The sequence below is a fragment of the Lacibacter sp. MH-610 genome, assembly GCF_045780045.1.
Classification (GTDB): Bacteria; Bacteroidota; Bacteroidia; order Chitinophagales; family Chitinophagaceae; genus Lacibacter.
Map to the genome: position 1 here is coordinate 692,057 of NZ_CP116002.1, position 115,343 is coordinate 807,399.

The following is a 115,343-nucleotide window of genomic DNA, read 5'->3' on the forward strand; positions in this document are numbered from 1 at the left end:
AGCATGAAGATGTGTTGCCGGTAGATGATCTTGGTATTCAGAAAGCCATGATCAAATTGTATAAGCTGGATGATTCTAATAAAAAACAATTGTATGAACAGATGCAGAAGGTAGCTGAAAAATGGCGCCCCTACCGAACCTACGCCTGTGTACATTTGTGGAGATGGAAGGACGGGGAATAATTAATAATTGATAATCGATAGTTAATAATTTGCGATCAGCCTTATTCATATACTTTTTACTTGTTTCGTTTTCCTTAAAGGCGCAGGATGAGTATGTGCCTACGGTGGGGTCCAAACTTCGCACTCTTTCAGGACAGGATATGATGACGGGAAAAGTAATTGATATTGAATTTGCGAATTCACCGGCTTACACGTTATTTCATTTCTGGAAAAGCAACTCAGATTCTTCCATTAAAACCTTTGGGTTCCTGCAGCAGTTTGTAACAAAGAATAAAAGTAAAATGGTGGCATTTGGTTTTCCCTATGAATACCGGAGTGATATTCCGCTGGCAAAGGAACTGATCCGGAAACATCAACTCAACTGGCCGCAGCTGGTACAGTACCGTCAGCCGAACGGTGCTGCGGTGGTGGATGTACTGGTGATCAAAGAATTTCCCACTTATATTTTAATTGACCGGGAAGGGATCATTATTGTACGCTCCAATGATTTGAATGATGTGGATGCGTTGTTGAAGAAGTTGCAGTGATTCATTTCTTTTTTAAAAAGAGAGCTAAATGTTTTTTTGCCAGAAATAAATACTCGCTCTCGGCATCATTATTTTCATCTTCAAATCGATTGTGTCCAAGGGTCTCCGCATCAACCAGCTTATCTTTTTTGAAATAATATTTACCTACAAACAGGTCTTCTTTTGATAATTTTTCTTTGTTAATACCTTTTATTTCATCTGTTTCATATCTGTATTCTTCTTCTTTTACAAATAAAAGTTCTTTGTTTCTAAAATAATAATTTCGAATAATTACGCCGTATGATAGGCCTACCCACTCTTTAATTCTATGTATGGTATTGTCTTTATAAAAAATTATAAGCTCGCCTCCCTCATCGGTAATATGATCCATAAACTCTTCCTGCGCATACGTTTTCTTTTTCAGTTGTACATCTTTATCAATGGATTTGCAAATGGAATCGATTTTCTTTCTAAAGGAAGATTGTTGTGCTTGACCGGCAACAACAATGTTGATAAATAATATCATTAACAGCAGTTTCATATCTCTACTTTTTCACATTTCCTCAAATAACTTTCATCAATCCTTGCGCCAATACCAATCGCTTCATCTATTTCTACAATTCCGTTTTCTTTAAACACCATACCACCCACAACCGGGTCTTCTTTTAACAGCAACGGTGTATCAAGATCATAATGCATAATCAAATCACTGCTGTATGCAAAATGCACCAGTGCAGTAATGGCCAGACGGCTTTCCATAAAACACCCCACCTGCAATTTGATATGATTGGCTTTGGCTGTTTCAATAATTTTTAATGCATTAAAAATACCGCCGCTCTTACCCAGCTTGATATTGAAATAATCAACAGCATTGATCCTTGCAAGATTTGCAGCGTCATGATGATCAAAGCAACTTTCATCGGCCATAATTTTTATGGGACTGTTTGTACGTACCTGCGGAAGTTCCATAAAATTCCATCTTGCGATGGGTTCCTCACAATGTTCAATGTTATAAGCACCCAATGCCTGTAAAGTTGCAATAGCTGTTTCCACACTCCAGCCCTGGTTGGCATCTATACGCAAAGGATGTTCATGGCCAATGGCAGCACGAATCGCTTTGATCCGTTCTGCATCAGCATCCGTACTTGTGCCCAGCTTTACTTTTATGGAGGGGAAACCTGCCTGTTGATACTCTAATGCTTCCTTTGCCATTTTCTCCGGTGAACCAAGCCCCACGGTCATATCAGTTGAGATCACTTTGTTCTTACTGCCTCCTAAGAACCTGTACAAAGGTAGATTGGCCTGTTGTGCTGCTATATCGTACAAGGCCATATCAAAAGCACTCTTGATGTTTTCATTTCTGGTGATGATACTATCCATTATTTTGGTACAGGCTTCAATATCCGTGGCGTCTTTACCTTTTAATGCCTTCGCTAAATATTGCCCAACAATAAAACAGGTGTCCATACTCTCACCGTTGATACTCATGTACGGACTGCATTCACCCCAACCGGTAATTCCTTCTTTCGTATGAATCACCACAATGATATTATCTGCATCATACTGCGGCCCTAAAGAAATCACAAAAGGTTGCTTGAGCGGAATGGAGAGTTTATAAATTTCAATGGAAGAAATAACAGCAGGCATACTCTGATTTTATAATGTGTAAATATAAGGAGGCTTGTGGTGTCAGGACGTCGCAGACGTCAGACACCTGGGAGGAGGACTACAATTCATTTTATAAAGTTTAGATCGCTTCATAATCAAGGTGTCTGACGCCTCCACGGCGTCCTGACACCAGCGTACTATATTCTATCAGCGTAAATAAAATAAGAAGCCCTCCAATGAATTGTTGGAGGGCTTCTTACTCCCCTTCAGGGGATGGGGGCGACTGCTATTACTTCACCAGTTTCAACTCTTTAATCAAATGCCCGGCACCACCTAACTTGTCAATACACCACAACACATAACGGATGTCTACACAAATCGTACGGTTGAGATCTTTATCAAATGCCAGTTTATGACTCAAGGCTTCATAGTTACCATCAAACACAAGTCCCAGCAAATTGCCATTGGCATCAATCACAGGCGAGCCGCTGTTACCTCCGGTAATATCATTGGTGGTAATAAAGGCGATCACCAGTTCTTTACGGAGCGGATCAGCATATTGACCAAAGTCACGCTTCTTCAGCAACTCAATTTGCTTCCCCGGCAGATCGAATTCGTAATCACCTGCTTTGTATTTTTCCAGCAATCCTTTGCTGGTGGTAACAAAATCATACTTCACGGCATCACGGGGCACATAACTTTTTACATTGCCATAGCTCACCCGCATTGTAAACGTAGCATCAGGATACATTTTCTTTGCCTTAGTGGGATTCATTTCCATAATGCCTTTTAAGTATAACCTGCCGAGATCATTATTCTTGATGGTGAACTCCTGGAAGCGGGGTAAAAACTTTGTATTCCAGTTTTTGAAGAACGCACCGGCAATGTTGAACGCTAAATCTTCCTGCAACTTTACGGCATCCGGATTGGCAACAAAAGCATTCCACTTATCTTCATTTAAAATCATGGTATTACCAAACACAGCCGCCGCATACTTTTTCCAGGTGGTTTCATCTTTCAAATCACCGAAGTTGGATTTAACCGTTTCAAAGAAACTGATGGGATGTTGTTCTTTCGGCACATCTGCATAATACATCATCAATACACTGCCAACAATATTCTGATCACTCATGCGGTCATGACTTGCTAAAAAACTCTTACGTGATGTAACAATAGCGTCCATAGCTTTTTTTACATCCTCTTTTGTGGCATTAGTTTTTACCAATGCGGCTTCTAATTGTATAAGTGATGCAGCAAATGAAAGAAGCGGCGAGCCAAATATTCCCTCATTCATATACATGCGGTGCAATGCATAAGGCTGCCAGGCATTGTACACTTTTTCCCATTCGGGGAAAATGGCTGCGTACTCCGGTTTGTCTTTCGCCCATGCTTTGAATTCCTGCTCTGCTTTTTGTTTTTGTCCGAATACATCATATTTCAGCAACTGTTTTGTTTCGCCATCATAAAACTTCCAGTAGTTGGCAATGCTTGCATAATCACTGGCCAGTTTGAGTTTGGTGCCTGCATCTTTCTGCATTTCTGCAAACATGTATTTCAAACGCATGTCACGCAACTTCACCAACGTAGGATTGTTTACATCAGTTGAAAGTTTGATACCGAAGGAAGATTCATAACGGTTGGTGCTGCCTGGATAGCCCCAGGTCATGGCAAAATCGCCATCTTTAATTCCTTTGATGCTTACCGGTAAAAAGTATTTCGGTTTCAACGGTGTATTCTCAGCATTGTATTCAGAAGGCTTTCCATCTTTGGAAGCATACACACGAAACACACTGAAATCACCGGTATGACGTGGCCATTCCCAGTTATCCGTATCACCGCCAAACTTGCCAACACTTTCTGGTGGTGTACTTACTAAACGAATGTCTTTGTAGCGTTGATAAATAAAGGCTAAAAACTGGTTGCCCTTAAACAAAGGACTTACCCTGCATTCAATAAAAGCACCTGCATCGCTCAGTCGTTTATTGATCGCTGCCAGTACCGCAGCCTGTTTATCAGCTCTTGCTTTGCCCAGTAAAGTACCGAGTGAATCATTCACTTCTTTGGTTACATCATCAATACGTACAAGGAACTGAACCGTGAGACCGGTTTTAATTTCTTCTTTATTACTCTTTGCATAAAAACCATCACGCAGGTAATTATTTTCTACACTGGAGGCTGCAGCTATGGCGCCGTATCCGCAATGGTGATTGGTAAAGATCAATCCCTGGCTGCTCACAATTTCACCGGTACAACCGTTGCCGAAAATAATGATGGCATCTTTTAACGATGCTTTGTTGATGCTGTACAATTGTTCCTTGGTAAGCTTCAATCCTTTTTTCTGCATTTCTGCATATACCTGCTCTCCCAGCAGTAAAGGCAACCACATGCCCTCATCTGCATACGAACGAAGCAGCGAAAACACCAATACAACCGAAATAAAAAACTTCTTCATGTTTCAAATTTTAGTGTGACAAACCTAAGGTAAAAGAGGAAGAGAAAGAAGGATTTTTGTCAGTGAGCTTGGGTGCTCCTATCAGGCGTATTTGCGTCGCACACTTGTACGTCTGATACATTGCGGAGCTTTGGTTTATAAGTCAAATCCTCTTTCATCAAAAAATTGGTCTCACAATTATCTCCATCACAACAGGGCAATGCGTTGGTAGTACAAACCGGGCATTGATAATGTCCGTGTACATGAATGAGTGTAACGATGTGACCGCAAAACAAACATTGTTGCATGGTCTAAAAATAAAACCCTGTCAGTAAAGAACAGGGTTTCATTTTTCAACAAACTGTGCATATTGTTTACCGGTAACCTACCCAGCGTCTTTTGTTTTTATCAAAAACAAAGTAAGTGCTGTTGGCAAATCCGAAATTGAATTTTTCAGTGAGCACAATATCTTTCGGCAGTTTCAGCTTCTGGTACAGCAATCCATCCTGCCGGCTGTACAACTCAATTTCTTTGGTGGCAATATTCAATAAGCCAAATTCTGCGTTAGTCATTCCGGTGAAGATGACAGTGGTAGTATTGTAATTGGAAGGCACTTTGGTACTGTCTGCTTTATAATCAGCCGGGGCGGGATTCTTTTTGGTATAACCGATTTTTAAAGTATATGTTTTTTCAGGCACAGGTTTACCGGTACCCACATCAACGGTAACTACCGTTGATCCTTTTAAAAAGTACACTACATTTTCCCTTTGATTGAACACAGCGACACTGTTTGGAATGGGTTGAGGTACGCTGTTAAATACAGTTTTTACATCATAGGGAATACCGGCATCATCAATTACGTAATTCACCCAGTTGCCGCCAAAGGTATTTGCCTGGAATGTTTTCAATACAGGATTGTACCAAAGTCCACGGATATCTGCCAGCAATGCCAGGTCAGGTGGCGAAACCATTTCACCTACGTTATTAAAAAAAGCCATGCTGTAGGTTTTATTCCCAACGATGGTGGCATAGATATTTCTGTTTTTGAGATTCACGGCTACTGTACCACCGTTATCACCATTGCCCTTGGGCATGATCAGTTCTATGGATTTGCGTAACTCTCTTGTGGATTGTGCATGAGCCGAACTCTGCACGATAACAAACAGAAAACAAATACTGTATATGAATTTCATAAAATGATTTAGATGATAAAATTAACGAACAACACCGCATGATGTTGTTAAAAAACAAAGGCCAGTAACTCCATGAGCAATGCAATACCGCAATGCACCATCCATCCACCCCAGATGCTTTTGGTTTCATAACTCACCGCCCCCAGTATCAATCCGCCGAAAAAACTGCTGATGGCTTCCTGCATGGGTTTACCTAAATGAATGGAAAAATAAAATAATGCAACGGGTATAATGCAATGCACCCCTAATACACGACTCAACACAGCGATCAACAGCCCTCTGAAAAATAACTCAATCGTAATAAAGTCTAAGGCATAACTCAACTCAAACAAGCTGTAATGTATTAATGATGCGGAACTACCCAATGCCATTGTTACATCTTTTGCCCTTGGATAAACCTCCTGAAAAGCCGGTTGTACAGCAGCAGCCACCAGCAACGGCAGCATGCAGAGTAATAAAATGAAATAGGGTTGATAGCTGTTAGACTTTTTTATAAAATACAATCCTTGGTTTTTTTCAAAGATGAAATGCAGTAGGCCAATAGCAGGAATCATAAAGAGCAAAGCTCCCAGCCAACCTGCAGGTTTTTGAAAAGCCGTTTGAAAAGAAGGTGAAGTGTTTTGCAACACTACTTCGTCAAAGGGTAATGCTACTTTTAAGGAAAACAACAGTGGCGCTAAAAGCAGTATCCATTTATAATTACCGGTGAAGTTAGTTTGTACGTTGCGTTGTAGTGCTGTAAATAAAAAACCAAGCAGGAAAAAAACAAAAAACAGCAGGAATAAAAATAGCAAGGAATGATAGAACGAAGATTCCTCAGGCCATAAGGAAATGATGCCGCCATAGTTGAGCCAGCAGGCAATACTTATTACAAGAAAACATAACCCATAAGTTAGGATGGAAAAACTTTGCCTGATGTGCTGCCATGAAGCAGTGAATAATTCTTTCAAAGTGGTGTTGTCGGTTTCAAAAAATTACTGATGCTAACCATTCAACTCTTTCCACAATAAATCTTTCAGATCTGTTAATCCCTGTTGTGTTACAGATGAAATAAAGATATGCGGAATGTTTTTCGGTAACTCTTTGCTGATGGCTTCTCTCAACTCTTCATCCAGCATATCACTTTTGCTGATAGCAATCAGAAATTGCTTTTGTAACATTTCAGGATTGTATTCCTTTAGTTCAGTATACAGGATCTCAAACTCCTTACGGTGGTCTTTACTGTCTGCAGGAATTAAAAACAACAATACCGAGTTGCGTTCAATATGACGTAAGAAACGATGGCCCAGCCCTTTTCCTTCGGCCGCACCTTCAATAATTCCCGGCAAATCAGCAATACAAAAACTAAGTCCGTCTCTGTATTCCACCATACCTAATTGTGGTGTTAATGTAGTAAATGCATAATCAGCTACTTTGGGTCTGGCAGCTGTAATACTGGAAAGCAAGGTTGATTTGCCCGCATTGGGAAAGCCTACCAATCCTACATCGGCCAGTACTTTTAATTCTAAAATTTTCGTGCTTTCAATACCGGGTTCACCGGGCTGTGCATGTTCCGGTGCCTGGTTGGTAGGTGTGGCAAAACGTGCATTACCCAAACCGCCACGTCCCCCTTTGATCCAAACCACTTCCTGACCATCTTCCAATATTTCTGCTTCCACGGCACCTGTTTCTTCATCTTTTGCAACAGTGCCCAATGGTACTTCAATAAAATAATCCTTACCGCTGCGACCTGTACAGTTATCTCCACTTCCATTCTCCCCGTTTTCAGCAAATACATTTTTTACATAACGCAGGTGCAACAGGGTCCACAGGTTCTTATTACCACGAAGAATGATGTGACCACCACGGCCGCCATCACCACCATCCGGACCGGCCTTGGGATTAAACTTGGTGCGTGCAAAGTGTTTGCTGCCGGCACCACCATGACCGCTTTTGCAGAAGATGCGTATGTAATCAATAAAATTCTTTTCCATGTATTGCGGCAAAGATAACCGTATATGTTCATTTAGTGAGAAGCAACGATAATTGTAGTTGATTAAAAATAAAACCCCTCCCGCTTTCGCAGGAAGGGTTTTAGCAGGCTGAATTTTTCTTTACCTGTCTTTTAGTACTTAGAAAATCTGGTGCTGGTAACTTCTCCGTTGCCTGTGATCATTTGTAAAATATATACGCCTGGTTGTAAACGATTGATGTTTTGTATTTGTACTGCGTTTACACCCACTGAAAGTTTATTCCATTGTTGTATTACAATGCTTCCGCCGGCGTCAACCACACGAAGCATTACATTGCCTGCTGTTTCAGCTTCAATGCGAACGTTAGCAGTTGCACCCTGTACAGGGTTAGGAGTGAGCAACAGGTTTTTGATTTGCTTACTGTCACTACGAAGCATGATTACATTACTGTATTCAAAACGACCATCCTTATCAACCATTCTTAAACGGTAGTACACTACTTTGCTGCTCAGGCTGCTGATATCATCTGTTAACTGGTAATAAGCCGTTTTATTAGTAGCACCTGCAGGTGCTTTGCTTGCAATTTTTGTAAACTGGGAAGGATTGGTAGCACGCTCTACTTCATACGATTCAAAGTTTTCTTCGTACTCAGTTTCCCAATTCAGCGTAGCGATATTATTCTTCAACACACCTGAAAAGCTTTTGAGTTTTACTGGTAGCGGTGAACCTTGCGGGAAGGCATTGGTAGCAAGATCCTGTACACCTGTTACACTTTGTACAAGCGTTGTTTGTACAGTACCACTACCGGAAGTGTTGATGGTTCCTGCGTTTACATAATAAATGCCATTGCTGGTAGAAAGATACATGGAGCCAAAAAGATCAAATGCCACACCGTTTACACCTACTGTAAAAGGATTACCGTCGGGCTGCACCAGATCCCATGCCTTGGTCATAACTGTTGAAGAACCATTGGGTTTGCCCACAAACATTTTTGTAGCTCCGCCTGTGATATTGGCTAATGCGTAAATTTTTACGCCCCCTTGTTGCGGATCAGTTAATACCGCCAGGTCGCCATTCTGAAAATCAGCAGCGGAAACGCCGGTACCTGCAATGGTAACATCTGCATCAATTACCTGTAAGCGGTCAGCCAGCGGTAAGTTAGCATTGGTAGTTACACCATTTGGTTTGAAGCTGGCTAAATAAATCGTTGTACTTCCATCACCTGCAATCAAATAACATACTCCATCAGGACCCATACCCAGACGTACAAAGCCAAGACTTGTTGTAGAAGCTCCGTTAAGATCCAGTGTACCAATGAGTGTTTGATTGGCTCCGCTGATGGTAGCGCCATATACTTCAACCACACCGCTATTGTTAGAAGTGTTCGGTAACCAATAAAAATAGGGTGTAAACGGATCACCGGGATTCACACCGGGTTGCATGGCGCTCATCGCCAATGCAGCGGTGCTGGTACCCGTTCCTGTATTAGGAGTGAAAATGTTTTGAGGTCCTGCAAAATAGTTGCCTGAACTAACACTGAAAGAAGAAATTCTTGTTCCGCTGTTAGAGGTAGCCCAGAGGCTTGGGTTAAAAACATTAATGTTAATGGTTGATGAAGTGGCACTGCCCGAACCATTTTGTGTACGTTCTACAAAAACAGTAACAGTGTAAGCCCCTGCTTCTGTAAAAGTGAGGTTATGTACTTCAGTATTACAACCGGAAGTACAATTAAAAATGGCCGGTGATGCAGGAATTACAGGTGCCGGACCGGTAATGGTGTACGTAAAAGTGCGGTTGTCATTATTTGCCCAACCGGGACCATCTGTATTAACAGTGAAACTTACCAAACCTCCGCTTACAACTGAAGTGGAAGAAGGTGTTACAGAAATAGTTTGAGCAAAAAGAGCACCGGTAAGAGGGAGCAACAGCATACAGCTGATCAGCCCTTTCAGGAAAGGCGTAAAATTTTTCATGATTTCAGTTTGAGGTAAAGAAATAATGGCCTCAAGGCATAAAGGATGTTGCGGTTAACGCAGGAATTGAAATCAATAAAATTTTTACAAAGGAAATGGTACGGAAATCAGATTAAAAGGGGAGGTTCTTGTACGGATATTCGGGTCTCTTTCGGGTGTAAAACTAAACGCAATATTTTAAAATTGCAAGTTTTTTTTCTTTTTCCTGAAATTCAGGGGATTAGAGTTTACCTGTTTCGGTTACTTCTTTTGCCCTGTATTTATTGTTTTCCAGGTTTCGTAAAGAATATCCTGGTGAGGCCGATCGGGTTCAACTTCATGCAAAGGTTCACATGGCTTCCATTCGTTTTTCATTGCTGCAGGTAGTTGCTGGTAGAGTTGTGTGCCTTTGGTTTTCCATGCAATCATTTCATCACTCACTTCTTTTATTTTTTTTGCCGGGTTACCCAGTATTAAACTTCTTGTTTCAAATACATCTCCTTCTTTTATAAAGCTCAACGCACCTACAATACATTCATCGCCCAGTATAACATGATCCATGATTACACTGTTCATACCAACGAGGCAATTTCTTCCGATGGTTGCACCGTGTATGATGGCGCCGTGACCAATATGACTGGCTTCTTTCAACAAAACGGTTGTACCGGGAAACATATGAATGGTACAGTTTTCCTGCACATTGCAGCCATCTTCCAGGATGATAGCACCCCAATCACCCCGTAAAGCAGCACCCGGGCCGATATAACAATGTTTGCCAATAATAACATTACCTGTTACTGCTGCCTGTGGATGCACAAAAGATGTTTCATGAACTACCGGTATAAATCCTTTGAACGAATAAATCATACGAGTGTTTTATCTGTTCTGAAACAAAGGCCTTTGAACTGTGCTACCATGTGATTCTTCTGATTGAATATTTCAATATGATACAGGCCGGTTGATTTGCCATTGTGCACTTCTGATGCCACGGCAGTTAATTCATCACCCACGTGCACCGGTTTTATAAAGTTGATGGAGGTATCCAAGGCAACCGACAATTGGTTCCTGTTATTGCAGGCAAAGGCAAAAGCACTATCCGCTAATGAAAAGGTAATACCGCCATGAACAATGCCAAAGCCATTCACCATTTCTTCACGAATGGTCATTTTAATTTTGCTGAAACCTTCATTAATCTCCAGCACTTCAATACCCAGCCATTGGCTGAAACGATCCTGCTGCATCATGTGGTTCACAACTTCTACGGGAGTACTCATAATTATTCACCTTTAAAATTTGCAGTTCGTTTTTGCAGAAAGGCTGTAATGCCTTCATTGTAATCATGCGTTTGTGCAGCCTTTTGCTGAAACTCATCCTCCAGCAGCAATTGTTCTTCCCAATTATTGGTAAAAGAATGGTTCAAGGCGTGTTTGGTATACGCTAATCCTTTGGTAGGCATTTGAGCTAATGTAGTTGCTATCTTTTTACTCTCTTCTTCAAAAGTTACATCAGGAAAAACTTTGTACAACATGCCCAGCTTTTCGGCTTCTGTTGCTGAAACCTTATCACCCGTCATCATCAATGCACTTGCTTTTTGCCAACCGATTAATCTGGGTAATGTAAATGTGCCGCCACTATCCGGTATCAAACCGATTTTTGAAAAGGCCTGGATGAAGGAAGCTGATTCAGCAGCCACCACTATATCACAACACAACGCAATGTTTGCACCGGCACCTGCAGCCACACCATTTACAGCTGCAACAACAGGCTTTGGTAAATTACGGATACGCTTTACAATAGGATTATAATGTTCGCTGAGAATTTGTTTGATTTCAATTTTATTTTCCCCTACCAGCTCACTGATATCCTGGCCGGCACTGAAAGCCTTGCCGTTTCCCGTAATATACACACAACGAACTTCGTGCAACGATGCGCATTCATCCAATCGGTTTTGAAGCAGCAATGCCATTTCACGGTTGAAGGAATTGAATTTTTCAGGACGGTTGAGATGAATATAAGCAACCGCATTGTTGATTTCAAATTGAACAGGAGTCATAACAAAGTTTGGGGTAAAACTACATATCAAAACTTACAACGCTTCTGTGTTGCAATAAATAATTGTTGACGATATCGTAATCAAATTTCGGAGCACCGATCCGGTAGGTGTAAACGGCTTCATTGTTTTCTTTGATCATCTTCATACAGCGAAACGTAATTCCTTTTTGCTTAAAATAAGCTTCCATCTCCTCTTTAAAAATCAGTTCTGTATCGTTTGCTCTTATTTTATAGTCTTTTACTTTATGCACTTTGTTGATGAATTGCTGTACCGGTTCCAGTACAAACAAGGCTACCACCACCATACTGCTTACCACAAAAGCCAACGGATAATTATGATAGCCGATGGACATGCCCAATGCTGCTGTAATCCAAATGAGAGCGGCAGTAGTTAATCCATTCACCGTAATACCTTCTTTAAAAATAACACCGGCACCGATAAAACCTACGCCTGTTACAATATTGCTGGCAATCCTGTCAGGACTGATGGTATTGCTTTCTTTGGAAAGAATGGTGTACAAACAGGAGCCTACACAAATAAAAATCATGGTGCGGAAACCGGCAGGTTTACTGCGAAACTCACGTTCAATGCCAATGGCAGCACCAATGACGAAAGCGATGGAGACCTGTGCGGCTTCTTCTAAATAAATGGTAAAATCCATAGCAAGTCATTGTTATGAAATGGAAGGTAGGAAGAAAAGTGGAAGTAAGTACTTACGAGTCTGGCCACTTGGAGTGGCCTGACACATATCAATGACACTTAAAATAATCAAACGGCTCTTTGCAGTCATCACATTGATACAATGCTTTGCAGGCGGTGCTTCCAAACTCACTGATGCGGTGCGTATGATGTGAGTTGCAATGGGGACATCCTACTCCTTCTTCTGTTGCAAACAAATCAGGTGTACAAACCTGTTGCCGGGGATTGGGTGGGGCAATGCCATATTCCTTCAACTTACGCCTGCCTTCTTCACTCATCCAGTCTGTTGTCCATGCGGGAGAAAGAATTTGTGTAACCTTATATTTTTTAAAACCTAAAGTAGCCAGCATGATGCGGATATTGGTGGCAATCATATCCATAGCGGGGCAACCATTATACGTGGGTGTGATTTTTACTTCTACTTCATCATCTTCATGCATTACCACATCTCTTACGATACCCAAGTCGATGATAGACAAAACAGGTACTTCCGGGTCTTTGATTTCTTCCAGGTAAGAATAGATCGCTTTTTTATCAATTGTGTGAAGTGTCATGTTTACCATTCACTGTTGGGATATGCTCTTTGCATGTACTGCAAATCAGACAAAATATAACCGAGATGTTCTGTATGTATTCCTGTTTTACCGCCTGTTTGCATAAATGTTTTTTCGGGAAAGGATAATGCCGCTTCTTCAAAAACGGCGCTTACTTTTTCATGCCATTGCTGTTGAATGCTATTGAAGTCAACGTTGGCAACAGTTTCATAATCTGCAGGCAGAAATAGTTCACCGGTATAACGCCACAATTCATGTACAGCATGAAGCATCCGTTGTTTGCTTTCATCCGTACCATCGCCCAAACGAATCACCCATTCACTGCTCCAGCGAACATGATAGTTGGTTTCTTTTAATGATTTGGTGGCGATGGCAGCGACATGTTCATCATTATGATATTGCAATTGCTGAAATAACAATTGCTGAAACTGACTGTATAAGTATTGGCGAAGAATGGTTTGTCCCCAATCGCCATTGGGTTGTTCAACGAGCAACAGATTTTTGTAGGCACGTTCTGTTCTTAAGTAGGCTAATTTATCCTCATCAACCTCACCCCCCGCCCTCTCCAAAGGAGAGGGAGCTTTTAAGCCCTCTGATTGTTTTGAATTGTTTATTTGTTCAGCAGCATATTGATAAAATAATCTTGATTGACCGAGCAAATCCAATGAAATATTTGTCAATGCAATATCCTGTTCCAGTATCGGTCCATGGCCGCACCATTCGCTGTTACGATGTGAAAGTATCAACGTTGTATCGGCTAGGTGCAGTAAGTAATCTGTGAGAGAATTATTCATTATCCATTAATAAATTATCAATTAATCATCACATATAATTCACTTCATCAGGCAACTGATAAAAGGTAGGATGGCGATACACTTTATCAACAGCAGGTTCATACAACTCACCCGCTTCTTCCGGATTACTGGCGGTGATGTATTTACTCTCTACCACCCAAATGCTCACGCCTTCCATTCTTCTTGTATACACATCCCTTGCATTTTCAATTGCCATCTGTGCATCGGCTGCATGGAGGCTCCCTACATGTTTATGATCAAGCCCCTGTTTACTGCGTATGAAAACTTCCCACAAAGGCCAAGCTGTTTTATCTTTTTCTGTTTGATAATTACTGCCACCACCTTTTTCTTCAGGAATATCGCCGTAGTAGAACTTTCTGATGTTGAAATTCATATCAAGCTGCTTTTTGTTGTGATTTGTTTTTTTGTTTAGCAGCATGCGCCATTGCTGCTTCTCTTACCCATTTACCATTTTCGTGTGCTTTACGTCTTGCTTCTAAACGTTGTTTGTTACAGGGCCCGTTTCCTTTCACCACGTTCCAGAATTCATCCCAGTTAATTTCCCCAAAATCATAATGACCACGCTCTTCATTCCACTTCAAATCTTTATCAGGAAGCGTCATGCCCAATACTTTCACCTGCTCGGCAATCATGTCCACAAAATTCTGACGCAGTTCATCATTGGTTTTGCGTTTGATTTTCCATTTCATGCTTTGGTCGCTGTTGGTACTCTCACTATCTTTTGGACCAAACATCATCAATGATGGCCACCACCAACGGTTAATCGCATCCTGGCACATGGCTCTCTGCTCAGCAGTGCCTTTGCTCAACACCAGCAGGGATTCAAAACCCTGGCGCTGATGAAAACTTTCTTCTTTACAGATACGTACCATCGCTCTTGCATAAGGTCCATAAGATGTACGGGTGAGCATCACTTGGTTCATAATAGCAGCCCCATCTACCAGCCAGCCGATGGCTCCCATATCAGCCCATGTTAAAGTGGGATAGTTGAAGATGGAAGAATATTTGGCTTTGCCGCTGTGCAGATCAGCAATCATTTCATCCCGGCTTTGACCCAATGTTTCTGCAGCAGAATATAAGTACAAACCATGCCCGGCTTCATCCTGCACTTTGGCTAAAAGAATGGCTTTTCGTTTGAGTGACGGGGCACGGGTAATCCAGTTACCCTCAGGCAACATGCCAACAATTTCGCTGTGTGCATGCTGAGAAATCTGGCGTATGTTGGTTTTTCTGTATGCATCGGGCATCCAGTCTTTGGGTTCAATCTTAACTTCCGCATCAATCTTTTGCTGGAACTGCTGTTCTAAATCGTGAATGGACATAGCAAACGAGTTTGTTCACAAAATTAAGTGAAACAAACGCCTGTTTGTTGCTCTTGTTGAAAGTATTATTCACCGTAAGCGGCTGATTTCAATCATTATTTCACATCAAAATCCACAACTACTTTTTCAGTAGTGGGGTGTGCCTGGCAGGTGAGGATAAAGCCATTGTTGATTTCTTCATGGTCCAGCCCCCAATGCACATCCATTTCCACCTCGCCTTCCACCAGTTTGGCTTTGCAGGTGCAGCAAACACCACCCTTGCAGGCATAAGGTACATCAGCACCCTGTTGCATGGCAGCATCAAGAATGGTAGCGTCGCTGTTTAAAGGAATATCAAACAGAAAAGTCCTGCCATCCAGTTTCATTTCAATTTTACTTGATGGAGTGTTTTCACTTGCAGCGTGTGGCGTGTGGCTTGCAGCTTTTTTCTTCTCAGTAGTAAATAACTCAAAATGGATTTTCTTTTCGTTCACACCATTGGCTTCTAAAAACTCCTGCACATCCATGATCATTTCCTGCGGGCCGCAGAGGAAGAATTCATCTGCATGTTGCAGGTCCACCAGCTTTTCAAATAAGTGCGTGCATTTGTCTTTGGTGATTCGTCCGAAGTTGATAGCAGCATCTGTTTTCTCCCGGCTCAGAATATGAATAAGGGTGAACCTTTGCATGTATTTATTCTTCAATCCTTCCAGCTCTTCAAAAAAGATAATAGACGAACGGCTGCGGTTGCCATATACCAATGTAAAACTGCTGTCGGGTTCAGTTGCTAATGTTGCTTTAATGAGGGAGATGATGGGTGTAATACCGCTACCGGCTGCAAAAGCCACATAGTTCTTTTTGTTAGCGGGGTGAAGGGGTGTGTGGAATTTGCCGAGAGGTGTCATTACTTCCAGCACATCACCCTTTTTCAGTTGTTCATTAGCATAGGTGCTGAACACGCCACCATTTACTTTCTTAATGGCCACTTTGAGTTTGTTTTCCTGCGGACTGGTACAAAGTGAATACGTACGCCGGATTTCTTCTCCGTTGAGATTGGTTTTGATGTTGATGTTTTGTCCCTGGGTATATTGAAACTCCTGTTTCAGATTTTCAGGAACCTCAAATTCAACAGAAACACAATCACCCGTTTCTTTAATAATATTTTTTACAGCAAGCTTGTGAAAATGTACGGCCATTCTTCAGTTTATTTCCTCAATCCATCAATCAATATAATCACCATGTTATCTTCCAGTTCTTTGGCTGAAATTTTTGAAGTGGAACGATGCCAGCTTTCAATACCACTTACCGCATGCAGCATAGTAATGATGGCTGTGGGAGCATCTATCGTTTTTATTTCACCTTTTTTTATACCATCTTCAATGAGTGTGGTAAAGCGCTTGCGGTAATTCCGGCGCTGGTTGTGAAAATTAGATAAGTAAGGTTCATCCAGGTGCTTCCATTCCCGGTCGCTCACAATCACCTCTTCATGATTTTCAATCATCTGCTGAATGTGAAAACGCAGGATGGTTTGTACTTTTTCAAGGGCGGTGCCGCCGCCTGTTTCCACCTCATCAAAATACGTGTTGAAACGGTTGGCCACTGCAAAACAAATGCTCTCCAGGATTTCATTCTTTGAACGGATATGATTGTAAAGGCTGGCAGCTTCAATGCCTATGTTTTCTGCCAGGTCACGCATACTGGCAGCGCCAAACCCTTTTTCCCGGAACAGGTCAGCCCCGGCTTTTACTATAATGTCTTTACGGCTTTCGTTTTTAGCCACTTTTAGCTTTCCCATATAACAAAAGTAATTTGTTTCAACAGTATAGCATCAAAGCTATGATTTTGAATGATGTAAATACTGCTTCTTTTTTAAAAATACCATCTGCACGGTATTGTGCCGGCCCTGCCTTATTGTACCTTCATATTCTTAAAACTGAAAACATGAAACAGAAACTCTTCTTACTTGGGTTTATTTGTGCTGCTTTTTTGCTGGCTGCACCGGTTACTGTAAAAGCCCAGACTGACCCTTTTTATTACGAATCCATTTCTAACCCCAGCAAAACAATCAACTTCATCATTGGTGTGTACCATACCAAAAATGAGTTTATTACCCGTGATGATGGAACCGGCTATACTAAAATGCGTATAGCAGTTATCAATAAAGAAGGAGCTGATCCTTTTAAATGGAGTGATTACAAAATTTACATCATGCTCAAAAACGGCGACCTGTTTTATAACTATACCACCAAGGCACAGGATGGCGACCTGGCCTGTAACTGGACTGTTCAGCCCGGTCAAAACCATATTCAATATGTATGTTTTGACAAGGCCTTTGATGTAAGCCAGATTGAGCGGGTGTGGCTGGGCATGAGCGATAACAAATTTTTTGACCTGGTAAAAAGCGATAAATAAGCAGAGTTTTCGTTCTCATGAAAGCGCTCTTGTATTGAGAGCGCTTTTTTTTATGCATGCAGTTTTGAAAGTCTGTTCCCATTACCTTTGCCCCGTTCCAAAATATATTATAATATGAGTTTAATTGTGGTAGGCTCCATGGCCTTTGATGCTATCGAAACACCCTTTGGTAAAAGTGATAAGATCGTAGGTGGCGCTGCTACCTATATTGCCTGGAGTGCTTCCAATTTTACACAACCCGTACAGCAGGTGAGTGTGGTGGGCGGTGATTTTCCGCAGGAAGAATTAGATGCACTTACTGCAAGAGGGGTACAACTGGAAGGCGTGCAGATTAAAAAAGATGAAAAATCATTTTTCTGGAGCGGTAAGTATCATATGGACATGAACAGCCGTGATACGCTAGATACGCAATTAAATGTATTGGCTGATTTTGACCCGGTGATACCTGATAGTTATCAGGGTTGTGAATTTTTAATGCTGGGCAACCTGCTGCCCTCCGTTCAGATGCGGGTGATTGAGCAACTCAAAGTGCGGCCCAAACTCATAGCCATGGACACCATGAATTTCTGGATGGATACGGCTATGGAAGACCTGGCTAAAGTGATTGCCAAAGTGGATCTTTTATTTGTGAATGATAGTGAAGCAAGACAGCTGAGCGGACAGTTTTCACTGGTAAAAGCGGCAAGGGAGATTATGAAGATGGGTCCTAAATACCTCGTGATTAAAAAAGGTGAACACGGTGCCCTGCTGTTTCATGATGATAAAGTGTTTTTTGCACCGGCCCTTCCCCTGGAAGATGTATTTGACCCCACCGGTGCGGGTGATACATTTGCCGGCGGTTTTATCGGTCATGTAGCCAAAACAAATGACATAAGCTTCAACAACATGAAAACCGCCATTATTGTAGGAAGTGCCATGGCCAGTTTTTGTGTAGAGAAATTTGGCACCACCCGTTTAAAAGAAATTTCAAAAACGGATATTGATGATCGTATTCAGCAGTTTGTACAACTGGTGAACTTTGATATTGAACTGGTATGAGCTGAAAGGACTTAACAGTTAACAGATTGAAAGCAGCAGTGATGCTGCTTTTTTCTTACATATTACTTTGCTTCACATGCGTTGTTACCAATACTCTTTTCAAACTCCGGTCAATTAACTCACCCATGCTGGTGCAGCGTTCAAAAGCATTGTCTTCATAGTACTCAGCGAGTTCAAAACCCAGTTGTTTAATTTTTTCGCTTGTAGAAATTTCATCTGCTACTAAAATATCTCTTAAATCCCGAAGACGATGGCGTTCTTCTTTAATGCGCCGGGCTATCAGGGCACGTTCTTCCTGCTGGTACTGCATCATCACATCTTTATTGAAATGTTTGAGTGCCATATCCACATACGGATAATTTTCCTTGAAGTATTGCGGCAGGTAAATTTTTAAACTGCCTTCAAAAAACTGCTGGTCAAAATCAATGGCACGGATGCGGAACTGGAAATCATCAAAGTCCGGCGTAATATCAAATACAAAATTATACGCACGCATATCTCCCAGCAACCGTACAAAACATCGCTCATTAAATTTTACAAACTCTTTGCCGATACGTTTGGGATTAAACTCCGGCCGCTCACTGTACAAAGGAAGAAACACATCACCCGGTATGCCTGCAATATGCTCCTCAACCAATGTATTTTCATGCACCAGGTAGTTAAGCTGGTTGGGGGAGAGAATATGTTCCAGCTCTAATCCATACACCCGGCTGGCATCTGCAATCTTTACATAGAAGTAATCATGCACATCATTATAGCTGTTTACAATTTTAATGCGGAAGGGATGTGTGTTGCCGAAGGTGCAGAAATCAATCCGTTCTATGTACAAATGGCGCTGAACTTTTTCATCACCACCGGCTTTGAGCATAGCATAGATTTTCTTGAGCCCGTTATGAATTTCGTTTTGCTGTTCATGCGGGTAGAGAACCGATTCCCACAAGGTATCTTTTCCCCTTGCATCAATTACAGGAATGGTTTCCAGAAAATCCCGTAACTGCGTATAAGTTACCGGCAGCTTTTTCTCACGCTGGTACAAACGTAAGTACCGGCGCAGGGCTTCGTTAACGGGGTAAATGATTTTTTTGCGGGTGATCATACAACTAAACTTCAGCTTAAAGATAACTGAAGCCTGTTATTGCCGGGTGATGGAAATCAAGATTGATACTGATTCAGGAAACAACAGCAGCTATTACAATCTCCTTGCCAGCACCACCTGGTTTTTAAAGCGTTTTACTTTTCCTTCGAGATTAAAAATTTCTGTAAAGATCACATAAGGGCCTAGTGGCAATTGACCAAACTTGTCATTGAGCCCATCCCAGCGAAAGGAACCTGTTTGTCCGCATAAAGCATTTCGTTGCAAAGCACGCACGGGTCTTCCGTTGGCATCAAATACGGTTACATTCATCACATAACCCGCCTGCGGAAAACGATAGCTGATAGTGAGAAAATCATCAAATCCATCATTGTCGGGAGAGAATACTTCAGGTGAAATAATTACTTCACCCTGCACCTGTAAATCCTGGCGGAACTGTGAGTTTTGAGAAGTGGGCGTGCCATAACCGGCATCTTTAGCAGCACTGGTCCAGTTATCTTTGTTTTTGGTAGCAGCATTGGGGTTAATGCGTTCCAGCGCTACACCTTCACGGTTATCAAGCAAAGCAAAATGCCATTTTTCATCATAAGGTAAATCATCCACCATGGCGCCGGTATTGTTTAAGAGCAATACATTTCCTTTGTCATCACTATACGATGGCATGGAAGAAAGATTAATAAACGCAGTTGGATTTTTTGCCGTGTATTGACGCTTCACCAATGATTCATCTTCACTTATAACGATATATTCAGCAGGAAACAGAGCCACATCCACGAGGCTTATCTGTTTGAGATTAGCAACAGCTCCTGTGCTGCTTCTGTTAGCTAAGAATAAATTTTTAAGATTAAGCACCTTATTGCTTCTATTGTACAACTCTATATAATCGGTACCATCAGGTTTTGGATTGAATAATATTTCATTGATGATTACATCCAAACTATCAGCCTGCGAACTCAAGCCCAGCTTTGCCGTATTAAAACCACCGATTGTATTGCCGCTGCAATCACCCACATTGGTCGCTGTAATAGTGTAAGTAGTGTTGCGGACAATGGGTGCATTCAATCGCAGTTGAACTGTATTAAATAATTGCGGATTCGTAACTGCTGCTACGGGTGTTCCAATACCATTGCTGATGGAATAATTAGCAGCTGTAGCGCCACGTAAACTATCTAACGGTTCATTAAATGTAAGTACCACTGTTACACTATCGGTTGCAAATGCCCGGATTAATTGAGGCGGTGTTTGATCTCTGTTAGTTCCGTCAACAGAGTTTTTTATGCCCGGCGTTCCGCCTCTCACATCCACACTTCCACGCCAGTTGCTGGCACCGCTGCAGGGATTTTTTGTGTCCACCATTTCCAGTGTCCATCCACCATCACTCTTTACGGCATTGTTAAACCAGGAAAATGTGTATTCCACCGCATGAATGGTTACACCTGCTGCATTACGTATAAAGATCAATTCCCCTTCATTGGCCAATGATGGAAACGAAGTAACACCAAAGGTTCGCCCAAACTGTTGCATGGTAGTGGCGGCAGTAGTGCCGCAGATGATGGCACTGCTGTCTGGCGGTAAAATAAAATTGGGAAGCGGACCGCTCACACCACCGGCATCACCCACCCGCCAGTTCTGGATATTGATTGGATTGGGAGATGTATTCCTGATTTCAATCCATTCAAAATTAGGCAGACCTACTTGCGGTGTTGGGTCGCTCATGATTTCACTGATCACAATATCATAACGGGCTTGTGCATTCACTCCAACCAAACCCCAAAAGAAACAAACAAGTGTTGCTGAAAGAAATCGTAAAAGCATGCTTTAAATGTAGAACTAATAAAGAAAAAGCTATCAACTGTTCTGTAAAATTTCAAAAAACAATTTGGCAAACTAAGCAAGGCAGTTTATTTTTGAAGCCATGTTGATGACCAAACATACAAAACGCACAAAAAAACAGTTTCCGCAGGGAAGGTGAACTTGTACGTTGTTGTATTAAACATACGAAGACCTTCCCTCAAACGGAAGGTCTTATTTTTTTACACCCGTCAGACGCCCTCGTCGGACGGAATTTATTAATCACTTAAAAACAAATCTGTCCGACGAGGGCGTCTGACAGAAAGCAAAAAATGAAAGTAGCAGTCGTAGGCGCCACCGGACTTGTAGGAACAAAAATGTTGCAGGTACTGGCCGAAAGAAATTTTCCCATATCCGAATTATTACCCGTTGCATCTGAAAGATCAGTAGGTAAAGATGTGGAGTTTAAAGGAACGAAATACAAAGTAGTGAGCATGACCGATGCAATTGCAGCCAAACCTGCGGTTGCTATTTTCAGTGCAGGCGGCAGTACTTCATTGGAGTGGGCTCCCCAATTTGCATCAGCAGGTATTACGGTGATTGATAACAGCAGCGCCTGGCGTATGGATCCTTCCAAAAAATTAGTAGTGCCTGAAGTAAATGCAGATGTGTTGACTGCTGACGATAAAATTATTGCGAACCCCAACTGCTCTACCATTCAGATGGTTGTGGCGTTGCAGCCTCTGCATAAAAAATATCAAATCAAACGGGTAGTGGTATCAACGTATCAAAGTGTTACCGGTACCGGTAAAAAAGCAGTGGATCAACTGATGGGAGAGCGTAATAAAGCAGTAGCCGGAAAGAATGAAGAATATCCGATGGCTTATAAATATCCGATTGATCTGAACGTAATTCCGCAGATTGATGTGTTCCTTGAAAACGGTTATACCAAAGAAGAAATGAAAATGGTGAAAGAAACCTGTAAGATTATGGGTGACGATTCCATTCGTGTAACCGCTACTACCGTGCGCATACCTGTAATGGGGGGTCATAGTGAAAGTGTGAATGTGGAATTTGCAAATGATTTTGATCTGAATGAAGTAAAAGGTCTTTTATCATCTGCTCCGGGAGTAATAGTAGTTGATGATAATGCTACTCAACAATATCCCATGCCCATGGATGCCCATGAAAAAGATGAAGTTTTTGTAGGAAGGCTGAGAAGAGATGAAACACAACCCAACACACTCAATATGTGGATTGTGAGCGATAACCTGCGCAAAGGTGCTGCTACCAATGCGGTGCAGATTGCAGAGTATTTAGTTAGTAAAGGACTTTTATGATGGAAGACACAACGGCAGCAAATGATTGCTGCCGTTTTTCTTTATTCAGTAGTACTCACTGCTTCATTTAAGAATTCATTCAACGGTTGCAGCGATTCAAACGCAGTAAGGATTTGTTTTTTATAAGCAGGAGAAGTCACATCTGCATCTTTTATTTTAATAACGGCTACAAAACTTTTCAGTTTTAAATAATCAGCTGCTGCGTTATCAGGTTCATAGCCTTTGGGTACACGGCTCAGCAGGTATTCGGCACTGCGGTCCAGGTCGCCATAAACAGTTTTGAACTTTTTTGATTGGATGATTTTTTTAAAATCAGCAAAGTTGTAGTCAATTTCCTGTCTCACTTTCTTCAACTCATCCGGCATGGGCATGTACATACCGCCACCGGCGAAACATTGGCCGGGTTCAATATGCAGATAGTAACCTGCTGTTGTTGCTTTTTTACCTCCGGGATTAATGAATGCTCCTATATTGGTTTTATACGGGCTTTTGTCTTTGCTGAAACGAACATCCCGGTTAATCCGGAACATACAATCTTTGGCCTGCAGGTGTGCAATAGACGGATCTTTTTTAGCATGCGCCTCAATAATGCTTTGCACAAAAGCTGCTATATCTGCTTTGGCTGCTTCGTATCGTTTACGATTGGCATCAAACCAGGGTTTATTGTTATTCTTCTTTAAGTCTTTTAAAAATTGAAGTGTTGCTGATTGAAGCATGGTTGTGAATGGTGAATTGTCAATGGTGAATAGTGAACAGGCAATAGTGAATAAACAATGTGTGAAAACCAGAATTAGCAAATGTTAAGGACAACAGGCTAACGACTACCGGCTATTAACTTTTTACCGCACCCCAGTTCTCGCCGCTGCGTATTCTGTATAAAGTCATTTCACTTACATTGTATTTTTTTGCCAACTGTTTATAAGTGATGGAGCGCTTGGGATCATGAATGATTTTTTTGATTGTTTTCACCTGTGTGGGTGTAAGCTTTAATCCTTTTTGAGTGGCGCTTCTTTCTTTCTGTAATTTTTTATAAGCAATCTTAAGCGGACTTTGTTGCTGATGGGCAGCCATATCTTCCAGTGTAGCCCATTTTAAATTGGCAGCACGGTTATCTGTTTTATTGTGGTTGATATGAATCACAAACTTCTGCCGTGGCGATCCTTTTTTACAAAAGAGTTTTGCAATTTCACGATGCAGGTAGATGGTTCCTTTGTTACCCGGGCGGTGCAGGTTTAATGTTTTATAACCGGTGGTAAGAGAACCATCCAGTAATTTTCCATCATCCATTATGTCTTTGGTATAACTGCAACAACGTCCCTAGGTGGAAACTGCATACCGGCGCTTCAATAACCTCCAACCAGTAAATTGCATTTGTTTCCATTGTTCACCGGCAAGTTTCTTGATCATATAAAACGATTGGTTGATAAATATACAAAACTGATAACGGTAATGTCAAGTATATCTATTAATTTTTAAGCATGTTCAAAAATTCTTCTTCTGTAATAATCTTTACCGTGTTGAGTTTTTTTGCTTTTTCCAGTTTACTACCCGCATCTGCTCCTACTACGAGGTAATTGAGTTTAGCACTAACACCGCTTAGTATACTGCCGCCGTTTGCTTCCACCATCTGCTCCGCATCACTTCGCTTGAGTGTGGGTAAAGTGCCGGTAAACAAAAAAGTGAGCCCGTTTAAATTACCGCTGCTGTGAATTTCTTTATGCTCATTCTTCAATACCACACCCAGTGCTTCTAATTGCTGCAGCAGTTCAATGTTTTCTTTGTTCTGGAAAAAATCATAAATAGCTGTTGCAACTTTTGGACCAACATCTTCCAGTTGCTGTAATTCTTCCAATGATTTCTGTTGCAGATCGGGCAGGTAGCTCACAGCATTCGCTAATGTTTTTGCAGTGGCTTCACCAACAAAACGAATACCCAGTGCATAAATCAAACGGTAGAGAGGTTGGCTTTTGGAGTTTTCAATGGCGGCTTTAAGGTTGTCAATACTTTTGGCACCAAAACCTTCCATCTCTTTGATTTTTTCAAAAGGCAGTTGGTAGAGTGATGGGATATCTTTTAAAAATCCAAGTTCATAAAACTTCCGCACATTCGCTTCGCCCATACCACGTATATCCATGGCATCTTTACTGTTAAAATGAATAATACGCTCCACCACCTGTGCTTCGCAATTGATATTGTTGCAACGCCATACTGCTTCGCCTTCCGGTTTTACGAGCACGTGCCTGCACACGGGACAATGTGTTGGAAACACAATGATTTCTTCTGTGCCGTTCCGTAACTCAGGAAATGATTTTACAATATAGGGTATCACATCACCGGCACGTTCCACCAAAACACTATCGCCCAGCCGTAAATCTTTTTCAGCAATAAAATCTGCATTGTGCAATGAAATACTTGCCACCGTAACACCACCAATCGGCACGGGATCAATTTTTGCAACAGGAGTAACAGCGCCGGTACGTCCTACCTGGTATTCAACAGCACGTAACTTACTGGTGGCTTGTCTTGCTTTAAACTTATAAGCAATGGCCCAGCGTGGATGATGACTGGTCATGCCCATTTTCTCCTGCAGTTCCAGGTCGTTCACTTTTATTACCATGCCGTCAATTTCATAAGGAAGTGTATCTCTCATTGCTTCATACTCCTTACAAAAAGCTATCACACCCTCAATACCCTTGATGATTTTCTTTTCGTTCTCCGGACTTCTGAAACCCAAATTCCATAACATCGAGAGAGCATCAGCATGAGTATGAGGTACTTCATACTTCGTACTTCGCACTTCCGATTTCATTACATATCCTACATGGTACAGAAACGCTTCTAAATTTCTTTTCGCTACTTCTTTTGCATCTTTAATACGCAGACTTCCGCTGGCAGCATTGCGGGGATTGGCTAAGGGTGGTAAATTTTCTTCAGCCAGTTTATCATTGTACGCTTTAAAGTTCTTTTTCGTCATCAGCACTTCACCCCGTATTTCAATTTGCTGAATACCGTACTCGCTGAAAGCTGCTGAAAGCGGAATCGAACGGATTTGTTTGATATTGGTAGTAATATCTTCTCCTTCTGTACCATCACCACGTGTAGCTCCACGCACCAGCAAATCATTTTCATAGATGAGCGAAATACCGGCCCCGTCAAACTTCGGTTCAGCACAATACTCCACTTCTTCTTTACCGGTTAATTCTTTGGCTTTACGATCCCAGTCAATCAAGTCTTCTGCATTGTAGGAGTTTTCTAAACTCAGCATCGGAACGAGGTGTGTTACCTTCTGAAAATCGGTACCCAAACCTTTTGCTACACGTTGTGTAGGCGAATCCGGTGTGATCAATGCAGGATCAGCAGTTTCCAGTTGCTCTAATGATTTGTACAGTGTATCATATTCAAAATCGCTGATGAGCGGATCATTCAGAACATAATAGCGGTATTCATGAAAGCGGAGTACATTCCTTAATTCATTGATGACAGAAGAAACGGGAGGGTCTTGTTTGATTTGCTGCAGCAGTTTATTGGTTTGCTCCTGCAGTGTTTTGGTGGCCGATGCTGAATACATAAATAAAAATGAGAAAGTAAAATTAGTATTGTTGCAACCAAAACAAATTAAATTCGTTTTCAATTTTTAAAGTATGAGAAATTATATTGCTTTTTTCAGCATGATTTGCCTGCTCATGAGTTGCTCCACTAACAACGAAGCAGACCTGCTTTTGTATAACGGAACTATTTACACAGTTGACAGTGCTTTCAGTACAGCAGAAGCAGTGGCGGTGAAAGACGGAAAGATTATTGCAACAGGTACTAAAGAAGCATTACTAAAAGAATTCAATGCCAAACAACAGGTAGACCTGGAAGGTAAATTTTTATATCCCGGCTTTATTGATGCACACGCTCATTTTTACCGTTATGGATTAGGACTAAGAGAATGTGATTTAGTGGGCACAGAAAGCTGGAGCGAAATTTTACAAAGGTTAGATGTTTATGCAAAAAGCATACCTACAGGTGAGTGGATCATTGGCCGTGGATGGGATCAGAATGATTGGCAGGAAAAGGAATTTCCGTTTAACGATTCATTGAATACCCGTTTCCCTGACAATCCGGTTATATTAACAAGAGTGGATGGTCATGCTGCTATTGTAAATAATTACGCACTTCAAAAAGCAGGCATTACCGCTGCTACAAAGTTGGTGGGCGGTGATGTGATTTTGAAAAACGGTAACCCAACCGGCGTATTAATTGACAATGCGATTGACCTGGTAGGCAGTATTATTCCCAATGCGAATGAAGCACAGGCAAAAGAAGCATTACTGAAAGCACAGGCAAATTGTTTTGCTGCAGGGTTAACCACTATTGATGATTGCGGATTGGATTTTGACCAGGTAGAACATATTGAAGCTGCTTATAAAAGCGGTGAGCTCAAAATGCGTTTGTATGTAATGCTCAGCGATGCTAAAAAGAACTATGATTACATTTTCAAGCGGGGTATGATTAAAACCGATTGGTTAAATGTGCGGAGCTTTAAAGTATATGCGGATGGTGCTTTGGGTTCAAGAGGTGCGTGTTTATTACAGCCTTATAGTGACAGGGCCAATCACCATGGATTTTTATTGAGCAATCCTGCACATTTTGATTCAGTGGCTGCTGTTATTTATCAAAATAAATTTCAGATGTGTACGCATGCTATCGGCGATAGCGGCAACAGAACCATCCTCAATATTTACGGTAAGTATTTAAAAGAGAAGAATGATTTGCGTTGGCGTATTGAACATTCACAGGTGGTGAATCAAAATGATTTCAATCTCTTCGGCACTTACAGCATTATACCCAGCGTACAACCCACACATGCTACCAGCGATATGTATTGGGCCGAACAGCGGCTTGGTAAAGAACGGGTGAAAGGCGCTTATGCATTTAATGATTTGATGAAGCAAAACAACTGGATTCCGCTGGGCACTGATTTTCCGGTAGAAGATATTGACCCCATTAAAACATTCTATGCAGCCGTGTTTCGTAAAGATGCCAAAGGATGGCCTGCAGATGGCTACCAGATGGAAAATGCATTGAGCCGGAAAGATGCTTTGCGTGGTATGACCATCTGGGCTGCCCGTTCCAATTTTGAAGAACAGGAAAAAGGAAGTATTGAAAAAGGAAAGCTGGCTGATTTTGTTTTACTGGATACTGATTTAATGAACGCCGGCTTTGAAGAAATTCTCAAAACCAAAGTGCTCAAAACCATTTGTGGTGGAGAAGTGGTGTATGAGAGGAAGAAGTAGGAAAAACAAGTAGGAGGTAGGAAATAGGAAGGAAGAAGTAATTCTATACTATGAGTCCTTAACTATAAACTTCAAACCAGAAACCAGAAACTTCTTATGCAGCTTCACTCCTGAACTCCCTTGGGGTACTGTTTTTCTTTTTATAAAAAACCCTGTTGAAATAAGATACCGAATCAAAACCGGCACTGCGTGCAATACCGGCAATAGGTTTATCTGTTTCCAGCAGTTGATAACAGGCATAACCAATTCTTATTTCATTGAGATAATCAGAAAAGGTTTTACCGGTGGTGCGTTTAAAGAATTTACAAAAAGCGCTCTTGGAAATATTAATGATTTTGGCTGCATCTTCTATGCTGATAGGTTTTGAAAAATGCTGTTCCAGGTAATTGCACACTTTGTTGATGCGTTGCTCTCTGCCAATGGCTTGTGTGATTTCATAATCAGCCGATGCCAGCTTTCTTCCTTTTTGCCGGGAGAGTTGTTCCAGTATCCAGATGAGATCCGTTATTTTTTCAATCCCCATTTTTTCAGGAAGACCAAGGATCTTTTCCTTTAATGCTTTGCTGTTTTTAAAATGCAATCCATGTTTGCTGTTTTGGAGCAGCCGTTTGATACGGTCAAATTCTCCAAGATGTGTAAAGCTGTTGAAAAGGTTATTGGAAAACTGGATCACCACAAAATCACAGTTTTTATGTTTCTCCTTCCGGTTGGTTACCCAGGTGTGCGGTAGATCCGGGCCTATTAAAACAAGATCGCCGGGGTGAAAATCTTCGTAACTATCGCCTACAATGCGTTTCCCTTTTATATTGATCTTAAAAGTGAGTTCATACTCCGGGTGGTGATGCCAATAATATTCCAGATAAGGCAGGTTCATACGGTACGCCACCAAAATGGTTTTGCCTTCGCCCGGTACAATTTTCTCCAGTTCTGCTTTCATAAAACCACAGGTTTTAAATAGTGCTAATTTAGGCAATCTTGGAAATATAGTGCAAGAAATTGGAATTATAGTTCAACTTGAGGCAGGGGCTCTTTATTAGTTTTGTTGGCCCAACTGTTCAGAGCTTAAGTAATTATCAGTCAGAATCTTAAACAAGTGCAAACGTTATAGCTTTTGAGGCTGATATTTACAGGCGGCAAACAAAATTGATTATGATAAAGCTTCGCTGTATGAAGAAAATTCTACTTACTGTTTTTTCTGTTCTTGTCTATGCTGTTTCTTACGCCCAGCTTTTAACATGGACTCCCAACTTCCCAACTGATAACAGCAGCATTACTATTACTGTAGATGCTACCAAAGGAAACAAAGGATTACAGGGTTTTGCCGGTCCGGTATATCTTCATACAGGTGTTATTACATCTGCAAGCACTTCTCCATCTGACTGGAAATATGTGCAGGGTCAATGGGGTACTACTAATGCACCACAGGCAACAGGTTCTACTAACACCTGGAGTTTTACGATTCCTAACATCCGTGCTTTTTATAATGTTCCTGCGGGTGAGCAGATTCTCCGCATCAGCATCCTATTCCGTAACCAGGCAGGTACATTGGTTCAACGCAATATTGATGGCAGTGATATGTATATCCCTGTTTATTCAGCCGGACAGTTTGCTGTACGCTTTACCTCACCTGCCATGCAGCCGATGTACAATATGATTCCGGAGCCCATTGGCACCGGTGTAACATCCTTGCCGGTAACAGCCGTTACATCTCAGAATGCGGCCATCACACTCCGCTTTAATAATAACCAGATCGGTTCAGCCACTAATGCAACAACGGCCAGTGGTACTGCTAATGTTACCACTAACTGTGAGCAGGCCATTACGGTGGAAGCAAACAATGGTGCAACCACGCTTCGTGATACGATTAACTTTTTTATTCCTCCTGCTGTTTACCCAACAGGAGCACGGCCTGCAGGAAGAAAGGATGGTATTACGTTTGAAAATAATAATACAGAAGCTGTTTTCATTCTCTATGCGCCCGGCAAGCAACGTGTATCTGTTATCGGCGATTTCAATAACTGGACACAAACCTGTTCCGGTTTAATGAGCCGTGATGTAGATGGCAACGGAAACTTTTACTACTGGGCCAGAATCACCGGTTTAACACCCGGGCAGCAATACCGTTTTCAATACCTGGTGGATGACAGCATTCGTGTAGCAGATCCATACAGCGAGTTGGTGCTTGATCCAAATAACGATCGGTTTATAGCATCTGCTACTTTTCCCAATATGCCTGCTTATCCTACCGGAAAAACCTCGGGTATTGTTGGTGTGATTACACCCGGCGAAGCTCCATTTGGCTGGACGGACGGAGCGTATCAGCGTCCAAACAAATACAACCTTGTTATTTATCAATTGCTGGTTCGTGATTTTGTATTCAACCAAAACTGGCAATCTTTAAAAGATACACTTCCTTACCTGGCGGCTCTTGGTTTCAATGCCATTAAAGTACTGCCGTTTAACGAGTTTGATGGTAATAACAGTTGGGGCTATAATCCCATGTATTATTTTGCTCCGGATAAAGCGTATGGTACCAAGAATGCATTGAAAGAATTCATCAATGCGGCGCATAATAATGGCATGGCGGTGATTATGGATATTGCATTTAATCATGCTACGGGTCAGTCTCCTTTAGCAGCCTTGTGGTGGAACAGTTCATTAAGCAGGCCGGCTGCCAACAGTCCTTATTTTTATGAAACAGCGCAACACGACTTTAACGTGTTTAACGATTTTAATCATAATGTAGCGCCCACAAGATATCACACGGAACGCTTTATTGAACACTGGCTCACAGAGTATAAACTGGATGGGTTCCGATGGGATTTAAGTAAAGGATTTACTACGAACAATACAATCGGCAACATCGGCGCCTGGAACTCCTATAACCAGGGACGTGTTGATATCTGGCAGAACTATTATAACAAAATGCAATCTGTATCCAATAGCTCTTATTGCATACTGGAGCACTTGGGTAATCCTGATGAAGAAGCAGAATTAGCAAAACGTGGCATGTTGCTCTGGGGTAAAATGACCGATCAGTTTACTGCAAATGTTACAGGTAATGCCGGCGGTTCAGACGTGAATACAGCTTACTGGAAAAACAGAAGTTTCTGGAACGATGCCTTCTTAGATGATAAACCCGGTTTAATTGCTTATGCTGAAAGTCATGATGAAGAGCGTGTAATGTTTAATGCACTCAATGCAGGTGGTTCTGTTGTAGCCGGCAACCTGAATGGTGCACTGGCACGTACAGAAGCAATGGCGGCTGTACTAATGGCTATTCCGGGTCCTAAAATGATCTGGCAGTTTGGAGAGTTAGGTTATGATTTCTCCATTAACTCCAATGGTGGCAGAACAAATCCTAAACCTATCCGCTGGGATTATTTCCAGAATACGAACCGTCGCCGTTTGTATGAAGTATTTGCAGCGATGGCCAAACTGCGTAAGCAAAAGCCTGATGCGTTTAACCGTACTACCATTTCAACCGGTACCAGCTTAGGAAGCAATCTCTGGAAAACGGTGGTGATTAACCATGCCTCCTTAAAGATGGTGGTAGTAGCAAACTTTAATAATAGCACACAGATACAGTCAGTAACATTTCCTGCAACAGGAACCTGGTACGATTACACTAATGGAGGAACCTATGTTGTATCAAATACTACGCAGAGTGTAACACTTCCGGCAGGAGGATACAGAGTTTATATTGATCAGAACATTCCCGGTGGTCTTGTTACAAACGTTCGGGATATTATTGCCAATAGCAATGAGTTTAAACTGAAAGTATCGCCTAATCCCGTGCAGCAGCAGGCAACCATTACCTATGAATTGCCTAAGAGCGGACAGGTGAGCATTCAATTGATTAATATGCAGGGGCAGGTAATGGCAACCAAGAATATGGGATTCCAGTTAAAAGGATACCAGGTGCAGCAGTTGAACAGAGATTTGTTTGGCGGTATATCAGTAACACCGGGTCAATACCTGCTGCAGGTGAGAGTAGATAATGTGGTGCGTTATGAAAAAATCGTGATGCAGCAATTCTAAGAGGCTACTTGTTTATATAAAAGGTGCCTGCTGATAACCATTTGTTCAATACCTGCTTTCAATCATATCCTTTGAAGACCGCATAAGTGTTGTAAATTTTTTGTTCATTATAAATTGCAGTCTCTTAAAACCTAAACTATTGATTATGGATCTAAAACGTCTGCTTATCAGAGTGGGGATGTTGATTCCGATGCTCCTGATTTTAGCGCAAGTTGGTTTTGCACAAGGTAAAACCGTTTCAGGCAAGGTGACTGACAGTAAAGATGGAAGCCCTGTTGCAGGAGCATCTGTTACTGTTAAAGGAACCAACCGTGGTACTACTACAGATGCCACCGGTGCTTTTCGTATTACTGTAGATAATAATAATGCTGTCCTTGTTATTACTTCGGTAGGCTTTACCCGCCAGGAAGTAGCAGTAGGTGCTCAAACGGATCTCAGCATCAATCTGGTAGCCTCTCAATCCAACCTTAACGAGGTAGTGGTGGTAGGTTATGGTACCCAGCGTAAGAGAGATCTTACCGGTGCTGTTGCAACAGTTACCTCCAAAGATTTTGTAAAAGGTGCTATTCAAACACCGGAGCAATTAATTGCAGGTAAAGTAGCCGGTGTGCAGATTACTCCTAATAGTGGTGCTCCCGGTAGCGGAAGTACCATTCGCATCAGGGGTGGCGCTTCATTAAATGCAAGTAACAGTCCGCTCATCATCATTGATGGAGTACCTGTTGATGGAGGTGTTGCCGGTTCTTCCAATCCTTTAAACCTGGTAAACCCTAATGACATTGAAAACTTTTCAATTTTAAAAGATCCCTCGGCAGCAGCTATCTATGGTTCAAGAGCTTCTAATGGCGTTATCATAATTACAACCAAAAAAGGACGCAAAGGAAAGATGACTTTCAATTTCGGTGCTCAAACATTTGTTTCGCAGGCCGCCAAACAAATTGATGTGTTATCCGCTCAGGAGGTTTCAGAAATTGTAAGAGCAGAAGGATCTCTCACAAGTAAATTAACCAATGCAAATACAGACTGGCAGGACCAGGTTTTCCGCACATCATGGTCTCAGGATATTAACTTCAGTGCAACGGGTGCAATTGCAAAAGGCAAATTGCCTTTACGTTTATCTGCCGGTTATCTGAACCAGGATGGTATTTTGCTCAGAAGTAATTTCCAGCGTTTAAGCGGTGCCATCAACTTAAGTCCCCGTTTTTTGAAAGATAAACTCAAAGTAGACCTCAACCTGAAAGGTGTACGTACAACCAATAATTTTTCAGATGAAGGTGCTGTAGGAAATGCAGTAACATTTGATCCTACCAAGCCTGTTCGTTCCGGCACTAATCAATGGGGCGGATATTGGGAGTGGCCTGATCCAAGTCAGCCCAACCTTCCTTTACAGCTTTCTAACCGTAATCCTTTAGGACTCATTAACCTCAGAGATAATACAAGCGAAGTGTTCAGAAGCATTGGTAATCTTCAATTGGATTACCAGGTTCCTTTCTTAAAGGGATTGAGAGCTAATCTGAACCTGGGTTATGATTTTCAGCAAGGCCAGGGCCTCAATAAAAATTCTGACAGTGCTGCTTCTGAATACAGACGTAAAGGATCATACAGACCTTATTTCAGTCAAACCAAAAACAATCTGTATGAGTTTTACCTCAATTATGTAAAAGATGTAAAATCCATCAACAGCAGGTTTGATGTAATGGCCGGTCATGCATTCCAGGAGTTTAAATTTTATTCTTTCAACAATCCTGACCGTCAGTTTAATGGAACAGTTATAGCGGGTTCTCAACCTAATTTTATTTCTCAGGAAGATAAATATGCCATGATCTCTTATTATGGTCGTTTGGTATATACTCTTGCCGGTAAATATATTGTTACTGTGAATGCCCGTACGGATGGTACTTCAAGATTCAGTCCTGATACACGTTGGGGTTTCTTTCCTTCGGTTGCAGGTGCTTGGAGAATCAGTGAAGAAGCTTTCTTAAAGAATTCAAAAGTAATATCTGAATTAAAGCTCAGAGCCGGTTGGGGTGTTACGGGACAACAGGATGGTATTGATTTGTATGGATATATTCCCCGTTACTCAATTGGTGGTAATCAATCCACTTACCAGTTTGGTAATAATTTCAGCCCCATCAATACTGTAACTCCTGCAGCTTACGACCCGGATCTGAAATGGGAAACAACAGAAAATATAAATGTTGCTTTGGATTTCGGCTTGTTTGATAACCGTATCAACGGAACTTTTGAAGTGTTTCAGCGTAAAACAAAAGATCTGCTTTCAAGAATTCCGATTGCATCGTTCACTAACTTCAGCAACTTCCTGCTTACAAACGTAGCCAATATTGAAAATAAGGGCTTTGAAGTTACCATTAACACAGTGCCTGTTAGAAATCAGAACCTCCAGTGGGAGCTTGGTTTCAACGTAACTTATACCGACCCGATTGTAACCAATCTTACACTCAATCCTGATCCTAAGTTTTTCATTGAGGCAGGAGGTATCCAGGGTGGTACCGGTAATATCATCCAGGTACACCAGTCAGGTTATGCACCGTTTACATATCGTGTTTTGAAGCAGGTATATGATAAAAATGACAAGCCTATTGAGGGTTTGTATGAAGATCTGAACAGAGATGGTATTATCAATGATGATGACAATTATCTCTATCAATCCAGAAATGCAAAAGTGTTCCTTGGCGCAAGTTCATCCATCAGCTATAAGCGGTTAACAGCAGGTTTTGTATTGAGAGGCAGCTTTGGAAACTATAACTATAACAACATTGCTTCTAATCTTGGTGTTCGTCGCCAGATCATTAATCCTTTAGGCTTTATTCAGAATGCATCACGTGATTACCTGGAAACAGGGTTTGTAAACAATCAGTACTCTTCTGATTATTACATCCAGAACGCTTCCTTCATCCGCATGGATAATATCAACTTCGGTTATGATTTGGGAGAAGTAATTAAGAAGACAAGGTTAAGGCTTTCAGCAAACATTCAAAATGCGTTCCTGATTACAAAGTATAAAGGAATTGACCCTGAAGTATTCTCAGGTATTGATAACGTGATTTATCCCAGACCCAGAGTATTTGTGTTTGGCGTAAATATGGATTTCTAAAAAAATAAAATCTTAGATATGATACATCAATCATTAAAACTGTTTTCGATTTTATGTTTAGGTGTTTTATTAAACGCCTGTCATAAAAGGCTGGATGTATTGCCTCCAAACACACTCACCTCTGAAGATGTGTTTAAAACAGAAGCAGGCTACACTCAGTTTCTTGCCAAGGCTTACAGCAGTATGGCCTTAACCGGCAGCAATGGACCCGGCAGCAGCGATATTGCAGGTATTGACGCCGGTACCGCCGACTTTCTTCGTCTTTACTGGAAAGCACAGGAGTTATCTACTGATGAAGCAGTAGTAGCCTGGAACGATCCCGGTATCCAGGATTTTCATAACATGAACTGGGGCGCACAAAACCCCATGCTTACCGGTTTGTTTGCAAGATGCGTGTATGTAATTTCTATCTGTAATGAATTTTTAAGAGAAAGCACTCCTGAAAAATTAAGCAGCAGAGGCCTCTCATCCATTCAGGGAAAAATTACTCAAATGCGTGCAGAAACCCGCTTTCTCCGTGCTTATCAATACTGGGTGTTAATGGATTTGTGGGGTAATCCTCCATTTGCAACAGATGCTGATGGTATTGGAAAAATCAATCCTCCCCAAACTAACAGGACCCAACTGTTTACGTACATTGAAAATGAGTTGAAAGCCATTGATGGCGACCTGGCAGCACCACGTACTAATGAATATGGCCGTGCTGATAAAGCGGCTGCATGGGCATTGCTGGCACGTCTTTATCTGAATGCAGGTGTTTACATAGGAACTCCTAAGTTCACTGAAGCGATCACTTATTCCAAGCGTGTAATTGATGCAGGATACACTTTGCTTTCCAACTACCGCTGGTTAATGCTGGCCGATAACAATCTGAATAATCCTGAGTTTATCTGGACGCTGAACTATGATGGTATTAACACCCGCAACTTCGGTGCTACTACATTCCTGGTAAACGGATCAGTAGGTGGTGATATGGATCAAACAGTTTCAGGTTTAGGTGGATGGGGTGGTATCCGCACTACTAAGAACCTTCCCTTGCTGTTTCCTGATATCAATGGAAATGGTGATACAAGAGCACAATTTGTACAAGGCTCTCAAAATCTGGAGATCAATAACATCTCTGATTTTAAAGACGGGTTAGCGGTTATCAAATACCGCAACAGAACCAGAACGGGTGGCTTTGGTAAAGACCCAGAGCGTACTTTCTCTGATGTAGATTTCCCGGTATTCCGCCTGGCAGAAATGTACCTGATTTATGCAGAAGCAGTAAAACGTGGCGGCAGCGGTGGCACTGATGCACTGGCTGTATCTTATCTGAATGCCTTGCGTACACGTGCACAGGTAACAGCCGGAAGCATTGGTACCTATGATTTGAATTATATCCTGGACGAACGTGCCCGTGAATTGTATTGGGAAGGATTCCGTCGTACAGATTTAATTCGTTTCGCACGCTTTACAGAAGCAAGTTATTTATGGCCCTGGAAAGGCGGAGTTAAAGATGGAACAGGTGTTGATCCTAACCGTAAACTCTTCCCCATTCCATCAAGAGAACTTGCTACCAATCCTAATTTGAAGCAAAACCCCGGTTATTAAACTAATTAATTCATATAGTATGAAAAAAATAATCAATCTCTCCTTCGTTCTTGCCGGCGTGTTTCTGGCATCCTGCGAAAAAACAGAGAACAAAGTATATTTTGAGGGCGGTACTCCTCCCAATTTAACCGCTTCTACTACAACAGTTCGGCTGGAGGCAGGCCAGGAAAATAACCAGGCCATCCGCTTTAACTGGACCAACCCTGAATATCGTTTCAATACAGGTATTAATTCGCAAAATGTAAGTTATACTTTGGAAATGGATACAGTTGGCGGCAACTTTAACAGCGGTGCAAAAGTATCACTGGTAATTGCCAACGAATTATCTGTGGCTTATAGTGTAGGTGATTTTAATAAAATCCTTACAACGGGCTTAAACGGTGGAAAGGGTATGAACCTTGTAAATGATCCCCGTCGTGTATACACAATTGAAGCAAGGGTTTCTTCAAGCATTGGCAATGCTGTAAAGTTGTTATCGCCCAATAAAGTAACATTTACAGCAAGCCCGTTCCCTCCTCCTCCCAAAACAGCAACACCTGTTAACGATGAAATATGGCTGGTAGGCGGTGCAAGTCCCGGCGGATGGAATAATCCTTTAAACGCTCCTTTTATCAACAACCAGAAATTCACACGCCGTTCAAGAACACAGTATGACCTGGTGGTTAACCTCAATGCCAACGATGGTTATCTCATTCTTCCTGTTATGGGTAGCTGGAGTGCTAAATATTGTATTGAAGATGGTGTGGACCGTGCTTCTACAACAGGTGGCGGCGACTTTGTATATAAAGGTGGTGGCGGGCAGGATTTCTTATCGCCCACACCCGGTGGTACCTTTAAAATTTCACTGGATTTCCAATTGGGTAAATTCCAGGTGGTGAGACAATAACATTCTAAATCATTTTTGATATGAAACTATTTAATAAAATTTCATCTTTTGCACTGGCTGCCATGCTTGCATTTGCATCCTGCGAAAAAGCAGAAGACTTAAAAACTTTTGCTGATGGTTCAGCTCCTGTACTTTCAACACCCACAGCTACAGTGGCGCCTAACGCTTCAGACTCTAATAAGGTTTCCCTTATTTTAAACTGGACGGATCCAAAGTATGCATCGGCTACTACCACTAAGTATATCCTGGAGATTGATTCAACCAATCGTAATTTTTCAAGAGCTTATTCAAAAACTTTTTCCGGTAAGCTCACTGACTCTATTATTGCGAAGGACTTGAACGCCGTAATGCTGGCCTGGGGATTTGAATTTAATAAAGCATATGATTTAGATGTGCGTGTTATTTCATCTCATGCCAATAACAATGAGCGTAAAATCTCTAACATTTTAAAAATCAGGGCTACTCCTTATAAAATTCCTCCCAAAGTTGCTTTGCCTGTAACACAGCGCTTGTTCATTATCGGTGGTGCAACTGTTGGTGGCTGGAACAATCCGGTGCCGGTTCCATCCCAGGAATTTGCAAGAATTGACGAAACAACATGGGGTGGTGTATTCCAGTTGAGCAGCAGCCAGGGTTATTTGCTTTTACCTGAAAACGGAAGCTGGGGAACTAAGTATGTAACTACAACGCCTACTAATCAGGGTGGCGATCTGCAAGGTTCTTTCCAGTTCAGTACGGGTCCGGGTTCTGATTTTACTTCGCCTGCTACAACCGGCTTGTATAAGTTTACTGTTGACTTCCAGCAAGGACGTTATAAACTCGAGCCAATCAGTATTGTAAATGGTCTGCCAAATGATTTATTCATGGTGGGCGGTGCAACTCCCGGTGGCTGGAACAATCCTGTTCCTGTACCGCAGCAGCAGTTAACAAGACGTAACTCAGCACAGTGGGATATTACACTCAACTTTACTTCAGGCCAGGCCTACCTGCTCTTACCTGTAAACGGAAGCTGGGGTCAAAAATACGGTGCTGAAAATGCAGGAGCTCCCAATGCCGGTTTAGGTGGCAAGATTAAAGGAGAAGGCGCTGATATTCCTGCTCCACCCACCAATGGCAGTTATAAGTTTACTGTTGACTTTTACAAAGGCGAGTATAAATTAACGCAATAAGCTATTTGTATTCTTTTAAAAAGACCCCGAAATCCCGGGGTCTTTTTGTTTTTGCAGGCTTTGTTTTCAGTAAAAACAGCTCTAAAACTATGCCTCATCAAACTGACTCAAACCCATGGGGATTCCTTACCTTCGTGCCCTTAAATTTTCAGGGTTATGACCTCCCTTAAAGAACAATTGGACATGAGCCGCCTGCCGCAGCATATTGCCATCATCATGGATGGTAACGGGCGTTGGGCAAAGGAGCAGGGTCAGGATCGTTTGTATGGTCATTTTCATGGGGTGGAAAGCGTTCGCAATATTGTAGAGGGATGTGCAGAGCTGGGTGTAAAGTTTTTAACCCTTTATGCTTTCAGTACTGAAAACTGGGACCGCCCGGTAGAAGAAGTAACCGGCCTTATGGAGCTGCTGGTAGATTCCATCCGCAAGGAAACAGGAACCCTCAAAAAAAACAATATCCGCTTGCATGTGATTGGTGATATTAATATGCTCCCTGATTATGCAAGAAAAGAACTGCAGGAAAGTTTAAGGGAGTTAAAAGACAACACCGGGCTGAATGTAATTATGGCCCTCAGTTACAGCAGCCGCTGGGAAATTGTAAATGCTATTAAAAGCATTGCAGCCGATGTAAAAAGCGGTAAGCTGCAGCCTTTTGAAATAGACCAGGACACTATCAAGGATTATTTAACCACCCGTGAGTTTCCTGATCCGGAGCTGATGATACGCACCAGCGGTGAGTACCGCATCAGCAACTTTCTTTTATACCAGTTAGCGTATGCAGAACTCTATTTCACCAATGTTCGCTGGCCCGACTTCAGAAAAGAAAATCTGTACGAAGCCATCCTGGACTACCAGAAAAGAGAACGCCGCTTTGGAAAAACAGGGGAGCAGTTAAAAACACCGGCTCCTGTAACATCTTCTTAATTCTCAAAGAACATGGTTGTTTTAACAAAGAGTTTCAGCAAAACCAATTATTTTGCCGCCCGGCCAAAGGCAGAATAAGCAAACCCATAAACAGGCCACTTGAATTGAATGTATTTAAAGCGCATTATACCTCTACTCAGCATCTGCTTATTGTTCTTTGTATCCCTGTCAACCGCACAGGTGCGTGACACAACGCCGGGTGTATCAGTTGATCCTGAACTGGAAGCTATTTTTAATTCCAAAACACCAAAAGAATACATCATTGCAGGTATTGAAATCACCGGCTCACAAACATTTGACTCTTCGTTGCTGGTTTCCATTTCCGGGCTGGCAGTTGGCGATCGTGTTTTTCTGCCCGGTGGTGATTTGTTCAGCAAGGCCATCATCAATATCTGGCGCCAGCAGTATTTTGAAGATGTGGCTATTTACATAACAAGAGTAGATGGAAGAGATATTTACATTGAGATTAATGTAAAAGAACGTGCCCGTCTCGGTTCTTACTTTATAAAAGGCATCCGTAAAGGCGAAGAAGATGAATTGAAAGAAAAAATCAATCTCACTCCTAATAAAGTTATTACAGAAAACCTGAGACGCACTGCTGTAGAACGTATTGAAAAGTTTTACGTTGAGAAGGGGTATCGTACAGTATCAGTAAAAATTGATGAGTCCAAAAACTCCATCAACCCAAACTTTATTGATCTTACGTTTAATGTTACCAAGGGCAGCAAAGTAAAGATTGAAGATATCTATATCGCCGGCAATGAAACGGTAAGTGATCTTAAACTCAAGAAGCAGTTAAAAGGCACTAAAGAAAAAGCCCGCATTACATTAAAACCAGATGAGGAACAACCCGTTTTCGGCAGAAAAGACAGTACTACTTTCAAACAGTTTCTTTCCAGGAAAGACTTTTTGCATGTAAGCCGTATCAAAGATTTTATTGATCCCTGGTTCCGTTTCAAATTATCATCTGCCAAGTTCAATCAAAAGAAATACGAAGAGGACAAAGAAAAACTGCTGGAGTATTTCAATTCACTGGGCTACCGTGATGCTGTGATTGAAAAAGATACCAGCTATTACAACAAGAAAGGAAACCTGGTAGTAGAACTGAAAGTAAACGAAGGAAGAAGATATTATTTTGGTGATATAGCCTGGAGGGGTAACACTAAGTACAGTGATTCTATTTTAACCAGTTTGCTCGGCATCCGTAAAGGAGATATTTATAACCTGGAAACACTCAACAAAAGATTGGGTAAACAACTTTCACAGGAAGGTGGCGACATCAGCGGATTGTATATGGATGATGGTTATTTGTTTTTCCGTATTGAACCGATTGAAACAAGAGTGTATAGTGATACTATTGATTACGAAGTGCGAATTTCAGAAGGTCCGCAAGCAACCATCCGTGCTGTAAATATTGCAGGAAACGATAAAACAAAGGAGCATGTAATCCGTCGTGAAATACGTACGATCCCCGGCGAAAAATTCAGCCGTAGTGATCTTATCCGCTCCCAGCGTGAACTTTCTGCATTAAACTATTTTAACCAGGAGAAAATAGGCATCAACCCGGTTCCTAATCCTGATGATGGTACAGTGGATATCAATTATTCATTAGAAGAAAAATCCAGTGACCAATTGGAGTTGAGCGCCGGCTGGGGTGGTATTATTGGTTTAACAGGTACACTGGGTATAACCTTTAATAACTTCTCAACTAAAAAACTGTTCAAGCCTAAACAGTGGGATGGTATTCCAAGTGGTGATGGTCAACGTTTATCATTGCGTGTACAATCAAACGGTCCGTCCTTCAGTACACAAAACTTTTCGTTTACAGAGCCTTGGTTAGGCGGTAAAAAAAGAAATAATCTTACCGTTAGTTTATTCCGCACCCGTTTAAGTAATGCGTTTGATCCTGTTACAGGCTTACCGTTGCGCTCCCGTTCTAATGACAATAGTTATTTGCGTACTATGGGAGCTACTTTGTCATTCGGTAAGCAATTAAAATGGCCTGATGATTATTTTACACTCATCACCTCTTTAAGTTATACCCAATACAAATTAAAGAAGTATGCACTGTTCCCGGAATTGGATAGCGGTTTGAGCAATAACCTGAATATCCGTTTCCAGTTGCTTCGCTCCAGTGTGGATCAGCCAACATTCCCACGCAGCGGTTCTAATTTTTCATTAACGGCAACTTTTACACCGCCATGGAGTTTGTTCAGGGATGTAAACAAGTATTCTGATCCTGCCGAAAAATTCCGTTTGGTGGAGTATCATAAATGGCGTTTGAATTATGAGTGGTTTATTCCTATCGGTAAACCGATGGGTGCTGAAAAGAACCGCCAGTTCGTACTGCGTGCAGCAGCTAAATTTGGTTTCTTAGGTCGTTACAATACCAATCTTCCGCTTTCACCATTTGAACGTTTCCAGGTGGGTGATGCAGGTTTGCAGAACAACTTTGGTATTATCGGTTTTGATATCATTGCCCATCGTGGTTACCCGGTATATGATAACAGCAACCCACGTATTAATAACACGGGTCAAACTTCAGCCAACCAGTTCTTTACCATCTTTAATAAGTACAGTCTTGAAATGCGTTATCCGCTCAGCACCAACCCCAGCTCTACCATTTTTGCACTTGGGTTTTTTGAAGCAGCGAACGGATGGTATGAGTTTAAAGACTACAACCCCTTCAAACTGCGCCGCAGTACCGGTTTAGGTATGCGTTTCTTTCTGCCGATGTTTGGATTGCTGGGCTTTGACTATGGTATAGGATTGGATCGTTATTTCCCCAATGCCAAGTTGAGGGATGTAACCCGCTTCACCTTTATGCTTGGCTTTGAACCGGAATAAAGCATAAGGTAAAAGTTAAAAAGGTGAATGGTGTAAGGCGAAAGAAGCAACTAAAAAATAAGTTCAACTCATCTCACTTAAAAAATAAAACTATGAAGAAGTATTTATTGCTGCCGCTGTTTTTGCTGATGGCAGGTGTTGCTGCTAACGCTCAGCGGTATGCTATTATTGATACCAAGTATATACTGGGAAAAATTCCGGAATATAAAGAAGCCAATACCAAACTGGAAGAAATGGCAGATGCCTGGCAAAAAGAAATTGACCTGATGCAGAGTGAACTGGATAAAATGTACCGCCAGTTAGACGGAGAGCGGGCCATGCTTACACCGGAGTTGCTCAAGAAAAGAGAAGATGAAATTTTTAATAAAGAAAAAGCTGTGCGTGATTTACAACGCCGCCGCTTTGGTTTTGAAGGAGACTACTTCCGTAAAAAGCAGGAACTGGTGAAACCTATACAGGATAAGGTTTACAACGCTGTACAAAAGCTGGCCACCGAGCGTATGTACGACTTTATTTTGGATAAAAGTGAAGGAATTACCGTTATATTTGCCGACCCCAAACTGGACAAAAGCGACGATGTACTTAAAATATTGGGTGTTAAACTTTAATTAACGTACGCTGGGGCTGCAACCAAAACAAGGGGTTAGTACACTTAAATAAAAAACAACTACGAAATGAAAAAAGTTATTCTGTTTGCAGTAATTGCATTGATGGGAACAACTGTAAACGCTCAAAAATTCGGGCATATTAACACAGGTGAACTCTTATCCGTAATGCCTGAAACCAAAAAAGCACAGGACAAATTGCAGAAAATGCAGGACTCTCTCAACACTTCTTATGCAGAGTTGATTAAAGAGTACCGTGAAAAAGACAGCATCATCCGTGCTGATTCATCTAAATGGACTCCTGCCAAAAAAGACATTAAGTTTAAAGAGTGGTCTGATCTGGGCGAAACACTTCAGAACTATGCCAATGGTGCACAGCAGTACCTGCAGCAAAAAGAACAGGAAATGTTTGCTCCTATTCAAAAATCAGCAAGAGATGCTATAACCGCCGTTGCAAAAGCAAACGGGTATGCGTATGTATTTACAGCAGAAGCTTTACTGGTAGCTCCTCCTACTGATGATTTGCTGCCGCTGGTGAAGAAGTATTTGAAAATACCTGATGCGCCCGCAGGTAAGTAATAAAGATTTTGAATCCCGCCCCACCGGCGGGATTCTTTTTTAAACGTATTTTGTACTCATGCAGGGTTCTATCGGCATCTTTGATTCTGGTTATGGTGGTTTAACGGTATTGAAAGAAATTACGGCGTTATTACCGCAATACAATTATTTGTACTTGGGAGATAACGCAAGAGCTCCTTATGGTAACAGGAGTTTTGAAACGGTCTATCATTATACGTTGCAATGCGTAGAATGGTTTTTTGCGCAGGGTTGTCCTCTGGTGATTCTTGCCTGTAATACAGCATCGGCCAAGGCTTTGCGTACCATTCAGCAAAATGATTTGCAAAGGCTGAATCCTCATAACAGAGTGCTGGGTGTTATAAGGCCAACAACAGAAGTAGTTGGTCGCTATACCAAAACCAATAAAGTAGGGGTACTGGCTACCAATGGCACGGTACAATCTCAATCCTATATCATCGAGATTGAAAAATTTTTCCCGGAGGTAAAAGTATATCAGCAGGCTTGCCCCATGTGGGTACCGTTAATTGAGAACAACGAACATAACACACCGGGTGCTGATTATTTTGTAAAAGAATATACCAATGCATTGCTGCAGCAATCTGCTGATATTGATGTGGTGCTGCTGGGATGCACGCATTATCCTTTGCTGCAGGAAAAGATCAAACAGGCATTGCCGCCACAGGTGCAGGTGTTGAGCCAGGGCGCTATTGTAGCTGCCGGTTTAAAGGATTATTTACACCGCCATCCTCAAATGGAGCAGCGGTTGAGCCGGGGCGGGGAGCGGTTGTTTTATACCACTGATTCAACAGAGGATTTTAATACACATGCCCGTCTTTTTTATGGTGCCGATGTGCAATCAGCCCATGTGGAGCTGAAAAGCTGAAGTGCTATTTATGCAGCCACCCTGCATTTTGCAAATGAATAGAACAATCGAGCTAAAAAACCGGGGTCTTTATCCACGCCCGGACGGGGAATTAACATCTTAAAAAAGAGCAGGACCGAAAGGGGTGGGGCTTCGATCCTAAAATTTCTTCCCTTCAGATTCCTCAAAAAAACTTCAATTCCCCTACCTTTGCCGTCCTTTCACAAACGGTGGGAAGTGGTGTTCCCGCTGAAGGATTAGAAATAACCGGCTTCTCCCCGGCATTTTTAAACAAGGAAAAATAAATTACAATGGCACAGAAAAGAACATATCAACCTTCCAAGCGTCGCCGTAAAACCACACATGGTTTCCGCAAGCGTATGCAGGATGCAAATGGCCGTAAAGTATTGGCCAGCCGCCGTAAGAAAGGACGCAAGAAGCTTACTATCAGCGACGAGCGTGGCGCTAAAAAATAAGCAGTCAACTTATTTCTATAATTCAAGTCCCGGTAGTTTGCCGGGACTTTTTATTTTTACCACCTTGGCAGCATCCAAACAACATACACTTAAGAAACAGGAGCGTTTAAAAAGCCGCAAACAACTGGAGCAGCTTTTTAAAGAAGCGCCTTCGTTTCATGCGGGTATGCTCAAAGTATATCACCGGTTGCAGGAACCTGCGCAGCAGGAGCCTTTGTTGTTTGGCGTGGGCGTGGGCACCCGTCATTTTAAAAAAGCAGTACATCGCAACCGCATCAAACGACTTATACGGGAGGCTTACCGGCTGCAAAAACAAGCATTGAAAGAACAGCTTCAAACCAAACAGCAAACACTTTGTATTTTCTTTATTTATACGGGAAAAGAACTGCCGCTCTATGAGCCGTTAGCTGAAAAAACAGCACTGGCATTACGTAAATTGCAGGAGATCTATCAATGAAAACAATAAAGCAAATACTCATATTTCCTTTTATCCTGCTCATTCGTTTTTACCAGTATGTTATCAGCCCGGCTATTGGTCCTAAATGCCGGTACACACCTACCTGCAGTCATTATGGTATTGAAGCCTTGAAAAAACATGGTCCTGTCAAAGGTCTCTGGCTGACCATAAAACGGGTGAGTAAATGCCATCCGTGGGGAGGAAGTGGTTATGATCCCGTTCCGTAAATAAGTACGAAATATAAAATAAGAGGTAAACATTATGCCCAAAGAAAAAATCCGTTGCAGTTGGTGTCTGAAGGATGATTTATACAAACAGTATCATGATGAAGAATGGGGTGTACCACTTCATGATGATCAGAAGTTGTTTGAAATGCTTTGCCTCGAAGGGGCACAGGCAGGGCTGAGCTGGTACACAGTGCTGAGTAAAAGGGAAAATTACCGCAAAGCTTTTGATGGTTTTGATGCAAAAAAGATGGTTAAGTATAACGAGCAAAAAGTAGAAGCTTTATTGCAAAACCCGGGCATCATCCGTAACCGTTTAAAAGTGCTGGCCTTTATTCAAAATGCAAAGGCCTACTTAGCTGTACAGAAAGAGTTTGGAAGTTTTGATCGTTATATCTGGCAATTCGTAGGAGGGAAACCGATACTTAACCGTCCGGCTACATTAAAGGAAGTACCTGCCAAAACAGCGTTGAGTGATGCCATGAGCAAAGACCTGCTGAAACGTGGTTTTAAGTTTGTAGGCTCTACTATCTGCTATGCTTTTATGCAGGCCACCGGTATGGTAAACGATCATGTGGCGGATTGCTTTAAAGCTAAAAAAGGTTAAAGCTTTTGTTTGTAAAAACTATTTGCAAACTTTGTTGTAGATACTACAAACAGTGGCGTATGAAACATCTTTTACTATTTCTTTTTTTGTGTGCAGGCATTGCCGCCAATGCACAGACAGATAAAAAAGATTCCTCCTTTCAATGGCCGGCTGCTTTTAAACCGGCAGACAGTTCTTCGCTCATCAAACTATTTCCCAACCCGGCCAAGGATAATGTTTTTATAACGGTTAAAGAATGGGATGCTAAGGCCCGCTACAATTTTGTGCTGCTTGACGGTAAAGGAAGACCCATCAAGAATATCATCTTACTGCAACCGCAGCAATTAATTCCTTTAAAGCAGAGTTATGGCAAAGGATTGCTGTGGGTGCAAGTGTACAAGGAAAAACAATTGATAGGTAAAGAAAAACTTTTTGTAGCAGACCGCTATTAAAAAACGGGGCGCTTTGCGCCCCGTTTTATTTTAAAGTGCAAACGCTGATTTTATTTTGCTGCTGCAAAACGCTCCGCTACTTTATTCCAGTTGATTACATTCCAGAATGCGCCGAGATAATCTGCACGGCGGTTTTGATATTTGAGATAGTAGGCATGTTCCCAAACATCCACACCAAGAACGGGTGTTCCTTTTACCTCAGCTACATCCATCAATGGATTGTCCTGGTTAGGGGTAGAACTTACTTCTAACTTGCCATCTTTTACAATCAGCCAGGCCCATCCGCTGCCGAAACGGGTCATGCCTGCATTCGCAAACTTTTCTTTGAATGCATCAAAACTGCCGAAAGCGGTATTGATAGCATCTGCTAAGTCACCTGAAGGTTCATTAACAACCGTGGTTAAAGGAGTTGGTTTTAATGATTCCCAGAAAAAAGTATGATTCCAATGGCCGCCGCCATTGTTACGTACTGCAGGAGAAATACTGCCTGCTGCTGCCACCAGTTGCTCCAGTGTTTTGCCTTCATGCTCTGTGCCGGCAATGGCTTTGTTCAGATTGTCAACATAAGCCTGGTGATGTTTACCATGATGGATTTGCATGGTCAAGGTATCAATATGAGGCTCCAATGCATCATGTGCATAGGGAAGTGGTGCTAATGTAAATGCCATAGTCTTAATTTTTCTTTGTTATTAAATTGTACCGAAAGGATAACAAAGGTACAGCGGGAAGGTTGAATGAAAGTTGCTGCTGTATATTTTAATCAAAAAGATACATGCCGGGGCAGGATTATTTGAAAATTGTTATTGAGAACAATACCAGCTCAACCGGTCCTGTGCCGAAAAATAGTTCAGCCAGTAGTCCCTCACGTTCACCCGCATAAGTGTGCCACGGCTTCGGTTGTACACATCACGAATACCCCAGCGGCTGAAATCACCATACAAAACATCGCCGGTAAACGGTCGTAAACTCCAGTTCTGAACAATAGCATAGCCGTTAAAAGTTTCTACTACAAAGTGATCGCAACTGAAATCAGCATACACCACTACGCCCCGTTCTTGATTTAGCCAAACGCTTTCATCAATAGGAGCAGCGGGCAGGTCAGACTTACGGCAGGCTGTAAGTAATAACAGGCTGAAAAACGTAATGTGTAAAAGTGTTTTCATCTTACAATGTTTTTATAGATTTATACAATCATAAGATGTGCCACAGAAAAAGAAGCACTAAAGTTTTGCTGAAGAGTTTGTTAAAGATGAGCTATGTACTAACGCATCTGCTTAAAAAAATCTTTCATGAGCCGGGCACACTCTTCTTTTAATATGCCGCTGGTAATGGCCGCTTTTTGATGAAAGGGAGATTGATCTTTGGTAATACGCTGGTGCCCGTTTTTTTCATCATCAGCACCCCACACAATGCGACCGATTTTACTCCAGTACAGTGCACCGGCACACATCAAACAGGGTTCAACTGTTACAAATAAAGTAGCATCGGGTACATATTTGGAGCCTAGGAAATTGAAAGCGGAAGTAAGAGCAATTATTTCAGCATGGGCAGTGGGGTCGTTCAGCTTTTCAACCTGGTTATGCCCACGTGCAATGATTTTGTTATTTAAAACAATTACAGCACCTACCGGTACTTCTCCTTCATCAAAGGCAATGCGGGCTTCTTTCAAAGCCTGTTGCATAAAATACTCGTCTGATTTGGGGAGCAGTACATCCATGCATCAAAAATGCAACTATTTTGCTTTGGCAAGTCCTAATTTTTCTTTTCGGCGTTGTTCTTTTAAAAAATCCATACCCACCGTTAATTTTTTAGCGGCATTACTTTTTTCATCCATAATGCGCCAGTAAGGAGTGATTTTGCTGATGGGCTTGCCCTGCGCCAGTTCTTCATGTGCTGCTTCGGCTACAATACGCAGAAAAATACCACTGGTGAGCGGACAGGTTTTATCAGCATGATACTCAGCTGCCAGGTCTTTCCGCATTTGCGCCATAGTAGTTTCCTTACCCTTAGGAATAGCACGGATATACGCATCCACAATTTGCGGCGTGGGAATCAGCATTTTCTCTCCGGCTGCAATATCTGCAAATGATTTTTGTAATACTTCTACCTCAACTTCACGATTGCTGTTTCGTTTCTCAACCCATGTTTTTCGTTTAGTTGTTGCCATAAAACAAGATTTGCGCTAAAGGTACAGGATGCAATCCTGTATTTCCTGTGAGCATCGTCAAACAACTGAACCATCCCGGCTGTTTGTAAGAATAGAAAAAGCTTGGGTTAAAAACTGCCGTACATTTATCAGGATCAAATGAACGTATTATGCAAACAAATAATTTGACGGAGAAACTAGGATTTATGCGCTCTTATTTCAAAACAGGCGTAACCAAACCCTATGCATTCCGTATTGAACAATTAAAAAAATTAAAAGCGGCGATTTATAAATACGAGCAGGAACTGCATGATGCTCTTTATGCAGATTTAAAAAAGAGTAAAGAAGAAAGCTGGGTTACAGAAACAGGAATGGTGATTGCAGAAATCAGTGCCATGGAAAAGGAATTAAAGCAATGGATGCAGCCACAACGTGTTTCAACCAACCTGCTCAACCTTCCCTCTTCCAGTAAAGTGTATAGCGAACCTTTGGGTGTGGTGCTCATCATTGGTCCGTTTAACTACCCGTTTCAATTATTGATTAATCCGTTGCTGGGTGCTATTGCTGCCGGTAATTGTGCGGTATTGAAAGCAAGTGAATATGCATCTGCAACAGCAGCAGTCATCAAAAAAATAATTGAAGAAATATTTCCACCGGAGTATGTTTTAGTGGTGGATGGAATTGGCGCTGAAGTTGTACCTGCCATGATGAATCAATTTACGTTTGATCATGTGTTTTTCACCGGCAGCATTCCCACCGGTAAAGCCATTTATAAAATGGCAGCAGAGCGCTTGGTACCGGTAACATTGGAGTTAGGCGGCAAAAGCCCTTGTGTAGTGGAGAGCGATGCTAATATTAAAGTGGCGGCAAGAAGAATTGCGGTTACTAAATTTTCCAACGCCGGGCAAATGTGTGTAGCACCGGATTATGTTCTGGTGCACGAAACTAAAAAGCAGCAGTTGGTGGAAGAGCTGAAGAAAAGTATTGTGCAGTTTTATTCTGATGCGCCTGCAGATAATTACAACTTCGGGAAAATCATCAATGAAAAACAGTTTGACCGTATTGTTTCTTATCTGGGCAATGGTACTATTCTCTATGGTGGCCGTACCAATAAAGAACAATTATTCATTGAACCCACTTTAATGGAAGGCGTTTCAACAGATGCGCCTGTGATGCAGGAAGAAATTTTTGGACCTGTGCTGCCGATTCTCACCTTTAAAACAATGGATGAGGCATTGAAAGTGATGGAACAACATCCCAACCCATTGTCATTTTATGTTTATACGGAAAGCAGTGCAAAAGAACAGTCCTGGATTGATGCTATGCCATTTGGAGGCGGATGTGTGAACAACAGCAGCTGGCATTTAACCAATCATAACTTACCCTTTGGCGGAAGAGGTTTCAGCGGTACCGGTAAGTATCATGGTAAATATTCCTTTGATACCTTCAGCCACCAGAAAGCTGTGATGAAAACACCTTCCTGGTTTGATCCTTCCATAAAGTATCCTCCGTTTAAGGGAAAGCTGGGATTGTTTAAAATGGTGATACGATAGTATTTTGTATAACCCAAGCTTTTGAGCTTGGGAAAAACATAGTACAGGATTTGGCTTTAGCCTTAAGTAATTTATTCGGACAAGGCTAAAGCCTCATAACTTTAGCGGTAACATCCCATGCTTGAAAGCATGGGTTTTGGAGGAGAGGAAACTTTGAGTAACGGTTGGTAAGATGCAGTTTATTTATTTTATACTTATTATAGGTGCACTATTACTTTTGTCTTGCAAAAACAATGGAGGCAAAACTGAAATCAGTGTTAGTAAGCCAATTAATGACAGTTTTCTTATTGATTCGGAGTTTAAATTATCGCATCTTGAATTGTTTCCTCAAGATGGATTTGTATTTGATACAATAATAAATAACGAAAACAAACTTAAATCTGAACTGTATTTAATTAAGCCAAGGCTCACCAGAAAAGATGATTCGCTGATTGAAAAAACATTAAATGAAGAAATAACTTTTTTTGCAGATGCATTCCTGAAAGACCGAACAGGTAGTAATGATTTAGACTATTCTAAATTATTGGACAGTTTTTGCATCAATATCCGGCCTGTAAATATTTATAAAACGAAGAATTTTGTCAGTTATGTTTTTGAACAATGTTATAGTGATAATGTTTTGATGCGTTCTTATTGTGAGTATGTGGCTGTTAATCTAAATCCAGCTTCAAATGCGCAACTGGTTTTTTCAGATTTATTTTATCTGAAATCCGCTAAAGACACTTTGTCTCTAAAAAGAATGATTTATTCGGCTTTGGGAGAAAAAACAATGTCTTTCGATAATTTAACTTTAGATAGTAAAACAATATTTTCAATGGATGAGAATTATATTTATTTCTTTTTCGAACCATATTTATTTTCGCCATTTAATACGGCTTGTGGAATAAAAAGAAAAAATATAAAATATTTTATTAAAGAAGAGTATCAATGAAATTTTTACGAAAATTGCTTTACTCAGTTGTTCTTATTCTCATTGTCTTAATGGGCTATGTATATTTTGTAAACAGAAATTCTCCTGATATGACTATCCGTCAAAAACTATTAAAAACATTCTATCCTGCGTTTATGTGGGCCAGTGGTAAAAAAGCAAAGCAGTTTGGTAATGAACAGGCAAAAGCACTCGTTTCTTTCTATTTATTAAAAGCCACGGCCAACAACGGAACTTCCTTTGACTTTGAGCAGCTCAAGGGTAAAAAGGTATTGCTGGTAAACACCGCCAGTGATTGCGGTTATACTCCGCAATATGATGATTTGCAGAAATTGCAGGAACAGTTTCAAAACCAATTAGTCATCCTCGGCTTTCCTGCCAATGATTTTAAAGAACAGGAAAAAGGAACGGATGAAGATATTGCACAGTTCTGCAAAATCAACTTCGGTGTAACATTTCCGCTCATGAAAAAATCAAGTGTGATAAAAGGTGCCGAACAAAATCCCATCTTCAAATGGCTCAGCGATTCCACACAAAACGGATGGAATAACAAACAGCCCAGCTGGAATTTTTCAAAATACCTCGTAAATGAACAAGGTGAGCTCATCCATTACTTTGATCCTGCCGTATCTCCTTTAAGTACTGAAATCATCAACGCTATCAATAAACAATGAGCAGCCAGCATCATGATTTAAAACTGGAAATTGCCAACAGCATCACACACGGTATCGGTATTATTTTTGGAATTGCTGCCTTGCCGGTACTGAGTGCATTGGCTGCCACTAAGAATAATACCATTGCTGTGGTAGGCGCTGCGGTGTATGGATTTTGTTTTTTGTTGTTATTCAGCATGTCCACACTCTACCATGCGTTTCAAAATCCAAGAGCGAAAAAAGTATTGCATGTGTTTGACCATATCAGTATTTACTTTTTAATTGCCGGCACTTATACACCGTTTCTTCTTAACTACATGATGAACACCACAGGCATTACCCTGCTTTGTGTATTATGGGGATTAACATTGATTGGTATTGTATTCAAAATATTTTTCACCGGTCGGTTCAATTTTGTTTCAACGCTTGTGTACATCGGCATGGGCTGGATCTTACTCTTTGGCGGCAGACAGTTTTTTGATGCTATTCCGTTTGATGTGATGTTGATGATTGCCATTGGCGGCGGCTTATACACAGTTGGTGCTTTGTTTTATTTGTGGGAAAAACTATACTATCATCATGTAATCTGGCATTTGTTTGTATTGAGTGCGGCTGTGTGCCATTATGTGGCCGTATTATTGATGATCTGATGTTTCATAAACTACAGAATGAGTAAAAGGATAACACATAATCCATCGCTTCCTTTTATTAAAGAGAACTGGACGGGTAATCTGCTGAATGAAAAAAATCAGTACATCAATCTCGATGGCCCGGGGGAACGCAGCTTTGCCGAACTCTTTAAATGGCAGGCTGAAAAAAATCCTTTAAAGCCACTCAAGAAAAAGCAAGAGCCGGGAGTTGAGGTAATACACAATACTGCACTAACAAAAAATACGGATGAAGGATTTACCTGGTTGGGTCATGCCACCTTCTTATTTACACTCGCAGGCAAACATTTCATTACAGATCCGGTATTGTACAACGTAGGGCCGGTGAAACGCTATACTGCTTTGCCCTGCAGCGTTGCTGATTTAAAACAGATTGATTTTATCTTACTCTCCCACAATCATCGTGATCATGCTGATCAAAAGAGCATGCAGCATCTATGTGCATTAAATCCGCAGGCAATCATTTTAACCGGTTTGGAAATAGCTCCTTTGCTCCGCTCCTGGAACATCACCAATCCCATTATAGAAGCAGGGTGGTATCAAAGCTATTCGTTGGAGGCAGATGTTACTGTAACTTATCTTCCTGCTAAGCATTGGAACCGCCGGGGATTAACGGATATGAACACCATGCTCTGGGGCAGTTTTATGCTGCAGTCAAAACATCATACCATTTACTTTGGTGCGGATAGCGGCTTGGGCATTCATTTTGCTGAGATTGGAGAGCTGTTTCCGTCCATTGATTATGCATTGCTCGGCATTGGTGCTTATAAACCGGAGTGGTTCATGCATACCGCCCATACAAGCCCGGCAGATGTACTGGTGGCGCAGCTGCAGTTAAAGGCTGCTCAGTTAGTGCCCATGCATCATGCTACCTTTGATTTGAGTGATGAACCGATTTTTTATCCCAAGCAGGAATTGTTACGTTTGCAACAGGAACAGGAAATAAATAATGTGCTGCATTTAGGAATAGGCCGAAAGCATTTCTTTTAAATGAATTGTACTTTTTAATACCCGGAAACATCCGTCTTCCTTTGATTGTTACTCTCGCCCGGCTTTTTAAAATCACCTGCTTTATACATTCAAAAAAATGAACTATGAAATACTTTCTCACAGGCGCCACAGGATTTGTAGGCGGTAGTTTAGCCAAACAATTAAGAACAGCAGGTCATGAAGTAATAGCAGTGGTTCGCACACCTGATAAAGCAGGAGCTTTAAAAGCAATGGGTGTAACACTTGTAAAAGGTGATGTAACGGATAAAGAAACCATGCGGGATGCCATGCGTGGTTGTGATGGTGTGTATCATGTAGCGGGTTGGTATAAAGTGGGAGCAAAGGATAAAACGCAGGGTTATCAAATTAATGTAGTTGGCACAAAGAATGTACTGGAACTTATGAAGGAGCTGAATATTCCAAAAGGTGTTTATACCAGTACATTGGCTATTAACTCTGATACACATGGCGAATTGAAAGATGAAAGCTTTCATTTTACAGGAACACACATCAGCGAATACGATAAAACAAAAGCTGAAGCACATAAAATAGCAGAACAGTTTATTAAAGAAGGATTACCATTGGTGATTGTGATGCCCGGTTTAATTTATGGCCCTGATGGTACCAGTATGAGTGATGATGCATTACGTTTGTATCTGCAAAAGAAATTACCGGTGATTCCTTCACGCTCTGCTTACAGTTGGGCACATGTAGATGATGTAGCGCATGCGCATATTTTAGGAATGGAAAAAGCAAAGCCCGGCAGCAAGTACATCATTTGCGGAACAAGTCATACATTTTCTGAAGGACTGGATATTGCAGTAAAAATTACCGGTATTAAAAAGCCCGTGGTTGTGCCGCCGGTATTTTTAAAAATCACTGCATTCTTTTCTTCATTGGTAGAAGGATTTTTACCTCTGCCGTATATGTATAGGAGTGAGGCTTTGCGTGTACAGGCCGGAGTTACCTACCTGGGCAATAATCATAAAGCAAAAACAGAACTGGGCTATCATCCAAGATCATTGGAGGAAGGTTTAAAAGAAACATTGCAATATGAGTTGCGCCAATTGAATAAATCATAAAATCTAAATCTATGGCAGCTATCATCTTTAACCCCGGCAATTACCATCAGATTCTTACACGCATCCATACACTTACTGCATCATCGCCCCGTCAATGGGGTACGTTGAGTATAGAGCAAATGCTGGAACATTGTTCCATACAATTAAAAATGGCATTGGGTATCATACCTGACAGCAGTAAAGCAGGTCCGGCTATTTTCAGAACAGCCTTTGGCAGGTGGATGGGCTTGTATGCCTTTCCTTGGCCCAAAGGTTCTGCCACTCCTCCTGTAATGAACATGCAAACAAACGGAGCAGTGACCGGTAGTTTTGAAAACGAACGGAATCAATTACTCAGTTTACTGGAGAAGGTGCAGCAGAAAAATTTTTTTCATCCGCACCAGTTCTTTGGTACAATGAATAAAAAAGATTGGGGCAGGTTAATCTGGAAACATCTTGATCATCATTTAAGACAGTTCAACGCATAATTATGAGTCCTGCTGTTCTCATACTGGGTCGACATGACGGGATGATGCAACAGGTGCTTTCATTCCTTGGCAATCATGGGTTTCATAAAACGAAAGGTGTACTTACGAATGATGCAGTACAAAAGGAATTAATAAGCAACCAATATCAAATTCTCATTATTGGCGGCGGTGTAGATGCAGATACAAGAGCAATAATTCGTGGGCTGATTGCTACGCATCAACTGTCAATAAAAGTAATTGAACACTATGGCAACCCCACCGGTTTGATCCGGCAAATAGAAAGAGCTATGTGAGCAATGGATTTATTTTTCAGGGAAATGAGCAATCAATTCCACTTCAAGTCTTGCTTCATGCATATACAGTCTTGTAATCTGTACCCAGGTAGCTGCCGGAAAATCACCTTTGTAAAATTGTTTGCGCACAAAGTTGTACTGCTTCATCGCTTCTATATCCGTAGTATATAAATTCTCTTTTACTACATGACTGAAATTGAGACCGTATTGTTTTAATGTTTGTTCTAAAGTTTTATAAACACGTTTTACACCCTCTTCATTAACACTAAGCGCTACCGTGCCGGAAATATAAAGAACGTTACCCGCCTTCACCGCCTGTGCATAACCTGCTGATGTATCCTGTTTATTGGGATCATTACCATGCCATTTTTCTTTTTGGATAGGGCCTTGTGTTTGTTGTGCATGAAGAACAGAAGTGAAAAGAAGAGTGATGATAATGGTTGTAAATTTTTGCATAATAGAAATTTCGACCAAAGTAGAACGATTAAAGGGGAACAAAAACAAAAAATCCACCAGCGGTGGCTGATGGATTGAATATTTTTCAGGAAATGTATAGTAGTTTACAACCACTTCCCGATCTCTTCTACCAATTCCCCTTTCGTAATCGGTGTGCCTTTGATTTTGTTATAACCTTTGGCATCTACAAAATATACATCACGGATAATACGGATGAGCTGACCGTTATTGATTTCAGGAATCAACACTGTTTCATAATTCTTCAATAGCTCACCTAAGTTTTTCGGGAAGGGACGCACATATCTCAAATGTGCATGTGCCACACTCTTGCCCTGTGCCTGTAATTCAGCACAGGCACTTTTAATAGCACCATAGGTACTGCCCCAACCGAGTACCAATACTTTTCCTTTTGCAGGACCGCTGTCGAGTGTTTGTTCAGGAATATAATTCGCAATCATATCCACCTTAGCCTGACGGGTCTTCACCATGTGTTCATGATTATCCGGCTCATAGTTTACATTGCCCGTTACATCCTGCTTTTCCAAACCACCGATACGATGTTCTAAACCTGCAGTGCCGGGTATCGCCCAAGGACGTACTAATTTTTCATCACGTTTGTAGGGCAAATATTTTTCTTCTCCTTCTGCCAAACCTTCTTTAAACGCCACTTTGATGGATTGCAAATCTGCAGCCTTGGGAAACTTCCAGGGTTCTGCACCATTGGCAATATAACCATCACTTAAAAAGATTACCGGTGTCATATGCTGTACGGCAATACGTACTGCTTCATACACGGCATCAAAACAATCACCGGGAGTGGAAGCACTTACAATCGGCATGGGGCACTCTCCATTTCTTCCGTAATACGCCTGCATCAAATCACTCTGCTCTGTTTTGGTGGGCAAACCGGTAGATGGTCCGCCACGTTGAATATTGATGATGAGCAACGGAATTTCCAGCATCACCGCCAGGCCCATTGCTTCACCCTTCAATGCAATACCCGGACCACTACTGGTGGTTACGCCCAAGGCACCGCCATACGCAGCACCAATAGCTGAAGTGATGGCTGCAATTTCATCTTCTGCCTGGAAGGTTTTTACACCAAAGGCTTTATGACGTGCCAGTTCATGCAGAATATCACTTGCAGGAGTGATAGGATAAGAGCCAAGGAACAATGGCAGGCCACTTTTTTCACTCGCTGCAATCAAACCATAAGCCACAGCCTGGTTACCCATGATGGAGCGATACACACCCGGCTCCATCTTTGCCTTTTCTACTTTATAAGTGGTGGTAAATGTTTCAGTAGTATCACCAAAATTGTAACCGGCTTTCAACACACGCACATTGCTCTCAAAAATATCCGGCTTCTTACCAAACTTCTCTTTTAAAAAGCTGATGGTGTTTTCCATGTCACGGTTATACATCCAATAGAGAAAGCCCAGCACAAACATATTTTTAGCACGGTCTTTTTCTTTCATCCCCATCGTCATATCAGCCAGCGCTTCACGGGTCATCTTGGTTACATCCATTTTTATCACTGTGTAGTTTTCAAGTGAATTATTCTCCAATGGATTTTCACCTTCCGGATAATTGGCGAGACGAAGATTCTTGGCATCAAAGCCATCCGTATTGGCAATAATCTTTCCGCCTTTTTTTAATGCAGTCAGGTTGGTTTTTAACGCCGCCGCATTCATCGCCACCAGTACATCACAGGCATCGCCCGGTGTAAACACACGGTCGCTGCTGAAACGCAGCTGGAAACCACTCACACCCGGCAAGGTTCCCTGCGGGGCACGAATCTCTGCCGGAAAATCAGGGAAAGTGGCAAGATCAATCCCCATCAAAGCAGTATTGTTGGTAAACTGGCTACCCGTTAACTGCATACCATCACCACTATCACCTGCAAATTTTATAACAACATCTTGTAGTACTTCTTGTGTTCTGCTCATATGACAAATTTACGATGGCTCAATCTAAGAATTTTCTCAATGCAAATAAAAAGCGGAATCATTTTTTTGAGGAGCATCGGCATCAGTACAAAGCCTGACGTTGGTCTCCCGCTTTTCGCTGCAATTCGTCATCCGTCCCGTTTGAAGGCGGAACAGATTCCTCTTTTCCGCTTCAATCGGGGCTATGCTGAGCAATTAAATAAAGCCGGACTGTTTGTGGTGCATAGTTTCAGCTTAGTGCATACACATTGGTACTGACGGTTTACAACCGTACCGACCAATGAGCCCTGTATTCTTGTTACGCCTTCATCTTTGGCATTGCAATTGAAACTTTTTTCAATGATCTCATTCAAACGAAGAAAGATAACAATACCCAACAGGTATAAATAAAAAAGGTGTTGATTTGCTCAACACCTTTTTTATTTCAAACAACGTTTTATTGCTTTACAAATTTGCTCGCTGTTTTTTCAGTACCATCTATAATGGTTACTAAATACACTGCTTTTTGTAAACCGCCAATGTTCAGAACCGTTGCATTGATACCCGCTTCGGCCAGGTAGCTTAAGTTACTCACTTGCTTACCTGAAATATCTGAAATTGTAATAGTTACCCTTGACCGTTTTTTGCTGCTAAATTCTACCTGCAATTCGTTAGCGGAGCGTTGATATACTTTACTCATCCTGATATTTTCAACGGTTCTTACCGCTGTTGGAAAATCTGATGGCGCAAATGCAATCCCTTTAAAAAAAGTATTGGCTGGCGCAGTAGCTATTGAAGAAAAAGCAGCCGTTATGTTGGCATTATACCCCGTGGCATCAGTAACTTTTGAAATACCGGAGTTTGTGCTAACATATAGTGTAACACTGTTACCTGCTACAGAAGCCGTCATACCTCTTGGATTATCAATACCAATAGCATTGTTTTTAATCCATGTGCCGCCTACTAAAGAATATTTACTTAACGTATTGGCAGTGGCGCCGCCAAAGGCATTGCCATCTAAAAAATAAATTACATCAGGCCCGGCAACACCTGCATCAAGGTCAGCCATAAAAAAACCTGTGGGAATGGGACTATTATTAGTTGGCAAGCCGGGCAGGTTGCTGAGAGCAGCAGTAGTAACAGGAAATCCGCTGCCTACAGATGCCAATGAAATGTTTCCCCAATCGGCGGTTACGAATAATTGGTTGTTATATGCGCCTAATACTCTAAAACCAACAAAAGTGGCCCCTGCATTAATAAGCGTAGAGCTGGTTGCACCAAATGTAAGGTAACGGATGCCTCCCGTACCATCATTATTAATATTGGTACCACATACCCAAATATTGGTTCCGTTGGTACTGTAAGCAGCTTCAATGGATTCACCATTATACGCTCCGGTTGAAGTAGTGGTATTGATGGTGCCGTTCTTATCAATCCTTGCCACAATGCGTGGAGCAATAGAAGGTGTAAATGAAGTTAATGGTTGAGAAAATTCATCCACATCAAAACCGGGAAGCAATAAGTACCTGTTATCGCCGGAAAGTGTTATTTGCCCGCCATAAATACCATTATTCAGCATGAATTTTCTGTTGCCGCCGCTTGCAGTTACAGGCATGGCAATGGTTTGTACCAGCGTGCCGGAAGTTGTGTATTCATCTAAAAAGCAACGGGCAGCAGCGCCACCATTATAAACAGTGCCATTTCCAAGCCGAACTACTACTAAATTACCGGATGTAAACTGTGCGTTTAAGAAACCAACCAGGAAAAAGGAAGCAAAGAACAAATGAAATTTTCTCATGTTTTTATGGGCTAAAATTTAAAGGAATGCAAATATAGGTACATGCACAAAAGACCTGTTCAGATTCTTGAAATCATAACTGATTACCTGTAATGTTCGTTTACAAATTCTTTAACCAAACAAATTTGCAAACCGCTTTTGGTTGCTGCTATCTTCATATTCAAAATCAAACATTAATATGAACCCCAGCAATGCATCGTCAGCCGACGATGAGGGCGAGCCTGAAAGAACTGCCCTGTATTTTGACTCCACCATTTTTTTATCATTTTTTTCTTTGCTTGTCACCCGCCGCTCAATCCTGAAGAGGAGCGCAAGCAAATGAAACTGTTGTTGCCGGATTCAACAACAGCCAAGAAACCGGTACAAAAACCAGCCAGGAAAAAAACCATCTACATCACTTTTGATGACGGTCCTAATAAAGGAACATCATCTGTGCTTCGTGTAGTACAGGAAGAGCAGATGCCCGTAAGTTTCTTTGTAGTGGGCGAGCATGTATATGGCAGTAAATGGCAGCAACAGCAATGGGATAGTTTGCAGCAATGCCCATACGCAGAAATTTATAACCACAGCTACACGCATGCACAACACAACCGTTTTGCCGTTTTTTACAAAAGCGACAGCACTGTAGTTGCAGACTTTAAACGATGCCAGGATTCCCTGCAGCTTACTACAACTATTGCAAGAACACCGGGGAGAAACATCTGGCGCACTCTAATGATTACAGCAACGGATATAGCTCAAAGCAAAACAGCAGCCGATTCACTGTATGCAAAAGGCTTTACCATAGTAGGCTGGGATGCAGAGTGGTTTTATACAGGCGATTCTTTAAAGTTAAAACAAAGCGGTGAGGAAATGTTTCAGCAAATAGACAGTATGCTTACGCATCAAAAAACAAAAACACCCGGTCATATTGTTCTGCTCACGCATGATCAGAGTTTTGCAGACTCAGTTGATGCTGCACAACTCCAGCGCTTTATGCGTCTTGTAAAAGAAAAATCCGAATATGGTGTTGAATTTGTAAGTCGTTACCCCGGTTTAAAACAGTAGTATTAAAACAGGAGTGACGTTAAAAAGCAAAGCCCGTCTTTCAAAACGGGCTTTGAATATCTTTTAAAACAGCTGCTTAATACTTAAACGAATTGAAAATTTTGTTAGCTGTAGTTTCAAATGCATCCCTTTCATCTACCTTGGATACATACGTAAGAATATAGGCTTTGCTGTTTGCTACTACAAAGAGTTGTTTCACCTGCATTTCGTAAGCCATCTCACCATATTTGCCTTTGTAAATGATTTCGTAAGCACGGGAGCCATTCCGGTTAAAATACATAGACGAAACCTCCCTGTAATTTTTCATCAGCTTTTTAATTTCACCCAAACTTGCATTTACATAATCTTCAATTGTGGAACTGTAGGATTCAATCTGCAGGTTTACATTCTGTCTGAAATCATCTTCATCTTTCTCTAAAGGTGAAGTGATTTTGATAACAGCACTTTCAGGAGCGTTATTAAACACCCAGTTCGTTGGATAGCCAATTGTAAAACGTCCCTGCGGATCAGCATATTTGGTTAACTCTGTGCTGGTGGTTGTCGTGTTGCTGGTAGTTGTTGTATTTGGTTTGGGGTTGTTACCGGGGGCAGGGTCATTTACAGGAATCCTTGCCTGGCTGCTGCCGGCCAAACTAATCAATACAAGTGATAGGGTAATAACGAGCTGCTTCATAATATTTAGTTTCACTTACTATGTCGGGTATCATAAGGCAATGGTTGCAAAGAAACATTGCCCGGCTTAATTGCTGCTTAAAAGTACAAACTTGTTGCACATAAATACAATGATTCCGCAAAAAATACCGCCCTGCACGGATTTACTCCGTTGGTAAAGAACCACATTTTTGAGTTGGGAAGGATTCCCTTAGTTTTGCCCTCTCATTTCTACGAATATGAAGCTCTGATTCGTCTTTAAGAAAGACACACTCCCATTAACGGCACATTTGCCAATCTCTATTTATTTTTTAATCTTTATTTTTTATCAATGACGAATCAAAACAACCTGTCAAGGCTTTCCTATATTATTCAAACAATCAAACAATCACTCCGTGGTGAGGCTTTTGATTACACCGAAGGCAGTCTGCGTAAAGCGGTTTTTCTGCTGGCCGTACCCATGATTTTAGAACTGAGTTTAGAAAGTGTATTTGCGGTAGTGGATATGTTTTTTGTGGGCAAACTGGGTAAGAACGCCATTCAAACGGTGGGGCTTACTGAATCTGTTATCACTATTATTTATTCAGTTGCCATCGGCTTAAGTACAGCAGCAACAGCAATTGTAGCAAGAAGAATCGGTGAAAAAAATCCTGAGGCGGCAGCTCATTCAGGTGCACAATCCATCATGCTTGCTTTTTTCATCACTGTTCTGCTAAGTATAGCCGGTATTATTTACGCTGCTGAAATTCTGGAAATCATGGGAGCTGCTCCTGATGTGGTGAAAGAAGGCGTTGTGTTTACACGGATTATGCTGGGCGGCAGTGCGGCCATTATGTTCCTGTTTTTAATTAACGGCATCTTCCGTGGGGCAGGTGATGCTGCTATGGCCATGAAAAGTTTATGGATCGCCAGTGGAATCAATATTCTTTTGTGCCCTTTGCTCATTCATTTTTTTGGTTTGAAGGGAGCTGCCATTGCTACGGTATTGGGCAGAAGCAGCGGGGTATTGTATCAGTGTTATCATCTGTTCAAAGGAAGTGGTGTACTTCGTTTCAGGGCTTCGCATTTTGGATGGGATAAGGAAGTAATGACAGCTCTCATCAAAATTGCATCGCCTGCAACCATACAATTCATCATTGCCAGTGGTAGTTGGATTGTGCTGGCCCGACTTGTAGCGGAAACAGGTGGTACAGATGCCAGTGCCGGTTACCAGGTAGCCATCCGTAACGTAGTGTTTTTTATTTTACCTGCCTGGGGCCTGAGTAATGCGGCTGCTACATTAGTAGGGCAGAATCTTGGAGCCGGCAAACCGGAACGTGCTGCCAACAGTGTTATGCTAACGGCTAAGTACAACGCCCTTTTTATGTGTGGTGTTATGTTCCTGTTCCTGTTTTTCAGCCGGCCCATTATTCAGTTGTTTACAACGGAACCAGAGGTAGTGGCTTATGGAGCACTTTCCTTGCAGATTATAGGCAGCGCTTACATCTTTTACGGTATTGGTATGGTAATGACCCAGGCGCTCAATGGTGCCGGTGATACCAAAACACCTACTTATATCAGTTTTGTTTGTTTCTGGTTGTTCCAGATTCCGCTGGCTTATTTTTTGGCCAAAGGTTTAAACTGGAAAGCTACCGGAGCCTTTGTAGCGATACCCATTGCCGAAACGCTTATTGCAATTGTAGCGTTCTACTTTTTTAAACGGGGCAAATGGAAGCAGGTGAAAGTGTAAGGGACTTTGTGCAATTTGATAACGTCAATTTATTCCTGATGAAGCGGGCAATTCTTGATTAGTTTATTTCAAAATAGTTTATAAGACTCTTTAAGTATTTACGGGTGTCATTGGTTTTCATCTGAGCTCATAAAAAATTACTTAGTATTATTCCCATAGATGAATTAGCAGGAATAGTTTATATTCCATTGAATTTACATTCTATTGTTCAACCATCAAAAGAGCATTATGAGAAAACTACTGTTTTTGTGCCTCTTATTGGCACCACTTTGTTATACCCATGCCCAATTTTCAGTAAACGCACTACGTACCAGCCTTACAATGTCTGTTGACGGAAACCTGAGTGAGGCTGCGTGGCAAAACTTTACAAATGTTTCCAAAACAATCGTAGGTACACCTAATAATACAGGCACTTCCTTTGCCGTTACATGGAACAGCACCTACCTGTTTGTAGGAATGCGTGTTACAGACGGCAATTTGTTTAACGAGTCAACAAATGCCTGGGATGATGATGCATTTGAAATTTATATTGATGCAGAAAACAACGGCGGTACAGCTTACGGCACCAATGACCGGCAGTTTGTAAAAGAGTGGAACAGTACTACTATTTGGGAAAAAAATAACCGCACTACAGGTGTATTGCATGCGTGGGCCGCAATTACCGGAGGTTATACATTAGAAGTGGCTATACCCTGGAGCAATTTTGGTATCACAGCGCCTGCAGCTGGATTAACCATAGGCTTTGATATTGCAAATGATGATGATGATAACGGTGCTGCTCGTGAAAGTCAGCTTATGTGGTCGGGTGATAATGATAACTGGCGTTATCCCAGAAATTTTGGGGATCTTGTGTTACAGGATGTGCCGGATACACAGGCGCCATCGGCACCAACTAATTTAAGTGTTGCCAATCTTGCTCAAAGTTCATTAACACTTAACTGGACGGCTTCAACTGATAATATAGCGGTTACAGGATATGATGTATACCGAAACGGAGTAAAAATTAATACAGCACCCGTTACAGCAACAACGTTTAATGTAACAGGGTTATCCGCAGCAACAGCTTACCAGTTTTATGTTAATGCAAGAGATGCGGCAGGGAATACATCATCAAATAGCAATACAGTTAACGTTACTACACCTGATACACAGGCGCCAACTGCACCATCAGGTTTAACTGCTTCTAATATTGCCCAATCGTCTTTAACACTTACCTGGTCTGCAGCAACGGATAATGTGGCTGTTACCGGTTATGATGTATATCAAAACGGGGTGAAAATAAATGCAGGCCCTGTACCACTTACGACATTTAATGTAACGGGACTTACCGCTTCTACCGCTTACCAGTTTTATATAACTGCAGGAGATGCAGCAGGTAATACATCTGTTAACAGTGGTGCGATTAATGTAACCACCGCTTCAATACCCGATACAGAGCCGCCAACTGCCCCATCTGATCTCAATGCTTCTGTTGTAACACAATCATCTTTAACGCTTAACTGGACGGCCTCCACTGATAACGTAGGAGTAACAGGGTATGATGTTTATCAAAACAGTATTAAGATCAATACTTCGCCGGTAACAACCACGTCCTTTAATGTAACAGGGTTAGCAGCAGTTACAACATACAGTTATTTTGTACAGGCAAGGGACGCTGCAGGTAATACTTCAGCACCCGGAAACAATCTTATTGTTACGACGCCCGATACACAATCACCAACGGCACCTGCAGGTTTAACTTCTTCAAATATAACTGCAAGCTCTGTTACCCTCAACTGGTCAGCTGCCACAGACAATGTTAGTGTAACGGGATATGACGTATATCAAAACGGAATAAAAATAAATCCACTGCCTGTTGCGCAGACTACATTTAATGTTACCGGTCTTATAACTGCCACTTCCTACAGTTTTTATGTAAGGGCGCTGGATGGTGCCGGTAATATATCTGCCAACAGCAATACCATAAATATTACAACCTTAGATAATATCATTCCATCCGCACCTGCAAATCTTAATGCGACCAATGTAGCGTCCACTTCATTGACATTGAATTGGACAGCGGCAACAGATAATGTGGCCGTTACAGGGTATGATGTATATCAAAACGGAACAAAACTTAACAGTTCTCCTGTTGCTTCAACAACATATAACGTTACAGGATTAACCGCCTCAACTGCGTACCAGTTTTATGTGAATGCAAGAGATGCAGCAACTAATATATCGCCTAACAGTAATTTACTGAACGTAACTACTCCAGCAGCCCCTGTTGCTTGCAGCGGCACGGGAAGCATTAATTTTCAGCGATGGAATAATGTAACAGGTTCTACTGTTGCCAGTTTAACTTCAGTTGCCGGCTATCCCAATAATCCCAGCACTTCCGGAGCTTTTACATCTTTTGAAATTCCTACTAATTCCGGTAATAACTACGGCATGCGGGTATGGGGCTATATCTGTCCGCCGGTAACCGGATCCTATACTTTTTGGATAGCTGCAGATGATAATGCAGAACTATGGTTGAGCACAACTTCAAACTCTGCTAACAGGGTACGGATAGCCTTTCACACGGGCTTCACCAGCAGCAGGCAATGGAATAAATATGCCAGTCAAAAGTCAGTAGCCATCACACTTAACTCAGGGCAATTATATTTTATTGAGGCACTAATGAAAGAAAGTTCACAAGGGGATAATTTGGCAGTAGGTTGGGCAAGACCGGGGCAAAGCACAACAGCACCAAGTGAAGTAATACCAGGGGTACAGTTACGTACATCTTTGCCGGATACGCAATCACCAACAGCTCCTTCCAATCTTTCATCATCATCAATTACACAAAATTCATTTACGCTAAACTGGACAGCTTCAACTGATAATGTTGCTGTAACCGGATACGATGTATTTCAAAATGGTATAAAAATCAATGCAGTAAATATCACAGGTACTTCTTTTAATGTATCCGGATTAACCGCAGCTACAGCTTACAGCTATTATGTTGTAGCACGAGATGCAGCAGGTAATCTTTCACCTAACAGCAGTATACTCAATGTTACTACGGCTGCCCCTGACACACAGGCTCCTTCAATACCAACGAATCTTGTTGCTTCCAACATCGGGCTTACAACATTTATTCTTACCTGGACTGCATCAACAGATAATACCGGCGTAACAGGGTATGATGTATATCAGAATGGTGTAAAAATCAATACATCAGTTATTGCAGTTGCTTCATTTACCATTAACAGTCTAACGCCCGGCACCACTTATGCCTTTTCAGTAAAGGCAAGAGACGCAGCTAATAATGAAAGCGATTTCAGTAATGTATTAAATGTTACAACAGCATTACCCGTTGCCGGAACAGAAACCTTTACCATGCGTACCATTCTTTCAAATCAGCGAATGCCACATGATTTAGTGTACGGCCCGGATAACAATATCTGGTTTATTGAACGTTTTGCAGGAACTGTAAGTTTTGTTAACCCTGTAACAAGAGCAGAAACAGTGGTACTTACACTTGGAGCAGCAATGGCACGCACGGGCGGTCAGGATGGGTTGTTTGGTCTTGCACTGCATCCGCAATTTAACGGTGGCAAGCCCTTTGTTTATATCGCTTACACTTATCAATCTACAAGTGCTACAGTGCGCAAAACAAGAATAGTAAGATATACCTATAACTCATCAACACAGCAATTAGGCGAACCTGTTACCATTCTTGAAAATATTCCCGGCAGCAACGATCATAATTCCGGAAGATTGGCAATTGGCCCTGACCTGAAGTTGTATTACACAGTTGGTGATATGGGAGCAGGACAGTTTGATAACCTCAGCAGAACAAATTTCTCACAGGATCTGAACGTACTTGAAGGAAAAATCCTTCGGTTAAATACTGAATTAACAGATGGCACTTGGATACCTGCAGATAATCCTTTTGCCAATGCCGGCCAACCTACACCTGTTTATACGTTTGGCCATCGTAATCCGCAGGGATTGGTATGGGGTAACGTAAACGGCACAAATATTCTGTACAGCACTGAACACGGACCTTACAGCGATGATGAAGTAAATGTTATAGAAAGCGGGCGTAACTACGGATGGCCCAATGTGATTGGTTTTTGTGATAACAATTACAACGGCAGAACCACGGGCGGATTTACAATTGTAAATGAACAAAACAATTGTGCCGCTCTTAATGCCAAAGAACCAATCCGCTCACTATTTCCTGTTGCAATTCCTCCTGCAGAAGGAACCAATAACAGCACATGGCCATCTACAGCGCCATCCGGCACTGAATTTTACGGCAGCACGGCCATACCCGGCTGGCAAAACTCACTTTTAATTGCTCAGTTAAAACGTGGTGCTGTTACAAGGTTAAAGCTGAGTAATGACGGACAAAACATTATTTCAGACACCATTCATTATTTCAAAGGTTTAGGAAGATTCAGGGATGTTATTGTATCGTCAGATGGTTTAAAAATCTATGTAGCCTGTGATTCAAGCGGCTCCACCTCCGGTCCTACAGGCGGGGTAACATCAACTCCTGCGAATCCCGGAAGTATTTTAGAGTTCACCTATCAGCCACCGGTGGGAGGAAGAATGAATCAGCACATAATAACAATAACCGAGATACCGGAAGAAAAGAAAGACAGAAGTGTTGAAGTGTACCCTAATCCTGCTACAGGTTATTTTGTGATCTATAATTATAATCCTGAAGCGGGAAGAACAGCAGAATTAATTGACCTGAACGGGCGTGTTGTAAAACGTATCATTACAAACGGAACAGCCACAAGAGTAGATACAAAAGGCCTGCTGAATGGTTTGTATATTTTACGGGTAACGGATATTTCCGGAAAGCAGATAAGTGTTGAGAAACTGCTGATACAGCAGTGATAACAGACTTAGAAAAGAAGAGGCTGTCCTATAAGACAGCCTCTTCTTTTAGTAGCCCCGACAGGAATCGAACCTGTATCTAAAGTTTAGGAAACTTCTATTCTATCCATTGAACTACAGGGCCAAAAACGATTTAAGGAGGGCAAAAATAGCACAAATCGCCTATTGATAATCTTTAATCTCTCCTCAAACCCTACCTTTGCTGCCCAAGAAAAATTGATATGAAACTCTTTAATGTATACATCCGCTACAGGCTTTATATCGGCATTCTTTTTTTAGTTGCCGCAGGTATTGTTCATTATTTCACAGGCTTCTGGCCTTCTTTTATCATATACCTGGTGGCGGTGGTGAGCATTTTCAGTCATTTCTTTTTCGGGCCGCTCCGTTTGATCCAGGAGTACATGGAAAACGGCGACCTCGAAGGCGCTGAAAAAATCCTCAACCAGGTGCAATTTCCCGGCTTGCTTTTCAAGCCTATCCGCTCCGTGTACTTTACATTAAAGGGCAATATTGCCATGATGAAGCAGGATTATGATGGCGCTGAAAAAATGATGAAGAAAGGAATTGATCTTGGCTCCGGTTCGTCCCTCATGCAGGGTGCAGAAGGTGCCAGTCTGCTGCAGATGGGCATGCTGGCCATGCAGAAAAATGATCTTAAGCAGGCAGAAAGCTATATCCGCCAGGCCATCCGCAAAGGCTTGCCCGATAAAGAAAACCAGGCAGCCGCTTTTTTACAGATGTGCAGCATTATGATGAATAAAAGAGAATTCAGGGCGGCCAAAGATTTCTTCCGCAAGGCTAAAGCATTAAAGCCTACGACTCCTCAGATTGCTGACCAGATAAAACAGATGGAAAAGTACATCAGCCGGATGCCGGGATAAAAAAAAGAGGGCGAAAGTGTTCTTGCAGATAGGTTAACATTTCGCCCCCGGGTAATTTTCAGATTCTCAGATACGATTCAGAAGAAAGTTAACAACGGCTGTAACCTGATGACATTCCAAAAATACCAAGGGCCTGTGGTACAAAAAATACCACTTTGCGGGTACTGGGCCTGTTTTCATGTTAAAAAATTATAAACACAGACCGCTTTTGTTGAATCATCCACCCCATTTGCCGAACAATTTTTCAACTGCTGCAAACCGAAACTGAAAAATCTGTTCTAATTGCTGTTTTACAAAAACACTGTTGGCAATATCTCCTAAAAACCAGAACGGGATTTTATAATGCACAATATCTGTCATCTCTACACCTCCTTCAATCGCTTTGAAATGATGTTGATGATGCCATAAAGTATAAGGGCCGAAGCGTTGTTCATCCACAAAAAATTTGTTCTCTTCTACATGTGTAATCTCCGTCATCCAGTACACACGAAAACCGGGTAACGGACTTACTTTATATTCAATAATCTGCCCGGGATACATACGCTCTCCATGATGTTGTGAAATCACTTTGAACTTCATATGCTCGGGGGTGATGGCTGCAAGATTAGCAGGATTGCTGAAAAAATCCCATGCGCTTTCCATTGATACGGGAATGTTCTGAACCGTTTTTAAACTGTAAACTTTTGACATGGCATTATTACAATTTATGAGTTGAATTGTTGCAATCATTTTCTGCAGTCAGAAGATTAACTTTGAACTATGTCATTGAACAAAGAAAAACTGGAGAAAAAATTCAGCGAAGAATATCAAAAGTTAAACGAGCGCCAACGCCTGGCTGTTGATACCATTGAGGGACCTGTGATGGTGATTGCCGGCCCCGGTACCGGCAAAACACAAATCCTGGCGAGTCGTATCGGTAAAATTTTGCTGGATACCGATGCACTGCCTGAAAATATTCTGTGCCTGACCTATACAGATGCAGGTGTGGTGGCCATGCGCAAACGCCTGCTTGGATTTATTGGTCCGGATGCGTATAAAGTAAACATCTGCACCTTTCATGCTTTTTGCAATGATGTAATCCAGGAAAATTTATCATTGTTTGAAAAAACAGCCTTAGATCCTGTTTCTGACCTGGAGCGGATTGAACTCTTTAAAGAACTTATTGACCAGTTGCCCAAAAATCACCCGCTCAAGCGCTACCGTGGGGATGTGTATTTTGAAATCAACAACCTGCAGCATCTCTTCAGCAATATGAAAAAAGAAGGATGGACACCACAATACATTCATCAGAAAATTGATGAATACATTGCTGATCTTCCTTTAAGAGATGAGTTTATCTATCAACGTAAATTCAAAGAGTTTAAACAAGGTGATTTAAAGAAGGATAAAATTGAAGAAGAAACAGAGCGGATGGAGAAACTGCGTGCTGCTGTTGATCTGTTTGAACCTTTCCAGCAAATGATGCGCCGCCGCAACCGTTATGATTTTGATGATATGATCAACTGGGTCATCAAAGCATTTGAAGAAAACAGGCTGTTGCTTTCCCGTTACCAGGAGCAATTTTTATACGTGCTGGTTGATGAATACCAGGATACCAGTGGCACACAAAACCGGATTGTGGAATTGCTCATCAGCTATTGGCAGCAGCCCAACGTATTTGTAGTGGGCGATGACGATCAGAGTATTTACCGTTTCCAGGGTGCTAATGTGGAGAACATGAAACATTTTGCAGATAGTTACAGCAACGATCTGCTCACGGTGGTGCTTACCAATAACTACCGTTCTGTACAACCGATACTTGATGTTTCCAAAACGCTCATCAACCGAAACGAAGAACGACTGGTTAAGAAAATCCCCAACCTCAGTAAAGAGCTCATTGCTTCCAGGGAGCATTTAAAAAATCTGCATCATCAGCCCCGTATCAAAATATATGAAACGCAGCGGCAGGAAATGATTGACATTACGCTGCAGATACAACAATTGCTGCAGCAGGGAACACCTCCCGGAAAAATTGCTGTCATCTATAAAGAAAACAAATATGGCGAGGAACTCACCGCTTACTTCAAACAATTAGCCATACCGGTGTACAGCAAACGCAACCTGAATGTGTTTGAATTGCCACTCGCACAGAAAATGATTTTGCTGCTCCGGTATCTTGCTGCAGAATTAGATGCGCCTTATGGCGGTGATGAAATGTTGTTTGAATTACTGCATACGGATTGGTTTGGTATTCCACCAGTTGAAATTGCCAAGCTTACGGTACAGGTATCACAAACAAAATTTGCTGACGGCCCTGCTTCTTTACGCAGGTTACTGGTGGAAAAAAGTAAAGAACAACCGAAAGATTTATTTTCAACAGCACTGCATCCCGGTTTAAGCAAAGCAGCAATCATTACAGAGCAGTTGCTTACAGATGCCTCCAGCAATACCTTGCAGCATTTAATTGAAAGCATCATCCGTAAAACAGGATTACTGCAACATATTATGCAGGCAACGGATAAACACTGGCAGTTACAGATTCTAACAGCATTTTTTGATTTTGTGAAAGAAGAAACACGCCGCAATCCTCTTTTATCCCTGCAGCAGCTGGTGGGTATTATCGACCTGATGGAGAAAGAAGATATTGCTTTGCCATTGGTACAGGTGAGTGGAAGTGATAAAGGGGTGAACCTGCTTACAGCACATGGTTCCAAAGGACTGGAATTTGAATATGTGTTTTTTGCAGGGTGCAATGCCGGTTTTTGGGAAAAGAAACGGAAACCGGGTGGTGGTTATAAGTTGCCTGATACCATGTTTGTAACACAAACAAAGCAATCAGATGAAGAAGAACTGCGTCGTTTGTTTTATGTAGCACTTACAAGAGCGGAGCAGCACCTGTTCATCAGCTACAGTAAGTTTAAAAACGATGGTAAAGAACTGGAGCCGTCCATGTTTCTTGCTGAAATACAGGAAGTGCATGAGTTGAAAGAAGAAACAGTTCTTTTAAGTGCAGAAGCATTAACTGCCTTTGCAGCCATGCAGTTTGGTGAAGCGGCAGCTCCTGAAATTGATAAGATAGAAGAAGAGTTCATTGGTGCATTGCTGGACAAGTTTACCATGAATGTTACAGCACTGAACAACTACCTTGATTGTCCGCTTGGTTTTTATTTTAAGAACCTCATACGCATACCATCACCAAAAAATGAAGCAACGGAGTTTGGTAGTGCCGTGCATTATGCATTGGAACAGTTATTCAGAAAAATGCAGGAGAGTGGTAAAGAAACTTTTCCTTCCAAAGAAGAGTTCATCAGCGATTTTGTTTGGTACATGCAGCGCCACCGGGAGAGTTTTACAAAAGAACAGTATAACCGCCGAATGGAATACGGGCAGGAAGTGTTGAGTAATTATTACGATCATTCCATCAACTCATTTAATAAAATCGTAGCCATTGAACGCAACATCAGCAAAGTGCTGGTAAAAGGAGTGCCTTTAAAAGGTAAACTGGATAAACTTGAGTTTGACGGCAAAGCAGTTAATGTGGTTGATTATAAAACAGGTGATATTGACAAGGCCAAAGAAAAAATGAAAGGCCCGAGCGACAAAGAACCCAATGGCGGTGATTACTGGCGCCAGGCTGTTTTTTATAAAATACTCGTTGACAATTATGAACTCAAAGACTGGAAAGTAGTGAGTACCGAGTTTGATTTTGTAGAACCCAATAAAAAGAAGGAGTACAAAAAAGAAAAGATAGTGATTACGCCGGCCGATATTGAAACGGTTACACAACAAATCACTACGGTGTGGAGCAAAATTCAGAACCGGGAATTCTATATAGGTTGTGGTAAAGAAGATTGTCACTGGTGCAATTTTGTAAAAACCAATAATATGGCCATTTCATTGCATGAACTGGAAGAGGAGGAGACAGAATCCTGATAGGGGAAGTAACCCTTCTCAAATTCCTGTTAATCCTGCAGGGTATAAAAAATCAGGTTCGGGCAATTACTTTAAGTTTGCAGCCACATGTATCTACAAAGGTCTTTATCGTCTGTTATTTTCATCGTAGCCGGAGCTCTCTTTTTCTTAGGGGGTAATGGTTGTGCTAATATTGTGCCGCCGGGTGGTGGTCCCAGGGATAGTTTGCCGCCTGTAATGATAGGCGCTTTGCCAAAAGATTCGGCATTGAATGTAGCTGCGCCAAAAATCACCATCACGTTTGATGAATTTATTGAGCTGAAGAATGCGAATGAAAATATTCTCATTGCCCCGTATCCTGTAAAAATGCCGGTTACAGAATACAAGTTGAAAACAGTTACCATCCGTTTGAAAGATTCTTTGTTGCCCAATACTACGTATGTAATTGATTTTGGAAATGCAATTGCCGATCTGAATGAAAGTAATGTGCTTAAAAACTTCAAGTATGTTTTTTCTACCGGCAACCGTATTGATACCAATACGCTGAGCGGCCGCATTGTAAATGCTGAAAACGGCAAAACGGACAGTACCTTTTTTGCTTTACTGTATCGCAAACAGGAGGATTCAACTGTTGTAAAAGAAAAACCGGTTTATGTAACCCGTGTTAAGAGCAACGGAACCTTTCAATTCACCAACCTGCCCGAAGGACCCTTTTATGTGTATGCGCTGCAGGATGCAGATGGCGATAAAAAATACTCTCAATTATCAGAGACTTTTGCGTTCCTCGATTCATCGGTTGAAGTGGGTACAAAAACTTCATCCGTACAACTCTTTGCTTTTGCCGCCGAAAAAGAAAAGCCAAGAAGAGCTGCTGTGGCACCTGATAAACCCGGCACGGTAAAACGACTCACCTATACTTCCAATCTTGAAACGGGTGCACAGGAGTTAACTGACAGTCTTAAACTCACTTATCAAAAACCACTGAAGCCGGTTGACAGCACCAAACTGAACCTGTTTATTGATACAACCACACGCATCAGCAACGTAAAAATCATTAACGATACGGCCCGTCGCCAGCTAATTATTTATACCCCTTGGAAAGAAGGTGGCTCCTATCGCCTCATCCTGGAAAAGGAATATGCAACAGATACCAGCGGACTGGGTGCTTTAAAAAATGATACTATCAATTTCAGGGTAAAAACAGAAAAGGAATATGGTTCTATCCGCCTGCGGTTTAAAAACCTGGATCTTTCTAAAAATCCTGTTCTTCTGTTATATACCAATGATCAAATGGCCGGCGCTTATCCGTTAAAAGGAACAGAATGGCTGCAACGTTTGTACAAACCCGGTGAGTACCAGGTACGTATTTTATATGATGCCAATAAAAACGGCCGTTGGGATGCGGGTGATTACTTCATTAAACCAAGACGTCAGCCGGAACGGGTACAGGATCTCAATATTAAAATTACCATCAAGCCCAACTGGGATAATGAATCCAATATTGAAATTCCGGCGGCACAAACTCCCTGATAAAATAAACAGCAGCTTCGTACATTCGCCCTATGTCTTTTTCTTCTTCATTGCTGGAACAGAGTGTTAATGAGTTTGCCAAACTTCCGGGTATCGGTAAAAAAACGGCTTTGCGTTTAGTATTGCATTTGCTGAAACAGAGTAAAGAGGAGGTGAACCAGTTTACCGGAGCCGTGGCACATATGCGTAATGAAATTAAATTTTGCAGGGAATGCTTTAATGTGTCTGACAGTGATGTGTGCAATATCTGCAGCAATGTGAGCAGGAGCAAACGCATTATCTGTGTAGTGGAAAGCATTCGTGATGTAATTGCCATTGAAAGCACCCAGCAGTTCAGCGGAAGATATCATGTGCTGGGCGGCATTATTTCTCCGCTGGATGGAATAGGTCCTGATCAACTGAATATTCAACCCCTGCTCAGCCGTATTCAGAGAGATGAAGTGGAAGAACTCATCTTTGCATTGAACCCAAACATACAGGGCGACACCACTCTTTTTTACATTAACAAGCAGTTGAAAGATGCTTCCGTTAAAATTACCACTATTGCCCGTGGTATTGCTTTTGGCGGTGAGTTAGAGTATGCTGATGAAATGACATTGGCCCGCAGCATTCAAAACCGGCAGCCCGTCGGGAATTATATTGGTGCGAAATAGTATAAAAAGTTATTGACCGCCTTTCTGTTCAGTTTTCTGCCAACCCCATTCAGCAGTTATTTATTCCGGTTCAGCCAAACATACTGTCAGTAAGACAATGAAATTTTAAATTTGAAGTTCTTAATGTATGGCATGAAACGATTCAGGATTTTTTTGATTGTGGCAGTCATTCTTCTCATTGCAGCGGCACTCTATGTTTGGTTTTTTATCTGGAATAAGCCTCAGTTAAACGTAGCCGATGCTAAGGGTATAAAAGTAGAAGCGACAGCCCTGTTTAATGCCTATAGCTCCAATGAGCAATCAGCCAATACCAACTATCTCGAGAAAATACTGGAAGTATCCGGTGAGGTGACGAGTGTCACCCAAAACGCAGAGGGCTTTGCAGTAGTTTTGTTGAAATCAGATGATCCCATGTTTGGGATTAACTGTACACTGGAGCAGAAAAATGTAACTGTAAAAGAAGGTGATACGGTTATATTGAAAGGAATCTGCACCGGTTATTTAACAGATGTAGTGCTTATTCGCTGTTATAAATTAAATTGATCCCTATGCTGCGGAATATTGTTGCAAGTGTCCTGGTATTGGTTACCCTTTTATTTGCCTGCCGGCATGAGCCTGTTTTGGTGAATGGTGCTCCTCCGGATGTAACGCCACCACCACCGGGTGCAGCTACCATTTGTTTTCAAAGCAATGTGTTGCCCATTTTTGTTTCTAACTGTGCTAAAAGTGGTTGTCATGATGCAACTACTAGAGCCAAAGAAATACAGTTAGATAACTATACTGACATCATGCGTGGTATTAAGGCTAATAACCCTGGCGGAAGTAAGTACTGGGAAAAAATTATTGATAATGATCCGAAAGACCGAATGCCTCCCCTGCCTTACAAACCATTGTCAAACGACCAAAAGGATTCTATTTACAAATGGATTGTGCAAGGCGCTCTGAATACAACGAATTGCGGACTAGTTTGTGATACTATGCAGTTTTCTTACAGTATAACAATAAAAAGCATTTTAAAAAATAATGGGTGTATTTCCTGTCACGGAGAAATTGCACCTTTTGCCGGGTTAAACCTTACTGATTATGAAACAGTGAAAGGAATTGCTTTGAATGGAAGATTGTTAGGCTCCCTAATCCAGCAACAGCCCGGAGTATATAAACCCATGCCGCCGCTTCCACTCAAAAAAGTTTCTGATTGTAACATTCAACAGATTACAAAATGGAAAAACGCAGGCGCACTCAATAACTAATAGTATGAACATTAAAAATATTCTCAGCAGTTTGCTGGCAGTTTGCCTTATTTCATCATGTTATTATGATAAAGAGGATCTGTTATACGGAGCAAATAAATGTGATACATCCAATGTAAAGTTTAGTGTTCAGATTTCAGGAATTATCAACTCTAACTGCATTTCCTGCCATGGTGGTACAGCTGCAAGCGGAGGAGGTGTGAAACTGGGTACTTATGCTGATGTAAAAGTGTATGCAGATAATGGCTTATTGCTGAATGCCGTTTCACGCACTGTAAACCCGATGCCCAAGGGTGGTCCCCGCCTCAATGATTGCCGTATTGCGGAAATAAGAACATGGCTCCGGAACAATGCGCCCAATAATTAAACAACGTAAAAACATAAAACACAGAACTATGAAGTTTCTTTTTTCAGTCCTCCTTATCATTGTAAGTTCAGTTCAACTCCATGCCCAGGATATTCATCTTACCCGTAACGGAAAAATCACTTTCTTCTCACATACGAATGTGGAAGATATTGAAGCGGTTAATAACGAAGTAACAGCAACCATCAATAAAAAAACGGGAGCAGTGCAATATCTTGTACTCGTAAAAGGTTTCCAGTTTAAAAAAGCTGCCATGCAGCAACATTTCAACAGCGCCGACTATATGAATTCTGATGCATATCCTAAAGCTGATTTTAAAGGAACCATCAGGGATTTGAGTAAGATTGATTTTACAAAAGACGGCACTTATCCTGCTGTGGTAGATGGTAACTTAACCATTCATGGTGTTACCAATAAAGTAACAGCCCAGGGAACTGTAACTGTGAAAGCCGGTAAAATAAGTACGGCTGCTAAGTTTCCGGTTAAGCTGACTGATTATAAAGTAACAATTCCTGCTTTTTCAGCAGCGAAAGTTTCAGAAGTAGTGGAAGTAACTGTTGCCTGTTCCTATGAGCCGTATAAAAACTGATTGATCATTCATCAAAACAACTGTTATGACAAAACGTTGGTATGCTGCTGCTTTTTTTCTGCTTTTGGCTATAACTGCTAAAGCACAGGAAATTGACCTGGATAAAATGCTGGAAGAAGAACAGAAAAAAGAACAGAAAAATAAAGTACAGTTAACGGAAGCAACGTTCAAAACCACAAGGCTCATCCACGGGCATAGTATTGAAAATACTGCACCCGGAATCCTTGATTTAAAAATATCTCACCGTTTCGGTCAGCTTAACGGTGGTTTATATGAATTTTTCGGATTGGATAATGCCAGTATGCGCTGGGGTTTTGATTATGGTATAAGCCCCAAACTAACGGTAGGCTTTGGGCGAAGTACTTATCAGAAACAATACGATGCGTTCTTTAAATACAAATTACTGCGCCAGTCTACAGGAAAGGTGAATATGCCTGTGAGTTTGAGCTTAATGGCAACGGCCATGATTCAGACATTAAAGTGGCCGGATCCCAACCGTGAAAATTATTTCAGCTCCCGACTGTACTATGCTTATCAACTGCTGCTGGCACGCAAATTTTCTGAAAGCACTTCATTGCAACTGATGCCTACCATGGTGCATTATAACCTGGTGCCCAAAGCATCTGATCCCAATGATGTTATTGCCATTGGTATCGGCGGCCGGCAGAAAATCAGTAAAAGAGTGAGCATTAACATTGAATACTATTACCAGTTGCCCGATTATAAATTAGAAGGCACCACCAACTCCTTGTCTCTGGGTTTTGATATTGAAACAGGCGGGCATGTGTTTCAATTGCATTTTACCAATTCACCCGGTATGACGGAACGTGTGTTTGTATCAGAAACATTTGGCCGATGGGATAGAGGAGATATTTTGTTCGGATTTAATGTTTCCCGTGTATTTTCATTAAAAAAACGAAACAGGGTAGCAGCAAAACAATAATTGAAAATGCTGCAATAACACGGTATCATTCATGCAGATCATTCTTTTCATACTATCCCTCTGGAGTGTAAGTTCTCCGTTAACTCAGCCAAAAATTTATACTACCAATACAGGCACTATTCGTTTTCGTTCAGAGGCGCCCATGGAATTGATACATGCAGTAAGCAAAGAAGTAAAAGGAGCAGTGGATGTTGACAAGAAAACCTTTGCATTTCGCATTCGCATTAATTCCTTTGAAGGGTTTAACAGTCCGCTGCAACGGGAACATTTCAATGAGAACTATATGGAAACTCCGAAGTTTCCCGAAGCGCTGTTCAACGGTAAAATCATTGAGGATGTTGATCTTTCACAGACGGGAACTTATACCGTTCGTGCAAAAGGAATACTAACCATTCATGGTGTGTCCAAAGAAAGAATTATTAAAAGTGATGTAGAAGTAAAAAATGGCATGATGAAAATCAAATCCAACTTTACTGTTTTATTAAGCGATCACAATATTCCCATTCCGAGAGTAGTGAAAGAAAAACTTGCCAATGAAATTGTAGTGGAACTGCTGGCTGAGTTGAACCAGAAATAACATGCGGTCTTTTTGTTTATATATATTCCTGCTTCTTGCTGCAGGTAAAACGGCAGCACAGCAAAACATTGCATCTGCTGAGGTACCTGTTACAGGTAAGTCTTCCTGTTTTCTTTTTTCTTCCAAAGGTTTTTTTTACACCGCTACTTCAGAAGGATTGTTTTTGTTTGATGGAATGGCTATGATTCCGCTTTCAAAAAAAACAGACAGTCTTCCTTTGATTACGGCACTTGGTGAAAACAGTAAAGGTGAATTATGGATCGGGTGCACTAATGGTGCTGTTTACAGTTTTATCAACAATAAACTCAACCGTTGGCAACCAACGGAAGGGTTGCCCAAAGCAGTGATCAGCAGTATTGCGTTTGATGCACAGAATAACTTATGGCTGGGCACAAAAGGTGAAGGTGTTTATGTTTATTATCAAACGCATCTTTATAATATCAATACGGATGATGGGCTGAGTGATAATTATGTATATCAATTGCAGTTTCAGAAAAGCCAAATGATTGCTGCTACTGATAAAGGCATCAGTCTTTGCCGCTTTGATGGCAAACGAAAACAGGTAAAAACTTTTACAGCAGCCGATGGGCTTCCGGATAATATTGTTCAATCTGTTTCATTTGACAGAACCAACCAAAATATTGTTTGGCTGGCTTTTGAAAACGGATGTGCAGGAATGTTTGATCTTAATACGCATCAATATGTAAGTACTTACTGTGGAGAGCTGCCGGTAAAACAAATCCTGGCACTGGAGCAAGAAGTGTGGCTGGCCGGCAATGAAGCGGTGATTGTACTTAACCGCACAGGTATGCAGGTGAAAAACAAAATGACTGCTTCTGGTTTACTGCAAATGGCTGCCGATGCAGAAGCCAACATCTGGCTGCTTCAAAATACATCACTCAAAAGAACTATTGGTGAACAGGTAGAAACGGTGATAACACTAGAACCCGGAGAAGCAGAATCAGTACATGATTTAATTGTTAGCAAAACGGGCAGGTACTGGGTTACCACAAAAAGCGGAGTGGCTTTTTATGAAAACGGGGCCAAAGGATTTGTAAAGAGGAATATTACTTTGCCACTGCACCAAAATTCAGAAGTAACCTGTTTGCACGAAGATGCAGATGGTATGATTTGGGTAGGTACCATGGGCGATGGTATTTTTATGATTAACGAAAGCAACGGGCAGGTACAGCATTTAAATGAAGCTGCAGATCTGCAAAAGGCCAGCATACTATCCATTACGGGTAATAATCATCATCTCTGGATTACTTCGCTGGAAGGGGTATGGCGTATTACAACTGCTGATAAATCATTGGAACGTTTTAATACAACTTCCGTTACAGGGTCAGCATACATATACTATGTGCTCGAAGACAGGAAGGGTCGTGTTTGGTTTGCAACAGATGGAAAGGGGTTAACACTCTGGGAAAACGGTACTTACAAAACCTTTCGTGAAAAAGAAGGGTTGAATGCAAAAGTTATTTATTCACTGGCTGAAGATAAAAACGGAATCATCTGGTGTAATACACTTAACAATGGTATTTACAAGTTTGATGGAAAAACATTTAAGCATTTCGGCTTAAACGAAGGATTAACGGATCTGAGTATATCATCTGTTACGGCTGATGCAGATGGAAATATTTTCTGTGTAGCAGCCACCGGTTGTTTTATTATTGATGCGGTGGGAGATGTAGTGATACCCTTAAACAATGCTGTTGCAAACGGTACACTCAATACCAATCTCAACAGCAATTTTGCATCAGCTAACGGAAGGTTATTTCATGCAGGCAATCTTATCTACAACTGGCGCAAACCTAAATATCAAACCGTTGTACAACCGCAAACAAGAATACTGGGTGTTTCATTGTTTCTTGATGAACTGCAGGACAACCGCAACCGTTTTTCTTACAGCGAAAACAATCTTTCTTTCCGCTTTACAGGATTTTATTATTCTAACCCTGCTGCTGTTTCCTATCAATACAAGCTGGAAGGTTATAACCAGGAATGGCAAACAACTAAAGACGGGTTTGTAAATTTTCCCAAGCTGGTACATGGCACCTATCGTTTCAGAGTCCGTTCTTCGGCCAACGGTAGTTTTCTGAATGCTGATGAAGCAGTGTACACCTTCACCATCAATAAGCCTTTTTGGAAACAATGGTGGTTTCTTTTGCTCAGTATTGGTACGGTTACCGCTGTTATCATTTCCATTATTAAGATCCGTGAAAAGGAATTGCAGAAAATGCAGCAATTGCAAACGGAAAAACTGCAGAGCCAGTATGAAACACTTAAAAACCAGGTGAATCCCCATTTTCTCTTTAACAGTTTTAATACGTTGCTTACAATCATTGAAGATAATCCATCAAAAGCATCAGCTTATGTAGAACATCTGAGTGATTTCTACAGGAGCATTGTCAACCTGCGTGAAAAGGATTTAATACCCATGCAGGAGGAATTCAGGATTATTGAGCATTATTTCTTTATCCAGAAAAAAAGATTTGGTGATGCACTTCGTTACCATAACAGCATCAGCGAAGAGATAAAAGCGAACTTCCAGTTGCCGCCGCTCAGTTTGCAGATGCTGGCAGAAAATGCCATTAAGCACAATGTAGTGTCCAGGGAAGATCCGCTTACTTTATCCTTCGCCATTGAACAGGATTACCTGGTGGTAAGCAATAACCTTAACCCTAAGTTGCAACAGGAAAAAAGCGAAGGATTGGGTTTGCAGAATATCAAAAACAGGTTTCAATTAATTGCTTCAAGAGAAGTGTTGGTTGAAAAAAATGATACACACTTTATTGTAAAACTTCCTTTAATTAAATCAACATGATCAGAATCCTGATGCTGGAAGATGAAGAACCTGCAGCAAAACGTTTGCAGAAACTCCTCAAAGAAACCGGTGAAGAAACGGAAGTGCTTGCGGTGCTGGATAGTATTGCTGCGGCACGTAAATGGCTGCAACAAAACCCGCCGCCTGACCTGATGCTGGTAGATATTCACCTGGCTGATGGCAACAGTCTTCAGCTGTTTAAGGAAATGAGTATTCCGAGCCCGCTCATTTTTACAACTGCCTATGATGAGTATGCCCTGCAGGCATTTAAACTAAACAGTATTGATTACCTGCTTAAGCCGGTGAAAAAAGAAGAACTGTACCAGGCACTGGATAAATTCAAGCGTCAGAAATCAAAAGAGCAGCCGGCTTTAAATATTACCAAACTGCTGGAAGCAATGCAGCAGCCGGCAGCAGATCGTTACAGGGATCGTTTTGTGATCCGTTATGGCGAGCATATTAAAACCATTGAAACAAAAGATGCCGCCTATTTTTATACAGAAGCAAGGGCAAATTTTATGGTTACTGCAGACGGCAAGCGTTTTGTAATTGATTTTAACCTCGATCAACTGGAGCAGATGCTCAACCCTAAATTATTTTTCCGTATTAACCGTCAGTTTATTGTGGCCCTGCAGGCAATTGATGAAATGACTGCATGGACCAAAGCACGGGTACTTATAAAACTCAAACCACCCAGCAAACATGAAACCATTGTGAGCACAGAACGTTCGCCGGAGTTTAAAAAATGGCTCGCAGGTGAATAATCCCTTATCAACACTCTTTTTTTCTGTTTCAGTAAAATGCAATTGTTGTTACAGGATTCTTTACAGAACTTTGCCTTATAAATTGAAATGTATGCGTTTTCTTTTCCTGTTCTTTATTGGTATCACATTGTTTTCCTGTTCTAACAAAAAAGAAGATAATCCTTCTGTAAACATTAAAGAGGGCACCTGGCGTGTTGCTTATTATTGGGATCAAAAAGATGAAACAGCCAATTTTACAGGTTATGCACTGATGTTTGGTGATGGTGGTGTGTTAATGGCTCATAAAGGAGCAGCAATGATCAGCGGTACCTGGAGCGAAACAAGTTCAAAAATCATCATCAACTTTACAGATCCTGTACTGAGCGAATTAAACAATGATTGGCTGATTGTTGAAAAAACACCTTCTTGCATTAAGCTTAAAGATGATAACCCGGCGCAGGACGATCAGCTGCACCTGGCAAAGAATTAAACCTTTTATTCCCCTATAGATCAAGGGCTGCACACTTGGAGGTGCAGCCTTTTTCATTTACATTTGCTGTGCATTTGGCGGATTTGTTTATTGTTCGGCCATAAAAACCCTGAGCGGAGTCGAAGGGTTTTTGAAAGTTTCGAGCGAAGTCGAGAAACGTACAGAACTAATAAACGTCAACAAAACTCTTACAGGGTTTCACCAGCGTTTATAGGTTTGTTCTCCACTTTTTTGGTAGTAGTGCTGCTGTTCAACTGCTGCATTTAATTCGAAACGTTTCAGTATTTCAATTCGCCAATGTTTAATATAACACTTTGTGTTTTGTGGTTAAATTATTTTTATGAGTAACATTAGAAAAGAACTGGAAAAACGTATCCTCATCATTGATGGAGCTATGGGCACCATGATTCAGCGGCATAAGCCTACAGAAGCTACTTACCGTGGTGAACGGTTTAAAGACTGGCCCATGGATGTTAAGAATAACAGTGATATTCTCAATCTCACCCAACCACAAATTATTGAAGGTATCCACAAACAATATCTTGAAGCCGGGGCAGATATCATTGAAACCAACACATTTGCGGGCACTGCCATTGCACAGGAAGATTTTAAGCTGGAAGAATATGTATATGAAATCAATGTAGCAGGTGCAAAAATTGCAAGAAAAGCGGCGGATGAGTTCACAGCAAAAGATCCTTCTAAACCAAGATTTGTAGCAGGCGCTATCGGTCCTTTAAACAGAACACTCAGTCTTTCACCTGACGTTAATAATCCCGGCTATCGTGCCGTTACATGGGACCAGGTGGTGAAAGCTTATTACGAACAGGTGCAGGGTTTGGCAGATGGTGGTGTGGATTTATTTTTGATTGAAACCATTTTTGATACGCTTAATGCCAAGGCTGCCATTTTTGCCATCAAAAAATATTATCATGATACGGGCAAGGAAGAATTGCCCATTATGATCAGTGGTACTATTACAGATGCCAGTGGCAGAACCTTGAGCGGACAAACATTGGAAGCGTTTTATATTTCTGTAATGCATGCCCGGCCATTAAGTGTTGGGTTGAATTGTGCATTGGGTGCAAAAGAAATGCGTCCGCATATTGAAGAGTTATCGCAAATAGCTTCCTGTTATGTAAGTGCTTATCCTAATGCGGGCCTGCCCAATGCAATGGGTGAGTATGATGAACGTCCTGAAGATACCGGTCATTACCTGGAAGAGTGGGCAAAAGAAGGATGGGTGAACATTGTAGGTGGATGTTGCGGAACCACACCGGATCATATAAAACACATTGCGGAGCATGTAAAAAATCTTGCGCCAAGAACACTTCCTGTAGTGGAAGCAATATTGTGATCAATAGAATTTGATTGCTGCTTATTGATGTAAAAACAAAACCATGTCAGTTATTAAACCATACTCAAGATTTTCAGGATTAGAGCCGCTCATCATTCGCCCGGAAACCAACTTTGTGAATGTGGGCGAACGTACCAATGTTACGGGCAGTAAAAAATTTGCACGTCTCATCAAAGAAAACAAATACGAAGAGGCATTAAGTGTGGCCCGCCAGCAGGTAGAAAATGGAGCACAGATCATTGATGTAAACATGGATGATGCTTTGCTTGATGGAGTACAGGCCATGGTTACTTTTTTAAACCTGTTGCAGAGTGAACCGGATATTGCAAAAATTCCGGTGATGATTGATTCTTCCAAATTTGAAATCATTGAAGCCGGTTTAAAATGTGTACAGGGTAAATGCATTGTGAACTCCATTTCCATGAAGGAAGGTGAGGATAAATTTATTGAGCAGGCCATCATCTGTAAAATGTTTGGTGCTGCAGTAGTAGTGATGGCTTTTGATGAAGTGGGGCAGGCTGATACCAAACAACGCAAAGTAGAAATCTGCCACCGTGCTTATAAGATCTTAACAGAGCAGGTAGGCTTTGATCCGCAGGATATCATCTTTGATCCCAACATTTTTGCAGTGGCAACAGGATTGGAAGAACACAATAATTATGGTGTTGATTTTATTGAAGCTACCAGAGAGATCAAGCAATTGATGCCCTTGGTAAAAGTGAGTGGTGGTGTAAGTAATCTTTCCTTTTCGTTTCGTGGTAATGATCATGTAAGGGAAGCCATGCACAGTGTATTTCTGTATCACGCTATTAAAGCAGGTATGGATATGGGTATTGTAAACGCAGGCCAGTTAGTGGTGTATGATGAAATTGAACCGGAACTTCGTACGCTTTGTGAAGATGTGATACTCAATCGTAACAATGATGATAATGGTGCAACTGAAAAACTCATTGCTTTTGCAGAAACGGTGAAAGCCAAAGGAAAAGAAGAAAAGAAAGATGATGCATGGCGAAATACACCTGTAGAGGAACGTTTAAAGCATTCGCTGGTTAATGGTATTACAGAGTTTATTGAAGTTGATACAGAAGAAGCAAGGCAGAAATATCCCCGTCCGCTGGATGTGATTGAAGGTCCGCTCATGAATGGAATGAATGTAGTGGGTGATTTATTTGGCGCCGGTAAAATGTTTTTACCGCAGGTGGTGAAAAGTGCAAGGGTGATGAAGAAAAGTGTGGCGGTATTAACACCTTTTATTGAACAGGAAAAAGAAGACCGTAAGAATGCACATATTGCTGCCGGAACTACCAATGAAGAAGCAGCAGGTGCTGCAAAAATTTTGCTGGCTACTGTAAAAGGCGATGTACATGATATCGGTAAAAATATTGTGGGCGTGGTACTAGGCTGTAATGGCTATGAAATTAAAGACCTTGGTGTGATGGTATCTGCAGATAAAATTCTGGATGAAGCAGAAAAGTTTGGCGCTGATATCATCGGCCTCAGCGGATTGATTACACCATCGCTGGATGAAATGGTGCATGTGGCGCATGAAATGAAACGCAGAGGTATGAAACAACCACTCCTTATTGGTGGTGCCACTACTTCACGCATGCATACGGCTGTAAAAATTGCTCCGCAATATGACAATGGTGTGATTCATGTACTGGATGCAAGCCGCAGTGTAACTGTAGCTGGAAGCTTGCTGAATAAAGAGCAGAAAGATGAATTTTTATCAGGCGTTAAAACAGAGTATCAAAAACTCAAGCAGGATTTTGAAAATAAGAAGCCGGTTAAAGAATATCTCAGTTTTGCAAAAGCACAGGAAAATAAAGTGAAAATTGATTGGAACAACTATCAACCGGTGGTTCCTTCTTTTACAGGCGCTAAACAGTTTGATGGTTATGATGTAAGTGAAATAAGAAAGTATATTGACTGGCAGCCTTTCTTTATTGCATGGGAACTGCACGGAAAGTTTCCGGCTATTTTGAGTGATGCTGTTGTGGGTACTGAAGCTACAAAGTTGTACAACGATGCCAATGCATTGCTTGATAAAATTATTGCAGAGCAATGGCTTAAAGCAAAAGGAACAATCGGTTTCTGGCCGGCAAACAGCGATGGCAAAGATGCTGTTGCCTTGTTGAATGAAAAAGCCGGGCCTGATGAAGTGGTGCAGTTGCAATTCCTTCGTCAGCAAATTAAAAAAACAGAAGGCCAACCTAATCTTTCATTAGCTGATTTTATTGCACCTGCCGGGGCTGATGTGCAGGATTATATCGGTGCCTTTTCTGTAACCATTCATGGTGTTGATCATTATGTGAAACAGTTTGAAGCAGCGCATGATGATTATAATAAAATCATGTTGCAGGCTTTGGCAGATCGTTTGGCAGAAGCTTTTGCTGAACTAATGCACGAACGTGTACGCAAAGAGTTCTGGGGTTATGCAAAGAGTGAACAACTGAGCAATGAAGAATTGATCAAAGAACAATATACAGGCATTCGTCCGGCGCCGGGTTATCCTGCCTGTCCGGATCATACAGAGAAATACAAGTTGTTTGAATTACTTGGTGGTGAAGAAGCAACAGGCATTCATTTAACAGAATCATTGGCCATGTATCCTGCGTCCAGCGTATGCGGCTGGTACTTTGCTCATCCTGAAAGCAAATATTTTGGTGTGGGTAAAATTGAAAAAGATCAATTGGCTGATTATGCGCAGCGCAAAGGTATGAGCCAGGAAGAAGCAACGAAATGGTTACGGCCGATTCTTGAGTAAGGGAACACAGTCTCAGCATATAGCATCTCGCTTTCACCTGTTATCTTTGCTGCATGTATTATCTCGTGTATGGATTTATCCGGCTGTTATCGCTATTGCCTTTGCAGGTACTTTATTGGATCGGCGATTTTATTTACCTCATCGTTTTTTATGGTGCCGGTTACCGGAAAAAAATTGTGATCGGCAACCTGCAGCGTGCCTTTCCTGAAAAATCACCGGCTGAAATCAACAAGATAGCCCGCAGATTTTATCACAACTTTATTGACAGTATGATGGAGATGATCAAGCTGTTTTCTGCCAATCAATCTTTTATTGAAAAGCATGTACAGTTTGATGATTCACTTCTTAACGGCCCCTTTTTACAGGACAAAGCCTTCCAGATACATGCCTTACATCAATTTAACTGGGAGTATATGAACCTGGCGTTAGCAGTAAAAATGAAACAGCCTTTGTTAGCTGTTTATATGCCGTTGAGTTCATCTATTATGGAGCGTATGTTTTATAAAATGCGTTCAAAATTCGGGACGATTTTATTGCCTGCAACGGATATGAAAAACCGTTTTACTGCATGGAGACAAAAACCTCACGGGCTGGTGCTGGTGGCTGATCAGAATCCCGGGCATCCCAATAATTCGTTCTGGCTTCCTTTCTTTAATCAACTCACTCCTTTTGTAAAAGGACCGGAGCGTTATGCAATACAGAAAGCCTGCCCCGTAGTGTTAATTAATACCCGCATTATTAAAAGAGGATACTATCAGTTAAATAGTGAATTGCTTACAGAAGATGCATCACAGTTACAACCGGGAGAGCTTACAAAGCTTTATGTAAAACGTATGACTGAAATTATTGAGGAGCAACCTGAAAACTGGCTCTGGAGCCACAAACGCTGGAAGCATCAATGGAAGCCTGAATATGGTGCACCATTACAATAAAAAAAGCCCCGCAACAGCGGGGCTTTTTTATAATTAGTTCAATACGCTTTTTTCTTTTTCAATTTCAATCTTCTGTTCTTTAATCTTGCCCCAGCCGCCTAAAACATTTCGCAGGTTATGAAAACCCTGGCGTTTTAATAAGGAAGATGCAATCACACTCCGGTAACCGCCTGCACAGTGTACATACAAATTATCGCTGTCTTCAATATTTGCCATTAAAGCAGGATCAGTCATTTCACTCAGTGGTAAGTTGACGGCATCTTTTACATGCCCGTCTGCATATTCTGTTTCTTTCCGCACATCCACTACGATCAGGTTCTCATCATGCGGAATATCCATGGCCAGTTCATCAGCTTCCACATCAATAATCATATCAATTTTTTCACCGGCATTTTTCCATGCATCATAACCACCCTCTAAATAACCGGCAACTTTATCAAACCCAACTCTGGCTAAACGAACAATGCTTTCCTGTTCTTTGCCTTCTTCACACACTAACAGAATGTTTTCGTCAAAAGATAACAAGGCACCTGCCCATTCAGCAAACCTTCCTTCCAAACCTATGCTGATGCTGCCGGGAACAAAACCCTGTGTAAAAACACTGGCATTGCGTGTGTCTAAAACAAATGTTTTGTCTTTCTGCATCTCTTTCTTAAATGTTTCAACACTCAGCGCTTTCAAGCCTTTTTGTAGCACTTCATCCAGTGCTTCATATCCTTCCTTGTTAATTTTTACATTAACAGGAAAATATTTAGGTGGTGCTGCAAGTCCGTCTGTTACTGCTTTAATGAATGCTTCTTTTGTTTGTGGTTGTAATGCATAATTGGTTTGCTTTTGCTCACCAATGGTACTGAAGGTTTCTTTACCTAAACTTTTACCACAACTGCTGCCGGGGCCATGTGCCGGATATACAATTACATCATCAGCCAGCGGCATCATTTTTTTCTGTAAAGAGTCATACATCATGCCTGCCAGTTCGCTCATTGTAATATCACCACCTTGTGCAAGATCCGGACGTCCTACATCACCTACAAACAATGTATCACCAGTGAAGATGCAATGATCTTTCCCGTTTTCATCCTTCAGCAAAAAGCAACTGCTTTCCAGTGTGTGGCCCGGAGTATGTAATACTTCAAGGGTGAGATGACCGATCTGAAAACGTTCGCCATCTTTTGCAATATGCACGGGGAGATTGGTTACAGTGTCAGGGCCATATACAATGGGGGCACCTGTTTGTTTACTCAAATCCAAATGGCCACTCACAAAATCTGCATGAAAATGTGTTTCAAAAATGTACTTAATGGTGGCATTTCTTTCTTTTGCCATCTGCATGTACACTTCTACATCACGAAGGGGGTCTATAATGGCACACTCGCCATTGCTTTCAATGTAGTAAGCCGCCTCACTGATACAGTTGGTATATAATTGTTCAATATACATTGCCTCAAATTTGTGCAAAGTTAAGCGAAACCATTTATCAGGGTTGTTTTGCGCCGGAGGTGTAACAGTTGTGTTACAGGAGCACCTCTATCACCTGCTGAACCTGCAGTAAACGTTGAGGATTAATGCTGTAACGAACCAGTTTGCCTTCCCGTTTAGTTTTTACAAACCCAGCCCGGCGCAATACGGCTAAATGTTGTGAGGCTACTGCCTGTTCCAGGAAAAGACCCGTAAATATTTCAGTAACTGTGAGGGAATTTTTTTCAAGCAGCAGTTTAAGTATCTGCTGACGCAGTTTATGATTGACTGCCCTTAAGATAATGGCTGATTTTTTTATGGCAAGCGCATCAGGAAGCTCCGCAGGGTTGTTTTGTATCGGGTTACTTTCAGTCATGGGAACGGTAAAATTAATCCATTAGCTTAATTTTTAGAAGTGCTGTGAAAGTCTTTTCCATAAAAGGGAGCTGCGTAAGCAAGATAGGCAAAATCCTTTTGCTGAAATTTTGTAAATGCCGCTACAACCATATCTGCTGCGGACCAGTTTGCATTTAAAAACCTGGCATTGCTGTGAGAGCAAAGCGTTTTCCATTTTTCAGCTCCGTTGCCAAAGAAATAAAGGATCTGCTCCTGCAGTAATTCATTGAAGCTGTCTGTTTGCAAAATACATGCATGAGGTTCTTTTACTGTTTGAATTGATTGGGTATAAAGAGCCGTAAAGACTTCCATTCGTCTTGCGTCAATCATAGGGGCCAATAAAAATGAATCATTGGCAGAGAGTTGCTGTAAAGCTGCCACACACATCACTTCAGTAGTGGGCAATGTAATAAGCGGAATGTTTAAACCGAAACACAACCCTTTTGCCGATGCCATTCCTACACGCAGACCTGTATATGATCCAGGGCCGGAAGTAACAGCAACAGCATTTAGTTGCGATGCTTTGATATTCGTTTCATGCAACAGTTGTTCAATGGCGGGTTGCAGAAAGGCAGCATGATCCCTTGGTTGGTCACTTGATTTAATACCCAGCACACGGGAACCGGCAGTAAGTGCAACTGATGCACTCTGCACAGAGGTATCTATACAAAGTAGGTAATTACTGCTCATGTACTTTTTGTTTTAAAAGCGGAGCAGGTTGATAACGTGGCTCTGTGGCTGAAAGTTTATCCAGCAATTGATAAACATTTTTAATACCAATCTTAGAGGCCCAATCAAATGGTCCGTAAGGATAATTAGTACCCAACTTCATGGCTGTATCAATTTCTGAAGGAGCTGATACTTCTTCCCCACAGGCGAAGTATGCTTCATTAATTATTGCAGCAAGAATCCGGGCGGAAACAAAACCTGGTTCATCTTTTGTACGTTGAAATGAAATCCGCCATTGGTGTAACAGGGATTCAATAATAGAAAGACCGGCATCAGTTACTGACAGTTCAAGGATGTTTTTTTGATCAAGTGTTGGCCAGTTGTTGAAGCGTGCAATTGGTTCTTCGTGAATGCTGAATTCACTTAAAGCAGAAAGTACCGACGCAATAAAAACAGGCTTACCGCTTTCTTTGTAAAGATGAATATGCTGCGGATGCTGTTCAAAAAGTAAATCAATGCAAACATCTGCTGCTGTTAATAAAGCAGGCGAAGGCTCTTTTTCAACAATAACCTGTACTCCCTCAAATGGAAGAGGTTTGCCCCACAGTTCAGCAGGAAGTTGATCGTTGATAAGAAGTACTATCATGGCTGCAAAAATAAAGGAATAGACCAGACCAGTAAGGTTTACCGGGCGGAAAGCCGTGGCCGCAAACCTTATAAGTTTTAACGATAAAAAAATTATGTTTGCACCATGGAAAAGAAAATCATCAATACCGGCAATGCACCTTCACCCATCGGGCCTTACAGCCAGGCTGTAGCAGCAGGAAACTTTTTGTTTTTATCAGGGCAGGTTTGCTTTGATCCTGCAACAGGTCAATTAAATAATGCAGATATACCAACCGAAACACACCAGGTGATGCATAATTTAAAAGCGGTGCTGCAGGAAGCAGGTTTTAGTTTTGCCAACGTTGTAAAGACCACCATCTTCTTGAGTGATATGGCCTATTTTGGAGAAGTAAATGAAGTGTATGGTAAATATTTTGAAGGAGATTTTCCTGCGAGGGAAACAGTAGCCGTAAAAACTTTACCCCGCAATGTGAATGTAGAGATCAGCATGATTGCTGCTAAATAATAGTAATCTTTGCGAAAAGAAATAGCCCCGCAAGTGCGGGGCTATTTCATGAAATCAGTTTTTCCGTAGCCGTAGTGTTCCTGTTTCATTTCCGTTATTCCAGCTTACAAAATACACACCGGCCTGTAGTTGGCTGATGTTGAGTATAGTTTGAACCGTTTGTGGTTTTATATCAGTTTTCATAACCAACTTGCCATTGATATCTGTAATCGTAAGTTGTACACCTTTTTTACTTACCGAAGGATGTGTAACAAACAGCCAGTTGCTCGATGGGTTGGGATAAACTTTAAGCTTTCCGGATATATCAATAATAGCGGCTGCGGCGGCACTGCTATCAACCTGATTCGCCTGGGCTGATGCAAAGCAGGCAACAAAACAAAATGCTATTGAGAGAATAATGGATTTCATTGCTCCAGCAAACGTATTATATGCAGAATAAATTGTTTATCTGTTGTTACAAATCTTAAAAAATACTTGTAAATAAAAGAGCCTGCTATTGTAACAGGCTCTTTTATTTTCAGAGTTTTATTTCTTCATCATGGTCGTCAAAGAAATGATATTCTGTTAAATGATAGCTGGAGTTGGCTCTTACTTTGATTTTTTGTTTGTACTTCCAGCTCCATTTCATGCGTTTGGACGGGAATCCTTTTTTAAGATAGGCTTCCATAATCGGGTGCACATCCACTGTAAGCTTATTGTGCTTTTGCATGATGAGATAACTGAGGTTCTTTTCAATTTCATCTTCCAGTATAAGTGCAGATGATACTTTTCCGGTACCGTCACAACTGGGGCATACTTCCTGCGTATTGATGTTTACTTCCGGCTTCATACGCTGGCGGGTAATCTGCATCAAGCCAAATTTGGAAATAGGAAGAATGGCATGCTTGGCACGGTCAATCTTCATAAACTCTTCCATGGCTTCTGCAAGCTTCCGTTTATTTTCAGGAAGCTTCATGTCAATAAAATCAACAACGATAATGCCGCCGATATCACGCAAACGAAGCTGTCTCGCAATTTCTTCTGCAGCTTCCAGGTTGGTTTGCATGGCATTTTCTTCCTGGTTGGTACTTACACTTTTATAACCGCTATTCACGTCAATTACATGCAATGCTTCTGTATGTTCTACAATGAGATAGGCACCACTGGCAAGATTGACAGTTTTGCCAAAGGCTGCTTTCACCTGTTTGGTAATACCAAAGCTGTCGAAAATGGAAGACCCGTTTTGATAGAAACTTACGATATCAACTTTATCGGGTGCAATTTTTTGTATATAGCTGCGGGCATCGTTATAAATGTTTTTGTCATTCACAACAATGCGGTTAAAATCAGCATTGAGAAGATCCCTGAGGATGCTCGTGGTTTTATCCTGTTCACCTAATATTTTAGCAGGGGCAGTGGCGTTTTTGAGATTTTTTTGAATGGCTTGCCAGGTGGCTACGAGGTTGTTTAAATCTTCATGAAGCTCTGAAGTGTTTTTGCCTTCAGCTGCTGTACGCACAATGACACCAAAGTTTTTGGGCTTGATGGCCTCAACAATTTTCTGAAGACGTTTTCTTTCTTCGCCGGAATGAATTTTACGGGATACAGCAACAATGTCATTAAAAGGGGTAATCACCACAAAACGGCCGGGGAGTGATAGCTCACAACTTAAACGGGGACCTTTTGCAGCGATTGGTTCTTTCAGAATTTGTACCAGGATGTTGGGCTTACCGTTCAATACTTCGCCGATTTTTCCTGTTTTTACAATTTCAGCTTCGTTTTGAAATTTCCCGAAATCCTGGATACCCTCGCTTTTATCCTGTATGGAGTGACTGGTAAACTTAAGCAGAGAGCGTATGTACGGACTTAAATCGGTATAGTGTAAAAATCCATCTTTTTCAAAGCCCACATCTACAAATGCAGCATTCATACCCGGTACCAGTTTTTTTACTTTACCCAGGTATAAATCGCCCACCGTAAAACTGGCATCATGACTTTCCTGATGCAGCTCTACCAGTTTTTTATTTTCTAAAAGGGCTATTTCCACCCCGGTAGGGGCAGCATTAATGATCAGTTCCTTGTTCACAAATTGTGTTGTTAAATTGAACCATCTTACCTCACCTGATCAGGAAGGAATAAACTGATAACAGCATTGTTTAATACAAGCAACGTACAACGAATCGCTGTATCAGTGGCGGTACGCTCCAAGGGGGAAAGAGTCCTGCCTGAAACAAGCAGGACTCCGTATCAAAAAAGAAGTTTATTTGTTCTTCTTCTTATGACGGTTCTTTCTCAAGCGTTTCTTACGTTTGTGCGTAGCAATTTTATGACGCTTTCTCTTTTTTCCGCAAGGCATACAAATAAGATTTACGTTCGTTAAATAATGTTGTTTTCTATAATGAATTTCACCGTAACTGTCTGTAAGGGAACAGTTATAATGATTTTACATGCTGTTCAATCTGCTTCACCATTTCCGGGTTCGGCTTCATTTTTCCTGATTGCTCCTGGCGTTTAATCGACTGAAGCAACTGTTGATACCATTTTTTCGCTGCTGCTTTATCCCCTGTTCTTTCATTGATGTCTGCCAATCTAAGCAATACCTCCAGGTTATCAGGTTCTAATTCTGCTACCTTGGTAAAGCGTTCGATCGCTTTGGGCCATTGACCACTTACAGCGGAACCCACACCCAGCATGTATTGTGCAAAGGCATTATCAGGATTCTTTTCGGCCACTTCACGAATCAAACCGATTCCCTTCATGGGAGGTTCATTGTCAGCAGCGCCAAAAAAGTACGTACTGCCGAGGCCAACCTTGGTAGAATCATTTGCCGGGTTTAACTCCAGCGCTTTTTCAAACAGCTCTTTTGCTTCCTTAGCCATCCAGACTTTAAGAGGTTCTTCCTCTACTTTCTGGAGCTCTGCTAACAGCAAATGGGCAGCAAAGGTGAGGTTTTTCTCCGAACTTTCCAACTCAGCAGCTTCTCCCATGTACTTTACATAGGGAACAAAGGCTCCAATACTGTCCATCCAAAAACGGGAAAGTGTTTTATAGGTTTGTATTTGCTGGTCTTTTACATTGCCCCGCACTACAGCGTTTTCCCACTGGGTTACTTTTTCTAACTGAAGCGGGGTAAGTCTTTTCTTGGCCAAACCAAGCATGGTGGGGAAATCGAGGCCTTGTGCCCCGGAATTCTGAACCGCCGGTGCAGTATGGTTATGACCGGAGTGATCTGCTACTGTGCGGCCGAAAAAGAACAAAAGAAAAACCGCAAGAACTGCGGTTGAAATGAATATTGTTTGTTGCCTGCTCACCTTACTTTATAATTAAGGCGCAAAGCTACGCTACAAACAGCAATAAAAGGAAGTTTAAGAAGCTTTAAGTTCCGCTTCTTTGCTTTTTAACATCAGCCACAAACTCTTTGGCCGGCTTAAAAGCAGGAATATAATGTTCCGGGATGTGCACGGCAGTATTTCGCTTGATATTACGGCCAATTTTTGCAGCTCTTTTTTTAGTGATGAAACTGCCGAAACCCCTGATATAGATATTCTGGCCTGATGAAAGTGATTCCTTTACCTCTTTAAACATTGTTTCCAATGTTACCAATACATCTACTTTAGGAATGCCTGTTTTCTCTGAAATCTGGTTAACCAAGTCTGCCTTTCTCATGAATTTGATTTTTAAGGATGAGCCATCAACACAGTAGCAAGGCCATAAAGATGCAGAAAAATATTGGTCCCTGCAAATCTATTTTTGGATAACCCATTGATAATGAGACAGCAGCACGAAATTCTTTTCAGTTGATATATTTGCCGGTAAACTTTGAACAAATTCTTTCTTTTCTCCAATTATGTTAAATAGTGATACAAAGTATTTTCAACAAAAGCTGATGCACTGGCATCGGCACCACAACCATCGTGCATTGCCATGGAAAGGAGAGAAAGATGTATATCGTATCTGGCTGAGTGAAATCATTCTTCAGCAAACAAGAGCGGAGCAGGGATGGAAATATTACGAGCGTTTTGTAAAAGAGTTCCCGACTGTTCAACAACTGGCTGTAGCACCTCTTGAAGAAGTTTACAAATTATGGGAAGGGCTGGGTTATTACACCAGGTGCAGAAACCTCCACGCAACTGCCCGTTATATTGTAGACGAATTAGATGGTCATTTTCCTGATTCTTATGAAGGTTTATTAAAATTGAAAGGTGTTGGTCCTTATACAGCTGCTGCCATTGCTTCCTTTGGATTTAATTTACCGCATGCTGTAGTAGATGGCAATGTCTTCAGGGTGTTAAGCCGGTTTTTTGGTGAGGAAGAGCCGATTGATTCCACTAAAGGGAAAAAACTCTTTGAATCCATTGCCAGTACCTGTCTGGATAATGATGCGCCTGCTCTTTACAACCAGGCCATCATGGATTTTGGCGCCACAGTGTGTAAACCGGAGCAACCACTTTGTACATCCTGCGTATTTAAGCGAAAATGCGTGGCGTTGAAGCAGAACATGGTGCAGCAATTGCCGGTAAAAGAAAAACAGGTGAAACAGCGGCAACGATGGTTTGTTTTCTATGTGTTGAATTACAAGAACAAATTTGCAGTGATGCAGCGTACACAAAAAGATGTTTGGCAGCACCTGTACCAGTTTCCGCTAACCGAATTTGATTCGGAAAAGCAATGGAAACTTTCATTAAAAGATAAAAAAGTAACAGAGCACCCCGGGTTTTTAAAAGCTTCTTCAATTCAATTTAAAGGACAAAGCAAACCTGTTGTTCAAAAGCTGTCACACCAAACTATACATGCAGTTGCTGTTATGGGTGTTCTCAATTCTTCTTTAAAACATCTCCCCGGGTTAGAATGGCATTCAAAAACTGAATTAAAGAAATTGCCTTTTCCTCAAATCATACATCAGTTATTTAAAGGGCATTTGCTGGATGCTTTTTAGACCGGCTCCTGTTCCATCGTTAAAAAAAACTTTGATTATTTGACGGGTGCCTGAAAAAATGTAACTTGGGAGAGAACAGCACCTTTGTGCCAGATTCCTTATCTAAATTTAATTTTATGAGAGGCGTTAACCGTGTTATGCTCATCGGTAACCTTGGAAAGGATCCCGATATTCAACAACTGGAGGGCAATATAGCAGTAGCAAAATTTCCGTTAGCCACAACTGAAACTTTTAAAGACCGCACCGGTAAACTGGTGAGTCAAACAGAATGGCATACTGTAGTATTATGGCGGGGACTTGCAGAACTGGCGCAAAAATACCTGCACAAGGGCAGTCTTGTTTATATTGAAGGACGTTTAAAAACAAGAAGCTGGGAAGATAAAGAAGGAGTAAAAAAATTTATGACAGAGGTAATTGGCGATAACCTGATTATGCTGGATAAACGTACAGATGGTGCCGGTAAAACTGATGCTGCTGATCATCATGCACCGGGTTATCCGGATGATTTACCTCCTATCGGGGAGCCCAGCGGTGATTTACCCTTTTAAAAAGGTGGTTTACAACCCTTATTTTTGCCTGCCTGTTCGTTATCAAAATCAATGGCGTGGATCTTATAACAGAAACCATTCATAGTTGGCTCTTTATTAAACCGGTTTTTTTGGCTGCCAGCCAGGGACTTCCTGTACTGGTAGTGTTATTCCTTGTTCTGTTGTTTTTTTCTTTTATTGTAAGCGGTGCCGAAGTAGCTTTCTTCTCTCTTAAATACAAAGATCTTAACATGCTCAAAACCAAAAATGATGATGGGGCGAGACATGTGGTGAACTTGTTAGAGGGGCCTAAAGTGCTGATGGGTACCTTAATCAGCGCCAATACATTTTTCAACCTCGGCATCATTTTTATATCCAACTTTCTCATTGATGAGCTGCTGGATCTGGATCATAATTTTTTCCTGGCTGAATTCCTGGTGAAAGCACTGGGTATTACTATTCTGCTGTTACTTTTTTGTGAAATACTGCCCAAGGTTTGGGCATCGCACAACAATCTTTTTTTTGCATTAAGAGCGGGGTGGTTTATTGATTCAGTTGTTTATCCGCTGTTTCGTTCTGTGGGTCAATGGATGGCGGAGTATTCTGACGGAATTGAAAAACGTTTGACCAAGTACCAATCTACTTCTTTAAAAGCAGATGAACTGGATTATGCCATTGACCTGATGAGTGAAGATGAAGCGACTGTAGAAGAAAAGAAAATTCTCAAGGGCATTCAAAAATTCAGCAACATAACGGTAAAGCAGGTAATGCGTAGCCGGCTGGATGTAAGTGGTATTGAATACAACTCCGGTTTTCATGCTGTTATAAAAAAAATTGAAGAGCTGCATTACAGCCGTTTACCGGTGTACAGGCAAACACTGGATGAAGTGGCCGGTATTTTGCAAACAAAAGATTTACTGCAGCATATTGATGAGCCGGATAATTTTAATTGGCATCAGTTTATGCGTACGCCTTTTTTTGTACCTGAACAGAAATTGATTGATGATCTGCTCAAAGAATTTCAGCAAAAGAAAATTCATTTTGCAGTTGTAGTGGATGAGTTTGGTGGTACCAGCGGAATTGTGACCATGGAAGATATCCTGGAAGAAATTATTGGTGAAATTAAAGATGAGTTTGATGAAGAGGATACCATCAATAAAAAAATTGACGACTACAATTATGTATTTGAAGGTAAAACCATGATTCATGATGTATGCAAAGTGATGAACCTGCCGCTTGATACATTTGATCAAGTACGTGGCGAAAGTGAATCATTAGCAGGGCTTGTACTGGAACTTGCAGAAAGATTACCTAAAGTAAATGAAGTGAAAGAATCGGGTGATTTCTTGTTTACAGTTCTGGAAGTAAGTCGTAACCGCATTGAAAAAGTGAAAGTAACCATTAAACCGCTTGCTGAATAATTATGAAGCTTCTCAACTCTTATCTTTTATTGCTTATTGTTTTTCTGTTTTCCTGTAACTCAGCACCGGTTCCCAAGCCAAAAGGATATTTTAAAATTGACTTCCCTGAAAAAAAATACGTGTTATTTGATCAGCCTGGTTATCCGTACACATTTGAATACCCGGCTTATGGAAAAGTTGTAAAAGACAGTACCTTCTTTGATGATGAACCCGAAAATGATTACTGGATCAATATTGATTTCCCGGGTTTTGATGGCAGATTGCACATGAGTTATAAAATTATTGGCCCTAACCAGTTTAACAGGCTGGTAGAAGATGCTTTTAAGATGACCAGTAAGCATACATTAAAAGCAACCTCCATTGATGAACTCCCGGTGAAAGGCGGGCCCGGCGTTACAGGATTTGTTTTTGATGTGGGAGGTAACGCTGCTACCGGCAAACAGTTTTTTGTAACAGATAGCCTGCGTCATTTTTTAAGAGGCGCTTTGTATTTCAATTCCACTCCCAACTACGATTCTATTCAACCCGTTGAACAGTTCCTGTATAAGGATATGCAACACCTCATTCAAACTCTGCGCTGGCGTAATTAACAAACCTTTTCTTTAACCGGGTACAGGTAGCCCTCAGAACCCTGTAAGGGTTACCGCTTAAATCTTTTTTTTGTTGTGCTTGCTTTTTGGCCGGTTTTAATAGCTGCCCTACTTTAGATAAAGAATCCAATACCAATGAAGTTTGACCGAGAATCAAACAGTAAAAAATCCAAAAATCCTGACGAAAAGCCGTCGAAATCCTGAAAACCGAAGAAAAATCTGAAATCCGTTCTATTGAAACCTTTTACCAATGAACCGGAAAAGATTGAGCCCCGCAACTGCGGGGCTTTTTTTATGTAAATGATATCCGGAAATTAATTATTTGGTGCGCCGCAATCAATCCAACTGATGAGGTCAGCTTTGTCAGCTGCAGAAAGTGTGGCACCCTGCGGCATAGTACCTGCCTGTACTGCAGCTCTTATATTACTGCGCCGGTTAAAGATCTGGCTGTGATTGGTGAGTGGTCCGCCACTGTTGGTACTGCCTGCTCCGTGGCAACCAGCAGTGAAAGCACAATTGGTTTGTACAATAGCGGATACTCTTGAGGCAAAACTTATACTGCAATTAGGTGGATTGTTCGGCGGATTGTTTCCGCCGTCATCGCTGCTTTTTTTACACGCTGTGTATAAAACTACAGCAATCAACAGGCTGAGAATAAGTTTCCGGTTCATGTATTTAAGTTTTTCGGTTAAAACTTGTGTTTAAGAATGTTTCAACAATTTAAGCAGAAACGTGATTTCGCAAATGAAAGTATCCTGAGCAGGTTAAAACCCTGGCTGAAAAGGAAATTTCTCAGCTCCAGCTATCCAGTATTTCCTGTACATGATTGCCGGTATCCGGCCGGTTAATAACACGAATGATAATTCCCTTTTCGTCAATCAAAAAAGTAGTGCGGATGAGTCCATCATAAATCTTGCCCATAAATTGTTTTTTACCCCACACATCAAAGGCATTGATTACTTCATGAGTTTCATCAGCAATTAAGCGGAAAGGAAGCTTGTATTTTGTTTCAAATTTTTTATGCTTTTCAACATTGTCTTCACTAACACCAATAATGTCAATACCATTTTTTTCAAGAAGTTTAAAATTGTCCCGAATGTTGCAAGCCTGTTTGGTACAGGTGGGCGTATCATCCTGCGGGTAGAAATAAACAACCCATTTCTTTCCTTTAAAACCGGCGGAACTAACTGGCTTACCATCCTGGTCAATACCCTTAAACGCAGGGGCTTTATCACCAGCTTTTAAACGGGTTTCGTGGTTTTTGAAAGGAGTTTTTTTAGCGACCTTTTTTTTGGGTACAGATTTTTTCTTTGCTGCTTTCTTTTTTGTAGCCATTATGCATCAAGTATTTCATCAAACAACAGCCAATGCTGCAAAAAGTTTTATAAGAGCAGAAAGCTGATGATTATTTTCTTGTAAACCTGATAATCCGTTCAGTAATATTCCCGGCTTCATCTTCTGCAATGAGCTTCAGTTCATGTTCTCCTTCGGGGCAATATTCATCAACCCGGTAACGGAAAACAGGTCCCAGCCCGCTGAACAAAAGCCATTCACCATCCAGCTCTGCACGAAAGCTGCGGATTTCTTTTTTGTTATCAGCAACCGTAACAGTAATCAATGTATTATTCACAACTGTTCCTTCATCTACAACCCCGGCAACTGCAATGGTAGGAGGTACTTCATCCACCTCTAACCAAAACTCACCAAACTCCCTGAACCTTGCTTCATACCAACCTTTCACCAAGGTTGCTCTTTCAATTACTGTTTTGCCACGTGCCGTTTTAATCATAATCACCCGGTTCCGTGCAGCTTCACTAATGGGTTTGTTTGGTTTGATGCGAAACATCATGCTGTCATGTACAGGAATCATCGGTGTGTGCATCACGTGAATGTTGGATACTGCCAAAGCACTCACTTTATAATTATAGTTGAAGCGGAACGCATCATAAAAACTTTTTTCAGTGCTTACCATTTGCACATCAGCTGTTTCAAATACATTGATCTGATTGGGCATCATATACCTGCTGTCTTTTTGCATATTAGCAGCAGGAGTAATTGCAGCATTACGCTTGATGTTAAAGGCAAGTGTGGTGGCATTGTCATTGGCATCTTTTACTACAATTTTTACAGCATGTGTAAGTGTATCATTTAAACGAATGAATCCATCCTCTTTTTTAAAGTAGATAGGGAGTCGGTCACCCGGCAAAGGTGAGAGATGCTGAAAATAAGAACCGCCGCCCGTTTTAATGCGGTAATCAATATGCGCATTGAGGTAACGTGTTTGCAGGTAATCAACACCATCAACCTGGAAACCGCTGATGGGTTCTTCATCCAGGTAAACAGCTGCTTCAAATATGCCGTTGTTATTAGGTACACCGGTAATACGATCTGTAGCTACAATGGCAAAACTGATAGCATCGCTGCTCACCGTTAACAAACCACCTGCAATGGTGTGCATGCCTTTACTGTGTACTAAGGGTACCATGCGTGGACTTTGTTCATAAGTGCTTCTGTTGCGGTCATAAACGGCAAGACGTGTTATATCCGGCGGAGTAACATCATACACCCGATGAAAAAGTAATGCGTTTAAACAGGCTTCGTCATTGGTTCTTCTGATTTCATAATGTACATGCGGGCCTGCACTGGCGCCCGTGTTACCGCTGTAACCAATAAGCTGACCCTTCTTTACAGGAAATTGATTTTTTTCAAACTCCACATCACCATTCCATTTCTGTTTGGCATACTGTGCTTCTTTAATCGCATCTGCAGTGGCGGGCGGAAAAGTATTCATGTGTGCATACAAGGTTGTAAAACCGTTTGGATGACTTACATAAATAGCATTACCAAAACCATTGGGGTCAATTTTTATTTTACTGATCCAGCCATCTGCCGGTGCATAAACCGGAAGATTTTCCCTGCGCAGTGTAAAAAGATCAAGGCCCATGTGAAAATGATTGGGCCGCATTTCACCAAAATTAGCATTGAGCTTTAGCGGAATATCCAGTGGATAACGAAAATAATTAGTGGGATAGTTTTGCTTTGGGAATAACTGACCGTGAGAGAATAATGTAAGAAGTATGAAGTATGACGTAAGAATGGGTTTTAGCATGAGTGCAAAATTAAAGCAAGAAGCATTGCCGCTGATGATACAGGCTGCAGTAGGCAAAAAATGTTTTTGGCTGAATAAATATTCTTCAGCTTATTTATTGATTTTAATTTCCTGCCTATGAAGTGTGCGATACTTCGGTTTCGCTCAGTACTGGCTGCCACGCTTTTAACTGTTGCTATGAAAATCCAAGCCTTCAAACGAGCGTGGCAAGGGACGATCCCACATGCACTCCAGTCGGTAACATCAACTTTATCTCTTCCACGCTTTGCGTGGAAAAATTAAACCCGCAAATGCGCTCAAACCAATATTTTTGCGGTCAAATTTCAACCATGCCAAAAGATACATCCATCAACTCGGTACTCATCATCGGCAGCGGCCCCATCATCATCGGCCAGGCCTGCGAATTTGACTACAGCGGAAGCCAGGCAGCCCGCAGTCTCCGGGAAGAAGGAATTAAGGTGATCCTCATCAACAGCAATCCTGCCACTATTATGACGGATCCCATGATGGCAGATAAAGTGTACCTGCTACCCCTAACGGTTGAAAGTATTGAACAGATTTTAGAAGAAAACCAGATTGATGCGGTGCTGCCAACCATGGGTGGACAAACAGCGCTGAACCTTTGTAAGGAAGCCGATGAACTGGGCATTTGGGAAAAATATAATTGCCGTTTGATTGGTGTGGATGTAAAAGCGATTGATACGGCTGAAGACAGGGAAAAATTCCGCCAGTTGATGTTACAGATTGGTATTGGAGTAGCGCCCAGTAAAGTAGCTAACTCCCTGCTGGAAGGAAAAGAATTTGCACAACAGATCGGTGTGCCCTTGGTAATCCGTCCTTCCTTTACATTAGGCGGAACAGGTGGTGGATTTGTAAACACGAAAGATGAACTGGATGCTGCATTGGAGAGAGGGTTGCAGGCCAGTCCCATTCATGAAGTGCTGGTGGAGAAAGCATTGCTGGGCTGGAAAGAGTTTGAACTGGAATTGTTGCGGGATAAGAATGATAATGTGGTAATCATTTGTACCGTTGAGAATTTTGATCCCATGGGCGTGCATACAGGCGACAGTATTACCGTTGCGCCAGCTATGACTTTGAGTGATACTGCTTTCCAGAATATGCGCAACATGGCCATCAAGATGATGCGCTCCCTGGGAAATTTTGCGGGTGGTTGTAATGTACAGTTTGCCTTGAACCCGGAAAATGAAGAAATCTATTCTGTGGAGATCAACCCACGTGTGAGCCGTTCCTCAGCTCTGGCAAGTAAAGCCACCGGTTACCCCATTGCGAAGATTGCAGCCAAGCTGGCGATTGGTTATACATTGGATGAATTGAAGAATCAAATCACCCAAACGACTTCTGCTTATTTTGAACCGGCGTTGGATTATGTGATTGTAAAAATGCCGAGATGGAATTTTGATAAGTTCAAAGGTGCTGATGACCGTCTTGGTTTGCAAATGAAGAGCGTGGGTGAAGTAATGGCAATCGGCAGAAGCTTTTCAGAAGCGGTACAAAAAGCCTGTCAGAGTTTAGAAAATAATGCAGTAGGCCTTGGTTACTACGGGTTAAGTGTAAAGAAGGCGGAAGAGTTGATTGAATATATTAAAGTACCGAAGTGGGACCGCATCTTCCGTATTAAAGATGCACTGATGGCAGGTGTGAGTGTGAAGACGATTGTAGAAGCTACTAAGATTGACCGCTGGTTTATTTACCAGATTCAGGATATTGTGAATATGGAAAAAGAACTGGCCAAGCATGATATGAAGAGTTTGCCGGAAAGTTTGCTGCGTGAAGCGAAGCGTATGGGTTTTGGTGATGAGCAGATCTGCCGCATTATGAAAGAAGATGCCAGCGAAGATGAGCTGTATGAAAAGCGTAAAGCATGGGGCATCAGCCGGGTTTATAAAATGGTGGATACCTGCAGTGCAGAGTTTGAAGCAAAGACGCCGTATTTCTATAGTACGTTTGAATAAAATGAAATCGTTCATCAATGAAAGCCTTGCTCCAAAAGCAGGGCTTTGTTGTTTTCATCAACCTCTAACTGTATCAGCAGCAGATTTCAATATCTTCACTTTATGAAGAAGAACCTCAAGGCATTGATGTTTGGTTGTTTTGTGGCGTTGCTGCTTTGCGAACTTGTTCTGCGTATCTATAATCCGTTTACCAATTTTACGAAACAGGGCAAACTGATACTTCCTGCTAATCAGCAGGTTGTTTTTCAAAACAAATGGATTGCACAACTTGATCCGCAGATTCATTACTCAAGAAATGCATTGGGTTTTCGTGGACCAATGCCGCCTGACAGTATCCATCAACTCAACTCTGTAATTTGCATCGGCGGAAGCACAACAGAGTGCCGTTTTTTGAGTGATGATCAAACATGGCCTGCATTGCTGCAGCTGCAATTGAAAGATTCCATTCCCCGTTTGTGGATCAACAATGCAGGTATTGACGGCCACTCCACGTTTGGTCATTTATTGTTGCTGAAGGAATATATACTCAAGTTGAAACCCCGTTATGTGTTACTGCTTAGCGGTGTGAATGATATTGAAACTGAAAAGCCGGAAACCTACGATGAAATGAATGAAAACAGCATCAGCTTCCGTTCATTGAAATCCTTCATCAAATCTGTACTTAATAAAACAGAAATAGGTGCTACCATATTCCAGGTATATGCTATAAAGCTGGCTTATAAAAAAGGACTCATTCACAGGGAGCTTGATTTTAAAAACCTTCCGGATACAGTGCTTGCCACTAAGTTCATGGAACAGAAATTAAAAGCGCAGCAGCCATTTGTGAAGGGTTATACAGAACGGTTAGAACAAATCATCAGCCTGTGCCTTCAAAACGGAGTACAGCCGGTATTACTCACACAACCCACTTTGTTTGGCGCTTATACTGATCCTGCTGGCGGTATAGTTATGAATGACAAATATTTGCCCGGCGCTGAACCTGTTACCAATAATGCTTTGCAGCAGCAGGTGCTTGCTCTGTATAATAATGCTGCTCTTTCATTTCGCCCCCGGGTTACCGTTATTAACCTTGACAGCCTGATGCCGAAAAGCACAGCCTATTATTATGACTTTATTCATTTTAATAAACCCGGTGCTGAAAAAGTAGCAGCGTTACTGGCGGCTGAATTAAAACGGCAGGTATTTAATCCCGGTGTTCGTTAGAAGAGTGCTCAATCATTTTCATCAAATCATTCATTTCCGGTTCACTTAAGTAGCGCCATTTGCCGGGAGCAATGGCACCAAGCTGTATGTGCATGATACGGGTGCGTTTAAGCTGAATCACATCGTAACCAAATACCTCACACATTCTTCTGATCTGCCGGTTCAATCCCTGTGTTAAGATGATGGAAAAGGTTTTGCCGCTCAGCTGTTTTACTTTGCAGGGTAATGTGGTAGTGCCAAGGATGCGAACACCACGGCTCATCTTTGCTGCAAAATCCGGCGTGAGTTTTTTATCAACTGTAACAATGTATTCTTTTTCATGCTCATTACCGGCACGGAGAATTTTATTAACGATATCACCATTGTTCGTGAGAAAGATCAATCCTTCTGAATCTTTATCCAACCGGCCAATAGGAAAAATGCGTTTGGGGTGATTGATAAAACGGATGATATTACTACGGTCTTTTTCATCTGTGGTAGAGGTAATGCCAACAGGTTTATTAAAGGCGATAATAAACTGATCCTGTTTGGCAGTTGATTTTACTTTCAACAGTTCATCATCAATATACACTTTGTCCTTGCTGCTTACCCTTGCGCCGGGCAGCGCTACGTTTTCATTGATGGAAACACGGCCCTGTTCAATGAGTTTATCTGCTTCACGACGGCTGCAGTAACCGGTGGAGCTGATGTATTTGTTGAGGCTGATGAGTTCTTCGGGCATGGGTGCAAAAGTAAGCATCAAACATCCATCACATCCCTCTGCTCTTCCGGAGATTTTTTAAAGGCTTTGTTCACGAGGTAAACCCCATAAAGCGTTACGCAACCACCTACCATTAATATAGCAGTAAGTGATTCGCCAAAAATCCATGCACCTAATAATACCGCTACTACCGGGTTGATATAGGCATAAATACTGGCCTGTTCTGTTGGCAGATGTTGTAAGGAATACAAATAAGCAACAAAGGCAATCAATGAGCCAAATACAACAAGATAGGCGATGGAAGCCCAGGATTGCCATGGAATATTAGGTATGGCGATAAAACGGGCATCAAACGTAGACATGAAAAATAAAACAGCTCCTGCCACCAGCATTTGAAAACCTAAACCAAAATAAGGATTGAAATGACTGGCGTGTTGCTTTGTATAGAGAGAACCAAAAGCCCAGGTCCAGGTGGCAATAATGCTGAGAATGATTCCAAAACGGAAATCAGGATTCAGAAAGTCTTTCAGGTGATCATAAAAAATAATACACACACCTGCAAAGCCAAGAACAAGTCCCACAATTGCTTTAACAGGAATTTTTTCTTTGTTGGTAAACAACCCAATGATCACCAGCCATAACGGAAAGATGGCTGCAATAATAGAACCCAGTCCGGCTGAAATATATTTTACACCCCAGGTACTTAAACCGTTGCTGCAAACAAAATTTAAAAACGCAAGTACCAGTAACGGTAATACATCTTTGGCTTTGGGCCATGCAGCACCTTTCATGGAGAAATAAATAAGATAAATGGCTCCACCAAGCATTTGACGGATACCGGCCATTTCCAATGCAGGCATATGCTTTACACCTTGTTTGGAGGCCAGCCAGGTAGTACCCCACAACACACTCACAACGGCTAATGCAAAAATGGCTTTTGCTCTTGTACCTTTTTGCCGGATGGTTAAAGGGTTCAGTGCTGATAAACTTTTTACAGTATCAGTAGCAGTAGAAATTGTTTTATTGAAACCTGATTTATGCATCGCCTCTCATCCCTTCCTTCTCTCCCAAGGAGAGAAGGCGGTACTGATTTTCTATTTTAAACTTTTTGTTCTTCCACATAAACTATTTGACTCTACTCTACACATTTCAAACTCTCAGATAGTAATAAGACATTCAAAAAAGCGTGGGCTGTGCCAAGCAATTCTCCCCCTTTGGGGGAGTTAGAGGGGGCTGCTAATGTTTAAAATGCCGCAAGCCTGTTATCACCATTGCAAGGTTGTTTTGTTTGCAATACTCAATAGAATCATTATCACGGATGGAACCGCCGGGCTGAATGAATGCTGTAATACCTGCCGCATGTCCCATCTGCACACAATCATTAAACGGAAAGAATGCGTCGCTGGCCATTACTGCACCATTCAAATCAAACTTGAACTGTTTTGCTTTTTCAACAGATTGGCGGAGTGAGTCAATACGACTGGTTTGTCCGCATCCTTTGCCCACCAGTTGTTTATTCTTTACTAAGGCTATGGCATTGCTCTTTAAATGTTTACAGATAAGATTGGCAAAAGCTAAATCTTCTTTTTCTGTTGCAGTTGTTTCTCTGCCACCTGCTTCTTTCCACTCCGTAAAATTGCCTTCATCAGTACCCTGCACTAATACACCGTTGAGTAATGATTTGAACTGATCTTTTGTTGCGGGTTGTGCTTTAAGCTGTAATAGAATTCTGTTCTTCTTTGATTTCAAAATGGCCAAGGCTTCACTGCTGAACGAAGGGGCAATGAGTACTTCAAAGAAAATTTCATTTATGGCATCAGCAGTGGCTTTGTCAATTTCACCATTGCACACCAGTACGCCACCAAATGCACTTTCAGGATCGCCGGCTAAGGCTGCATCCCAGCTATCTTTTACGGTGGGGCGTTGTGCCACACCGCATACATTGGTGTGTTTGATGATGGCAAAAACGGAGCCCCCATCCCCTAAAGGGGGGCTCTGAAACTCTCTGATTAATTGTAAAGCGGCATCAACATCAACCAGATTATTATAGCTTAATTCTTTTCCGTTTACTTGTGTAAAAAGTTCATCGAGGTTTCCGTAAAAGCGGGCCGTTTGATGCGGGTTTTCGCCATAGCGTAAAATCTTTTCTTCTTTATTGAAAGCCGTTTCAATAGCTGATTGATGAAAATAATTGCTGATGGCGGTATCATAAGCGGTACATACATCAAAAGCTTTGATGGCAAAACTTCTTCTTTGTTCGTAAGATGTTTCGCCATTCTGGTTGCGTAAGATTTCTTCCAGCACCGCATATTCCTTTTTTGCAGCCAGCACCACCACATCTTTATGGTTTTTGGCAGCAGCACGAATCATGGATGGTCCGCCAATATCAATTTTTTCAATGATTTGCTTTTCATCTGTTGTAGAAGCCACCGTTTCTTCGAAGGGGTATAAATCAACAATCACCAGGTCCATTTCAGGAATATTGTATTGCTTCATTTCAGCCAGGTGCTGCTCATCATCACGCTTACCAAGGATGCCGCCAAAAACAGAAGGATGCAATGTTTTTACCCTGCCACCCAGTATGGAAGGATAACTGGTAAGATTTTCAACCGGAATAACAGGAACACCCAGCTTTTCAATAAAGGCCTGTGTGCCGCCCGTAGAGTAAATGGTTACACCTTGCTGATATAATAACTGAACGAGTGAATCCAGCCCGTCTTTATAAAAAACAGAGATAAGGGCTGATTGAATTTTTTTCATGTTTGAAGAAGCTTTACCACGAAGGCGCAAAGTCACAAAGAAGCAACCTCAACGTCTTCGTGTCTTAGTGGTAATAAAAAGAAGCCGCAAAGGTAGCGGTCTACAGGTTCATCACAAAAGCGCCTTGTTCACCTGTTGTGAAAAACGGAATTTGGTAACGTTGGCAATCTTCTTTCCATTTTTTGATTTTCCATTGCGGGTTGGAGCTGTCAAACACAATAAGCTTTGGTTCAACGGCTTTGAGCAGGTATTCGATATACAATCTGGGATTATGACTTACAATAAGTACATCCACTTTCAGTTTCTGTTCCATTGGCTGAAAGCGGTAGTTCTCCTGCAGAAAAAATATCGTTTTATGATTGATGCGGTAAACTGTTTGGCTGAAGAGATTAGGCGTGAGCCCCTGCTCGTAGGTACGGTGTACAATACGGGAAGGTTTCAGGTGAAAATTCCTGAGAAAGCCATCTTTCAGCAAAATGGTATCACCGGTAAAAAGATAATGATGGCCCAGCATAAAATCAGTAGCCGCATGCTGTGATAAATTATAGACCACTAATTTTTGCTGCGTGTTGGTGTGGTATGCATAAAAACTTTGCAGCCCAAAAAATAAAACAAGACAGATCAAACTCCATTTCAGTGCTTTCGTGTTTTTATGCAGCAACCAGATGGCAGTGGCTGTAATGAACAAATACAGCAGCAGGGTTTGTAAAGGTGTATGCATAATGCCATCTGTTACAGCAAATGAAAAATGATCCACCCAGGTTATAAACCCGTTCATCCATTTTAATAAATGAGTCAATACAAAGCCAACCGCATGTGAAAGCAACTCAGAAAACGAAACAACAACCAACAGGATTTCGCCAAACAAAATCATACTGCTCAGCGGTACAGCTACAATATTGGTAATGAGAAATAAATTCGGCGCCTGGTGAAAATGGTACATACATAAAGGCAGTGTGAGTATTTGTGCTGATAGCGTAACGGCACTGAGTTGCCATAGTTTATCAAGTAATGGGTTGCTGATGCTGAACCAATGATAAATCGGCTTCATGAACACAACAATGCTTAATACAGCTGCGTACGATAACTGGAAACCCACATCCCACAAAAGGAACGGATTCCATAACAGCATCACAAATGAAGAGGCTGCCATGCTGTTGTAGATGTTTCCTTTTTTACCCATCAGTTCACCCAATGCAATTATGCTGAACATGAATGCAGCCCTCACCACCGAAGCGCCCGCACCTGTGAGTAAACTGAATATCCACAAACAGGCAAAAGCTATTACCGGCTTCAACCATTTTAATTGCTTGCGTTTGTCTAATGGCTTCAACAGTAAGAGCAATAGCCAGTAAATCAGTCCAAGATGCAAGCCGCTGATGGCAATTACATGTACCACACCTGTATTGCTGTAAGCTTGTACTAAATCTCTATCCAGATCATCACGGTAGCCAATCAATAATGCCTCAGCCACGCTTACTTCCTGATTGCCGACAATATTTTTTCTGAGCACATTCAGAATGTATGCCTTGGTATTAAATAACCATTTCTGAAAACTGTTTTGTTTTGTAAACTTATCAATAACATAATCCTTACTGTTGAGAAAAAGCTGATGGGTGATACCGTTGAACAAAGCATAACGTTTGTAATCAAATCCACCGGGGTTACCTGCGTTCTGAATGAGCGGAATGCGTTTAGCTGTGAGAATTATTGAGCCGTATTTAAGGTTGGGTTTACTGCTATCCTTCCGGAAGTAAAGCATGAGTTTCCCGGTTACAGGCTGTGTTTGTTGCTTATTTTTTATTGAAACAAACTCAGCCAGCGCCTTATATGATTTTTCCTTTTCACTTAAAGGCTCCAGTAAACGAATAGCTGTAATGTCTCCTTCATGATAAGCATATCCAAACCAGCTGTTTTTAAAAGTTGGTTGCCGCAGTTGAACCAGTGTAACAGCTAAAGAAGCAAGCAGTAAGTTAACACCTGCGCCAAGTAACCATCTTACCCTTTGTTCACGTTGCCAAAGAAAGTATAACAACAGGCAAAACAAGGAAGCTGAAAAGATGATGAGTGCAATAATTAATGTTAGCTGAAAATACCAGGCAGCAATTATTGCCGGCATCATCGGCAGCAGAAAGCGAAGAAAGGGGATGCTTTTCCAGATAGACAGCATAGCAGGTATTTGCTGTAAGATAAACAGCAATCCTGCAAACTGCAAGCAGGAGTTCTCATTGCAATTTTAAAAAGGCGTAATCATCAATCCTGAATTCGAAACGTCACTCTCCTAATAAATTCTTCAAAAAGGCAATCTGCCCCAAGTGATAAATATTGTGTTGCATCAACCCGTTCAGCAAAAAGCGGTAGTTATATTCCCTGTTAGGAAGCTTTTGACTCAGCAGTGCGTCATCTTTTGTTTCAAGTAAAGCCACCAGTTTTTTATGTGTTTGCTCCAGTTCTTCCAATGCTGCATTCCATGTATGCACTTTAGGATCAATGCCCCGCCAGTTAGCAGGTATTTCACCAATATCACCTTCCCTTATTGTACCATTTACGGCATCTGCAGTAAAATGCATCCATGCAATCATGTGGTACACAATTTCAATGGCAGCATGTGAGTGAGGCGGATTGATATACACAACAGCCGGGTGAATTTTCTTTAACATCACCATCACTGCATCACCATACCAGGGTTGATGATACATTACATTATCCATATTACGGATGATGGATTGCATTTCTTTGTTATTCATAGATAATTCATTTTAATTAAGTAAAACTTTATACAATTCATCCTGTACTTTACCACGTACATTCAATGAAAGTAATCTTGTATTCGTGCCTCCATCCGGATATACACGGTTGCTTAAGAAAACATATACAATTTTATTCGTCGGGTCTGCCCATACACAGGTGCCTGTATAACCTGTATGTCCGAATGTTTGCTCTGATGAAAGAATGGAAGGATAGCCGTCTTTACGCATTAAGGTGTCCTTACCCATGTATTGTTTCATCACCATGCGTTCCGGTTTGTCAAAACCTAAACCACGGCGGCTGTTTTCACTGCCATAAGCTGTAAATAAATCAACCGTTTCTTTTTTAAAGAATTGGTGATTGCCAATGGTGCCGCCATTGTTGAGCATTTGCATGAGTACAGCTAATTCATAAGCCGTGCTGAACAGTCCTGCATGACCTGCTATGCCGCCGAACATAGCAGCGCCGGGGTCATGTACATCGCCTCTTAATTGCTGGCGTCTGAAAATCACTTCATGTTCTGTAGGAACAATCTGTTGCAGGGAAAGATGATTGCGAGGTAAAAAACCGGAATGATGCAGATCCAAGGGTTCGTAAAATGTTTTACGTACATAGGCATCTAATGTCATACCCGTGAGTTGCTCTACAATCTTACCAAGGAAGATAAAATCATTATCACTGTACACATATTTTCCGTTGGACCCCAGTTCGCTTTGCAGAATGCGTTGAAACATCGTATCCCGCCAGTCGTTGCGCATATATAATTCATTTGCTACACGAATATTGTATTGCGCATCGGCCACACTTTCAAACTTATCATCTTCAGGTACGCCTGTCTGTGAATCAATTACTTCTTTAAAAAAAGGGATCCATGCTTTGAGCCCGGCACGGTGAAGTAAAATATCTTCCAGCAGCAGATCAGCTTTGTTGCTGCCGTTTACCCATGGCAGGTAAGTGCCGAGGTTTTTTTTTAAGTCAATCTTTCCTTCTTCGTACAACTTCATAATGGCAAGGGTAGTGGCACAGATCTTTGTAACAGAAGCCATGTCAAACACACTTTCTGTAGTCATCGGCTGTGTTTGTTCGTAATCATAATGGCCATAAGCTTTTTCAAAGGCGATCACTCCATCTTTTACAGCCATCACTACACAGCCGGGGAAAGCACGTCGGGCAATAGCGTCTGCAACAATGGAATCAACCGTTACAAATTTTGAAGGATCAATAATTTTTTTTTCGAGATATACTGCTGCAGCTTTTGGATAACTCAGTCCGCTGCCATATTGAAAGTTTTCACACACCGTTACAGGCAGCTTACCATGCGGATTTATTTTGCCGGTGATAATTTCAAAAGTTTTACGCTGGATGATATCATTATCCTCATAGCAAACCATTAAATTTTTAGCGTTGCAAAAGTTTTTGGCTGCATAAGGATTGCCATATAAAATAATGGATGCCTTCGGCAGCAGCAGTACTTCATTAGCTAATTGCAGGGCAGCATTACTGATGCCGAAGTTATTGGCCGGTCTTCTGCTGTAATTGTGCAAGCCAATCACCACCTGCCGGTAATTCTTTTTCAGTAATTCAGCCATTGATGCAATCCGTCCCGCATCATCTTTATAACCAAAGAAGAAAATATCTGCATTAAATTCTTCTTTCATTTTTTTAGTAATGGTATTTTCAGTGGTGGTGCCAATGGCCAGATAAGCCATCTTCATTTCTTCATTGGTTACTTTATTTACAAAGGCAATAGCGGAGGGATTGAAAGGGAAAACAGATTCTTCATTTTTCAGCAGGGTAATAGCATGTTCTGCAATGCGTACATTCAAAGCAGCAGTGCCCGCATTTAAATCTTCCACCAGGTTTTCAGTGTTGATAGGTTGCATATTTCCTAAGCCGTATAAATATTTTGCCATGAGCACACGATGCACACGGCTGTTAATATCATCCCAGTTAAGTTGTTTCTTTTTGATAGCGGTTTTTATCTTGTTAATAGCAGCAGGAATATCAGAGGGAAGACATAATAAATCGTTTCCTGCAAGTATGGATTGTACGCTTGCTTCTCCATCCGGGAAAAACTTTTTTACCCCCTGCATTTCCAGTGCATCCGTAAACGTAAGACCGGTGTATTGCAATTCATTCCGCAGAAGTTTGGTGACATTGTTATACGAGAGCGACGTAGCAACATTCTTTGTATTATCAATAACAGGAATGTAGAGGTGTGCCACCATTACACTGCCCACTCCGTTTGAAAATAATTCACGAAACGGATAGAGTTCTAATGAATCCAGTTGTGGTTTTGTTTTATTAATGATGGGTAAGTCATAGTGGCTGTCAGTATCTGTGTCACCATGACCCGGGAAATGTTTGGCGCAAGCCATCACGCCATGGTCCTGCATTCCTTTCATTACCTGTACACCAAAGAGCGACACTTTGTATTTATCTTCTCCAAAAGAACGGTCATTAATTACAGGATTATTGGGATTATTATTCACATCAACAACAGGTGCAAAGTTTACCTGTATGCCGATGCGCTTGCACTGTTGGGCAATAAGTTTTCCGTATTCATAAGCAAATTGAGCATCAGGCACAGCGCCCAGCATTAATTGGCGGGGCAGACTGATGACACTGTCTAACCGCATGCCCAATCCCCACTCTCCATCAATCGTAATCATCAGTGGTGTTTGAGCGATACTTTGGTAGTAGTTAGTGAGATTCGCCTGGCGTACAGGTCCGCCCTGGAAAAAGCACAAACCGCCTACGTTGTATTTTTTAATTTGATTGGTTACAAGATTCACATGGTCTGCACCCAGGTTACTGTGTGCACGTACAATCATGAGTTGTGCAATACGTTGGTCTTTGGTTAAAGAGGCCAGCACACTATCGGCCCAGCTTTTTGCTTTTACCTGCGGCGTTTGTGCATGTGTTTGCAGGTACAAAAAGCCAATAAAGAAGTAAAGCGAGGTCTTCTGCAAAAACGTTTTTACCATAGGTGATAAAGTTAGTGAATTATGTTGCTGTGGTTGATTGAAGAACTGTAAATTTGCCGTTCGCCAAAAGTTAAAGTTCAAGTGCCGGATATTATTCAATTATTGCCTGATCACATTGCTAACCAGATTGCTGCCGGTGAGGTGATTCAACGCCCTGCCAGTGCGGTAAAGGAGTTACTGGAAAATGCTGTAGATGCAGGTGCTGCCGAAATCCAACTCATCATACAGGATGCCGGCAAGCAACTGTTACAGGTGATTGATAATGGCAAGGGAATGAGTGAAACGGATGCACGTATGGCTTTTGAACGGCATGCCACTTCCAAGATCAGGGAAATTGATGATTTGTTCCGTATCAAAACCATGGGCTTTCGTGGTGAGGCCCTGGCTTCTATTGCTGCGGTTGCACAAGTGGAATTAAAAACCAAACGTGCAGAAGATACTGCAGGCACATATATTGAAATTGAAAACAGCGTTGTAAAAAAACAGGAGCCTGTTGCAATGGCTACAGGTACCAGCATTGCTATGAAGAACTTGTTCTTTAATGTACCGGCACGTCGTAATTTTTTAAAAAGCAATGCAGCCGAGATGCGGCATATTGTAGATGAGTTCATCAGGGTAGCCATGGCTTATCCTGATATCTTTTTCTCACTTTCTGCCAACGGGCAGCAAATGTTTCACC

Annotated in this window: 103 protein-coding genes, 1 tRNA gene and 1 pseudogene (2 of these 105 running past the window's edge); 55 read left to right on the top strand and 50 right to left on the bottom strand. The window is 41.5% G+C overall.

Annotated elements, in window-relative coordinates; all coding sequences use genetic code 11:
* Both PDL71_RS03150 and PDL71_RS03155 read left to right on the top strand, forming a co-directional pair.
* Positions 1-182 carry the end of a DNA-3-methyladenine glycosylase family protein gene (locus tag PDL71_RS03150; RefSeq protein WP_407525209.1) on the top strand. It extends 418 nt beyond the left edge of the window, so the window shows 182 of its 600 coding nt (coding positions 419-600); its start codon lies off the left edge, out of view; the stop codon is at positions 180-182.
* Between the two features lie 29 nt (positions 183-211).
* Positions 212-709, top strand: coding sequence for a TlpA family protein disulfide reductase (locus tag PDL71_RS03155; RefSeq protein ID WP_407525212.1), 498 nt, complete (start codon positions 212-214; stop codon positions 707-709).
* A gap of 1 nt (position 710) precedes the next feature.
* On the opposite strand, the gene PDL71_RS03160 is transcribed toward PDL71_RS03155, so the two are convergent.
* From PDL71_RS03160 to PDL71_RS03240, 17 genes are all read right to left on the bottom strand, one after another.
* Entirely contained in the window at positions 711-1,229 is a 519-nt protein-coding gene (locus PDL71_RS03160) for a hypothetical protein (RefSeq protein ID WP_407525215.1), read from the bottom strand.
* Complete coding sequence (locus PDL71_RS03165) at positions 1,226-2,335, bottom strand: mandelate racemase/muconate lactonizing enzyme family protein (protein ID WP_407525218.1); 1,110 nt, start codon at positions 2,333-2,335, stop codon at positions 1,226-1,228. Before PDL71_RS03165 ends, PDL71_RS03160 begins: the two co-directional genes overlap by 4 nt.
* A 250-nt stretch (positions 2,336-2,585) precedes the next feature.
* Complete coding sequence (locus PDL71_RS03170) at positions 2,586-4,748, bottom strand: S46 family peptidase (RefSeq protein ID WP_407525221.1); 2,163 nt, start codon at positions 4,746-4,748, stop codon at positions 2,586-2,588.
* A 353-nt stretch (positions 4,749-5,101) separates the two neighbouring features.
* On the bottom strand, positions 5,102-5,920 hold the full coding sequence (locus PDL71_RS03175; protein WP_407525224.1) for a hypothetical protein: 819 nt from the start codon (positions 5,918-5,920) through the stop codon (positions 5,102-5,104).
* Between the two features lie 47 nt (positions 5,921-5,967).
* Positions 5,968-6,870: a CPBP family intramembrane glutamic endopeptidase gene (locus PDL71_RS03180; RefSeq protein WP_407525226.1), complete on the bottom strand. Its 903-nt coding sequence runs from the start codon at positions 6,868-6,870 to the stop codon at positions 5,968-5,970.
* A 33-nt stretch (positions 6,871-6,903) separates the two neighbouring features.
* Positions 6,904-7,893, bottom strand: coding sequence for a GTPase ObgE (gene obgE, locus PDL71_RS03185; RefSeq protein ID WP_407525229.1), 990 nt, complete (start codon positions 7,891-7,893; stop codon positions 6,904-6,906).
* A 131-nt stretch (positions 7,894-8,024) separates the two neighbouring features.
* Positions 8,025-9,845, bottom strand: a complete 1,821-nt coding sequence (locus PDL71_RS03190; RefSeq protein ID WP_407525231.1) for a T9SS type A sorting domain-containing protein — start codon at positions 9,843-9,845, stop codon at positions 8,025-8,027.
* A gap of 240 nt (positions 9,846-10,085) precedes the next feature.
* On the bottom strand, positions 10,086-10,691 hold the full coding sequence (locus PDL71_RS03195; RefSeq protein ID WP_407525234.1) for a transferase hexapeptide repeat family protein: 606 nt from the start codon (positions 10,689-10,691) through the stop codon (positions 10,086-10,088).
* On the bottom strand, positions 10,688-11,098 hold the full coding sequence (gene paaI, locus PDL71_RS03200) for a hydroxyphenylacetyl-CoA thioesterase PaaI (protein WP_407525237.1): 411 nt from the start codon (positions 11,096-11,098) through the stop codon (positions 10,688-10,690). The genes PDL71_RS03195 and paaI overlap by 4 nt, the downstream gene beginning before the upstream one ends.
* A gap of 2 nt (positions 11,099-11,100) precedes the next feature.
* Positions 11,101-11,877 carry an enoyl-CoA hydratase-related protein gene (locus PDL71_RS03205; RefSeq protein ID WP_407525240.1) on the bottom strand — a complete coding sequence of 259 codons (777 nt, stop codon included), beginning with the start codon at positions 11,875-11,877 and terminating at the stop codon, positions 11,101-11,103.
* 19 nt (positions 11,878-11,896) lie between these two features.
* On the bottom strand, positions 11,897-12,538 hold the full coding sequence (locus PDL71_RS03210) for an MgtC/SapB family protein (protein WP_407525243.1): 642 nt from the start codon (positions 12,536-12,538) through the stop codon (positions 11,897-11,899).
* An 88-nt stretch (positions 12,539-12,626) separates the two neighbouring features.
* A complete protein-coding gene (gene paaD / locus PDL71_RS03215; protein WP_407525246.1) occupies positions 12,627-13,130 on the bottom strand; it encodes a 1,2-phenylacetyl-CoA epoxidase subunit PaaD in 504 nt (167 codons plus the stop codon).
* Between the two features lie 2 nt (positions 13,131-13,132).
* Positions 13,133-13,924, bottom strand: coding sequence for a 1,2-phenylacetyl-CoA epoxidase subunit PaaC (gene paaC, locus PDL71_RS03220; RefSeq protein ID WP_407525249.1), 792 nt, complete (start codon positions 13,922-13,924; stop codon positions 13,133-13,135).
* A 28-nt stretch (positions 13,925-13,952) separates the two neighbouring features.
* Positions 13,953-14,282 carry a 1,2-phenylacetyl-CoA epoxidase subunit PaaB gene (paaB, locus tag PDL71_RS03225; protein ID WP_407528448.1) on the bottom strand — a complete coding sequence of 110 codons (330 nt, stop codon included), beginning with the start codon at positions 14,280-14,282 and terminating at the stop codon, positions 13,953-13,955.
* Between the two features lie 37 nt (positions 14,283-14,319).
* A complete protein-coding gene (gene paaA, locus PDL71_RS03230) occupies positions 14,320-15,267 on the bottom strand; it encodes a 1,2-phenylacetyl-CoA epoxidase subunit PaaA (protein ID WP_407525251.1) in 948 nt (315 codons plus the stop codon).
* 95 nt (positions 15,268-15,362) lie between these two features.
* A complete protein-coding gene (gene paaE, locus PDL71_RS03235) occupies positions 15,363-16,442 on the bottom strand; it encodes a 1,2-phenylacetyl-CoA epoxidase subunit PaaE (RefSeq protein ID WP_407525254.1) in 1,080 nt (359 codons plus the stop codon).
* An 8-nt stretch (positions 16,443-16,450) separates the two neighbouring features.
* Complete coding sequence (locus tag PDL71_RS03240) at positions 16,451-17,041, bottom strand: TetR/AcrR family transcriptional regulator (RefSeq protein WP_407525257.1); 591 nt, start codon at positions 17,039-17,041, stop codon at positions 16,451-16,453.
* A 146-nt stretch (positions 17,042-17,187) separates the two neighbouring features.
* Here PDL71_RS03240 and PDL71_RS03245 point away from each other — a divergent pair, with 146 nt between their 5' ends.
* The gene (locus PDL71_RS03245; protein WP_407525260.1) at positions 17,188-17,658 is read left to right on the top strand and encodes a hypothetical protein; all 471 of its coding nucleotides are present in this window, start codon (positions 17,188-17,190) and stop codon (positions 17,656-17,658) included.
* Between the two features lie 114 nt (positions 17,659-17,772).
* A complete protein-coding gene (locus PDL71_RS03250) occupies positions 17,773-18,696 on the top strand; it encodes a PfkB family carbohydrate kinase (protein WP_407525263.1) in 924 nt (307 codons plus the stop codon).
* A 55-nt stretch (positions 18,697-18,751) separates the two neighbouring features.
* Here the strand turns inward: PDL71_RS03250 and PDL71_RS03255 are convergent, their stop codons facing one another.
* Entirely contained in the window at positions 18,752-19,792 is a 1,041-nt protein-coding gene (locus PDL71_RS03255; RefSeq protein WP_407525266.1) for a hypothetical protein, read from the bottom strand.
* Positions 19,793-19,885: 93 nt separating this feature from the next.
* Positions 19,886-21,604, bottom strand: a complete 1,719-nt coding sequence (locus tag PDL71_RS03260) for a lamin tail domain-containing protein (RefSeq protein ID WP_407525269.1) — start codon at positions 21,602-21,604, stop codon at positions 19,886-19,888.
* Positions 21,605-21,912: 308 nt separating this feature from the next.
* Here PDL71_RS03260 and PDL71_RS03265 point away from each other — a divergent pair, with 308 nt between their 5' ends.
* On the top strand, positions 21,913-22,920 hold the full coding sequence (locus PDL71_RS03265) for an aspartate-semialdehyde dehydrogenase (RefSeq protein ID WP_407525272.1): 1,008 nt from the start codon (positions 21,913-21,915) through the stop codon (positions 22,918-22,920).
* A gap of 41 nt (positions 22,921-22,961) precedes the next feature.
* Here PDL71_RS03265 and PDL71_RS03270 read toward each other — a convergent pair whose 3' ends face one another.
* From PDL71_RS03270 to ligA, 3 genes are all read right to left on the bottom strand, one after another.
* Positions 22,962-23,636, bottom strand: a complete 675-nt coding sequence (locus tag PDL71_RS03270; RefSeq protein WP_407525275.1) for a DUF2461 domain-containing protein — start codon at positions 23,634-23,636, stop codon at positions 22,962-22,964.
* A gap of 115 nt (positions 23,637-23,751) precedes the next feature.
* Positions 23,752-24,207: an HNH endonuclease gene (locus PDL71_RS03275; RefSeq protein ID WP_407525278.1), complete on the bottom strand. Its 456-nt coding sequence runs from the start codon at positions 24,205-24,207 to the stop codon at positions 23,752-23,754.
* 178 nt (positions 24,208-24,385) lie between these two features.
* Positions 24,386-26,488: an NAD-dependent DNA ligase LigA gene (ligA, locus tag PDL71_RS03280; protein WP_407525281.1), complete on the bottom strand. Its 2,103-nt coding sequence runs from the start codon at positions 26,486-26,488 to the stop codon at positions 24,386-24,388.
* A gap of 73 nt (positions 26,489-26,561) precedes the next feature.
* Between ligA and PDL71_RS03285 the strand changes: the two genes are divergently transcribed.
* Positions 26,562-28,202 (top strand): amidohydrolase, encoded by a 1,641-nt coding sequence (locus tag PDL71_RS03285; RefSeq protein WP_407525284.1) that lies wholly within the window; start codon positions 26,562-26,564, stop codon positions 28,200-28,202.
* Between the two features lie 94 nt (positions 28,203-28,296).
* Here PDL71_RS03285 and PDL71_RS03290 read toward each other — a convergent pair whose 3' ends face one another.
* Positions 28,297-29,139: an AraC family transcriptional regulator gene (locus PDL71_RS03290; protein ID WP_407525286.1), complete on the bottom strand. Its 843-nt coding sequence runs from the start codon at positions 29,137-29,139 to the stop codon at positions 28,297-28,299.
* Between the two features lie 230 nt (positions 29,140-29,369).
* Between PDL71_RS03290 and PDL71_RS03295 the strand changes: the two genes are divergently transcribed.
* The 15 genes from PDL71_RS03295 to PDL71_RS03365 all read left to right on the top strand — a co-directional run bounded on the left by PDL71_RS03295 (position 29,370) and on the right by PDL71_RS03365 (position 47,018).
* The gene (locus tag PDL71_RS03295; RefSeq protein ID WP_407525289.1) at positions 29,370-32,243 is read left to right on the top strand and encodes an alpha-amylase family glycosyl hydrolase; all 2,874 of its coding nucleotides are present in this window, start codon (positions 29,370-29,372) and stop codon (positions 32,241-32,243) included.
* Between the two features lie 145 nt (positions 32,244-32,388).
* A complete protein-coding gene (locus tag PDL71_RS03300; protein ID WP_407525292.1) occupies positions 32,389-35,358 on the top strand; it encodes a SusC/RagA family TonB-linked outer membrane protein in 2,970 nt (989 codons plus the stop codon).
* An 18-nt stretch (positions 35,359-35,376) separates the two neighbouring features.
* The gene (locus tag PDL71_RS03305) at positions 35,377-36,951 is read left to right on the top strand and encodes a RagB/SusD family nutrient uptake outer membrane protein (RefSeq protein ID WP_407525295.1); all 1,575 of its coding nucleotides are present in this window, start codon (positions 35,377-35,379) and stop codon (positions 36,949-36,951) included.
* A 19-nt stretch (positions 36,952-36,970) separates the two neighbouring features.
* Positions 36,971-37,837: a SusE domain-containing protein gene (locus tag PDL71_RS03310; RefSeq protein WP_407525298.1), complete on the top strand. Its 867-nt coding sequence runs from the start codon at positions 36,971-36,973 to the stop codon at positions 37,835-37,837.
* A gap of 20 nt (positions 37,838-37,857) precedes the next feature.
* A complete protein-coding gene (locus PDL71_RS03315) occupies positions 37,858-39,006 on the top strand; it encodes a SusE domain-containing protein (protein WP_407525301.1) in 1,149 nt (382 codons plus the stop codon).
* Between the two features lie 156 nt (positions 39,007-39,162).
* Entirely contained in the window at positions 39,163-39,930 is a 768-nt protein-coding gene (locus tag PDL71_RS03320; protein ID WP_407525304.1) for an isoprenyl transferase, read from the top strand.
* 108 nt (positions 39,931-40,038) lie between these two features.
* Complete coding sequence (locus tag PDL71_RS03325) at positions 40,039-42,777, top strand: outer membrane protein assembly factor (protein ID WP_407525306.1); 2,739 nt, start codon at positions 40,039-40,041, stop codon at positions 42,775-42,777.
* 92 nt (positions 42,778-42,869) lie between these two features.
* On the top strand, positions 42,870-43,385 hold the full coding sequence (locus PDL71_RS03330; protein ID WP_407525309.1) for an OmpH family outer membrane protein: 516 nt from the start codon (positions 42,870-42,872) through the stop codon (positions 43,383-43,385).
* Between the two features lie 66 nt (positions 43,386-43,451).
* Positions 43,452-43,961, top strand: a complete 510-nt coding sequence (locus PDL71_RS03335) for an OmpH family outer membrane protein (protein ID WP_407525311.1) — start codon at positions 43,452-43,454, stop codon at positions 43,959-43,961.
* A 58-nt stretch (positions 43,962-44,019) separates the two neighbouring features.
* Positions 44,020-44,844, top strand: a complete 825-nt coding sequence (murI, locus tag PDL71_RS03340) for a glutamate racemase (protein ID WP_407525314.1) — start codon at positions 44,020-44,022, stop codon at positions 44,842-44,844.
* A 290-nt stretch (positions 44,845-45,134) separates the two neighbouring features.
* Entirely contained in the window at positions 45,135-45,299 is a 165-nt protein-coding gene (gene rpmH, locus PDL71_RS03345; RefSeq protein ID WP_407525317.1) for a 50S ribosomal protein L34, read from the top strand.
* A 64-nt stretch (positions 45,300-45,363) separates the two neighbouring features.
* Positions 45,364-45,756 carry a ribonuclease P protein component gene (gene rnpA / locus PDL71_RS03350; protein ID WP_407525320.1) on the top strand — a complete coding sequence of 131 codons (393 nt, stop codon included), beginning with the start codon at positions 45,364-45,366 and terminating at the stop codon, positions 45,754-45,756.
* Positions 45,753-45,983 carry a membrane protein insertion efficiency factor YidD gene (yidD, locus tag PDL71_RS03355; protein WP_407525323.1) on the top strand — a complete coding sequence of 77 codons (231 nt, stop codon included), beginning with the start codon at positions 45,753-45,755 and terminating at the stop codon, positions 45,981-45,983. Before rnpA ends, yidD begins: the two co-directional genes overlap by 4 nt.
* A gap of 34 nt (positions 45,984-46,017) precedes the next feature.
* On the top strand, positions 46,018-46,587 hold the full coding sequence (locus PDL71_RS03360) for a DNA-3-methyladenine glycosylase I (protein WP_407525325.1): 570 nt from the start codon (positions 46,018-46,020) through the stop codon (positions 46,585-46,587).
* A gap of 59 nt (positions 46,588-46,646) precedes the next feature.
* Positions 46,647-47,018, top strand: coding sequence for a hypothetical protein (locus PDL71_RS03365; RefSeq protein WP_407525328.1), 372 nt, complete (start codon positions 46,647-46,649; stop codon positions 47,016-47,018).
* 50 nt (positions 47,019-47,068) lie between these two features.
* Here PDL71_RS03365 and PDL71_RS03370 read toward each other — a convergent pair whose 3' ends face one another.
* From PDL71_RS03370 to PDL71_RS03385, 4 genes are all read right to left on the bottom strand, one after another.
* Positions 47,069-47,686, bottom strand: coding sequence for a superoxide dismutase (locus PDL71_RS03370; protein WP_407525331.1), 618 nt, complete (start codon positions 47,684-47,686; stop codon positions 47,069-47,071).
* A 132-nt stretch (positions 47,687-47,818) separates the two neighbouring features.
* Complete coding sequence (locus PDL71_RS03375) at positions 47,819-48,181, bottom strand: hypothetical protein (protein WP_407525334.1); 363 nt, start codon at positions 48,179-48,181, stop codon at positions 47,819-47,821.
* Positions 48,182-48,279: 98 nt separating this feature from the next.
* A complete protein-coding gene (locus tag PDL71_RS03380; RefSeq protein WP_407525336.1) occupies positions 48,280-48,735 on the bottom strand; it encodes a nucleoside deaminase in 456 nt (151 codons plus the stop codon).
* A 15-nt stretch (positions 48,736-48,750) separates the two neighbouring features.
* Positions 48,751-49,185 (bottom strand): hypothetical protein, encoded by a 435-nt coding sequence (locus PDL71_RS03385; protein WP_407525339.1) that lies wholly within the window; start codon positions 49,183-49,185, stop codon positions 48,751-48,753.
* Between the two features lie 185 nt (positions 49,186-49,370).
* Between PDL71_RS03385 and PDL71_RS03390 the strand changes: the two genes are divergently transcribed.
* The 8 genes from PDL71_RS03390 to PDL71_RS03425 all read left to right on the top strand — a co-directional run bounded on the left by PDL71_RS03390 (position 49,371) and on the right by PDL71_RS03425 (position 55,798).
* Entirely contained in the window at positions 49,371-50,717 is a 1,347-nt protein-coding gene (locus tag PDL71_RS03390; protein ID WP_407525342.1) for an aldehyde dehydrogenase, read from the top strand.
* 172 nt (positions 50,718-50,889) lie between these two features.
* On the top strand, positions 50,890-51,648 hold the full coding sequence (locus PDL71_RS03395) for a hypothetical protein (protein WP_407525344.1): 759 nt from the start codon (positions 50,890-50,892) through the stop codon (positions 51,646-51,648).
* 89 nt (positions 51,649-51,737) lie between these two features.
* Positions 51,738-52,319, top strand: a complete 582-nt coding sequence (locus tag PDL71_RS03400; protein WP_407525347.1) for a glutathione peroxidase — start codon at positions 51,738-51,740, stop codon at positions 52,317-52,319.
* Positions 52,316-52,948: a hemolysin III family protein gene (locus PDL71_RS03405; RefSeq protein WP_407525349.1), complete on the top strand. Its 633-nt coding sequence runs from the start codon at positions 52,316-52,318 to the stop codon at positions 52,946-52,948. The genes PDL71_RS03400 and PDL71_RS03405 overlap by 4 nt, the downstream gene beginning before the upstream one ends.
* 18 nt (positions 52,949-52,966) lie before the next feature.
* Positions 52,967-53,956 (top strand): MBL fold metallo-hydrolase, encoded by a 990-nt coding sequence (locus PDL71_RS03410; RefSeq protein WP_407525352.1) that lies wholly within the window; start codon positions 52,967-52,969, stop codon positions 53,954-53,956.
* A gap of 104 nt (positions 53,957-54,060) precedes the next feature.
* A complete protein-coding gene (locus PDL71_RS03415; RefSeq protein ID WP_407525355.1) occupies positions 54,061-55,038 on the top strand; it encodes an NAD-dependent epimerase/dehydratase family protein in 978 nt (325 codons plus the stop codon).
* An 11-nt stretch (positions 55,039-55,049) separates the two neighbouring features.
* Positions 55,050-55,505, top strand: a complete 456-nt coding sequence (locus PDL71_RS03420) for a DUF1569 domain-containing protein (RefSeq protein WP_407525357.1) — start codon at positions 55,050-55,052, stop codon at positions 55,503-55,505.
* A gap of 2 nt (positions 55,506-55,507) precedes the next feature.
* Positions 55,508-55,798, top strand: coding sequence for a hypothetical protein (locus tag PDL71_RS03425; protein ID WP_407525360.1), 291 nt, complete (start codon positions 55,508-55,510; stop codon positions 55,796-55,798).
* A gap of 9 nt (positions 55,799-55,807) precedes the next feature.
* On the opposite strand, the gene PDL71_RS03430 is transcribed toward PDL71_RS03425, so the two are convergent.
* The 3 genes from PDL71_RS03430 to PDL71_RS03440 form a co-directional block, all read right to left on the bottom strand.
* Entirely contained in the window at positions 55,808-56,254 is a 447-nt protein-coding gene (locus PDL71_RS03430) for a RidA family protein (RefSeq protein WP_407525363.1), read from the bottom strand.
* Between the two features lie 104 nt (positions 56,255-56,358).
* Positions 56,359-58,203: a 2-oxoacid:acceptor oxidoreductase subunit alpha gene (locus tag PDL71_RS03435; RefSeq protein ID WP_407525366.1), complete on the bottom strand. Its 1,845-nt coding sequence runs from the start codon at positions 58,201-58,203 to the stop codon at positions 56,359-56,361.
* Between the two features lie 436 nt (positions 58,204-58,639).
* A complete protein-coding gene (locus PDL71_RS03440) occupies positions 58,640-59,980 on the bottom strand; it encodes a T9SS type A sorting domain-containing protein (RefSeq protein ID WP_407525369.1) in 1,341 nt (446 codons plus the stop codon).
* Positions 59,981-60,298: 318 nt separating this feature from the next.
* Between PDL71_RS03440 and PDL71_RS03445 the strand changes: the two genes are divergently transcribed.
* Entirely contained in the window at positions 60,299-61,027 is a 729-nt protein-coding gene (locus PDL71_RS03445) for a polysaccharide deacetylase family protein (protein WP_407525372.1), read from the top strand.
* Between the two features lie 76 nt (positions 61,028-61,103).
* Here the strand turns inward: PDL71_RS03445 and PDL71_RS03450 are convergent, their stop codons facing one another.
* Positions 61,104-61,700: a PsbP-related protein gene (locus PDL71_RS03450; protein ID WP_407525375.1), complete on the bottom strand. Its 597-nt coding sequence runs from the start codon at positions 61,698-61,700 to the stop codon at positions 61,104-61,106.
* Positions 61,701-62,009: 309 nt separating this feature from the next.
* Between PDL71_RS03450 and PDL71_RS03455 the strand changes: the two genes are divergently transcribed.
* The gene (locus PDL71_RS03455) at positions 62,010-63,407 is read left to right on the top strand and encodes an MATE family efflux transporter (RefSeq protein ID WP_407525378.1); all 1,398 of its coding nucleotides are present in this window, start codon (positions 62,010-62,012) and stop codon (positions 63,405-63,407) included.
* Between the two features lie 228 nt (positions 63,408-63,635).
* Positions 63,636-68,285 (top strand): fibronectin type III domain-containing protein, encoded by a 4,650-nt coding sequence (locus PDL71_RS03460; RefSeq protein WP_407525381.1) that lies wholly within the window; start codon positions 63,636-63,638, stop codon positions 68,283-68,285.
* A gap of 52 nt (positions 68,286-68,337) precedes the next feature.
* Here PDL71_RS03460 and PDL71_RS03465 read toward each other — a convergent pair.
* A tRNA-Arg gene (locus PDL71_RS03465) sits at positions 68,338-68,409 on the bottom strand.
* 97 nt (positions 68,410-68,506) lie between these two features.
* Here PDL71_RS03465 and PDL71_RS03470 point away from each other — a divergent pair.
* Positions 68,507-69,166, top strand: coding sequence for a tetratricopeptide repeat protein (locus tag PDL71_RS03470; RefSeq protein WP_407525384.1), 660 nt, complete (start codon positions 68,507-68,509; stop codon positions 69,164-69,166).
* A gap of 216 nt (positions 69,167-69,382) precedes the next feature.
* Here PDL71_RS03470 and PDL71_RS03475 read toward each other — a convergent pair whose 3' ends face one another.
* On the bottom strand, positions 69,383-69,856 hold the full coding sequence (locus tag PDL71_RS03475; protein ID WP_407525387.1) for an SRPBCC family protein: 474 nt from the start codon (positions 69,854-69,856) through the stop codon (positions 69,383-69,385).
* A 69-nt stretch (positions 69,857-69,925) separates the two neighbouring features.
* Here PDL71_RS03475 and PDL71_RS03480 point away from each other — a divergent pair, with 69 nt between their 5' ends.
* From PDL71_RS03480 to PDL71_RS03545, 14 genes and pseudogenes are all read left to right on the top strand, one after another.
* Positions 69,926-73,078 carry an ATP-dependent helicase gene (locus PDL71_RS03480; protein ID WP_407525389.1) on the top strand — a complete coding sequence of 1,051 codons (3,153 nt, stop codon included), beginning with the start codon at positions 69,926-69,928 and terminating at the stop codon, positions 73,076-73,078.
* A gap of 87 nt (positions 73,079-73,165) precedes the next feature.
* Complete coding sequence (locus PDL71_RS03485) at positions 73,166-74,587, top strand: Ig-like domain-containing protein (RefSeq protein ID WP_407525392.1); 1,422 nt, start codon at positions 73,166-73,168, stop codon at positions 74,585-74,587.
* A gap of 32 nt (positions 74,588-74,619) precedes the next feature.
* Positions 74,620-75,240, top strand: a complete 621-nt coding sequence (gene recR, locus PDL71_RS03490) for a recombination mediator RecR (RefSeq protein ID WP_407525395.1) — start codon at positions 74,620-74,622, stop codon at positions 75,238-75,240.
* A gap of 132 nt (positions 75,241-75,372) precedes the next feature.
* Positions 75,373-75,783 carry an OB-fold protein gene (locus PDL71_RS03495; protein ID WP_407525398.1) on the top strand — a complete coding sequence of 137 codons (411 nt, stop codon included), beginning with the start codon at positions 75,373-75,375 and terminating at the stop codon, positions 75,781-75,783.
* Positions 75,784-75,788: 5 nt separating this feature from the next.
* Positions 75,789-76,490, top strand: coding sequence for a c-type cytochrome domain-containing protein (locus PDL71_RS03500; protein ID WP_407525401.1), 702 nt, complete (start codon positions 75,789-75,791; stop codon positions 76,488-76,490).
* A 4-nt stretch (positions 76,491-76,494) separates the two neighbouring features.
* Positions 76,495-76,857 (top strand): c-type cytochrome, encoded by a 363-nt coding sequence (locus tag PDL71_RS03505; protein WP_407525403.1) that lies wholly within the window; start codon positions 76,495-76,497, stop codon positions 76,855-76,857.
* Between the two features lie 28 nt (positions 76,858-76,885).
* A complete protein-coding gene (locus PDL71_RS03510; RefSeq protein ID WP_407525406.1) occupies positions 76,886-77,443 on the top strand; it encodes a YceI family protein in 558 nt (185 codons plus the stop codon).
* 25 nt (positions 77,444-77,468) lie between these two features.
* Complete coding sequence (locus tag PDL71_RS03515; protein ID WP_407525408.1) at positions 77,469-78,386, top strand: DUF5777 family beta-barrel protein; 918 nt, start codon at positions 77,469-77,471, stop codon at positions 78,384-78,386.
* Positions 78,387-78,417: 31 nt separating this feature from the next.
* Entirely contained in the window at positions 78,418-78,963 is a 546-nt protein-coding gene (locus PDL71_RS03520) for a YceI family protein (RefSeq protein ID WP_407525411.1), read from the top strand.
* A gap of 1 nt (position 78,964) precedes the next feature.
* Complete coding sequence (locus tag PDL71_RS03525; RefSeq protein WP_407525414.1) at positions 78,965-81,790, top strand: two-component regulator propeller domain-containing protein; 2,826 nt, start codon at positions 78,965-78,967, stop codon at positions 81,788-81,790.
* Positions 81,787-82,554, top strand: coding sequence for a LytR/AlgR family response regulator transcription factor (locus tag PDL71_RS03530; RefSeq protein WP_407525417.1), 768 nt, complete (start codon positions 81,787-81,789; stop codon positions 82,552-82,554). Before PDL71_RS03525 ends, PDL71_RS03530 begins: the two co-directional genes overlap by 4 nt.
* 91 nt (positions 82,555-82,645) lie before the next feature.
* Positions 82,646-83,023, top strand: coding sequence for a hypothetical protein (locus tag PDL71_RS03535; RefSeq protein ID WP_407525419.1), 378 nt, complete (start codon positions 82,646-82,648; stop codon positions 83,021-83,023).
* Between the two features lie 340 nt (positions 83,024-83,363).
* A pseudogene (gene metH / locus PDL71_RS03540) lies at positions 83,364-87,144 on the top strand (methionine synthase).
* Positions 87,145-87,197: 53 nt separating this feature from the next.
* Positions 87,198-88,076, top strand: a complete 879-nt coding sequence (locus tag PDL71_RS03545) for a lysophospholipid acyltransferase family protein (RefSeq protein WP_407525421.1) — start codon at positions 87,198-87,200, stop codon at positions 88,074-88,076.
* A 33-nt stretch (positions 88,077-88,109) separates the two neighbouring features.
* Here the strand turns inward: PDL71_RS03545 and PDL71_RS03550 are convergent, their stop codons facing one another.
* The 4 genes from PDL71_RS03550 to PDL71_RS03565 form a co-directional block, all read right to left on the bottom strand.
* Positions 88,110-89,516 carry a rhodanese-like domain-containing protein gene (locus PDL71_RS03550; protein WP_407525423.1) on the bottom strand — a complete coding sequence of 469 codons (1,407 nt, stop codon included), beginning with the start codon at positions 89,514-89,516 and terminating at the stop codon, positions 88,110-88,112.
* Between the two features lie 73 nt (positions 89,517-89,589).
* Positions 89,590-89,910 carry an ArsR/SmtB family transcription factor gene (locus PDL71_RS03555; protein ID WP_407525426.1) on the bottom strand — a complete coding sequence of 107 codons (321 nt, stop codon included), beginning with the start codon at positions 89,908-89,910 and terminating at the stop codon, positions 89,590-89,592.
* A gap of 26 nt (positions 89,911-89,936) precedes the next feature.
* A complete protein-coding gene (tsaB, locus tag PDL71_RS03560) occupies positions 89,937-90,620 on the bottom strand; it encodes a tRNA (adenosine(37)-N6)-threonylcarbamoyltransferase complex dimerization subunit type 1 TsaB (protein ID WP_407525429.1) in 684 nt (227 codons plus the stop codon).
* Complete coding sequence (locus tag PDL71_RS03565; RefSeq protein ID WP_407525432.1) at positions 90,610-91,245, bottom strand: 3-hydroxyacyl-CoA dehydrogenase family protein; 636 nt, start codon at positions 91,243-91,245, stop codon at positions 90,610-90,612. The genes tsaB and PDL71_RS03565 overlap by 11 nt, the downstream gene beginning before the upstream one ends.
* A 105-nt stretch (positions 91,246-91,350) precedes the next feature.
* Between PDL71_RS03565 and PDL71_RS03570 the strand changes: the two genes are divergently transcribed.
* Positions 91,351-91,731 carry a RidA family protein gene (locus PDL71_RS03570; protein ID WP_407525435.1) on the top strand — a complete coding sequence of 127 codons (381 nt, stop codon included), beginning with the start codon at positions 91,351-91,353 and terminating at the stop codon, positions 91,729-91,731.
* A 54-nt stretch (positions 91,732-91,785) separates the two neighbouring features.
* Here the strand turns inward: PDL71_RS03570 and PDL71_RS03575 are convergent, their stop codons facing one another.
* From PDL71_RS03575 to PDL71_RS03590, 4 genes are all read right to left on the bottom strand, one after another.
* The gene (locus tag PDL71_RS03575; RefSeq protein WP_407525438.1) at positions 91,786-92,139 is read right to left on the bottom strand and encodes a T9SS type A sorting domain-containing protein; all 354 of its coding nucleotides are present in this window, start codon (positions 92,137-92,139) and stop codon (positions 91,786-91,788) included.
* A 109-nt stretch (positions 92,140-92,248) separates the two neighbouring features.
* Positions 92,249-93,796 (bottom strand): ribonuclease E/G, encoded by a 1,548-nt coding sequence (locus PDL71_RS03580; protein WP_407525441.1) that lies wholly within the window; start codon positions 93,794-93,796, stop codon positions 92,249-92,251.
* 346 nt (positions 93,797-94,142) lie between these two features.
* Positions 94,143-95,021: a tetratricopeptide repeat protein gene (locus tag PDL71_RS03585; protein WP_407525444.1), complete on the bottom strand. Its 879-nt coding sequence runs from the start codon at positions 95,019-95,021 to the stop codon at positions 94,143-94,145.
* 64 nt (positions 95,022-95,085) lie between these two features.
* A complete protein-coding gene (locus tag PDL71_RS03590; RefSeq protein ID WP_407525446.1) occupies positions 95,086-95,376 on the bottom strand; it encodes an HU family DNA-binding protein in 291 nt (96 codons plus the stop codon).
* 220 nt (positions 95,377-95,596) lie between these two features.
* On the opposite strand from PDL71_RS03590, the gene mutY reads away from it, so the two are divergent.
* From mutY to PDL71_RS03610, 4 genes are all read left to right on the top strand, one after another.
* Positions 95,597-96,646 (top strand): A/G-specific adenine glycosylase, encoded by a 1,050-nt coding sequence (gene mutY / locus PDL71_RS03595; RefSeq protein ID WP_407525449.1) that lies wholly within the window; start codon positions 95,597-95,599, stop codon positions 96,644-96,646.
* A gap of 116 nt (positions 96,647-96,762) precedes the next feature.
* Positions 96,763-97,194, top strand: a complete 432-nt coding sequence (locus PDL71_RS03600) for a single-stranded DNA-binding protein (protein WP_407525452.1) — start codon at positions 96,763-96,765, stop codon at positions 97,192-97,194.
* 56 nt (positions 97,195-97,250) lie between these two features.
* On the top strand, positions 97,251-98,594 hold the full coding sequence (gldE, locus tag PDL71_RS03605; protein ID WP_407525455.1) for a gliding motility-associated protein GldE: 1,344 nt from the start codon (positions 97,251-97,253) through the stop codon (positions 98,592-98,594).
* A 2-nt stretch (positions 98,595-98,596) separates the two neighbouring features.
* Positions 98,597-99,184 carry a hypothetical protein gene (locus tag PDL71_RS03610; protein ID WP_407525458.1) on the top strand — a complete coding sequence of 196 codons (588 nt, stop codon included), beginning with the start codon at positions 98,597-98,599 and terminating at the stop codon, positions 99,182-99,184.
* Positions 99,185-99,498: 314 nt separating this feature from the next.
* Here PDL71_RS03610 and PDL71_RS03615 read toward each other — a convergent pair whose 3' ends face one another.
* From PDL71_RS03615 to PDL71_RS03625, 3 genes are all read right to left on the bottom strand, one after another.
* Positions 99,499-99,855: a c-type cytochrome gene (locus PDL71_RS03615; RefSeq protein WP_407525461.1), complete on the bottom strand. Its 357-nt coding sequence runs from the start codon at positions 99,853-99,855 to the stop codon at positions 99,499-99,501.
* A 121-nt stretch (positions 99,856-99,976) separates the two neighbouring features.
* A complete protein-coding gene (bcp, locus tag PDL71_RS03620) occupies positions 99,977-100,519 on the bottom strand; it encodes a thioredoxin-dependent thiol peroxidase (RefSeq protein WP_407525464.1) in 543 nt (180 codons plus the stop codon).
* Positions 100,520-100,589: 70 nt separating this feature from the next.
* Positions 100,590-102,293, bottom strand: coding sequence for a M23 family metallopeptidase (locus PDL71_RS03625; protein ID WP_407525467.1), 1,704 nt, complete (start codon positions 102,291-102,293; stop codon positions 100,590-100,592).
* A 329-nt stretch (positions 102,294-102,622) separates the two neighbouring features.
* Here PDL71_RS03625 and carB point away from each other — a divergent pair, with 329 nt between their 5' ends.
* Positions 102,623-104,266, top strand: a complete 1,644-nt coding sequence (gene carB, locus PDL71_RS03630) for a carbamoyl-phosphate synthase large subunit (RefSeq protein WP_407525470.1) — start codon at positions 102,623-102,625, stop codon at positions 104,264-104,266.
* 102 nt (positions 104,267-104,368) lie between these two features.
* Positions 104,369-105,469: an SGNH/GDSL hydrolase family protein gene (locus PDL71_RS03635; RefSeq protein ID WP_407525473.1), complete on the top strand. Its 1,101-nt coding sequence runs from the start codon at positions 104,369-104,371 to the stop codon at positions 105,467-105,469.
* Here PDL71_RS03635 and rluF read toward each other — a convergent pair.
* From rluF to PDL71_RS03665, 6 genes are all read right to left on the bottom strand, one after another.
* The gene (gene rluF, locus PDL71_RS03640) at positions 105,450-106,190 is read right to left on the bottom strand and encodes a 23S rRNA pseudouridine(2604) synthase RluF (RefSeq protein WP_407525476.1); all 741 of its coding nucleotides are present in this window, start codon (positions 106,188-106,190) and stop codon (positions 105,450-105,452) included. The two genes, PDL71_RS03635 and rluF, sit on opposite strands and share 20 nt — an antisense overlap.
* 17 nt (positions 106,191-106,207) lie before the next feature.
* Positions 106,208-107,212 carry a DMT family transporter gene (locus tag PDL71_RS03645; protein WP_407525479.1) on the bottom strand — a complete coding sequence of 335 codons (1,005 nt, stop codon included), beginning with the start codon at positions 107,210-107,212 and terminating at the stop codon, positions 106,208-106,210.
* 193 nt (positions 107,213-107,405) lie between these two features.
* Positions 107,406-108,929 carry a bifunctional phosphoribosylaminoimidazolecarboxamide formyltransferase/IMP cyclohydrolase gene (purH, locus tag PDL71_RS03650; RefSeq protein WP_407525481.1) on the bottom strand — a complete coding sequence of 508 codons (1,524 nt, stop codon included), beginning with the start codon at positions 108,927-108,929 and terminating at the stop codon, positions 107,406-107,408.
* A gap of 100 nt (positions 108,930-109,029) precedes the next feature.
* Positions 109,030-111,099, bottom strand: a complete 2,070-nt coding sequence (locus PDL71_RS03655; protein ID WP_407525484.1) for a ComEC/Rec2 family competence protein — start codon at positions 111,097-111,099, stop codon at positions 109,030-109,032.
* Positions 111,100-111,202: 103 nt separating this feature from the next.
* A complete protein-coding gene (locus PDL71_RS03660) occupies positions 111,203-111,676 on the bottom strand; it encodes a DinB family protein (protein ID WP_407525487.1) in 474 nt (157 codons plus the stop codon).
* A gap of 12 nt (positions 111,677-111,688) precedes the next feature.
* The gene (locus PDL71_RS03665) at positions 111,689-114,664 is read right to left on the bottom strand and encodes a glycoside hydrolase family 3 N-terminal domain-containing protein (protein ID WP_407525489.1); all 2,976 of its coding nucleotides are present in this window, start codon (positions 114,662-114,664) and stop codon (positions 111,689-111,691) included.
* An 81-nt stretch (positions 114,665-114,745) separates the two neighbouring features.
* On the opposite strand from PDL71_RS03665, the gene mutL reads away from it, so the two are divergent.
* Positions 114,746-115,343, top strand: partial view of a DNA mismatch repair endonuclease MutL gene (gene mutL, locus PDL71_RS03670; RefSeq protein WP_407525491.1) — the 5' end (the start) only. 1,274 nt of this gene lie beyond the right edge of the window; only the first 598 of its 1,872 coding nucleotides appear in the window; it begins with the start codon at positions 114,746-114,748; its stop codon lies off the right edge, out of view.

What these genes read in the sequence shown, in the direction of transcription:
- PDL71_RS03175 (WP_407525224.1), bottom strand. Translation starts at nt 5,920, where the DNA reads ATGAAATTCATATACAGTATTTGTTTTCTGTTTGTTATCGTGCAGAGT.
- PDL71_RS03545 (WP_407525421.1), top strand. Translation starts at nt 87,198, where the DNA reads ATGTATTATCTCGTGTATGGATTTATCCGGCTGTTATCGCTATTGCCT.
- PDL71_RS03390 (WP_407525342.1), top strand. Translation starts at nt 49,371, where the DNA reads ATGCGCTCTTATTTCAAAACAGGCGTAACCAAACCCTATGCATTCCGT.
- PDL71_RS03455 (WP_407525378.1), top strand. Translation starts at nt 62,010, where the DNA reads ATGACGAATCAAAACAACCTGTCAAGGCTTTCCTATATTATTCAAACA.
- tsaB (WP_407525429.1), bottom strand. Translation starts at nt 90,620, where the DNA reads ATGAGCAGTAATTACCTACTTTGTATAGATACCTCTGTGCAGAGTGCA.
- PDL71_RS03360 (WP_407525325.1), top strand. Translation starts at nt 46,018, where the DNA reads ATGCCCAAAGAAAAAATCCGTTGCAGTTGGTGTCTGAAGGATGATTTA.
- PDL71_RS03665 (WP_407525489.1), bottom strand. Translation starts at nt 114,664, where the DNA reads ATGGTAAAAACGTTTTTGCAGAAGACCTCGCTTTACTTCTTTATTGGC.
- PDL71_RS03420 (WP_407525357.1), top strand. Translation starts at nt 55,050, where the DNA reads ATGGCAGCTATCATCTTTAACCCCGGCAATTACCATCAGATTCTTACA.
- murI (WP_407525314.1), top strand. Translation starts at nt 44,020, where the DNA reads ATGCAGGGTTCTATCGGCATCTTTGATTCTGGTTATGGTGGTTTAACG.
- PDL71_RS03485 (WP_407525392.1), top strand. Translation starts at nt 73,166, where the DNA reads ATGTATCTACAAAGGTCTTTATCGTCTGTTATTTTCATCGTAGCCGGA.
- PDL71_RS03410 (WP_407525352.1), top strand. Translation starts at nt 52,967, where the DNA reads ATGAGTAAAAGGATAACACATAATCCATCGCTTCCTTTTATTAAAGAG.
- yidD (WP_407525323.1), top strand. Translation starts at nt 45,753, where the DNA reads ATGAAAACAATAAAGCAAATACTCATATTTCCTTTTATCCTGCTCATT.
- paaD (WP_407525246.1), bottom strand. Translation starts at nt 13,130, where the DNA reads ATGACACTTCACACAATTGATAAAAAAGCGATCTATTCTTACCTGGAA.
- PDL71_RS03440 (WP_407525369.1), bottom strand. Translation starts at nt 59,980, where the DNA reads ATGAGAAAATTTCATTTGTTCTTTGCTTCCTTTTTCCTGGTTGGTTTC.
- PDL71_RS03525 (WP_407525414.1), top strand. Translation starts at nt 78,965, where the DNA reads ATGCGGTCTTTTTGTTTATATATATTCCTGCTTCTTGCTGCAGGTAAA.
- PDL71_RS03255 (WP_407525266.1), bottom strand. Translation starts at nt 19,792, where the DNA reads ATGATCACCCGCAAAAAAATCATTTACCCCGTTAACGAAGCCCTGCGC.
- PDL71_RS03450 (WP_407525375.1), bottom strand. Translation starts at nt 61,700, where the DNA reads ATGAAGCAGCTCGTTATTACCCTATCACTTGTATTGATTAGTTTGGCC.
- PDL71_RS03170 (WP_407525221.1), bottom strand. Translation starts at nt 4,748, where the DNA reads ATGAAGAAGTTTTTTATTTCGGTTGTATTGGTGTTTTCGCTGCTTCGT.
- PDL71_RS03600 (WP_407525452.1), top strand. Translation starts at nt 96,763, where the DNA reads ATGAGAGGCGTTAACCGTGTTATGCTCATCGGTAACCTTGGAAAGGAT.
- rpmH (WP_407525317.1), top strand. Translation starts at nt 45,135, where the DNA reads ATGGCACAGAAAAGAACATATCAACCTTCCAAGCGTCGCCGTAAAACC.
- PDL71_RS03205 (WP_407525240.1), bottom strand. Translation starts at nt 11,877, where the DNA reads ATGACTCCTGTTCAATTTGAAATCAACAATGCGGTTGCTTATATTCAT.
- PDL71_RS03445 (WP_407525372.1), top strand. Translation starts at nt 60,299, where the DNA reads ATGAAACTGTTGTTGCCGGATTCAACAACAGCCAAGAAACCGGTACAA.
- PDL71_RS03575 (WP_407525438.1), bottom strand. Translation starts at nt 92,139, where the DNA reads ATGAAATCCATTATTCTCTCAATAGCATTTTGTTTTGTTGCCTGCTTT.
- PDL71_RS03265 (WP_407525272.1), top strand. Translation starts at nt 21,913, where the DNA reads ATGAAAGTAGCAGTCGTAGGCGCCACCGGACTTGTAGGAACAAAAATG.
- PDL71_RS03325 (WP_407525306.1), top strand. Translation starts at nt 40,039, where the DNA reads ATGTATTTAAAGCGCATTATACCTCTACTCAGCATCTGCTTATTGTTC.
- PDL71_RS03165 (WP_407525218.1), bottom strand. Translation starts at nt 2,335, where the DNA reads ATGCCTGCTGTTATTTCTTCCATTGAAATTTATAAACTCTCCATTCCG.
- PDL71_RS03395 (WP_407525344.1), top strand. Translation starts at nt 50,890, where the DNA reads ATGCAGTTTATTTATTTTATACTTATTATAGGTGCACTATTACTTTTG.
- PDL71_RS03425 (WP_407525360.1), top strand. Translation starts at nt 55,508, where the DNA reads ATGAGTCCTGCTGTTCTCATACTGGGTCGACATGACGGGATGATGCAA.
- PDL71_RS03625 (WP_407525467.1), bottom strand. Translation starts at nt 102,293, where the DNA reads ATGCTAAAACCCATTCTTACGTCATACTTCATACTTCTTACATTATTC.
- PDL71_RS03330 (WP_407525309.1), top strand. Translation starts at nt 42,870, where the DNA reads ATGAAGAAGTATTTATTGCTGCCGCTGTTTTTGCTGATGGCAGGTGTT.
- PDL71_RS03335 (WP_407525311.1), top strand. Translation starts at nt 43,452, where the DNA reads ATGAAAAAAGTTATTCTGTTTGCAGTAATTGCATTGATGGGAACAACT.
- PDL71_RS03380 (WP_407525336.1), bottom strand. Translation starts at nt 48,735, where the DNA reads ATGGATGTACTGCTCCCCAAATCAGACGAGTATTTTATGCAACAGGCT.
- PDL71_RS03190 (WP_407525231.1), bottom strand. Translation starts at nt 9,845, where the DNA reads ATGAAAAATTTTACGCCTTTCCTGAAAGGGCTGATCAGCTGTATGCTG.
- paaE (WP_407525254.1), bottom strand. Translation starts at nt 16,442, where the DNA reads ATGGCCGTACATTTTCACAAGCTTGCTGTAAAAAATATTATTAAAGAA.
- PDL71_RS03415 (WP_407525355.1), top strand. Translation starts at nt 54,061, where the DNA reads ATGAAATACTTTCTCACAGGCGCCACAGGATTTGTAGGCGGTAGTTTA.
- paaA (WP_407525251.1), bottom strand. Translation starts at nt 15,267, where the DNA reads ATGTCCATTCACGATTTAGAACAGCAGTTCCAGCAAAAGATTGATGCG.
- mutY (WP_407525449.1), top strand. Translation starts at nt 95,597, where the DNA reads ATGCACTGGCATCGGCACCACAACCATCGTGCATTGCCATGGAAAGGA.
- PDL71_RS03195 (WP_407525234.1), bottom strand. Translation starts at nt 10,691, where the DNA reads ATGATTTATTCGTTCAAAGGATTTATACCGGTAGTTCATGAAACATCT.
- PDL71_RS03275 (WP_407525278.1), bottom strand. Translation starts at nt 24,207, where the DNA reads ATGGATGATGGAAAATTACTGGATGGTTCTCTTACCACCGGTTATAAA.
- PDL71_RS03645 (WP_407525479.1), bottom strand. Translation starts at nt 107,212, where the DNA reads ATGCATAAATCAGGTTTCAATAAAACAATTTCTACTGCTACTGATACT.
- PDL71_RS03250 (WP_407525263.1), top strand. Translation starts at nt 17,773, where the DNA reads ATGAGTTTAATTGTGGTAGGCTCCATGGCCTTTGATGCTATCGAAACA.
- PDL71_RS03290 (WP_407525286.1), bottom strand. Translation starts at nt 29,139, where the DNA reads ATGAAAGCAGAACTGGAGAAAATTGTACCGGGCGAAGGCAAAACCATT.
- PDL71_RS03500 (WP_407525401.1), top strand. Translation starts at nt 75,789, where the DNA reads ATGCTGCGGAATATTGTTGCAAGTGTCCTGGTATTGGTTACCCTTTTA.
- PDL71_RS03635 (WP_407525473.1), top strand. Translation starts at nt 104,369, where the DNA reads ATGAAGAAGAACCTCAAGGCATTGATGTTTGGTTGTTTTGTGGCGTTG.
- carB (WP_407525470.1), top strand. Translation starts at nt 102,623, where the DNA reads ATGCCAAAAGATACATCCATCAACTCGGTACTCATCATCGGCAGCGGC.
- PDL71_RS03475 (WP_407525387.1), bottom strand. Translation starts at nt 69,856, where the DNA reads ATGTCAAAAGTTTACAGTTTAAAAACGGTTCAGAACATTCCCGTATCA.
- recR (WP_407525395.1), top strand. Translation starts at nt 74,620, where the DNA reads ATGTCTTTTTCTTCTTCATTGCTGGAACAGAGTGTTAATGAGTTTGCC.
- PDL71_RS03370 (WP_407525331.1), bottom strand. Translation starts at nt 47,686, where the DNA reads ATGGCATTTACATTAGCACCACTTCCCTATGCACATGATGCATTGGAG.
- PDL71_RS03245 (WP_407525260.1), top strand. Translation starts at nt 17,188, where the DNA reads ATGAAACAGAAACTCTTCTTACTTGGGTTTATTTGTGCTGCTTTTTTG.
- PDL71_RS03270 (WP_407525275.1), bottom strand. Translation starts at nt 23,636, where the DNA reads ATGCTTCAATCAGCAACACTTCAATTTTTAAAAGACTTAAAGAAGAAT.
- bcp (WP_407525464.1), bottom strand. Translation starts at nt 100,519, where the DNA reads ATGGCTACAAAAAAGAAAGCAGCAAAGAAAAAATCTGTACCCAAAAAA.
- PDL71_RS03495 (WP_407525398.1), top strand. Translation starts at nt 75,373, where the DNA reads ATGAAACGATTCAGGATTTTTTTGATTGTGGCAGTCATTCTTCTCATT.
- PDL71_RS03505 (WP_407525403.1), top strand. Translation starts at nt 76,495, where the DNA reads ATGAACATTAAAAATATTCTCAGCAGTTTGCTGGCAGTTTGCCTTATT.
- PDL71_RS03550 (WP_407525423.1), bottom strand. Translation starts at nt 89,516, where the DNA reads ATGTATATTGAACAATTATATACCAACTGTATCAGTGAGGCGGCTTAC.
- PDL71_RS03570 (WP_407525435.1), top strand. Translation starts at nt 91,351, where the DNA reads ATGGAAAAGAAAATCATCAATACCGGCAATGCACCTTCACCCATCGGG.
- PDL71_RS03405 (WP_407525349.1), top strand. Translation starts at nt 52,316, where the DNA reads ATGAGCAGCCAGCATCATGATTTAAAACTGGAAATTGCCAACAGCATC.
- PDL71_RS03535 (WP_407525419.1), top strand. Translation starts at nt 82,646, where the DNA reads ATGCGTTTTCTTTTCCTGTTCTTTATTGGTATCACATTGTTTTCCTGT.
- PDL71_RS03435 (WP_407525366.1), bottom strand. Translation starts at nt 58,203, where the DNA reads ATGAGCAGAACACAAGAAGTACTACAAGATGTTGTTATAAAATTTGCA.
- PDL71_RS03310 (WP_407525298.1), top strand. Translation starts at nt 36,971, where the DNA reads ATGAAAAAAATAATCAATCTCTCCTTCGTTCTTGCCGGCGTGTTTCTG.
- PDL71_RS03520 (WP_407525411.1), top strand. Translation starts at nt 78,418, where the DNA reads ATGCAGATCATTCTTTTCATACTATCCCTCTGGAGTGTAAGTTCTCCG.
- obgE (WP_407525229.1), bottom strand. Translation starts at nt 7,893, where the DNA reads ATGGAAAAGAATTTTATTGATTACATACGCATCTTCTGCAAAAGCGGT.
- PDL71_RS03610 (WP_407525458.1), top strand. Translation starts at nt 98,597, where the DNA reads ATGAAGCTTCTCAACTCTTATCTTTTATTGCTTATTGTTTTTCTGTTT.
- PDL71_RS03555 (WP_407525426.1), bottom strand. Translation starts at nt 89,910, where the DNA reads ATGACTGAAAGTAACCCGATACAAAACAACCCTGCGGAGCTTCCTGAT.
- PDL71_RS03510 (WP_407525406.1), top strand. Translation starts at nt 76,886, where the DNA reads ATGAAGTTTCTTTTTTCAGTCCTCCTTATCATTGTAAGTTCAGTTCAA.
- PDL71_RS03260 (WP_407525269.1), bottom strand. Translation starts at nt 21,604, where the DNA reads ATGCTTTTACGATTTCTTTCAGCAACACTTGTTTGTTTCTTTTGGGGT.
- rluF (WP_407525476.1), bottom strand. Translation starts at nt 106,190, where the DNA reads ATGCCCGAAGAACTCATCAGCCTCAACAAATACATCAGCTCCACCGGT.
- PDL71_RS03240 (WP_407525257.1), bottom strand. Translation starts at nt 17,041, where the DNA reads ATGGGAAAGCTAAAAGTGGCTAAAAACGAAAGCCGTAAAGACATTATA.
- PDL71_RS03460 (WP_407525381.1), top strand. Translation starts at nt 63,636, where the DNA reads ATGAGAAAACTACTGTTTTTGTGCCTCTTATTGGCACCACTTTGTTAT.
- PDL71_RS03565 (WP_407525432.1), bottom strand. Translation starts at nt 91,245, where the DNA reads ATGATAGTACTTCTTATCAACGATCAACTTCCTGCTGAACTGTGGGGC.
- paaI (WP_407525237.1), bottom strand. Translation starts at nt 11,098, where the DNA reads ATGAGTACTCCCGTAGAAGTTGTGAACCACATGATGCAGCAGGATCGT.
- PDL71_RS03655 (WP_407525484.1), bottom strand. Translation starts at nt 111,099, where the DNA reads ATGCTGTCTATCTGGAAAAGCATCCCCTTTCTTCGCTTTCTGCTGCCG.
- PDL71_RS03285 (WP_407525284.1), top strand. Translation starts at nt 26,562, where the DNA reads ATGAGAAATTATATTGCTTTTTTCAGCATGATTTGCCTGCTCATGAGT.
- PDL71_RS03480 (WP_407525389.1), top strand. Translation starts at nt 69,926, where the DNA reads ATGTCATTGAACAAAGAAAAACTGGAGAAAAAATTCAGCGAAGAATAT.
- paaC (WP_407525249.1), bottom strand. Translation starts at nt 13,924, where the DNA reads ATGAATAATTCTCTCACAGATTACTTACTGCACCTAGCCGATACAACG.
- PDL71_RS03315 (WP_407525301.1), top strand. Translation starts at nt 37,858, where the DNA reads ATGAAACTATTTAATAAAATTTCATCTTTTGCACTGGCTGCCATGCTT.
- PDL71_RS03375 (WP_407525334.1), bottom strand. Translation starts at nt 48,181, where the DNA reads ATGAAAACACTTTTACACATTACGTTTTTCAGCCTGTTATTACTTACA.
- PDL71_RS03365 (WP_407525328.1), top strand. Translation starts at nt 46,647, where the DNA reads ATGAAACATCTTTTACTATTTCTTTTTTTGTGTGCAGGCATTGCCGCC.
- PDL71_RS03305 (WP_407525295.1), top strand. Translation starts at nt 35,377, where the DNA reads ATGATACATCAATCATTAAAACTGTTTTCGATTTTATGTTTAGGTGTT.
- PDL71_RS03295 (WP_407525289.1), top strand. Translation starts at nt 29,370, where the DNA reads ATGAAGAAAATTCTACTTACTGTTTTTTCTGTTCTTGTCTATGCTGTT.
- PDL71_RS03515 (WP_407525408.1), top strand. Translation starts at nt 77,469, where the DNA reads ATGACAAAACGTTGGTATGCTGCTGCTTTTTTTCTGCTTTTGGCTATA.
- PDL71_RS03400 (WP_407525347.1), top strand. Translation starts at nt 51,738, where the DNA reads ATGACTATCCGTCAAAAACTATTAAAAACATTCTATCCTGCGTTTATG.
- PDL71_RS03430 (WP_407525363.1), bottom strand. Translation starts at nt 56,254, where the DNA reads ATGCAAAAATTTACAACCATTATCATCACTCTTCTTTTCACTTCTGTT.
- PDL71_RS03385 (WP_407525339.1), bottom strand. Translation starts at nt 49,185, where the DNA reads ATGGCAACAACTAAACGAAAAACATGGGTTGAGAAACGAAACAGCAAT.
- PDL71_RS03160 (WP_407525215.1), bottom strand. Translation starts at nt 1,229, where the DNA reads ATGAAACTGCTGTTAATGATATTATTTATCAACATTGTTGTTGCCGGT.
- PDL71_RS03615 (WP_407525461.1), bottom strand. Translation starts at nt 99,855, where the DNA reads ATGAACCGGAAACTTATTCTCAGCCTGTTGATTGCTGTAGTTTTATAC.
- PDL71_RS03210 (WP_407525243.1), bottom strand. Translation starts at nt 12,538, where the DNA reads ATGGATTTTACCATTTATTTAGAAGAAGCCGCACAGGTCTCCATCGCT.
- PDL71_RS03470 (WP_407525384.1), top strand. Translation starts at nt 68,507, where the DNA reads ATGAAACTCTTTAATGTATACATCCGCTACAGGCTTTATATCGGCATT.
- ligA (WP_407525281.1), bottom strand. Translation starts at nt 26,488, where the DNA reads ATGTATTCAGCATCGGCCACCAAAACACTGCAGGAGCAAACCAATAAA.
- PDL71_RS03300 (WP_407525292.1), top strand. Translation starts at nt 32,389, where the DNA reads ATGGATCTAAAACGTCTGCTTATCAGAGTGGGGATGTTGATTCCGATG.
- PDL71_RS03660 (WP_407525487.1), bottom strand. Translation starts at nt 111,676, where the DNA reads ATGAATAACAAAGAAATGCAATCCATCATCCGTAATATGGATAATGTA.
- PDL71_RS03320 (WP_407525304.1), top strand. Translation starts at nt 39,163, where the DNA reads ATGACCTCCCTTAAAGAACAATTGGACATGAGCCGCCTGCCGCAGCAT.
- PDL71_RS03530 (WP_407525417.1), top strand. Translation starts at nt 81,787, where the DNA reads ATGATCAGAATCCTGATGCTGGAAGATGAAGAACCTGCAGCAAAACGT.
- purH (WP_407525481.1), bottom strand. Translation starts at nt 108,929, where the DNA reads ATGAAAAAAATTCAATCAGCCCTTATCTCTGTTTTTTATAAAGACGGG.
- PDL71_RS03590 (WP_407525446.1), bottom strand. Translation starts at nt 95,376, where the DNA reads ATGAGAAAGGCAGACTTGGTTAACCAGATTTCAGAGAAAACAGGCATT.